The sequence below is a fragment of the Scandinavium sp. genome, from assembly GCF_036271055.1.
Taxonomy (GTDB): Bacteria; Pseudomonadota; Gammaproteobacteria; order Enterobacterales; family Enterobacteriaceae; genus Scandinavium.
Genome location: NZ_DATBBJ010000087.1, coordinates 1 through 115343 on the forward strand (window position 1 = coordinate 1; position 115343 = coordinate 115343).

General features: G+C 53.5%; 104 protein-coding genes, 3 pseudogenes and 1 riboswitch (1 of these 108 running past the window's edge). Of the genes and pseudogenes, 63 read left to right on the plus strand and 44 right to left on the minus strand.

The genetic code is table 11. The annotated features are described in order from the left end of the window. Nucleotides 1-706: 706 nt before the first annotated feature. The 4 genes and pseudogenes from VH187_RS18965 to rlmA all read left to right on the plus strand — a co-directional run bounded on the left by VH187_RS18965 (nucleotide 707) and on the right by rlmA (nucleotide 3867). Nucleotides 707-851 (plus strand): annotated as a pseudogene (locus tag VH187_RS18965) (DUF2627 domain-containing protein). 12 nt (nucleotides 852-863) lie between these two features. Beyond that, a complete protein-coding gene (gene cspE, locus VH187_RS18970; protein WP_001062678.1) occupies nucleotides 864-1073 on the plus strand; it encodes a transcription antiterminator/RNA stability regulator CspE in 210 nt (69 codons plus the stop codon). A gap of 203 nt (nucleotides 1074-1276) precedes the next feature. Further along, entirely contained in the window at nucleotides 1277-3010 is a 1734-nt protein-coding gene (gene ftsI / locus VH187_RS18975; RefSeq protein WP_329703007.1) for a peptidoglycan glycosyltransferase FtsI, read from the plus strand. 62 nt (nucleotides 3011-3072) lie between these two features. Further along, entirely contained in the window at nucleotides 3073-3867 is a 795-nt protein-coding gene (gene rlmA, locus VH187_RS18980; protein WP_329703008.1) for a 23S rRNA (guanine(745)-N(1))-methyltransferase, read from the plus strand. On the opposite strand, the gene mntP is transcribed toward rlmA, so the two are convergent. The 5 genes from mntP to manX form a co-directional block, all read right to left on the minus strand. Beyond that, nucleotides 3864-4430 carry a manganese efflux pump MntP gene (mntP, locus tag VH187_RS18985; protein ID WP_329703009.1) on the minus strand — a complete coding sequence of 189 codons (567 nt, stop codon included), beginning with the start codon at nucleotides 4428-4430 and terminating at the stop codon, nucleotides 3864-3866. The two genes, rlmA and mntP, sit on opposite strands and share 4 nt — an antisense overlap. A 100-nt stretch (nucleotides 4431-4530) precedes the next feature. Beyond that, nucleotides 4531-4631: riboswitch (yybP-ykoY riboswitch) on the minus strand. A gap of 198 nt (nucleotides 4632-4829) precedes the next feature. Then, the gene (locus VH187_RS18990) at nucleotides 4830-5288 is read right to left on the minus strand and encodes a DUF986 family protein (protein WP_329703010.1); all 459 of its coding nucleotides are present in this window, start codon (nucleotides 5286-5288) and stop codon (nucleotides 4830-4832) included. Between the two features lie 61 nt (nucleotides 5289-5349). Next, complete coding sequence (locus tag VH187_RS18995) at nucleotides 5350-6201, minus strand: PTS mannose transporter subunit IID (RefSeq protein WP_329703011.1); 852 nt, start codon at nucleotides 6199-6201, stop codon at nucleotides 5350-5352. Between the two features lie 12 nt (nucleotides 6202-6213). Further along, nucleotides 6214-7011: a PTS mannose/fructose/sorbose transporter subunit IIC gene (locus tag VH187_RS19000; RefSeq protein WP_329703012.1), complete on the minus strand. Its 798-nt coding sequence runs from the start codon at nucleotides 7009-7011 to the stop codon at nucleotides 6214-6216. 59 nt (nucleotides 7012-7070) lie between these two features. Then, a complete protein-coding gene (manX, locus tag VH187_RS19005) occupies nucleotides 7071-8039 on the minus strand; it encodes a PTS mannose transporter subunit IIAB (protein WP_329703013.1) in 969 nt (322 codons plus the stop codon). Nucleotides 8040-8481: 442 nt separating this feature from the next. Between manX and yoaE the strand changes: the two genes are divergently transcribed. After that, on the plus strand, nucleotides 8482-10041 hold the full coding sequence (gene yoaE / locus VH187_RS19010; protein WP_329703014.1) for a CNNM family cation transport protein YoaE: 1560 nt from the start codon (nucleotides 8482-8484) through the stop codon (nucleotides 10039-10041). Nucleotides 10042-10045: 4 nt separating this feature from the next. Here yoaE and VH187_RS19015 read toward each other — a convergent pair whose 3' ends face one another. The 4 genes from VH187_RS19015 to pabB all read right to left on the minus strand — a co-directional run bounded on the left by VH187_RS19015 (nucleotide 10046) and on the right by pabB (nucleotide 15242). After that, on the minus strand, nucleotides 10046-11638 hold the full coding sequence (locus tag VH187_RS19015; RefSeq protein ID WP_329703015.1) for an EAL domain-containing protein: 1593 nt from the start codon (nucleotides 11636-11638) through the stop codon (nucleotides 10046-10048). Between the two features lie 126 nt (nucleotides 11639-11764). Further along, nucleotides 11765-13129 (minus strand): L-serine ammonia-lyase, encoded by a 1365-nt coding sequence (sdaA, locus tag VH187_RS19020; protein WP_329703016.1) that lies wholly within the window; start codon nucleotides 13127-13129, stop codon nucleotides 11765-11767. Nucleotides 13130-13304: 175 nt separating this feature from the next. Continuing rightward, nucleotides 13305-13883: a CoA pyrophosphatase gene (locus tag VH187_RS19025; protein ID WP_329703017.1), complete on the minus strand. Its 579-nt coding sequence runs from the start codon at nucleotides 13881-13883 to the stop codon at nucleotides 13305-13307. A gap of 3 nt (nucleotides 13884-13886) precedes the next feature. Then, the gene (gene pabB, locus VH187_RS19030; protein ID WP_329703018.1) at nucleotides 13887-15242 is read right to left on the minus strand and encodes an aminodeoxychorismate synthase component 1; all 1356 of its coding nucleotides are present in this window, start codon (nucleotides 15240-15242) and stop codon (nucleotides 13887-13889) included. An 86-nt stretch (nucleotides 15243-15328) separates the two neighbouring features. Here pabB and VH187_RS19035 point away from each other — a divergent pair, with 86 nt between their 5' ends. Beyond that, nucleotides 15329-15511 (plus strand): YoaH family protein, encoded by a 183-nt coding sequence (locus tag VH187_RS19035; RefSeq protein WP_329703019.1) that lies wholly within the window; start codon nucleotides 15329-15331, stop codon nucleotides 15509-15511. Nucleotides 15512-15519: 8 nt separating this feature from the next. Here the strand turns inward: VH187_RS19035 and VH187_RS19040 are convergent, their stop codons facing one another. Next, nucleotides 15520-15867 (minus strand): RidA family protein, encoded by a 348-nt coding sequence (locus VH187_RS19040; protein WP_329703020.1) that lies wholly within the window; start codon nucleotides 15865-15867, stop codon nucleotides 15520-15522. A gap of 130 nt (nucleotides 15868-15997) precedes the next feature. On the opposite strand from VH187_RS19040, the gene VH187_RS19045 reads away from it, so the two are divergent. From VH187_RS19045 to rnd, 5 genes are all read left to right on the plus strand, one after another. Further along, on the plus strand, nucleotides 15998-17908 hold the full coding sequence (locus tag VH187_RS19045; RefSeq protein WP_329703021.1) for a DNA repair helicase YoaA: 1911 nt from the start codon (nucleotides 15998-16000) through the stop codon (nucleotides 17906-17908). 67 nt (nucleotides 17909-17975) lie between these two features. Next, nucleotides 17976-18671, plus strand: coding sequence for a tRNA (adenosine(37)-N6)-threonylcarbamoyltransferase complex dimerization subunit type 1 TsaB (gene tsaB / locus VH187_RS19050; protein ID WP_329703022.1), 696 nt, complete (start codon nucleotides 17976-17978; stop codon nucleotides 18669-18671). A gap of 37 nt (nucleotides 18672-18708) precedes the next feature. Continuing rightward, on the plus strand, nucleotides 18709-19305 hold the full coding sequence (locus tag VH187_RS19055) for a Slp family lipoprotein (RefSeq protein WP_329703023.1): 597 nt from the start codon (nucleotides 18709-18711) through the stop codon (nucleotides 19303-19305). 215 nt (nucleotides 19306-19520) lie between these two features. Further along, nucleotides 19521-21206, plus strand: coding sequence for a long-chain-fatty-acid--CoA ligase FadD (gene fadD, locus VH187_RS19060; RefSeq protein ID WP_329703146.1), 1686 nt, complete (start codon nucleotides 19521-19523; stop codon nucleotides 21204-21206). Nucleotides 21207-21276: 70 nt separating this feature from the next. Further along, nucleotides 21277-22407, plus strand: a complete 1131-nt coding sequence (gene rnd / locus VH187_RS19065; RefSeq protein ID WP_329703024.1) for a ribonuclease D — start codon at nucleotides 21277-21279, stop codon at nucleotides 22405-22407. A 75-nt stretch (nucleotides 22408-22482) separates the two neighbouring features. Here the strand turns inward: rnd and minE are convergent, their stop codons facing one another. The 3 genes from minE to minC are packed head-to-tail and all read right to left on the minus strand — an operon-like array spanning nucleotide 22483 to nucleotide 24290. Then, nucleotides 22483-22752, minus strand: a complete 270-nt coding sequence (gene minE / locus VH187_RS19070) for a cell division topological specificity factor MinE (RefSeq protein WP_097163775.1) — start codon at nucleotides 22750-22752, stop codon at nucleotides 22483-22485. Between the two features lie 3 nt (nucleotides 22753-22755). Next, nucleotides 22756-23568, minus strand: coding sequence for a septum site-determining protein MinD (gene minD / locus VH187_RS19075; protein ID WP_329703025.1), 813 nt, complete (start codon nucleotides 23566-23568; stop codon nucleotides 22756-22758). Nucleotides 23569-23591: 23 nt separating this feature from the next. Next, nucleotides 23592-24290 carry a septum site-determining protein MinC gene (minC, locus tag VH187_RS19080; RefSeq protein WP_329703026.1) on the minus strand — a complete coding sequence of 233 codons (699 nt, stop codon included), beginning with the start codon at nucleotides 24288-24290 and terminating at the stop codon, nucleotides 23592-23594. A 126-nt stretch (nucleotides 24291-24416) separates the two neighbouring features. On the opposite strand from minC, the gene VH187_RS19085 reads away from it, so the two are divergent. From VH187_RS19085 to VH187_RS19095, 3 genes are all read left to right on the plus strand, one after another. Then, nucleotides 24417-24692, plus strand: coding sequence for a YcgL domain-containing protein (locus VH187_RS19085; protein WP_329703027.1), 276 nt, complete (start codon nucleotides 24417-24419; stop codon nucleotides 24690-24692). 19 nt (nucleotides 24693-24711) lie between these two features. Beyond that, nucleotides 24712-25371, plus strand: a complete 660-nt coding sequence (locus tag VH187_RS19090) for a fumarylacetoacetate hydrolase family protein (RefSeq protein WP_329703028.1) — start codon at nucleotides 24712-24714, stop codon at nucleotides 25369-25371. 93 nt (nucleotides 25372-25464) lie between these two features. Then, nucleotides 25465-25908, plus strand: a complete 444-nt coding sequence (locus VH187_RS19095; RefSeq protein ID WP_329703029.1) for a YcgN family cysteine cluster protein — start codon at nucleotides 25465-25467, stop codon at nucleotides 25906-25908. Between the two features lie 227 nt (nucleotides 25909-26135). Here VH187_RS19095 and dsbB read toward each other — a convergent pair whose 3' ends face one another. Continuing rightward, nucleotides 26136-26666, minus strand: a complete 531-nt coding sequence (dsbB, locus tag VH187_RS19100) for a disulfide bond formation protein DsbB (protein WP_329703030.1) — start codon at nucleotides 26664-26666, stop codon at nucleotides 26136-26138. Nucleotides 26667-26802: 136 nt separating this feature from the next. Further along, nucleotides 26803-28359 (minus strand): sodium/proton antiporter NhaB, encoded by a 1557-nt coding sequence (gene nhaB, locus VH187_RS19105; RefSeq protein WP_329703031.1) that lies wholly within the window; start codon nucleotides 28357-28359, stop codon nucleotides 26803-26805. A gap of 215 nt (nucleotides 28360-28574) precedes the next feature. Between nhaB and fadR the strand changes: the two genes are divergently transcribed. After that, nucleotides 28575-29294, plus strand: coding sequence for a fatty acid metabolism transcriptional regulator FadR (gene fadR, locus VH187_RS19110; RefSeq protein ID WP_329703032.1), 720 nt, complete (start codon nucleotides 28575-28577; stop codon nucleotides 29292-29294). Between the two features lie 90 nt (nucleotides 29295-29384). On the opposite strand, the gene VH187_RS19115 is transcribed toward fadR, so the two are convergent. Beyond that, nucleotides 29385-30917: a SpoVR family protein gene (locus tag VH187_RS19115; protein WP_329703033.1), complete on the minus strand. Its 1533-nt coding sequence runs from the start codon at nucleotides 30915-30917 to the stop codon at nucleotides 29385-29387. Nucleotides 30918-31236: 319 nt separating this feature from the next. Between VH187_RS19115 and VH187_RS19120 the strand changes: the two genes are divergently transcribed. Together VH187_RS19120 and dadX are read left to right on the plus strand one after the other, a co-directional pair. Beyond that, a complete protein-coding gene (locus tag VH187_RS19120; RefSeq protein ID WP_329703034.1) occupies nucleotides 31237-32535 on the plus strand; it encodes a D-amino acid dehydrogenase in 1299 nt (432 codons plus the stop codon). A gap of 9 nt (nucleotides 32536-32544) precedes the next feature. Next, nucleotides 32545-33615, plus strand: coding sequence for a catabolic alanine racemase DadX (gene dadX / locus VH187_RS19125; protein ID WP_329703035.1), 1071 nt, complete (start codon nucleotides 32545-32547; stop codon nucleotides 33613-33615). Between the two features lie 55 nt (nucleotides 33616-33670). On the opposite strand, the gene VH187_RS19130 is transcribed toward dadX, so the two are convergent. Further along, nucleotides 33671-35221 (minus strand): bifunctional metallophosphatase/5'-nucleotidase, encoded by a 1551-nt coding sequence (locus tag VH187_RS19130; protein WP_329703036.1) that lies wholly within the window; start codon nucleotides 35219-35221, stop codon nucleotides 33671-33673. A 327-nt stretch (nucleotides 35222-35548) separates the two neighbouring features. Between VH187_RS19130 and VH187_RS19135 the strand changes: the two genes are divergently transcribed. Next, on the plus strand, nucleotides 35549-36625 hold the full coding sequence (locus tag VH187_RS19135) for an IS1/IS1595 family N-terminal zinc-binding domain-containing protein (RefSeq protein ID WP_329703037.1): 1077 nt from the start codon (nucleotides 35549-35551) through the stop codon (nucleotides 36623-36625). Nucleotides 36626-36654: 29 nt separating this feature from the next. Here the strand turns inward: VH187_RS19135 and VH187_RS19140 are convergent, their stop codons facing one another. Together VH187_RS19140 and ldcA are read right to left on the minus strand one after the other, a co-directional pair. After that, a complete protein-coding gene (locus tag VH187_RS19140; RefSeq protein WP_329703038.1) occupies nucleotides 36655-38388 on the minus strand; it encodes a potassium/proton antiporter in 1734 nt (577 codons plus the stop codon). 95 nt (nucleotides 38389-38483) lie between these two features. Next, nucleotides 38484-39395: a muramoyltetrapeptide carboxypeptidase gene (gene ldcA / locus VH187_RS19145; protein ID WP_329703039.1), complete on the minus strand. Its 912-nt coding sequence runs from the start codon at nucleotides 39393-39395 to the stop codon at nucleotides 38484-38486. 91 nt (nucleotides 39396-39486) lie between these two features. Between ldcA and emtA the strand changes: the two genes are divergently transcribed. After that, entirely contained in the window at nucleotides 39487-40107 is a 621-nt protein-coding gene (emtA, locus tag VH187_RS19150; RefSeq protein WP_329703040.1) for a membrane-bound lytic murein transglycosylase EmtA, read from the plus strand. A gap of 1 nt (nucleotide 40108) precedes the next feature. Here the strand turns inward: emtA and ycgR are convergent, their stop codons facing one another. After that, the gene (ycgR, locus tag VH187_RS19155; RefSeq protein WP_329703041.1) at nucleotides 40109-40840 is read right to left on the minus strand and encodes a flagellar brake protein YcgR; all 732 of its coding nucleotides are present in this window, start codon (nucleotides 40838-40840) and stop codon (nucleotides 40109-40111) included. 207 nt (nucleotides 40841-41047) lie between these two features. Between ycgR and VH187_RS19160 the strand changes: the two genes are divergently transcribed. After that, complete coding sequence (locus VH187_RS19160) at nucleotides 41048-41302, plus strand: GlsB/YeaQ/YmgE family stress response membrane protein (protein WP_329703042.1); 255 nt, start codon at nucleotides 41048-41050, stop codon at nucleotides 41300-41302. 57 nt (nucleotides 41303-41359) lie between these two features. Here VH187_RS19160 and VH187_RS19165 read toward each other — a convergent pair. Together VH187_RS19165 and VH187_RS19170 are read right to left on the minus strand one after the other, a co-directional pair. Then, nucleotides 41360-43479: pseudogene (locus VH187_RS19165) on the minus strand (TonB-dependent siderophore receptor). Between the two features lie 336 nt (nucleotides 43480-43815). Next, nucleotides 43816-45543 (minus strand): alpha,alpha-trehalase, encoded by a 1728-nt coding sequence (locus tag VH187_RS19170; protein ID WP_329703043.1) that lies wholly within the window; start codon nucleotides 45541-45543, stop codon nucleotides 43816-43818. Between the two features lie 299 nt (nucleotides 45544-45842). On the opposite strand from VH187_RS19170, the gene VH187_RS19175 reads away from it, so the two are divergent. The 6 genes from VH187_RS19175 to dbpA all read left to right on the plus strand — a co-directional run bounded on the left by VH187_RS19175 (nucleotide 45843) and on the right by dbpA (nucleotide 52452). Further along, nucleotides 45843-47201, plus strand: a complete 1359-nt coding sequence (locus VH187_RS19175) for a glycoside-pentoside-hexuronide (GPH):cation symporter (protein WP_329703147.1) — start codon at nucleotides 45843-45845, stop codon at nucleotides 47199-47201. Between the two features lie 138 nt (nucleotides 47202-47339). After that, nucleotides 47340-48182: a phosphonate ABC transporter ATP-binding protein gene (gene phnC, locus VH187_RS19180; RefSeq protein WP_329703044.1), complete on the plus strand. Its 843-nt coding sequence runs from the start codon at nucleotides 47340-47342 to the stop codon at nucleotides 48180-48182. 31 nt (nucleotides 48183-48213) lie between these two features. After that, nucleotides 48214-49152 carry a phosphonate ABC transporter substrate-binding protein gene (phnD, locus tag VH187_RS19185; RefSeq protein WP_329703045.1) on the plus strand — a complete coding sequence of 313 codons (939 nt, stop codon included), beginning with the start codon at nucleotides 48214-48216 and terminating at the stop codon, nucleotides 49150-49152. 59 nt (nucleotides 49153-49211) lie between these two features. Further along, nucleotides 49212-50078 (plus strand): phosphonate ABC transporter, permease protein PhnE, encoded by an 867-nt coding sequence (phnE, locus tag VH187_RS19190; RefSeq protein WP_414714000.1) that lies wholly within the window; start codon nucleotides 49212-49214, stop codon nucleotides 50076-50078. Next, nucleotides 50075-50956, plus strand: coding sequence for a phosphonate ABC transporter, permease protein PhnE (phnE, locus tag VH187_RS19195; RefSeq protein WP_329703047.1), 882 nt, complete (start codon nucleotides 50075-50077; stop codon nucleotides 50954-50956). The genes phnE (VH187_RS19190) and phnE (VH187_RS19195) overlap by 4 nt, the downstream gene beginning before the upstream one ends. 122 nt (nucleotides 50957-51078) lie before the next feature. Then, entirely contained in the window at nucleotides 51079-52452 is a 1374-nt protein-coding gene (gene dbpA / locus VH187_RS19200) for an ATP-dependent RNA helicase DbpA (protein ID WP_329703148.1), read from the plus strand. Nucleotides 52453-52528: 76 nt separating this feature from the next. Here the strand turns inward: dbpA and hutU are convergent, their stop codons facing one another. Both hutU and VH187_RS19210 read right to left on the minus strand, forming a co-directional pair. Then, nucleotides 52529-54208 (minus strand): urocanate hydratase, encoded by a 1680-nt coding sequence (gene hutU / locus VH187_RS19205; protein ID WP_329703048.1) that lies wholly within the window; start codon nucleotides 54206-54208, stop codon nucleotides 52529-52531. Between the two features lie 170 nt (nucleotides 54209-54378). Then, a pseudogene (locus tag VH187_RS19210) lies at nucleotides 54379-54920 on the minus strand (HutD/Ves family protein). Between the two features lie 209 nt (nucleotides 54921-55129). On the opposite strand from VH187_RS19210, the gene VH187_RS19215 reads away from it, so the two are divergent. From VH187_RS19215 to VH187_RS19240, 6 genes are all read left to right on the plus strand, one after another. Next, nucleotides 55130-55975 (plus strand): transporter substrate-binding domain-containing protein, encoded by an 846-nt coding sequence (locus VH187_RS19215; RefSeq protein ID WP_329703049.1) that lies wholly within the window; start codon nucleotides 55130-55132, stop codon nucleotides 55973-55975. A gap of 12 nt (nucleotides 55976-55987) precedes the next feature. Further along, entirely contained in the window at nucleotides 55988-56707 is a 720-nt protein-coding gene (locus VH187_RS19220; protein WP_329703050.1) for an ABC transporter permease, read from the plus strand. 9 nt (nucleotides 56708-56716) lie between these two features. Then, nucleotides 56717-57448: an ABC transporter permease gene (locus VH187_RS19225; protein WP_329703051.1), complete on the plus strand. Its 732-nt coding sequence runs from the start codon at nucleotides 56717-56719 to the stop codon at nucleotides 57446-57448. A gap of 1 nt (nucleotide 57449) precedes the next feature. Next, nucleotides 57450-58244: an ABC transporter ATP-binding protein gene (locus tag VH187_RS19230; RefSeq protein WP_329703052.1), complete on the plus strand. Its 795-nt coding sequence runs from the start codon at nucleotides 57450-57452 to the stop codon at nucleotides 58242-58244. Then, the gene (locus tag VH187_RS19235) at nucleotides 58241-59737 is read left to right on the plus strand and encodes an HAL/PAL/TAL family ammonia-lyase (protein ID WP_329703053.1); all 1497 of its coding nucleotides are present in this window, start codon (nucleotides 58241-58243) and stop codon (nucleotides 59735-59737) included. Before VH187_RS19230 ends, VH187_RS19235 begins: the two co-directional genes overlap by 4 nt. A 61-nt stretch (nucleotides 59738-59798) precedes the next feature. Then, nucleotides 59799-61172, plus strand: coding sequence for a purine-cytosine permease family protein (locus VH187_RS19240; protein ID WP_329703149.1), 1374 nt, complete (start codon nucleotides 59799-59801; stop codon nucleotides 61170-61172). Nucleotides 61173-61256: 84 nt separating this feature from the next. Here the strand turns inward: VH187_RS19240 and VH187_RS19245 are convergent, their stop codons facing one another. Genes VH187_RS19245 through VH187_RS19255 form a run of 3 tightly spaced genes read right to left on the minus strand, consistent with a single transcriptional unit; the run spans nucleotide 61257 to nucleotide 64167 of the window. Further along, on the minus strand, nucleotides 61257-62630 hold the full coding sequence (locus VH187_RS19245; protein ID WP_329703054.1) for a serine/threonine protein kinase: 1374 nt from the start codon (nucleotides 62628-62630) through the stop codon (nucleotides 61257-61259). 31 nt (nucleotides 62631-62661) lie between these two features. After that, a complete protein-coding gene (locus VH187_RS19250; RefSeq protein WP_329703055.1) occupies nucleotides 62662-63612 on the minus strand; it encodes a hypothetical protein in 951 nt (316 codons plus the stop codon). A 57-nt stretch (nucleotides 63613-63669) separates the two neighbouring features. Further along, entirely contained in the window at nucleotides 63670-64167 is a 498-nt protein-coding gene (locus tag VH187_RS19255; RefSeq protein ID WP_329703056.1) for an SH3 domain-containing protein, read from the minus strand. 387 nt (nucleotides 64168-64554) lie between these two features. Here VH187_RS19255 and VH187_RS19260 point away from each other — a divergent pair, with 387 nt between their 5' ends. From VH187_RS19260 to catA (VH187_RS19325), 14 genes are all read left to right on the plus strand, one after another. Beyond that, nucleotides 64555-65031 (plus strand): MarR family winged helix-turn-helix transcriptional regulator, encoded by a 477-nt coding sequence (locus VH187_RS19260; protein WP_329703057.1) that lies wholly within the window; start codon nucleotides 64555-64557, stop codon nucleotides 65029-65031. A 332-nt stretch (nucleotides 65032-65363) separates the two neighbouring features. Beyond that, nucleotides 65364-66488, plus strand: coding sequence for an amidase (locus tag VH187_RS19265; protein WP_329703058.1), 1125 nt, complete (start codon nucleotides 65364-65366; stop codon nucleotides 66486-66488). 105 nt (nucleotides 66489-66593) lie between these two features. Continuing rightward, nucleotides 66594-67721 carry an acyl-CoA dehydrogenase family protein gene (locus VH187_RS19270; RefSeq protein WP_329703059.1) on the plus strand — a complete coding sequence of 376 codons (1128 nt, stop codon included), beginning with the start codon at nucleotides 66594-66596 and terminating at the stop codon, nucleotides 67719-67721. 14 nt (nucleotides 67722-67735) lie between these two features. After that, the gene (locus tag VH187_RS19275) at nucleotides 67736-68092 is read left to right on the plus strand and encodes an IacB protein (protein ID WP_329703060.1); all 357 of its coding nucleotides are present in this window, start codon (nucleotides 67736-67738) and stop codon (nucleotides 68090-68092) included. Nucleotides 68093-68103: 11 nt separating this feature from the next. Further along, nucleotides 68104-68616, plus strand: a complete 513-nt coding sequence (locus tag VH187_RS19280; RefSeq protein ID WP_329703061.1) for a nuclear transport factor 2 family protein — start codon at nucleotides 68104-68106, stop codon at nucleotides 68614-68616. A gap of 18 nt (nucleotides 68617-68634) precedes the next feature. Continuing rightward, on the plus strand, nucleotides 68635-69948 hold the full coding sequence (locus VH187_RS19285; RefSeq protein WP_329703062.1) for an aromatic ring-hydroxylating oxygenase subunit alpha: 1314 nt from the start codon (nucleotides 68635-68637) through the stop codon (nucleotides 69946-69948). Then, nucleotides 69948-70427: an aromatic-ring-hydroxylating dioxygenase subunit beta gene (locus VH187_RS19290; RefSeq protein ID WP_329703150.1), complete on the plus strand. Its 480-nt coding sequence runs from the start codon at nucleotides 69948-69950 to the stop codon at nucleotides 70425-70427. The genes VH187_RS19285 and VH187_RS19290 overlap by 1 nt, the downstream gene beginning before the upstream one ends. Nucleotides 70428-70437: 10 nt before the next feature. Then, nucleotides 70438-71178, plus strand: a complete 741-nt coding sequence (locus tag VH187_RS19295; RefSeq protein WP_329703063.1) for an SDR family NAD(P)-dependent oxidoreductase — start codon at nucleotides 70438-70440, stop codon at nucleotides 71176-71178. A 9-nt stretch (nucleotides 71179-71187) separates the two neighbouring features. Next, on the plus strand, nucleotides 71188-72120 hold the full coding sequence (locus tag VH187_RS19300) for a PDR/VanB family oxidoreductase (protein WP_329703064.1): 933 nt from the start codon (nucleotides 71188-71190) through the stop codon (nucleotides 72118-72120). Nucleotides 72121-72130: 10 nt separating this feature from the next. Next, nucleotides 72131-72625 carry a flavin reductase gene (locus VH187_RS19305; RefSeq protein WP_329703065.1) on the plus strand — a complete coding sequence of 165 codons (495 nt, stop codon included), beginning with the start codon at nucleotides 72131-72133 and terminating at the stop codon, nucleotides 72623-72625. A 93-nt stretch (nucleotides 72626-72718) separates the two neighbouring features. Further along, a complete protein-coding gene (locus VH187_RS19310; RefSeq protein WP_414714004.1) occupies nucleotides 72719-73984 on the plus strand; it encodes an MFS transporter in 1266 nt (421 codons plus the stop codon). Continuing rightward, nucleotides 73981-75096, plus strand: coding sequence for a muconate cycloisomerase family protein (locus VH187_RS19315; RefSeq protein WP_329703067.1), 1116 nt, complete (start codon nucleotides 73981-73983; stop codon nucleotides 75094-75096). The genes VH187_RS19310 and VH187_RS19315 overlap by 4 nt, the downstream gene beginning before the upstream one ends. Nucleotides 75097-75108: 12 nt before the next feature. Continuing rightward, a complete protein-coding gene (gene catC / locus VH187_RS19320) occupies nucleotides 75109-75396 on the plus strand; it encodes a muconolactone Delta-isomerase (protein WP_329703068.1) in 288 nt (95 codons plus the stop codon). 41 nt (nucleotides 75397-75437) lie between these two features. Next, nucleotides 75438-76364 (plus strand): catechol 1,2-dioxygenase, encoded by a 927-nt coding sequence (gene catA, locus VH187_RS19325; protein WP_329703069.1) that lies wholly within the window; start codon nucleotides 75438-75440, stop codon nucleotides 76362-76364. A gap of 50 nt (nucleotides 76365-76414) precedes the next feature. Here the strand turns inward: catA (VH187_RS19325) and VH187_RS19330 are convergent, their stop codons facing one another. From VH187_RS19330 to VH187_RS19340, 3 genes are all read right to left on the minus strand, one after another. Beyond that, on the minus strand, nucleotides 76415-78703 hold the full coding sequence (locus tag VH187_RS19330; RefSeq protein WP_329703070.1) for an FdhF/YdeP family oxidoreductase: 2289 nt from the start codon (nucleotides 78701-78703) through the stop codon (nucleotides 76415-76417). Between the two features lie 92 nt (nucleotides 78704-78795). Beyond that, nucleotides 78796-80769, minus strand: coding sequence for a putative bifunctional diguanylate cyclase/phosphodiesterase (locus VH187_RS19335; protein ID WP_329703071.1), 1974 nt, complete (start codon nucleotides 80767-80769; stop codon nucleotides 78796-78798). 16 nt (nucleotides 80770-80785) lie between these two features. Then, the gene (locus VH187_RS19340) at nucleotides 80786-81280 is read right to left on the minus strand and encodes a putative pterin-binding protein (RefSeq protein ID WP_329703072.1); all 495 of its coding nucleotides are present in this window, start codon (nucleotides 81278-81280) and stop codon (nucleotides 80786-80788) included. A gap of 463 nt (nucleotides 81281-81743) precedes the next feature. Here VH187_RS19340 and catA (VH187_RS19345) point away from each other — a divergent pair, with 463 nt between their 5' ends. Continuing rightward, nucleotides 81744-82403, plus strand: coding sequence for a type A chloramphenicol O-acetyltransferase (gene catA, locus VH187_RS19345; protein ID WP_329703073.1), 660 nt, complete (start codon nucleotides 81744-81746; stop codon nucleotides 82401-82403). Nucleotides 82404-82605: 202 nt separating this feature from the next. Here catA (VH187_RS19345) and VH187_RS19350 read toward each other — a convergent pair whose 3' ends face one another. Together VH187_RS19350 and VH187_RS19355 are read right to left on the minus strand one after the other, a co-directional pair. Next, nucleotides 82606-83145 carry a DUF2058 domain-containing protein gene (locus VH187_RS19350; protein WP_329703074.1) on the minus strand — a complete coding sequence of 180 codons (540 nt, stop codon included), beginning with the start codon at nucleotides 83143-83145 and terminating at the stop codon, nucleotides 82606-82608. Between the two features lie 30 nt (nucleotides 83146-83175). Further along, nucleotides 83176-83658: a cold-shock protein gene (locus tag VH187_RS19355; RefSeq protein WP_329703075.1), complete on the minus strand. Its 483-nt coding sequence runs from the start codon at nucleotides 83656-83658 to the stop codon at nucleotides 83176-83178. 202 nt (nucleotides 83659-83860) lie between these two features. On the opposite strand from VH187_RS19355, the gene VH187_RS19360 reads away from it, so the two are divergent. Together VH187_RS19360 and lysM are read left to right on the plus strand one after the other, a co-directional pair. Then, a complete protein-coding gene (locus VH187_RS19360) occupies nucleotides 83861-84550 on the plus strand; it encodes an RluA family pseudouridine synthase (protein ID WP_329703076.1) in 690 nt (229 codons plus the stop codon). A 114-nt stretch (nucleotides 84551-84664) separates the two neighbouring features. Next, nucleotides 84665-85105, plus strand: coding sequence for a peptidoglycan-binding protein LysM (gene lysM / locus VH187_RS19365; protein ID WP_329703077.1), 441 nt, complete (start codon nucleotides 84665-84667; stop codon nucleotides 85103-85105). A 101-nt stretch (nucleotides 85106-85206) separates the two neighbouring features. Here lysM and ychF read toward each other — a convergent pair whose 3' ends face one another. Both ychF and pth read right to left on the minus strand, forming a co-directional pair. Continuing rightward, nucleotides 85207-86298, minus strand: a complete 1092-nt coding sequence (gene ychF / locus VH187_RS19370; protein WP_329703078.1) for a redox-regulated ATPase YchF — start codon at nucleotides 86296-86298, stop codon at nucleotides 85207-85209. Nucleotides 86299-86413: 115 nt separating this feature from the next. Continuing rightward, nucleotides 86414-86998, minus strand: a complete 585-nt coding sequence (pth, locus tag VH187_RS19375) for an aminoacyl-tRNA hydrolase (protein ID WP_329703079.1) — start codon at nucleotides 86996-86998, stop codon at nucleotides 86414-86416. A gap of 273 nt (nucleotides 86999-87271) precedes the next feature. On the opposite strand from pth, the gene ychH reads away from it, so the two are divergent. Then, the gene (gene ychH / locus VH187_RS19380; protein WP_329703080.1) at nucleotides 87272-87547 is read left to right on the plus strand and encodes a stress-induced protein YchH; all 276 of its coding nucleotides are present in this window, start codon (nucleotides 87272-87274) and stop codon (nucleotides 87545-87547) included. A 139-nt stretch (nucleotides 87548-87686) separates the two neighbouring features. Here ychH and dauA read toward each other — a convergent pair whose 3' ends face one another. From dauA to lolB, 4 genes are all read right to left on the minus strand, one after another. Continuing rightward, a complete protein-coding gene (gene dauA / locus VH187_RS19385) occupies nucleotides 87687-89369 on the minus strand; it encodes a C4-dicarboxylic acid transporter DauA (RefSeq protein WP_329703081.1) in 1683 nt (560 codons plus the stop codon). Nucleotides 89370-89504: 135 nt separating this feature from the next. Continuing rightward, nucleotides 89505-90452 carry a ribose-phosphate diphosphokinase gene (gene prs / locus VH187_RS19390; RefSeq protein WP_329703082.1) on the minus strand — a complete coding sequence of 316 codons (948 nt, stop codon included), beginning with the start codon at nucleotides 90450-90452 and terminating at the stop codon, nucleotides 89505-89507. Between the two features lie 134 nt (nucleotides 90453-90586). Next, complete coding sequence (ispE, locus tag VH187_RS19395; protein WP_329703083.1) at nucleotides 90587-91447, minus strand: 4-(cytidine 5'-diphospho)-2-C-methyl-D-erythritol kinase; 861 nt, start codon at nucleotides 91445-91447, stop codon at nucleotides 90587-90589. Then, nucleotides 91444-92061: a lipoprotein insertase outer membrane protein LolB gene (lolB, locus tag VH187_RS19400; RefSeq protein WP_329703084.1), complete on the minus strand. Its 618-nt coding sequence runs from the start codon at nucleotides 92059-92061 to the stop codon at nucleotides 91444-91446. Before lolB ends, ispE begins: the two co-directional genes overlap by 4 nt. A 195-nt stretch (nucleotides 92062-92256) precedes the next feature. Here lolB and hemA point away from each other — a divergent pair, with 195 nt between their 5' ends. From hemA to kdsA, 5 genes are all read left to right on the plus strand, one after another. Beyond that, on the plus strand, nucleotides 92257-93513 hold the full coding sequence (hemA, locus tag VH187_RS19405) for a glutamyl-tRNA reductase (protein WP_329703085.1): 1257 nt from the start codon (nucleotides 92257-92259) through the stop codon (nucleotides 93511-93513). 42 nt (nucleotides 93514-93555) lie between these two features. Next, nucleotides 93556-94638, plus strand: coding sequence for a peptide chain release factor 1 (gene prfA / locus VH187_RS19410; protein ID WP_329703086.1), 1083 nt, complete (start codon nucleotides 93556-93558; stop codon nucleotides 94636-94638). Continuing rightward, a complete protein-coding gene (prmC, locus tag VH187_RS19415; RefSeq protein ID WP_329703151.1) occupies nucleotides 94638-95474 on the plus strand; it encodes a peptide chain release factor N(5)-glutamine methyltransferase in 837 nt (278 codons plus the stop codon). The genes prfA and prmC overlap by 1 nt, the downstream gene beginning before the upstream one ends. Before the next feature lie 78 nt (nucleotides 95475-95552). Beyond that, nucleotides 95553-96362, plus strand: a complete 810-nt coding sequence (gene sirB1 / locus VH187_RS19420) for an invasion regulator SirB1 (RefSeq protein WP_329703087.1) — start codon at nucleotides 95553-95555, stop codon at nucleotides 96360-96362. A gap of 39 nt (nucleotides 96363-96401) precedes the next feature. Continuing rightward, complete coding sequence (gene kdsA / locus VH187_RS19425; RefSeq protein WP_329703088.1) at nucleotides 96402-97256, plus strand: 3-deoxy-8-phosphooctulonate synthase; 855 nt, start codon at nucleotides 96402-96404, stop codon at nucleotides 97254-97256. Between the two features lie 61 nt (nucleotides 97257-97317). Here kdsA and chaA read toward each other — a convergent pair whose 3' ends face one another. Beyond that, nucleotides 97318-98418, minus strand: coding sequence for a sodium-potassium/proton antiporter ChaA (gene chaA / locus VH187_RS19430; protein ID WP_329703089.1), 1101 nt, complete (start codon nucleotides 98416-98418; stop codon nucleotides 97318-97320). A gap of 265 nt (nucleotides 98419-98683) precedes the next feature. Here chaA and chaB point away from each other — a divergent pair, with 265 nt between their 5' ends. After that, the gene (gene chaB / locus VH187_RS19435; RefSeq protein WP_329703090.1) at nucleotides 98684-98914 is read left to right on the plus strand and encodes a putative cation transport regulator ChaB; all 231 of its coding nucleotides are present in this window, start codon (nucleotides 98684-98686) and stop codon (nucleotides 98912-98914) included. 173 nt (nucleotides 98915-99087) lie between these two features. Continuing rightward, on the plus strand, nucleotides 99088-99768 hold the full coding sequence (locus tag VH187_RS19440) for a gamma-glutamylcyclotransferase (protein ID WP_329703091.1): 681 nt from the start codon (nucleotides 99088-99090) through the stop codon (nucleotides 99766-99768). A gap of 63 nt (nucleotides 99769-99831) precedes the next feature. Here the strand turns inward: VH187_RS19440 and VH187_RS19445 are convergent, their stop codons facing one another. The 3 genes from VH187_RS19445 to VH187_RS19455 form a co-directional block, all read right to left on the minus strand. Next, nucleotides 99832-101616 (minus strand): methyl-accepting chemotaxis protein, encoded by a 1785-nt coding sequence (locus VH187_RS19445; protein WP_329703092.1) that lies wholly within the window; start codon nucleotides 101614-101616, stop codon nucleotides 99832-99834. Between the two features lie 106 nt (nucleotides 101617-101722). Beyond that, nucleotides 101723-102073, minus strand: coding sequence for a DsrE/DsrF/TusD sulfur relay family protein (locus VH187_RS19450; protein WP_329703093.1), 351 nt, complete (start codon nucleotides 102071-102073; stop codon nucleotides 101723-101725). 94 nt (nucleotides 102074-102167) lie between these two features. Next, nucleotides 102168-102719, minus strand: coding sequence for a YbhB/YbcL family Raf kinase inhibitor-like protein (locus VH187_RS19455; protein WP_329703094.1), 552 nt, complete (start codon nucleotides 102717-102719; stop codon nucleotides 102168-102170). Between the two features lie 164 nt (nucleotides 102720-102883). Between VH187_RS19455 and VH187_RS19460 the strand changes: the two genes are divergently transcribed. Then, nucleotides 102884-104278, plus strand: a complete 1395-nt coding sequence (locus VH187_RS19460) for a YchO/YchP family invasin (RefSeq protein ID WP_414714005.1) — start codon at nucleotides 102884-102886, stop codon at nucleotides 104276-104278. On the opposite strand, the gene narL is transcribed toward VH187_RS19460, so the two are convergent. Both narL and narX read right to left on the minus strand, forming a co-directional pair. After that, entirely contained in the window at nucleotides 104275-104925 is a 651-nt protein-coding gene (narL, locus tag VH187_RS19465; protein ID WP_329703095.1) for a two-component system response regulator NarL, read from the minus strand. The genes VH187_RS19460 and narL overlap by 4 nt on opposite strands. Then, nucleotides 104918-106714 carry a nitrate/nitrite two-component system sensor histidine kinase NarX gene (gene narX, locus VH187_RS19470; protein ID WP_329703096.1) on the minus strand — a complete coding sequence of 599 codons (1797 nt, stop codon included), beginning with the start codon at nucleotides 106712-106714 and terminating at the stop codon, nucleotides 104918-104920. Before narX ends, narL begins: the two co-directional genes overlap by 8 nt. A 310-nt stretch (nucleotides 106715-107024) precedes the next feature. On the opposite strand from narX, the gene VH187_RS19475 reads away from it, so the two are divergent. The 5 genes from VH187_RS19475 to narI all read left to right on the plus strand — a co-directional run. Beyond that, entirely contained in the window at nucleotides 107025-108416 is a 1392-nt protein-coding gene (locus VH187_RS19475) for a NarK family nitrate/nitrite MFS transporter (RefSeq protein WP_329703097.1), read from the plus strand. Between the two features lie 389 nt (nucleotides 108417-108805). Next, the gene (locus tag VH187_RS19480) at nucleotides 108806-112549 is read left to right on the plus strand and encodes a nitrate reductase subunit alpha (RefSeq protein WP_329703098.1); all 3744 of its coding nucleotides are present in this window, start codon (nucleotides 108806-108808) and stop codon (nucleotides 112547-112549) included. Further along, on the plus strand, nucleotides 112546-114081 hold the full coding sequence (narH, locus tag VH187_RS19485) for a nitrate reductase subunit beta (RefSeq protein WP_329703099.1): 1536 nt from the start codon (nucleotides 112546-112548) through the stop codon (nucleotides 114079-114081). The genes VH187_RS19480 and narH overlap by 4 nt, the downstream gene beginning before the upstream one ends. Then, entirely contained in the window at nucleotides 114078-114788 is a 711-nt protein-coding gene (narJ, locus tag VH187_RS19490) for a nitrate reductase molybdenum cofactor assembly chaperone (protein ID WP_329703100.1), read from the plus strand. The genes narH and narJ overlap by 4 nt, the downstream gene beginning before the upstream one ends. Further along, on the plus strand, nucleotides 114788-115343 hold the 5' portion of the coding sequence (gene narI / locus VH187_RS19495; RefSeq protein WP_329703101.1) for a respiratory nitrate reductase subunit gamma. 122 nt of this gene lie beyond the right edge of the window; only the first 556 of its 678 coding nucleotides appear in the window; the start codon lies at nucleotides 114788-114790; its stop codon lies off the right edge, out of view. The genes narJ and narI overlap by 1 nt, the downstream gene beginning before the upstream one ends.

Below are 115343 nucleotides of genomic sequence, written 5' to 3' on the forward strand. Positions count from 1 at the left end.
TCAGGGATGCTTCAAAAAAATGGAGTATGCCGATCCAGAACTGGCGGCTGGCGATGAGCCGTTTTATTATCGAGTTCGGTGACCGCCTGAGCGATCACCTTTAATACGGTGGCAGTTACACAGAATTATTTACAGGGTCTCGCTTTTGCCCAGCCCTTCTATACCGAATTACGCTGATTTATTCCTCTTTATTCTTACGCTCTTCTTGCTATTTTTAATCGTTCAACTCGAAACGTTTTAATTCTTTTACGACAGCATCTGACAACCGACTCCAAAAGCTAGCGAAACGTTTTTATTGCGTGCTGATGAAACCTTGTCATCAAATTTTCATTATTCGGGTGCACCATCAATAATATTTAATACTTATATTTTGATTGCATTTTATAAGTCAGACTTTGGTAATTTGTAGCATAACTATGCAATAAAAAGTCTAACCACAGTAAAATCTGGCGTTTCAGTGAAGGGCTGTTGGCAGAAACCAACCGGCTGAGACAGGGTAAGGAACTCGTGCAGAGCCCGGCTAACAGGCATTCCTCTTGAATGCCGGCCCGCTGCAACCGTGTTACCTGATTGCATAATTGCGCAGAGGCTCACCACTTAGGACAGTGATTTGTGCGACCGATCGAGACATGCTTAAAAATGGCTTGCCATTATTTACGTTGTATGTGATAACACGTTTTGGGTTAAACGAGGTACAGTTCTGTCTATGTGTGGCATTTTCAGTAAAGAAGTCCTGAGTAAACACGTTGTCGTTGAATACCGCTTCTCTGCCGAACCTTATATTAGTGCCTCATGCAGTAATGTCTCAGTTTTAGCTATGTAAGTGCCCTCGGGCGAAGAAAACACTCTAAGGAATTTTGCAAATGGCAAAGATTAAAGGTCAAGTTAAGTGGTTCAACGAGTCTAAAGGTTTTGGTTTCATTACTCCTGCAGACGGCAGCAAAGATGTATTCGTACATTTCTCTGCAATTCAGGGTAACGGCTTCAAAACTCTGGCTGAAGGCCAGAACGTTGAGTTCGAAATTCAGGACGGCCAGAAAGGTCCAGCTGCGGTTAACGTAACTGCTATCTGATTACGAACCCACTGATCTCATATGAAATCAGCCATAAAGCCTCGCGATAAGCGGGGCTTTTTACATTCATGACAGAATGTGTCCACAAGCCCTCTCAGTCGCGCTTTGTTGCAAAACCACATCGTTATTAGCATTGTTTATCGCTCATCCCACTCCCTTTTCACGTTAAATCATCAGGTTGTAAATAATAACCGGGAGCCGGAGTGCAAAACCATCGCCGTCATTTTACCCCAGTCCGTTTTGGCCTGGTGTGTTTGGGTATTTGTTGTTGTCTGGGCCTGCTGTTAGCCCGAGTCGGCTGGCTGCAAATAATCTCGCCAGATAATCTGGTGAAACAAGAAGATATGCGTTCATTACGCGAAGAACCGATTGAAGTCCCGCGCGGGATGATTGTGGACAGGGAAGGGCGTCCATTGGCGGTAAGCGTGCCTGTCAGCGCTATTTGGGTGGATCCGCAAACGTTGCTGTCGAAAGGGGGCGTTGGATACGGTGCGCGTTGGCAGGCGCTTGCGAAAGCACTGAATCTCTCACTCACTGATTTAACCAGGCGTATTACACAGCATCCCCATTCACGCTTTCTTTATCTTGCCCGTCAGGTGGATCCCCAACAGGCCGCCTGGATCGACAAACTTCATCTTCCCGGCATCAACCTGCGGGATGAATCGCGCCGCTTTTACCCTGCGGGTCATGTTGCGGCCAACCTGATTGGATTTACGAATATCGATGATCAGGGCATTGAAGGTGTTGAAAAAAGCTTTAATGCGCAGTTGCAGGGTAAGCCAGGGCTACGACTGGTGCGTAAAGACAGGCACGGGAATGTTATTGAAAACCTGACCGAGCATGCGGCGGTGCCAGCGCACACGCTACAGCTCAGCATTGATGAACGACTCCAGACCGTGACTGAAGATGCGCTGGATAACGCGGTACGCTGGAACAAAGCCGAATCAGGGGCTTCTATCCTTATCAAAATTGATACCGGTGAAATTTTGTCGATGGCGAGCTACCCGGATTTCAACCCGAACAACCGCGAGAAAGCGACGTTGGATGATTTCCGCAACCGTGCGATAAGCGATACTTTTGAGCCGGGTTCGACCGTAAAACCGCTGGTGATTATGACCGCGTTGCAGCAGGGCATTGTTCGCCCTGACAGTGTGGTTGACACCCATCCTTATACGCTTGATGGGCACCGCATTCGTGACGTCGGTTTTTATCCTGAACTGAGTCTCACCGGTATTTTGCAGAAATCCAGTGACACGGGTGTATCGCATCTTTCACTCGCTATGCCCATCCAGCACTTGCTGGATACCTATAAAGGTTTCGGTTTTGGTGAACCAACCGGTTTAGGGTTAACAGGCGAGAGCCAGGGTTACATGCCGCAGCGCCGTTTTTGGGGACAGCTTGACCGTGCCACGTTCTCTTTTGGCTATGGCTTGATGGTAACCCCGCTCCAGTTGGCGCATGTCTATGCCACTATTGGTGGCTTCGGGATTTCGCGCCCGCTCTCGATTACGCGCATTGACCCGCCGGTAATGGGCCACCGCGTGATGTCTGATGAAATTGTTCACCAGGTTGAACACATGATGGAAAGCGTGGCGCTGCCGGGCGGTGGCGGAATTAAAGCTGCAGTGCATGACTATCGCGTAGCAGTAAAAACCGGTACGGCGAAGAAGATTGGCCCAGACGGCAAGTATATCGACAAATACATCGCTTACACCGCAGGCGTCGCGCCGGCCAGCAATCCAAAGTATGCGCTGGTGGTGGTAATCAACGATCCGGAAAATGGCAAATACTACGGTGGTGCGGTTTCTGCGCCTGTATTCAGTCAAATTATGGGTGATGTGCTGCGCCTGGAAAATGTGATGCCTGACGGTATTGCTCCCGGTTCAGCTAACTTAATCGTGATGGACCACAATAACGCACTCGCACCCTCTCTGTAATTCATTCACCTGAAGGGCGAATAGCGTTACACTTTCGCCCTTTCAATGATACCGGAGTCATCATGTCCTGGAGTTGTCCTCTCTGTCATGCGCCGCTTGAGCGCCAGAACAACAGTTATATTTGCCCACAGCGCCATCAGTTCGATCTGGCGAAAGAAGGGTACATTAATCTGTTGCCGGTGCAGCATAAGCGCTCGCGCGATCCGGGAGACAGTGCGGAAATGATGCAAGCTCGTCGCGCTTTTTTAGATGCGGGCCACTATCAGCCTTTACGCGACGCCATTAGCGAAATCCTCAAACCCTCTGTGCCGGAAAATATCCTTGATATCGGCTGTGGTGAAGGTTATTACACCCATGCCTTTGCCGAGATTGCCGGGCACACATGGGGGCTGGACGTATCAAAAGTTGCCGTTCGCTACGGGGCAAAACGTTATCCGCAGGTCGATTTTTGTGTCGCATCTAGCCAGCGTTTGCCGTTTAGCGACACCTGCATGGATGCCATCGTGCGAATTTATGCCCCGTGCAATCCGCAAGAGCTGGAAAGGGTCGTTAAACCGAATGGATTAGTGATCACCGCAACGCCAGGGCCGCGTCATCTGATGGAGTTGAAAGGGCTGATTTACGATGAAATTCGCCTGCACGATGAAAACAGCGAAGAATTGCCTGGATTCGGAAAGATTGAACAGCGTCAGCTGGCTTATCCGATGACATTAACGGGCGGGGAAGCTGTCGCGTTGCTGCAAATGACGCCATTTGCCTGGCGCGCTAAACCGGAAGTATGGGAAAAACTGGCGGGGCTTGAACATTTTGACTGCCAGACCGATTTCCTGATTCAGGTCTGGCAGCGGAAAGTTTAACCGGCGAAGTGGCTCCAGAGGATCTGTACGCCAATTCCTATCAGCACAAGACCGCCGAGGATCTCGGCGCGTTTGCCCAATAATGGACCGATAAAGCGTCCAACCATCATGCCTATGGTGGTCATCACAAGCGTTGCGCAGCCAATGGCCAGTGCGGTGTAAACAATATTGACCTGTAAGAAAGCGAGACCCACACCGACGGCCATCGCATCAAGGCTGGTGGCAATAGCCGTGGTGACCAGCAGCCAGAAACCGTGGCGGGTAGGGGCTTGTTCTTCGCCTTCTTCATTCCCACGCCAGCCTTCAATCAGCATACGTCCGCCAAGGAAAACCAGCAGCACGAAAGCAATCCAGTGGTTCCATTCCAGCACGAACTGGCTGGCAAGCATGCCAAGGCCCCAGCCGAGGAGCGGGGTGATCGCTTCGACGCAGCCGAATATGAGGCCTGTACGTAACGCTTCGGAGAACTTGGGTTTATGTAGAGAAGCCCCTTTGCTTATCGAGACGGCAAATGCGTCCATCGACATACCAAAGGCAAGTAGGATAGTGGCTGAGAGATTCATCGCTTGTCCTGACCGGGGAATTTCCATATGACATACCGCTGCCCCCAGTAAACATACACCATCTATGGCGTATAGCAGTGATATGTCTATGGTCTCGCCTGCTCATCATGCTGATGAACCGTACGTGCCACGTTTTGCAACGAGTATGTTGACACGTACATTTCCGGGAATGGAAATCGGCTACTCCCCAACGACGGGCGCAACCTTAACATAAGTTGAGAAAATAAAACAATAACAAAAAGCCATTATATCAATGACTAATTGATAACGATTTTCATTTAAATGAAAGCGTAATAAAAACGTTAATAAATATGAGGAACAATCTGAGGAAATATAGCCAGTGCTATAAAGTGAATTGTGCAAATTAACTTCATATATAGCACGTGCTATATTCATAACTCATTGAGTCGTTGAGAGAAGTTTGTAGATGCGCTCCAGGTCGTCGATATTTCGCACACGCACCAGTAGACGTCGATGTTCTAATTGCATCACCAGCACGCCGTCCTCAGATAAATTCATCTCTTTAATTCGGGGATAGGCAATCCACACGTTGGCGAAGAAGAAGCCCTGTTGTTTAAAAATAATTTTTGGCGTGCGGATCCAGAACAGATATAAGCCCATTAACGCCAGCGCACATAATAACCATGTGGTTATTAATTGGCCGTTGGCATTAACGTTTTGATAGATAAGAATTGCCACCAGGCCGACAAAGATTGCCCCATCGATACGTCCACGGCGGAGCAGGGGGATTGCGAGCAGCACGGGGCCATTCAGGCGCGGCATGATGAATTGGTCATAAATAGCAAAGGCCAGCAGTGCCACGATAAACAGCACCAACACCCAATCCGTGATAACCATTAAACCTCCAGAAATAAAAACCGGGGGCAAGCCCCCGGCGTATTACTTAATCATCGAACAATTACAGACCCAACAGGCCAACCGCATAACCGGCGATACCAATGACGAAGAAGCCAATGATAATCCACAGTGGGTTTACTTTGTTGCGCAGCAGCCACATACAACCGAAGGTCAGCAACAGCGGAACCAGACCCGGCATCAGCTGGTCGAGAATGGTTTGTACAGTGGTCACGTGAACCTGGCCATCAGAACCGGTGATTTTCGACACCACCAGTGGGATGTTCACGTGCGTCCACTTGTTAACCAATGCCCCCATGACAAACAGGCCGAGGATTGACGCCCCCTCTGTCAGTTTCTGCAGGAAGCCACCACCCATATCCTGAACGATGTCCACGCCTTTACGGTAGCCGTAAGCCACACCGTAGTAACGCACCGCCAGACGCACGGCATTGAACAGGATGAAGAACAGCAGAGGACCAAGCAGGCTGCCGCTCATCGCGATACCGGCACCCAGTGCCGCAAATACCGGACGAACAGTACCCCAGAAGATTGGGTCACCAACGCCTGCCAGCGGACCCATCAGACCCACTTTGATACCGTTGATGGCACCATCGTCGATCTCTGCGCCGTTAGCACGCTGCTCTTCCATCGCCAGTGTTACACCAAGAACCGGTGCAGCTACATATGGATGGGTGTTAAAGAATTCCAGGTGACGTTTAATCGCCTGACGACGCGCATCGTTGTTTTCCGGGTACAGACGACGAATTGCCGGCACCATGGAGAAGCAGAAGCCCAGCGCCTGCATACGTTCGAAGTTCCATGAACCCTGGAACAGGTTAGAACGCAGGAATACGGCACGGATGTCGCTCTGAGTGAGTTTTTTCTCTGGAGTCGCTTTTGTGATATCAACCATTTCGCTCACCTGTTAGTCCAGTTGGTTATCGAGATCGTTGTTAGCAGCCTGTGCGTGGCCACCTGCAACACGATTGTATTTAGGGCTCAACTGGATATACAGAATTGCCATAACTGCACCAATCACACCCAGCGCAACCAGGTTGAAGTTGGTGAATGCAGCGGTCACGAAACCGAGGTAGAAGAACGGCATCAGGTAGCCTGCACGCATCATGTTGATGACCATTGCGTAACCGACCACCACGATCATGCCACCCGCGATGTTCAGACCACCGGTTACCACTTCAGGAATTGCATTCAGCATGCTCTGTACTTCACTGGTGCCCACAGAAATAGCAACGATCACCGCAGGGATAGCGATACGCATTGCTTGCAGGAACAGGGAAGAGACGTGAAGCCAGGACAGCGCCGTCAGGTTGCCGTTATTCGCCGCCTTATCTGCCGCGTGCTGGAAGGCAACGGTGATGGTACGAACGATAATGGTCAGAACCTGGCCTGCTGCCGCCAGTGGGATTGCCAGTGCAATACCGGCACCGATGCTTTGGTGGCCTGCAATGACCAGTACGGTAGAAATGATGGATGCCAGCGCTGCATCAGGTGCAACTGCTGCACCGATGTTCATCCAGCCCAGGGCGATCATTTCCAGCGTACCACCGATGATAATACCGGTTTTCATGTCGCCGAGGACTGCACCAATCAGGGTACAAGCCACCAGCGGACGGTGGAACTGAAATTCATCGAGTACGGATTCCATACCCGCAATACACGCAACGACGAACACCAGCACAATCTGAAGAGTGGTAATCTCCATTGTACTTCTCCTATAACGTAAGCCTTAAGTATGAAAATTCAGTAACGAGCAGGGCAGGTTTATTTGCCGACCTTGCTGATCAAATCCATCATTTTCAGTCTCTGGTCGGTAGACACTTTACGTGCTTCCAGTTCAATACCGCGTGCATTCAGCTTGTTGAAAGCTTCGATATCTTTTTCATCAACTGAAATCGCGTTGTTGACCTGTGTTTTGCCCTGACGGAATGCCATGCCACCAATGTTAACGGTGGTGATTTTCACGCCTTGCTCAACGATACGCTCCACATCAGTCGGATTGGTAAACAGCAGCATGACACGGTCGCCCGCATATTGTGGGTTGTTGTAAACGCGGATCATTTTCGCGACATCAACCACATGCGCGGTCACACCCGGAGGCGCAACCTGCGTCAGCAGCGTTTTACGTACGGTATCCGCAGCAACTTCGTCACTGACGACGATGATGCGGGTCACGTTTGTCTCTTTCGTCCAGCGGGTGGCGACCTGACCGTGAATCAGACGGTCATCGATACGCGCAAGGCCGATGATCATATAGTCATTCGGACCCATTGGTTTCGCGGGAACATTTGCTTTTGGCGCAGCAGCGACCACAGCCGGAGCCGCTTTTTCAACCGGTTTTGCTTTCAGCGCTTTCACGCCTTCACGTCCGGTTTCGACAGCGACAGACACCAGCTCGTCAAAGCTTGGGTTGTCATCGCGTGCCATCAGCGTTTCGACCAGCATTGGAATGTTGACCCCAGCGATGACTTCGTAATGCTCTTTATCGACGACAATGCGACTGGCAGCGTTGAACGGGCTACCACCCCATGTATCGACGAGAAATAGCACACCCTTACTGGTGTCCAATTTTTCGAGCTGTGCGTTGTACTTCTCGATGAGTGTTTCTGCGTTTTCGCCAGGCACGAAATCGATCCAGCCGACGTTTTCTTGCTCGCCCAACAGCATCTCAGCTGTTTTCAGCAGCTGTTCTGCAGCCCAACCATGTGTGCCTATTACAATAGCAATCGTCACTTGCTACCTCCTTTTATTATCGTTGCGACAAAACATCTGGCGCATGATGAACCGTAAGCTGTAAGCGAATCGATTCAGATAGGGGTTAGAGTTAAAGAACGGGTTACATCCGGGAATTATTTTAGATAGTGAAAAAATAATTAATGTGATGAAGATCCGTAATTTACTCATCCGGGATCAATAATTTTGAGGCGCAAAAAATCGACAAAAAAGTGCAAAGAGACGTAAATATTTTTCCAGATCCCTTTTCTCTCTGATATGTTTGGTATCCGTTTAATAACACAGGAGTATAGGGCATAGCCCGAAGTATGGACCGTCACCGACGTCAGTTCACCCCCTGGCACTTTGCTGCCACCTTTTCCCCACTTTTTTACCGCCCCGAGAGTGTCACGCCCATCTTTGACATGGCGATGACAAACGACACCGTTTGCAGGAGTTGCGCATGGAACTCTTAATGGATCCTTCAATCTGGGTCGGCCTGCTCACGCTGGTTGTGCTCGAGATTGTTCTTGGCATTGATAACCTGGTCTTTATCGCGATCCTGGCCGATAAACTGCCGCCAAAGCAGCGTGATAAAGCGCGCCTGATTGGCCTGTCGCTGGCCTTGTTTATGCGCCTGGGACTGCTGTCGGTTATTTCGTGGATGGTCACCCTGACACAGCCGCTGTTCAGCGTCTGGGACTACTCGTTCTCAGGCCGTGATTTGATCATGCTGCTGGGGGGGATATTCCTGTTGTTCAAGGCGACAACCGAACTTCACGAACGGCTGGAAAACCGCCAGCACGATGAAGGACATGGGAAGGGTTATGCCAGTTTCTGGGTTGTCGTGGCGCAAATTGTGGTGCTGGATGCCGTGTTCTCGCTGGATGCGGTGATAACGGCGGTCGGCATGGTGAACCATTTGCCGGTGATGATGGCGGCGGTGGTTATCGCGATGGCGGTGATGTTACTGGCGTCGAAACCGCTGACCAACTTCGTCAACCAGCATCCGACGGTGGTGGTGCTGTGTTTGAGCTTCCTGCTGATGATTGGCCTGAGCCTCGTCGCAGAAGGGTTTGGCTTCCATATTCCGAAAGGCTACCTGTACGCCGCGATTGGTTTCTCGATCATTATCGAGCTGTTTAACCAGATTGCTCGTCGCAACTTCATCCGTCACCAGTCGAATGTGCCGCTGCGTGCGCGCACTGCTGATGCGATCCTGCGTCTGATGGGCGGTCGCAAACAGCACGTGGTTCAGCACGATGCAGAAAATCCGGTTGCAGTTCCTGTGCCGGAAGGGGCGTTTGCGGATGAAGAACGCTACATGATCAACGGAGTATTGACCCTGGCATCGCGTTCACTGCGCAGCATCATGACTCCTCGCGGTGAAATAAGCTGGGTCGATGTGAATCTCAGCGTGGATGAAATTCGCCAGCAGTTATTGTCATCGCCGCACAGCCTGTTCCCTGTTTGTCGTGGTGAACTGGATGAAATCATCGGTATCGTACGTGCCAAAGAGATGCTGATGGCGCTCGAAACGGGTGAAGATGTGGCCGCAATGGCATCGGCCACACCTGCGATTGTGGTGCCTGAAACCTTGGACCCGATCAAGCTTCTGGGCGTGCTGCGTCGCGCCCGTGGCAGCTTTGTCATCGTGACCGACGAGTTCGGAATGGTGCAAGGGTTGGTGACACCGCTGGACGTGCTGGAAGCGATTGCTGGTGAATTCCCTGATGCGGATGAAACGCCGGAGATTGTCGCCGACGGTGAAGGCTGGCTGGTGAAAGGCGGTACTGACTTACATGCGCTGCAACAGGCGCTGGGGTTAGATCATCTGTTAAAAGAGGATGATGATATTGCCACGGTTGCGGGGCTGGTGATTGCCGTTAACGGTCACATCCCAAGTGTGGGTGATGTTCTGCATCTTCCTCCGCTGGAGATAACCATCGTCGAAGCCAATGCTTATCGCGTCGACCTGATTCGGGTCGTGAAACAACCTTCGGTGCACGACGAAGAAGTGTAATCCCTCACAGAATAACGGGCAGTACATGCCCGTTATGCTCTTTCGGCGGCGGGCTTCCACCCGCCAGCCAGCGCGGGAAATCGGCCAGTGGCATTGGTTTTGCGTATAAAAATCCTTGTAAAATATGCACGCCGTGGCGACGCAGGTAATGCGCCTGCTGCGGCGTTTCTACACCTTCTGCCACCAGTTCAATGTTCAGACGCTGGCCAAGAGCAATGATAATGTCCGTTACCGTCGAGTTAACTGCATCGGTTCCGATAGCGTTGGTAAAGGATTTGTCGATTTTCAGAATGTCAGGGCGTAGTTGTTCGAGCCACGACAACGCGCTGTTCCCTGTACCGAAATCATCAATCGCCAGCCGAACGCCTTTACGATGTAACTCTCTCACCAGCCGATAATCCACGCCTTGCAAGTTGTCGCGCTCGGTTATTTCCAGCACCAGTTGCTGCTGTGGACGCGCGGAAAACCAATACTGATTCACATCCCGTAGCAATGCGCCTTGTAAAAAATGGCTGGAGGCGACGTTAATACTGATATGAAACTGAGGACTCGCAGGGAAGTAACCAATCTGCCTTATCGTTTCGGCAATGACGTAACGAGTCAGCGGCGCGATAAGATTTTCCCGTTCAGCGACCGGAATGAACACCTCTGGTGAAATCCACCCCAATCGCGGATTGTTCCAGCGCAATAAAATTTCGACGCCGGTACATTGCTGAGAGCGGGTGTTGAGCTGCGGCTGGCAATAGAGTTCAAACTCACGGCGCGCCATACCGAGCGTAATTTCGCGCGTAAAACTCAGACGCCCGGCGGTGGCAATCCATGCGACGGCGCTGAGTAACAGCGTCAGGATCACCGCCAGTGGTGCCTGTGAGGGCAGATCCCTGAGCGCCAGCATTGAGGCACCCGGCGTGGTTACGCTGATACTGAAAGGAAAAAGATCCGACTGACGGGTAACAACGTCTTCGTCATCGGCGAGTTGCAGACTGTCGCTGATACCCTGGGATTCGCTGTAGTACTTGTTGCCGACCGAGACAATCACGCGCTGAATAGCAGGGCGCTGCGGCTCAAGCAGCAAAGCGCTCAGCAAATGAATGTTGATGGTCAGCATCACGCCGTCTTCACCATCCGGCGAAGCGGGATACCACTGAATCAGAATGGGAGAGCCTTTCAGCAGTGACTCGTCGGTCGTGAGCAGGAGTTTCGAATGCGCATCGGGTAACGACGGCTGACGCTGATGCAATACCACATCCCGATCACCAAAAACGCTGGAACAATAGAGGATGCCTGATTTTACCAGAGCGATAGAGCGCAATGTTTGCAGGGCTGCGGCTTGTTTGCGAATGGGCAAATGCACGCTTTCACAAGGTTGGCCGACCAGTCTCTCCAGCTCATGGCGTTTTCCGGCAACGGGGATCAAAATTTTATCGAGGCTTTCTACTGCGTGGCGCGCATAGGCATCAATGCGTTGCTGATTTAAGTCGCGCTGCGAAATAAATCGCAGGCCAAAGGTCAGGAGCAAAGCAACAACAGCGACCATCAGACAGACGATGATCCGCTTACGGCGGTATCCCTTTATCAGGTTTTGGGCTGTTTGCATGACTGATGCTCGCTCGGCTATCGCCAACAATATTGTCAGCGTCAACAGAGCAAGTGTAGTGCTCTGCTCATAAAATGCGGGAAGAACCCAAAAAAATCGCCCATCTGTAGGAGATGGGCGAGAGGATTAATCACACTGGACTTTGATGGCTAAACCGCCTCGCGAGGTTTCTCGATATTTGGCGTTCATGTCTTTGCCGGTCTCATACATGGTCTCAATGACTTTATCGAGCGACACCCGTGGCTCGCTGGTCCGGCGCATTGCCATACGGGCAGAGTTGATCGCTTTCACCGAGGCAATGGCGTTACGCTCAATACACGGCACCTGCACCTGACCGGCAACCGGGTCGCACGTCAGACCGAGGTTATGTTCCATCCCGATTTCAGCCGCCACGCAGACTTGTTCAGGGCTTGCGCCCAGCAGTTCGGCAAGACCCGCCGCCGCCATTGAACAGGCCACGCCCACTTCGCCCTGACAGCCAACTTCGGCACCCGAAATAGAAGCATTCATCTTGTACAGCGCACCGATAGCCCCGGATGCCAGGAAGTAACGGATGTAGCTTTCGGGGCTAACCGGTTCGATAAAGTGATCGTAATACGCCAGTACCGCAGGGACTATGCCGCACGCGCCGTTGGTCGGGGCGGTCACAACACGGCCACCGGCCGCATTTTCTTCATTCACCGCCAGCGCAAACATGTTGACCCAATCAACGACCGTCATCGGGTCACTGTTGGTTTTATCCTGGCTGACCAGCATACGACGCAGCGGCGCGGCACGACGCGGCACGCGCAACGGCCCCGGCAGCACGCCTTCGGTGTTCATCCCGCGATCGATACACGCACGCATGGTTTGCCACACATCGGCAAAATAGTCTTCAATCTCATTTTTGCTGTGCAGCGCTAATTCGTTCTGCATTACCATGCCGGAAAGTGACAGGCCGGTTTCTTTGCAGTAGCCGAGCATTTCTTGCGCCGACTTGAACGGGTAAGGCACGATCACGTCGCCGCTCATATCCTGGCCGAAATGCTCTTCATCGACGATAAAGCCACCGCCGATAGAGTAATAGGTTTTGCTGTAAATGACGCTCTCGCCCGCAAACGCATGGATCGTCATACCGTTTTCATGCAGGGACAAATTGTCGCTACGAAAACGCATGCCGTCGTCCAGCGGGAAATCGACTTCACGGCGACCGTTCGCCAGTAGCAAACGCCCACGGGTTTCTACGTCGCGAATAAACGCCGGGATCGCGTCAATATCGACGGTCGCAGGCAGGTTGCCCGCCAGACCCATGATAATGGCGATATCGGTATGGTGGCCCTTACCGGTTAATGACAGTGAACCGTAAACGTCAACCGCAACGCGGGTCACATCATCGATCAGTCCCTTTTCGACCAGATCATCGACGAACTGCTTGCCGGCCTTCATCGGGCCTACAGTGTGGGAGGAAGAGGGACCAATCCCCACCTTGAACATGTCGAATATACTAATCACGCTAACACTCCTGACAGGGTTACCGGAAAGTTCCGATAACGATGTTAAAACTGCGCATAGTGTAAGAGGGAACACTGGAGGCAGCTTAACTATTCACATGAATTAAACTAATGTCTCACTTCGATTTAACTAATAGCGTGAAGTGAAATACAGAAGCCTGTAATCCATAGTATAGCTAAGGTTTAACCCCGATTTGTAAGGCCAGCTCACGAATAATGCCTGCGGTCATTCCCCAGACAAAATAATGCTGATACCAGGAGAGCCACACGCGGTGCGAGTTGTCGCGACGGTGGATGTCAATAGGGTGATAACGGCCAAGACGTAAGGCTTCTGCCAGCGGCATTTCAAACACCGCTGCCACTTCATCTTCGCTGGCGTGATAGTGCAGGTCGGGGGGAATAATACCCACGACGGGGGTGACCTGAAAACCAGTGACGCTGTCGACGGGCGGCAATACCCCTAAAATTTCAACACATGATGGCGGGATCGCCACCTCTTCTTGTGCTTCACGCAGCGCGGCGGCGATAAGCGACGCATCACTGCTGTCCACGGCACCGCCAGGGAAAGCCACCTGACCGGCATGTTTCCGCATGCGGGACGATCGTTGAGTCAGCAGTAAACCCGGCTCTTCACGGCGCACAATCGGGATCAGCACCGCCGCTTGTCGCTGATTCAGCGTCGCTCGCGTGGGCTGCGGGCGCAGCAGCTGAAAGCGAGAGATAAACTCATTGAGTTTGAAGTCCGGGTGCGACATCGATTAACGCTCCAGTTGTTGCAGGATACGGTTCACTTTATCAAAGGTTTCCTGATATTCAGCCTGCTCGTTGCTGTCGGCGACCACACCACCGCCAGCGGAACAGACGATTTTTCCGTGAGTTGCTGTCAGAGTGCGAATGGTAATGCTGGTATCCATATTGCCACACAGACTGATATAGCCAATGCTGCCACACCAGGCATTACGTCGGTGAGGTTCGAGTTCGTCGATGATTTCCATCGCGCGGACTTTAGGTGCGCCAGTTATCGACCCGCCAGGAAACGCGGCGCGTAGTAAATCGGTGGCATGAAGTGTCGTTGGCAGTTCAGCGGTAATGGTACTCACTAAATGATGCACTGCCGGGAAAGGCTCAACCACAAACAGCTCAGGTACGCGAACACTACCTGGCACAGCCACGCGGCCAATGTCATTGCGCATCAAATCGACAATCATCAGATTTTCCGCTCGGTCTTTTGGCGAAGTGCGAAGTTTCTCGGCCTGCTGTGTATCCAGTTCAGCGTCTGCCAGACGAGGAAGCGTGCCTTTAATCGGGCGCGTTTGGATGTGCTGGCCTTCAAGCTGGATAAAGCGCTCCGGTGACAAGCTCAGCACCGCACTTTCTTCAAGACGTATAAACGCGCTGAACGGCGCACGGTTAGCCTGGTTCAACTGACAAAATGCCTGCCACTCGTCGCCGGAATAGTGGGCCTGAAAACGCTGCGCCAGATTGACCTGATAGCAATCACCGCTTTGCAGGTAAGCCTGAACCTGGCGAAACTTCTCGCCGTATTCTTCGCACGTCATATTCGAACGCCACGGCGACGTCAGGGTGAAGGGTTTCGTCGGCGTGGCGTGCTGTGCTTCCAGCCAGGCTAAACGCTGCTGCGGGTTGTCATGGCACAACAGCGAGACGCGCTGCAACTGGTGATCAACAATCAACGCCCAGCGGTAAATACCCACTGCCATATCAGGCACATCAAGATCAGCCTCGGCGCGTTCCGGCAGTGACTCAAATCGACGCCCCAGATCGTACCCAAAGAGGCCCAAAGCGCCGCCCTGAAAGGGCAGGTCCGGGTTTGTGGTAGCAGAAAGCTCACATGCATCCAGCGCCTGTTTCAATAGCGACAGTGGATCGGCAGGTGAGTCGAAATCATCATCAGCGCGGGAGATTCGCGTCGTTTCCCCCCTCGTTTCCAGTGTAATCACCGGGTCAGCCACCGCAATATCAAAACGATTATGCGCATGATCGGCGAAACCGGAGTGCAGTAACATCGCCCAGGGCAAGGCGGAGAGGGGAGTAAAATAGTGTTCAGCGGCGTCGGCACGCCAGGGCAGCGTAATCACAGCAGGGGACAACATCGACCTCAATCCATCTGACGCCGCCCGCTGGCTAATGTGCAGGCAGCATGAAATAATAAGCGCCCACAATGTAGCAGGAGTTCACCATGTTTGCAGGTTTACCTTCACTGAGCCACGATCAGCAGCAAAAAGCGGTCGAGCGTATCCAGGAATTGATGACGCAAGGCATGAGCAGCGGGGAAGCCATCACGCTGGTAGCGCAAGAGCTGCGCGCCAACCATACCGGCGAGCGGATAGTGGCGCGCTTTGAAGATGAAGACGAAGAGTAACGTGTTCGTTACTTAACAGCAGCGACGATTTTAATCTCAACTTTATACTGCGGCTTCATCAGTCCGGCCTGCACGGTGCAACGCACCGGAGCATGTCCGGCAACCACCCATGCATCCCAGGCTTTATTCATCGCGGCAAAATCCGCTTTATCGGCGAGGAAAATCGTGGCATCGAGAATGCATGATTTATCGCTGCCCTGTTTTTCCAGAATCGAATCAATCTGCGCCAGGGTGTTGGCGGTTTGCTCGAACGCGTCGGCATCCAAATTTTCCGGCACACCAGTGTAATAGATTGTCTGGTTGTGAATTACCACGTCAGACCAGCGGGCTTCGGCATCAATACGGACGATAGTCATCTCGGTTTCCTTCTTTGAGTTTCCTGTAAACGCCGCCAGAGTGCCACATTGTCGGCGGCACGTCATTACTTTGGCTGGTACAACGTCCCACGCACTGACATAATTACTGTCCAGATTTACAGGGGGTAGTGTGACGGACGATTTTGCAACAGATGGCCAGTTAGCCAAAGCGATCCCGGGTTTCAAACCCCGCGAACCGCAGCGTCAGATGGCGCACGCGGTGGCGAAAGCCATCGATGAAACGTGTCCGCTGGTGGTGGAAGCGGGGACCGGCACGGGCAAAACCTACGCCTACCTTGCCCCTGCGCTGCGCGCGAAGAAAAAAGTGATAATCTCCACCGGCTCAAAAGCGTTGCAGGATCAGCTATACAGCCGTGACTTGCCGACGGTCGCCACCGCACTGAAATTCACTGGTCGTCTCGCGCTGCTGAAAGGTCGATCCAACTACCTCTGTCTCGAACGCCTCGAACAACAGGCTATAGCCGGCGGCGATTTGCCGGTGCAAACGCTCAGTGACGTTATCATGCTGCGCAGTTGGGCGAATCAGACTGTCGACGGCGACATCAGCACCTGCGTCAGCGTGGCGGAAGATTCCCACGCATGGCCGTTGGTCACCAGCACTAACGACAACTGTCTTGGCAGTGACTGCCCGTTGTACAAAGACTGTTTCGTGGTGAAAGCGCGTAAAAAAGCCATGGACGCCGACGTGGTGGTGGTGAACCATCACCTGTTTCTCGCCGATATGGTGGTGAAAGAAGGCGGGTTTGGTGAACTGATCCCCGAAGCCGAAGTGATGATATTCGATGAAGCCCATCAGCTGCCGGACATCGCCAGCCAGTATTTCGGCCAGTCGCTCTCCAGCCGTCAGCTTCTCGACATGGCAAAAGACATTACCATTGCTTATCGCACCGAACTGAAAGACACCCAGCAGTTACAAAAATGTGCCGACCGTCTGGCACAGGCGACGCAGGATTTCCGTTTACAACTCGGCGATCCAGGTTATCGCGGCAATCTGCGTGAACTGTTGGCTGACAATGGTATTCAGCGGGCATTGCTGTTGCTCGATGATGCGCTGGAACTCTGTTACGACGTTGCCAAACTCTCCCTCGGGCGTTCAGCCTTGTTGGACGCCGCATTTGAGCGCGCAACGCTTTACCGTGCGCGCCTGAAACGCCTGAAAGAAATTAATCAGCCCGGTTTCAGCTACTGGTATGAATGCACCTCGCGCAGCTTCACGTTGGCCCTGACGCCGTTGACGGTGGCCGATAAATTCAAAGAAGTGATGGCGCAGAAACAAGGAAGCTGGATTTTCACATCGGCGACGCTATCAGTGAATGACGATTTGCATCACTTTACCGAGCGTCTGGGCATAGACGAGGCGGAGTCGCTGCTGTTGCCAAGTCCATTCGATTACGCCACGCAGGCATTACTGTGTGTGCCGCGCAATCTGCCGTTACCGAATCAGCCCGGTGGTGCGCGTCAGCTCGCCACGATGCTGCGTCCGATGATTGAAGCTAACAACGGGCGCTGCTTCATGCTTTGTACCTCGCACGCTATGATGCGCGACCTGGCTGAACAGTTCCGTTCCATGCTCGATTTACCCGTTCTGTTGCAGGGCGAAACCAGTAAAGGCCAGCTGTTACAGCAGTTTGTTAGCGCTGGAAATGCGTTGCTGGTGGCGACCAGCAGTTTCTGGGAAGGGGTGGATGTGCGCGGCGACGCGTTGTCGTTAGTGATCATCGATAAACTGCCGTTTACGTCACCGGATGATCCGCTGCTGAAAGCGCGAATGGAAGATTGTCGTATCCGTGGCGGCGACCCGTTTGATGAAGTTCAGTTACCGGATGCCGTTATCACCCTCAAACAGGGCGTCGGGCGCTTAATTCGCGACGTAGACGATCGCGGCGTGCTGGTGATTTGTGACAATCGCCTGGTAATGCGTCCTTACGGCGCGGTGTTCTTATCAAGCCTGCCGCCAACCCCACGCACCCGCGATATCAGCCGTGCCGTGCGTTTTCTCGCCCGGCTGTCGGTAACGTAATTCATGGCGAACTGTGTTAATATGCGCGCCATTTTCTGGACCTGCTATTGCGCGAGAGCGACATCCTATGCGAATTCTGGCTATTGATACCGCCACTGAAGCCTGTTCTGCGGCTTTGTGGAATGACGGCGCCACAACGGCTCATTTCGAGCTGTGTCCCCGCGAACATACCCAACGTATTCTGCCTCTGGTGCAGGATATTCTCAGCGAAACCGCAACCCAACTGACAGAGCTCGACGCGCTGGCATTTGGCCGTGGGCCGGGCAGCTTTACCGGCGTGCGTATCGGTATCGGCATCGCTCAAGGGCTGGCGTTGGGTGCATATTTGCCGATGATTGGCGTGTCTACGTTGATGACGATGGCGCAAGGCGCATGGCGCAGAACCGGTGCCACTCGTGTGCTGGCGGCCATTGACGCTCGTATGGGTGAAGTCTACTGGGCTGAATATCAGCGCGATGAACAAGGCCACTGGCACGGCGAAGAGAGTGAAGCCGTGCTTAAACCAGAGGCCGTTAACGCACGGTTGAAGCAGCTTGACGGCGAGTGGGCTACTGTTGGAACAGGCTGGCAAGCGTGGCCGGAAATGGCCAACGATACGCCTGTGACGCTGGTTGATGGTGAAACATTGTTACCTGCGGCAGAAGACATGTTGCCACTGGCCTGCCAGTTGCTGAGCGAGAATAAAACGGTCGCCGTCGAACACGCCGAACCGGTTTATTTACGCAACACCGTGGCGTGGAAGAAACTTCCTGGCCGGGAATGAATCTTAGTTATATGACTGAGAATAAAGGAGTCCGATCATGGCGAGTCAAAAACAGATTTTTCGTGGATTACTGGCTGCTCTGATCGTTACCGCGCTGAGCGGATGCGTCACCGTTCCTGATGCCATTAAAGGCACCAGCCCGACGCCGCAGCAGGATTTGGCTCGCGTGATGGCGGCCCCGCGACTGTATGTCGGTCAGGAAGCCCGTTTTGGCGGCAAAGTGGTGAGCGTCAATAACGAGCAGGGTAAAACCCGGCTGGAAATCGCCACCGTTCCGCTGGATGAAGGCGCACGTCCAGGGCTTGGCGATCCTTCGCGAGGACGTATTTACGCGGATGTGAACGGTTTCCTCGACCCAACCGATTTCAAGAATCAGCTGGTTACCGTGGTCGGGCCGATTACCGGTACAGCGAAAGGGAAAATCGGCAACACGGCTTATACCTACATGGTGATGCAGGCGAATGGCTTTAAACGCTGGCGCGTGACGCAGCAAGTCGTGATGCCGCCGCAACCTATCGACCCGTATTGGGGCGGTGGATGCCGATATCATCGCTGCGGGTACGGTGGTTTCGGAGCTTATGGCGGATGGTATAATCCCGGCCCTGCTCAGGTGCAGACCATCGTAACGGAATAACGTGTTGTTTTTACAGATTAAGAAAACAGCGGCTGGTCCGCTGTTTCTTTTTGGTGGGATGGACTCCCGATAGTCAGAAAAATAAATAGTGACGCGCTTCGCAACCTTAAATTCGTATAATTAATAAACTGGTACGATAAGTTAAAATGTTGTTAATAACGTGTTTATTGACAGGGGTTGTGATGACGACGAATTCTCATTTCAGAGGTGATGCATTGAAAAAGGTTTGGCTTAACCGCTATCCCGCTGATGTCCCGGCGGAGATCGATCCTGACCGTTATCAATCCCTGGTAGATTTGTTTGAACAGTCAGCAACGCGCTACGCTGACCAGCCCGCTTTTATCAACATGGGCGAAGTGATGACGTTTCGTAAGCTGGAAGAGCGCAGCCGCGCCTTCGCCGCTTATCTTCAGGAAGGGCTTGGCCTGCAAAAAGGCGACCGTGTAGCGTTGATGATGCCCAACCTGCTGCAATACCCAGTGGCACTGTTCGGTATTCTGCGTGCAGGCATGATTGTGGTGAACGTCAACCCGCTCTATACGCCGCGTGAGTTGGAACATCAGCTAAATGACAGCGGTGCCAGCGCAATAGTGATCGTCTCCAACTTTGCTCACACCCTCGAAAAAGTCGTCAATAAAACGCAGGTCCGGCACGTCATTCTTACCCGCATGGGCGATCAGCTTTCGACCGCCAAAGGTACGCTGGTTAACTTCGTCGTGAAGTACATCAAGCGCCTTGTGCCGAAATACCATCTGCCAGACGCGCTCTCTTTCCGCAGTGCGTTACAGCAGGGCTACCGGATGCAGTACATTAAGCCGGAAGTGGTGTCCGAGGATTTAGCTTTCTTGCAATACACGGGCGGGACGACAGGCGTAGCGAAAGGCGCAATGCTCACGCACCGCAATATGCTGGCAAATCTGGCCCAGGTACACGCGACTTACGGGCCGCTGTTCCAGCCGGGCAGAGAGTTAGTCGTGACCGCGTTACCGCTGTATCACATTTTCGCGCTGACCATGAACTGCCTGCTGTTTATTGAACTCGGCGGTCAGAATCTGTTGATCACTAACCCGCGCGATATTCCGGGGTTAGTGAAAGAGCTGGCGAAATACCCGTTCACCGCCATGACCGGCGTGAACACGCTGTTCAATGCGCTACTGAATAACAAAGAGTTTCAGCAACTCGATTTCTCTTCGCTGCGTCTTTCGGCGGGTGGCGGAATGCCGGTTCAAAATGCCGTTGCCGAGCGTTGGGTTAAACTCACCGGGCGTTATCTGCTGGAAGGCTATGGCCTGACCGAATGTGCGCCGCTCGTTAGCGTCAATCCGCACGACATTGATTATCACAGCGGTAGCATTGGCCTGCCGGTGCCGTCCACCGAAGTGAAGCTGGTGGATGACGACAACAACGAAGTTGCACCGGGCGACCCGGGTGAACTGTGCGTCAAAGGCCCGCAGGTAATGCTGGGCTACTGGCAGCGTCCGGATGCCACCGATGAAATCATCAAAGACGGCTGGCTGCACACGGGAGATATCGCCGTGATGGACGAAGAGGGCTTCCTGCGCATCGTCGATCGCAAAAAAGATATGATTCTGGTCTCAGGTTTTAACGTCTATCCCAACGAAATTGAAGACGTGGTGATGCAGCATTCCGGCGTGCAGGAAGTGGCGGCAGTCGGCGTGCCATCAGGCAGCAGTGGGGAAGCGGTTAAAATTTTCGTGGTCAAAAAAGACCCAGCGTTGACCGATGAAGCGCTGATTACGTTCTGTCGTCGCCATCTGACGGGATACAAAGTGCCGAAGCTGGTTGAGTTCCGTGAGGAATTGCCGAAATCAAACGTCGGAAAGATATTACGACGAGAACTACGTGACGAAGCGCGCGCTAAAGTAGACAATAAAGGCTGAACTACGCGTCATCCGCCTCGCGCCGGTTAAACCGGCGTTTTTTATGGGCGCAAACCATAGAGAATACAGATTGAATTATCAGATGATCACCGAGGACGCTGCGCTGAAGGCCGCCTGTGACGAGGCCCGCAACGTTCCTGCCATTGCGCTGGACACCGAATTTGTCCGCACCCGAACCTATTACCCGCAGTTGGGTCTGATCCAGATGTTTGATGGCGAAACGGTGGTGCTGATTGACCCCCTGACCATCACCGACTGGCGGCCATTCAAAGAATTGATGGATGACAACAATGTCACCAAATTCCTGCATGCCGGCAGTGAAGATCTCGAAGTCTTTTTGAATGCTTTTGGTTCACTCCCCGAGCCGCTTATCGACACGCAAATCCTGGCGGCATTCTGCGGCCGCCCGATGTCATGGGGCTTTGCGGCGATGGTCGAGGAGTACACCGGTATTGCGCTTGATAAGAGTGAATCCCGTACCGACTGGCTCGCGCGCCCACTGACCGAGCGCCAGTGTGATTATGCTGCCGCAGATGTTTGGTACTTACTGCCGATCGCCAAAAAGCTTATGGACGAAACGGAGTCCAGCGGCTGGCTTTCAGCCGCGCTCAACGAATGCCGTTTGATGCAGCAGCGTCGTCAGGAAGTCGTCGACCCGGCAGAAGCCTGGCGCGATATTACCAACGCCTGGCAACTGCGTACGCGCCAACTGGCATGTCTCAAATTATTGGCCGACTGGCGTCTGCGTAAAGCGCGTGAACGCAACATGGCACTGAATTTCGTGGTACGTGAAGAACATTTGTGGAGCGTAGCGCGTTATATGCCAGGCGGTTTGGGGGAACTCGATAGCCTCGGCCTTTCAGGCAGCGAAATCCGTTTCCACGGAAAAACGCTGATTAGCCTGGTCGAAAAAGCGAAAGAACTGCCAGAAGAGGCGTTGCCAGAGCCGCTGTTAAATCTGATGGACATGCCGGGCTATCGCACGCTGTTTAAAGAGATTAAAGCGCTGGTGCTGGAAGTGAGCACCGAAGCGGGTTTAAGCGTAGAACTGATGGCGTCTCGTCGTCAGATTAACCAGCTACTGAACTGGCACTGGCAGTTGAAATCACAGAACGGATTGCCAGAGCTGATTGCGGGCTGGCGCGGCGAATTGATGGCCGATCGCCTGAAAGCGCTGCTGGAGAAATATCCTCGCGCATAACCGATTTGTTGCCTGATGGCGGTATGCTTACAGGAGACAATAATAAAAAACCCCGGAATTCCGGGGTTTTTCGTATCACGATTTCGATTCTTCCGCTTCGGGGAGCGTGACGTTGAGCTCAAGAATGGAGATATCCCCATCTTTTTGCTCTAACTGCACGGTCACCATTTCCGGGTCGATCTGGATGTATTTGCAGATCACCTCAAGAATATCTTTCCTGAGCTGCGGCAAATAATGCGGTTCAGCGTCACTACGACGGCGTTCCGCGACAATAATCTGTAAACGTTCTTTCGCGATGTTGGCGGTGTTCTTTTTTCGTGAGAGAAAAAAGTCGAGTAATGCCATAACTTATCCTCCGAACAGGCGTTTGAGGAAACCTTTCTTCTCTTCTTCGATGAAGCGGAAAGGACGTTCTTCTCCCAGCAGACGATCTACCGTGTCGGCGTAGGCTTTGCCCGCGTCGGCTTCGGCATCCAGAATAACCGGTTCCCCCTGGTTAGAGGCGCGAAGTACTGACTGATCTTCCGGGATCACACCAACCAGTTTAATGCGCAGAATTTCCAGCACATCTTCCATGCTCAGCATGTCGCCTCTGTTGACGCGGCCAGGGTTGTAGCGGGTCAGCAAGAGATGTTCTTTAATCGGGTCTTCGCCTTTCTCAGCACGGCGAGATTTTGACGCCAGAATGCCAAGAATACGGTCTGAGTCACGTACGGACGACACTTCCGGGTTGGTGGTAATAACGGCTTCGTCAGCGAAGTACAGCGCCATTAACGCACCGGTTTCAATCCCTGCCGGGGAATCACAGACGATGAAGTCGAAATCCATCTTCTTCAGTTCGTCCAGGACTTTCTCGACGCCTTCATAGGTCAGGGCATCTTTGTCACGGGTTTGGGAAGCGGGAAGAATATAAAGGCTTTCAGTGCGCTTATCTCTGATCAGCGCTTGATTCAGTGTGGCATCGCCCTGGATAACATTGACGAAATCGTAAACCACACGGCGTTCGCAGCCCATGATCAAATCAAGGTTACGCAGACCGATGTCAAAATCGATAACAACAGTTTTCTTTCCCTTCTGGGCCAAACCAGTAGCGATGGCCGCGCTGGAGGTGGTCTTTCCCACGCCCCCTTTACCCGAAGTCACAACAATAATGCGTGCCATAAAAATTCCTTGTTAAAAAGGGATTAGTTTAACGGTTCAATTGTCAGGGCGGCCTTGTCCAGACGCAGACGGACCGCTTTGCCATAATAATCGGCGGTGATGTTCTCACTCAGCCAGTATTCCCCTGCGATAGACACCAGTTCTGCCGCAAGATGGGTACAAAATATTTGTGCTTCTCTGTCGCCGCTGGCACCTGCCAACGCGCGACCACGCATCATGCCGTAAATGTGAATATTGCCGTCGGCGATGAGTTCAGCGCCTGCGCTCACATGGTTTGTGACAATCAGATCACAGTTTGGTGCATAAATACGCTGACCGGAACGAACCGGTGTATCAATCATTCGCGTTTTTGTGACCGGAGTAACAATTGGCGCGGGGGCAGGGGCTGCAACAGGTATCGCGCGCGCGGCTTTCTCTTTACCTTCAGTCAGTAAGGGAATGCCAGCACGGTCGATTTCCGCTTTTAATTTGGGATTCTTACAGCCGCTAACGCCCACGATACGCAAACCGGTGGCGGAAATCGCTTGCTGAAGCGGCTCCCAGCGGGTGACGTCAGCCAGACTGCTGATATTCACCACAACCGGTGCGTGTTGCAGAAAAGCGGGAGCCTGGGCGATTTTGTCTTCTAACGCCTGACGAATAACCTCGGGTTTTGCTTCGTGCAAATGAACCACTGATAACGTGAAGCTACTGCCTTTAAGTTCTATGGGCGTGTTTGACATCCTGGCCTTACTCAATTTTCAATTTATCGGCCGCACAGCTGCGGTGATATTCCGAAGACTACAGGGCATGTTATAGTCACTAATATAGAGTGGCAAGTCACCACGGTCTAATTCAGAGTAAAAGTCATGTTTTGTGTGATCTATAAAAGTATCAAGCGCGATCAAACTTACTTATATGTCGAAAAAAAGGACGATTTTTCCCGCGTGCCGGAAGAGTTAATGAAGGGATTTGGTCAGCCGCAGCTTGCAATGATTCTGCCCCTGGATGGGCGTAAGCAATTAGTCAATGCCTCACTGGAAAAGGTGAAAAAAGCCTTAACTGAACAAGGTTATTATCTGCAAATGCCGCCTCCACCGGAAGATTTACTCAAACAGCATCTCCAGGAGAGCGGGAAAAAATAACGTAACGACAGGAGCTGGCATGTATCAACATCATCACTGGCAGGGCGCGCTACTGGATTACCCGGTCAGTAAAGTGGTTTGTGTAGGCAGTAATTACGCGAAGCATATTCAGGAAATGGGCAGCGCTACGCCGGAAGAGCCGGTGCTGTTTATTAAGCCTGAAACGGCGCTGTGCGATATTCGCCAGCCGTTGGTGTTACCCGAAGGATTGGGTTCTGTACATCATGAAGTTGAACTGGCGGTGCTGATTGGCGGCACGTTGCGACAGGCGACAGAAGAGCACGTGCTGAAAGCGATTGCCGGTTACGGTGTGGCGCTGGATCTCACTTTGCGCGACCTGCAAGGTAAAATGAAAAAAGCTGGGCAGCCGTGGGAAAAGGCAAAGGGGTTTGATAATTCCTGCCCAATTTCCGGTTTTATTCCCGCGAGTGATTTTCAGGGCGACCCGCAAAACACGCAGCTCAGTCTGAAAGTGAATGGGGAAGTGCGCCAACAGGGCACTACGGCCGATATGATCCACAAGATTGTGCCGCTGATTGCCTACATGAGCCGTTTCTTCACCCTCAAAAGTGGCGACGTCATCCTCACCGGCACGCCGGAAGGCGTTGGCCCGCTTAGCAGTGGCGATGAGTTGAAAGTGGCATTTAACGGCCATTCTCTTACCACGCGCGTACTGTAAGCATCAATTGCCGCCCCTGTCGGGCGGCAAAACTTGCATCCGCATGCCAGACTGGTTATAAGGTGCACCCTGGTTTTCAATGGCGGACAATCTATGAACGACACACCCTTCTGGCAAAGTAAAACGCTCGAGCAAATGACCGACGCTGAGTGGGAGTCTTTGTGTGATGGCTGCGGTCAGTGCTGCCTGAACAAGCTGATGGATGAAGACAGCGATGAAATCTATTTCACCAACGTTGCCTGTCGCCAGCTCAATATCAAAACCTGCCAGTGCCGTAACTACGAGCGCCGTTTCGAATACGAGCCTGACTGCATCAAACTCACTCGCGATAATTTGCCTACTTTTGAATGGCTGCCGCATACCTGCGCGTATCGCTTGCTGGCCGAAGGTAAACCGTTGCCTGCGTGGCATCCGTTGTTGATGGGGTCAAAAGCGGCGATGCATGGTGAGCGCATTTCAGTTCGCCATATTGCAGTGAAAGAATCGGACGTCGTGGACTGGGAAGATCACATTCTCAATCACCCCAATCGGGGTTGATTGCTAAAAACAGAAAACGCCACCCGCACTTTTTTTGCCGGTGGCGTTTTTGTTTTAGCGGACTGGTATCAGAAAAGTACTGATACCAGTCCGCCGATTAATGGAATGGTGGTGAGGTCTCTACTCGCTTGCTGAAACGGGGCGGGGTTTTATGGCTTATTGGGCATCGGGAAAGACATAAAAAAACGCGCCCGGAGGCGCGTTATTCTTGTGCTATATGGCGTGTTTTAGCGACCAAACAGGTCACGTCTTTTCGGTTTTAGCGGCTGGGCAATCAGCACCAGAATGCCGACAATCAGGAAGGCGGCAAAAATACCCACCAGCCACTGCGGCATTTCCAGCGTCAGGAACTGCCATTGACGCTCGGCGCAATCGCCTGATGCGACAAACACCTGCGGCAACCATTTATCAAGCGGGAGCCAGCTCGGGAAGCGGGCGGCAAAATCGCAGGTCTGGAACGGTGAAGGATGCAGCTGGATCATGGTGTGTTCCCATGCCAGTTGAACACCACGCCAGGCGCTGTAAATCCAAATCAAAATCGCGGCATAACGCAGCGGCGTTTTCGGGCCAATCGCGCCGACAATGCCTGCACCCATAATGCCGAACAGCGCACAGCGCTCGTAAATGCACATCACGCACGGTTTCAGCAGCATCACATGCTGGAACCACAGCGCAACCATTTCCAGCGCAAAAGCAGTCAACGCCAACAATAACCACGCTCCGCGACCGCGAGAGCATTGGTTTAAAAATCGCAACATAATCATTTCCCTGGAACATGCAAATTCACACGCAGTGTAAACGAAAACATTTACTGCGCCACTATGCTGGCGGTAATTATTGCGTAAAAGCCTGTGAATCGCCCGGAAAATATACCGGGCGTCAATCAGAGGAGACTTAATGAACTGGCAATGGGAGGCTTGTGAACCAGCCTTGCGCTGTCATCCACTCGGTGTAAGGGATGAGCGTAAACTCGACGCAGAGCAACCCGACAAGGGTCAACACCACTGTATACGGCAACGCCATCCACACCATTCGGCCATACGACAAGCGGATCAGCGGGGCGAGGGCAGAGGTCAACAGGAACAGGAAAGCCGCCTGACCGTTTGGTGTCGCCACTGAGGGCAGGTTCGTCCCCGTGTTAATGGACACCGCCAGCATTTCAAACTGTGGCAATGAAATGGCCCCATGCTCGAGCGCCGCTTTCGCTTCGTTGATATACACCGTACCGACAAACACGTTATCAGAAATGGATGAGAGTAAGCCGTTAAACAGGTAAAACAGCGACAGTTGCGCGTGAGGCGATGCCTGCAAAACAAAGTCGATAATCGGTGCGAACAGATGCTGGTCGATAATCACCGCTACAACAGCAAAGAACACAGTCAACAGCGCGGTAAACGGCAGCGCTTCAGTGAAGGCTTTGCCGATCGCATGTTCGTCAGTGACCCCCGTCAACGAGGTGGCAAAAATGATCACCGTCAGGCCAATCAGCCCCACTTCCGCCAGATGCATCGCCAGAGCAATCACCAGCCAGACACCGATGATTCCCTGAACCACCAGTTTCAACGTTTCCTGACGGTTACGCTGTTCACTGCTTTTGGTATCGAATTCTTTAAGGACGTCGCGCACGCTCGGCGGTAACTGTTCGCCATAACCAAACCACTTAAATTTCTCAACCAGCAAACAGGTGAGCAGACCGCAGAAAAACACCGGGATGGTCACGGGCAGCATACGCATGAAAAACTCACCAAAATGCCAGCCCGCGGCTTTGGCGATGATCAGGTTTTGCGGCTCGCCCACCATGGTCATCACGCCGCCGAGCGCGGTGCCGATGCTGGCATGCATCATCAGGCTACGCAGAAATCCTCGGAATTGTTCGAGCACTTCTTTGTTGTGTATGTCGATATGGCTATCGTCCAGCACATCACTATCGCCCGGTCGGGCCGATGCCACCCGGTGATAAATACCGTAAAAGCCTACCGCGACACTGATGATGACCGCGACGACGGTCAGCGCATCGAGAAATGCCGATAAAAAAGCGGCTGCGAGACAAAACGCGGCCGATAGCAGCATCTTGCTTTGAATGGTCAGCAGCAAGCGAGTGAAAATGAACAGCAGCAACTGCTTCATAAAATAGATACCGGCCACCATGAATATAAGCAGCAACAGCACTTCGAGGTTGCTGGCAATCTCCTCGCGGACATGTTCCGCGCTGGTCATGCCAATCATTACGCCTTCAATCGCCAGCAGACCGCCGGGAAGCAGGGGATAGCATTTCAGCGCCATCGCCAGCGTAAAGATAAATTCCGCCACCAACAGCCATCCGGCAATGAACGGGTTGAAGAAAAAAACGATAGGGTTGATTGCCAAAAAGACAATCATCGTCAGCTTGTACCAGCCCGGTGACTGGCCAAGAAAATTGCGCCATAGCGCACGAGAGGTTGATATTTCCACGACAGATTTCCGATCCCGTCAAAAGTAAGTAGTCCTGAAGATGAATAAGGGAGTATCGGTGTTCAGGCCGCTACAGGCAAGCAAAGCCGGGGCAGACTAAATTTTTAAAATTAAACAGGGATCCCCTTTTAATTGCGGCGATGCGCTATCTGCCGTTTATTGGCTCTGGTATGATGAGTGCCATATTTGCAACGCTGTGTAATGGAAATCTCACTATGGTCATTAAGGCGCAGAGCCCGGCGGGTTTCGCGGAAGAGTACATCATTGAAAGTATCTGGAATAACCGCTTTGCACCGGGAACTATCCTGCCCGCAGAGCGTGAACTTTCAGAACTGATTGGCGTTACGCGCACCACCTTACGTGAAGTGTTGCAACGTTTAGCTCGCGACGGCTGGTTGACCATTCAGCATGGCAAACCGACTAAAGTGAATAATTTCTGGGAAACGTCGGGTCTTAATATTCTTGAAACCCTGGCGCGTCTTGATCACGATCGTGTCCCTCAGCTGATTGATAATCTTCTTTCTGTGCGCACCAACATTGCGACCATTTTCATCCGTACCGCGTTCCGTCAGCATCCGGAAGAGGCGATGAAAGTGCTGGCGACAGCGCGTGAAATCGAAGACCACGCCGACGCCTTTGCCGAACTCGATTACAGCATCTTCCGTGGTCTGGCCTTTGCTTCCGGCAACCCGATTTATGGTCTGATCCTCAATGGGATGAAAGGGCTGTATACCCGCATTGGCCGTCATTATTTCGCCAATCCGGAAGCGCGCAGCCTGGCGCTGGGCTTCTACCATCAACTGGCGAAAGTCTGCGAGCAAGGTCTGCACGAGCAGGTGTATGAAACGGTGCGTCGCTACGGTCACGAATCCGGTCTGGTCTGGCATAAAATGCAGAAAACACTGCCGGGCGATTTAGCGATTCACGGTCGTTAATCAAGTCAGTGATGTGATTTTGTAGGTCCGGTAGCTTAACGCCACCGGGCATTAAAAAGCCGGGTGAGAACCCGGCTTTGCTGTTTCTGGTTACAACAGATTTTGTCTTGGCGGGCAGCGTTCCAGCAGTTCCACACTGCCATCGGCATTCTGTTGTTCCAGCATCACATCAAACCCCCACAGACGATGCACATGCTTGAGCACTTCCCGACGGCCCATATCCAGTGGCGCGCGGTTATGCGGCACATAACGTAACGTCAGCGAGCGATCGCCACGCAGATCCACATTCCACACCTGAATATTCGGCTCCAGGTTGCTGAGGTTGTACTGCGACGACAGCCGGTTGCGGATTTCGCGATAGCCTTCTTCGTTATGAATCGCTGAGATTTCCAGATAGTTGTTGTGATCGTCATCGAGCACCGTGAATAGACGGAAATCACGCATCACTTTCGGCGACAGGAACTGGCTGATAAAGCTCTCATCTTTAAAGTCACGCATCGCGAAATGCAGCGTCTCCAGCCAGTCAGACCCGGCGATATCCGGGAACCAGTATTTGTCTTCTTCAGTAGGCGACTGGCAAATGCGTTTAATGTCCTGGAACATCGCAAAGCCGAGTGCATACGGGTTAATGCCGCTGTACCACGGGCTGTTATACGGCGGCTGGAAGACGACGTTGGTGTGACTGTGCAAAAACTCCAGCATAAAGCGCTCGGTCACTTTGCCTTCGTCATACAGATGATTGAGGATCGTGTAGTGCCAGAACGTGGCCCAGCCTTCGTTCATCACCTGGGTCTGTTTCTGCGGATAAAAATACTGACTGACCTTACGCACAATGCGCAAAATCTCGCGCTGCCAGGATTCCAGTAACGGGGCATTTTTTTCCATAAAGTAGAGCAGGTTTTCCTGCGGCTCGGACGGATAGCGGCGAGCGACTTCAATGGCTTTCTCTTCTTCTTTCTTCGGTAACGTGCGCCACAAGGTATTCACCTGACTTTGCAGATACTCTTCGCGATTTTTCTGCCGCGCCTTCTCTTCCTGCAGTGAGATTTTTTGTGGGCGTTTGTAGCGATCAACGCCGTAATTCATCAGCGCGTGGCAGGAATCCAGCAGTTTTTCCACTTCGTCCACACCGTAGCGCTCTTCGCACTCGGTAATGTATTTCCGCGCGAAAATCAGGTAATCGACAATCGAACTGGCATCGGTCCAGCTGCGGAACAGATAGTTATTTTTGAAGAAAGAGTTATGCCCGTAGCAGGCGTGCGCCATTACCAGCGCCTGCATGGTCATAGTGTTTTCTTCCATCAAATAGGCAATACACGGGTTGGAGTTAATGACGATTTCATACGCCAACCCTTGCTGACCGTGCTTATAGAGCCGCTCGGTTTCGATGAATTTTTTGCCAAACGACCAGTGGGTGTAGTTAATCGGCATCCCGACGCTGGAGTAAGCGTCCATCATCTGCTCGGAGGTGATCACTTCGATTTGGTGAGGATAGGTATCCAGACGGTAGAGTTTTGCCACCCGGTCGATTTCCGCCAGATAGGTATCCAGCAGTTCGAAGGTCCAGTCGGGTCCATCGCTCAGACGTGTGGTGTCCTTATTCATGGAATCAATCGTAGCCATTAGCGCGCCCTCATTGTTGGCGGCCCTCTCTGTCTGGAGAGCCTCAGATCAAGAATAGAACACCCCCGCGCTAACGTGTGAAACACAAATATTTTTCTTCGCGATTTCCCTGCGCCAACGGCGACGATTTTGTTATCTGACAGAATTTTGTGCTGATCAAAATAGCGCGGCAGCAGGAGATTTCGAAAGCATACATACCTTTGTGAAAAGGGCATGTGTGAGGTAAGTCACCATAAAAAAAGCCTATGTTGAATAATATTTTCAACTGGGTTATCAATTTGTAATCAGAAGATTGTTCTTTTACGGATCTGGAGTTGCTATGCGAGTGGTTATCCTCGGAAGTGGGGTAGTGGGCGTGGCCAGCGCCTGGTATTTACGTCAGGCCGGACACGAGGTGACGGTGATTGACCGTGAGCCCGGTCCGGCGCTGGAAACCAGTGCCGCCAATGCCGGACAAATCTCTCCCGGCTATGCCGCGCCGTGGGCCGCACCCGGCGTGCCGCTGAAAGCCATTAAGTGGATGTTTCAACGCCACGCGCCGCTGGCGATAAGTCTGGACGGCACCCAGTTCCAGCTCAAATGGATGTGGCAGATGCTGCGCAACTGCGACACTCGTCATTACATGGAAAACAAGGGTCGCATGGTGCGCCTGGCGGAATACAGCCGTGATTGTTTAATGGCGTTACGCGCCAGCACGGGTATTGAATACGAAGGTCGTCAGGGCGGCACGCTGCAACTGTTCCGCACCGCACAGCAGTATGAAAACGCCACCCGTGACATCGCCGTACTTCAGGATGCAGGCGTGCCGTATCAGTTGCTGGAAGCCAGCCGTCTGGCAGAAGTGGAGCCTGCGCTGGCAGAAGTGGCCCACAAGCTGACTGGCGGTCTGCGTCTACCCAATGACGAAACCGGCGACTGTCAGCTGTTCACCCAACGGCTGGCGAAGATGGCAGAAGAGGCGGGCGTTGTCTTCCGCTACAACACGCCTGTCGATCAGCTGTTGTCGGAAGGGGAGCAAATCTACGGCGTAAAATGTGGCGACGAAATCGTCAAAGCCGATGCCTACGTGATGGCGTTTGGGTCCTATTCCACCTCTATGCTGAAAGGCATTGTCGATATTCCGGTCTATCCTCTGAAAGGCTATTCGCTGACGATCCCGGTGAAAGATGACGATGGCGCCCCGGTTTCGACTATTCTTGATGAAACCTACAAAATAGCGATCACGCGCTTCGAGCAGCGTATCCGTGTAGGGGGCATGGCGGAAATCGTCGGTTTCAATACAGAACTCCTGCGCGCCCGCCGTGAAACACTGGAAATGGTGGTGCGTGATTTGTTCCCGCGCGGGGGCCACGTCGAACAAGCGACGTTCTGGACAGGGCTGCGCCCAATGACCCCGGACGGCACGCCGATTGTGGGTCGCACACCGTATAAAAATCTGTGGCTGAACACCGGACACGGCACGCTGGGCTGGACCATGGCTTGCGGCTCCGGGCAGCTATTGAGTGATTTGTTGACGGGCCGTACACCTGCCATTGGGTATGATGATTTGGGCGTCGCCCGCTATCAGGCAGGCTACACGCCGTCGCGCCATACGCATTTGCACGGCGCGCATAATTAAGGAGCAGTTATGTCTCGTCCCATTGTTGCCAGCCTCGATTTACAGGCGCTGCGGCAAAATCTGACCGTGGTTCGCTCTGCCGCACCCGACGCGCGTGTCTGGTCGGTGGTGAAAGCGAATGCGTACGGCCACGGAATTGAACGCATCTGGAGCGCGTTGAACGATACTGACGGCTTTGCGTTATTGAATCTTGAAGAAGCGGTTCTGCTGCGTGAGCGTGGCTGGAAAGGGCCAATTCTGATGCTCGAAGGTTTTTTCCACGCCGATGATCTGCCGCTTTATGATCAATATCGTCTGACTACCACCGTTCACAGCAACTGGCAGTTGAAAGCGCTGCAGAACGCAAAACTGAAAGCGCCGCTGGACGTATACGTCAAAGTGAACAGCGGCATGAATCGTCTGGGGTTCACGCCTGACAAAGTGCATACCGTCTGGCAGCAGTTGCGCGCCATGAGCAACGTGAGTGACATGACATTGATGTCACATTTTGCCGATGCCGAAAACCCGGACGGCATAACCGAAGCCATGGCGAGCATTGAACAGGCAGCGGAAGGGCTGGACTGCCCACGATCGTTGTCAAACTCCGCCGCCACGTTATGGCATCCGGAAGCGCATTTCGACTGGGTACGTCCAGGGATTGTGCTGTACGGCGCATCGCCATCCGGCAAATGGCAGGATATAGCCAACAGTGGGCTGAAACCGGTGATGACCTTGAACAGTGAAATCATTGCCGTACAGAATCTCAAACCGGGCGATACCGTCGGCTACGGGCGTTTATACAAAGCTCAACAGGAGCAACGTATCGGTATCGTGGCCTGTGGTTATGCCGATGGTTATCCGCGTAACGCGCCAGATGGTACACCCGTGCTGGTGGACGGTATTCGCACCGGAACAGTAGGGCGTGTGTCGATGGACATGCTGGCAGTGGATTTAACGCCGTGCCCGCAGGCAGGCATTGGTACGCCCGTTGAACTGTGGGGCAAAGAGATCAAAATCGATGATGTTGCGAGCCGCTGTGGCACCGTGGGTTATGAACTCATGTGCGCCCTGGCGTTGCGCGTGCCAGTTGTGACAGTGTAACGATTAAAATACCTTCCCGGCTGGGAAGGTATACACATCTTGTTTCTTCTCAGTGTCAATGAACAACGGCTACGCGTTTTTCATTGACCTGTGCGGCTACAATCTGATTGCCCTGTTTCAGGTAATCAATTACGGCGTCAGACAAGTTATACCCGCCTTTGACCTGCTTGTTTTTGCCCTCAGTGAATGCGGCGAAACCATCCCCGCCAGGAGCGAGGAAACCGTTTGTAGCGACACGATAGACGGTAGAATCGACAATTTGCTTACCATTGAGCGTAAAGGACACCACCCGTTGCCCAACTGGTTTATTTGGGTCGTAACGCATTTCCGCGCCTTTTGACATCTGCAGCACGCCGTTGGTCAGTGAGGCGCTATGCTCCATCAGGCTGCGCAGTGATTTGCCGGATAAATCCATCACCGTCAACTCATTCGGGAAAGGAAATGCGCTGATGATATCGCCAAGAGTAATCGGCCCGGCGTTCAGATCGGCCCGCAATCCTCCCGAATTGGTCAATGCTATTTGCGCATCCGGCGCGGCGGCAAGCATGGCGTCGGTAAACAGATTGCCCAGTGAGGACGATTCGCCATAGGCTCGAGTGAGAGTGATTGGGGTTTCACCCACCTTTTGCTGCACAACGGATGACAGCTTCTTATTCCAGCCATCAATCACGTTCTGAGTCTGCGGGTCAGGCTTCCATTCATCGGCGTAAAGCGTTTTGAGTTCGAAGTTTTCAACGTTATGGCGGTGGGTTTGGGTATTGACGTCGAGCACTAATTTACCAATATCAATCCCGCCGCTGTCTGTGGACAGCACCAGCGTGTTACCCACTTTGATGGGTTCCGGCGTGCCGACATGGGCATGACCGGTGATCAGAATATCGAGACCTTTAACCTGTTTTGCGGTCTGAATATCTTTATCGAGTGCACGCCGGACGTCGGTATTACCGAGACTGGATTGACGAGCAGGGAAACCTTCATGCATCAGCGCGACGGTGATATCCACTTTGGAGTGAATTTCATCCAGATAGCGCTGCAAATATTTCACTTCATCCCGCGCTTCAATCCCCTGGCGCATCGGCGCTGAGACGGTATCGTCAAAGGCAAAGACTCCATGTAAGCCGATAACACCAATTTTTACGCCATCCTTTTCCAGAATGGTGTAAGGCTTATTCCAGAAAGGCATGTCGCTGTGTTGATAAAAAACATTGCCAAGCAGAATAGGGAATTTCGCCTGGCTGAACTGCAAAAGGGTATTATCCCAGCCGTGATCAAACTCATGATTTCCCACCGACGCGGCGTCCACCGACATGGTATTCATAATGTCGATAATAGCTTTACCTTTTGTCAGGCTGCTGATGTAAGGACCCGTGAAATAATCCCCCGCATCAAAATAAAATGTCGCTTTATTGAGCAATTTTTCCTGCTTTACGAATGTCGAAATATTGGCAAACCCACCCACATCTCGTTTCCCATCCGCGATGTAAGGCACTTTGTAGGGTTCAACATGCGCATGCAGATCGTTTGTATAAATAATGGTGACATTCTGCGCAAAACTCTGGCTAACAAACCCCAGCATCAGGGCGACAGCAATAACTGATTTTTTCATACCCACTCCATTTGCATTGAAAAGAATGGGCTCATTCTGGCGGCGGAATAAACGAAAGTTGTGAGTCTCTTCACATTCGGATGTGCAGAGAACGCCCTATAACTGTCGACTGACAAAAAGTGGGGGTATACGGCGATGGAAAGCCAGCTCAACATCCGAATGAATGTCTGTAAAAGTTGGTCATGCCCTAATCTTGGCGTGACGGATGCCAGCGATTATATTTATCCGGTTTATCGACTGGGGTATACGGCACTGGAATGTCAGAAATGCGGCAGTCTTCCACCCTTATTTGATGAAGCGGAATGTAACGCCTGGTTCTCCCGGTTGATGAAGGAAAAACTCGGTGCAACAGGGTTAGGGTGTCCGCACTGTTTCAATCCCGACGTGATTCGCTACGGCAAAACAAATGCTGGTAATGCCCGCATGCAGTGTCGCGCTTGCCGAAAAACGTTTACGCCCCATCAAGTTACTCCCCGTCAGAGTGAGAATATTCAGCAGGTTTTGAGCCAACTGAGTGTAGGGGATCACCAGAGTGAAACCCCTGCGTACCGGACGCTAACGCAGGCTATGGGTTGGTGTGAGGGGGCGCTGCATGACACTTTTTCCGTAGTCAGGCAGATTGCGACCCAGATTTTTATTCTGCCTTTTCAGGGCAAAATGGCGCAACAAAAGCTCTACACGATCGTCAGTACCGATGCTGATTCCGGGCGTGTTTTGCAGGTATCGACAAATTATTCCCCCTGGAAGACCAGCGAGGCATTGTGTTATCGAGGGGGAGAATCGATGGTTCAGGAACGAGTCAATCCCTGCACGGTTGAGCATATTCGGCAGCAAGAAGGGCAGTTTATGCAGCGCAGTCAGTTCGATGAAATTGATTACGGCAGGGCGCAACTGAAAGAGAATTCACAGGGCTGCATCGTTCGGCCTGTGGTGGCTATCCACGGACATTTCCAGCGCTTAAAACGCCGCTACCCGCGCGTGTCGGATCATTATCTTATGCATGAATGTATGCTTCGCGGGGCTGCTATTACAGCGTGGGCGCCAGAAGTTCGGTCGGGCGCAACGCACCTCTGGTTTGTGGTTGAAGACACATCCGAAATCGCCATGCCCGAAATGGAATTTCGTCATACCGGAACCTGGCGTATCGGCTGGTGGACAAATCAGTGGCAACGCTGGAGTCGCGGGGATGCCCATAAAATGATCGCGCTCTTGACCGGGCAAAAGCAGGTTGTCCACCCGGCAGCCGTTTCCCTCCGGACATGTCAGCAGTTTTACGACTGGCTCATGGCGCATCCCTGGCATCAACATAGTGGAAAATTCAGCGCCAGAACGTTGAGTGCTCAGTTAGTTTGTCTTGCCTACAGCTACAATCAGCAGCATCAGGCTGTGGCGACAGAAAAATAACCGCACCGGGAGAACCCGGTGTGGCTGTTTTATTCGACTTCTTCTTCGGCAACGCGGACACCGACTTTCAGCACTGAATTCTCTTCTTTCTCGGCGACGGTCCAGATCATCCCCGCAAACTCAACCTGGTCACCGACAACGGGCGCGGCACCGAGCAGGTACTGTACGATTTCACCCAATGACTGCTGGCCTTCACGGAATTCTTCTCCGCCGTCGAGACCGTAAATCACCGCCACATCGGCGAATTTAGCGCTGGCTTCGAGGATAAAGTCACCAAAGAAGCGTTGATCCAACGCTACCGGCGGCGACTGGCTGAACAGCTTGCCGAGTGAGGGTAAATCGCGTTCGCGGCCAATCACGCACAGCACATCGCCTTCGCGCAGACGCGTGCTGCCGGTTGGGTCCAGCATCACATTGTCGCGAAACAGCGCCGCAATGCGTGTGTCGCGAGGCATATGCAAATCACGCAGTGCGGCACCTACACACCATTTATCCGCGCTGAGCTGATAAACAAACTGCTCCCACGGGTTCTCCGGGTGAATATCTAACCCGACGCGCGAAACCGGCCAGCCGACAGGTGGCACCACTACTTTGGCTTTTTTTGCCGCCCAGGAGAGCGACGTTCCCTGCAACAGCAATGAAATCAGCACCACGAAGAAGGCGACGTTAAAGAACAGACGGGCATTATCAAGCCCGGCCATCATCGGGAACACCGCAAGAATGATAGGCACGGCGCCGCGCAGGCCAACCCAACTGATAAACACCCGTTCGCGCAGGTTGAACCCACGGAACGGCAGCAGGCCAATAAACACCGATAACGGACGCGCGAAGAAAATCATCCCCGCCGACAGCATCAGTGCCGGAATGGCGATCGGCAGTAAATCGGACGGCGTAACCAGCAGGCCGAGCACCAGGAACATCCCGATTTGCGCCAGCCACGCCAGACCATCAAAGTTCTGCAAAATCGCGTAGCGGTTGCGGATAGGGCGGTTGCCAAGCAGGAAACCACACAAATAAACCGCCAGAATGCCGCTGCCATCAAGGGCAGTGGTCACGGCGAAAATCATGATCCCGCCGCTTAACGCCAGTAGCGGATAAAGCCCGGCAGGGAGGGAAAGACGGTTAATCATTTGCAGCAGCAGATAGCCGCCGCCGAGACCCATCAGAATCCCCAGGCCGAACTGCTGAATAATATGCACGGCAAACATCCAGTTCAGCCCCACCTCGTGCTGCTGGATCATCTCAATAAGAGTGATGGTCAGAAACACCGCCATCGGGTCGTTACTGCCGGATTCAATTTCCAGCGTCGAGCCAACACGTTCGTTGAGGCCTTTGCCGCCGAGCAGGGAGAACACTGCCGCGGCATCGGTCGAGCCGACAATTGCGCCAATCAACATGCCTTCAATCAAATCGAGGTGGAACAACCAGGCGGCCATCATGCCAGTCAGGCCGGAGGTGATCAGTACGCCGACCGTCGCCAGCGACAGCGCCGGGCCGAGTGCAACACGAAACGAACTCGCCTGGGTACGCATCCCGCCATCCAGCAGGATTACCGCTAGCGCGAGGTTACTGATCATGTAAGCGAAGGGGTAATTATCAAACGGAATACCGCCGATGCCGTCGATTCCGGCAAGCATGCCGATGGCAAGGAAGATAACCAGAATCGGTATCCCGAGCCGGGAAGAAAAAGAACTGAGTAAAATACTGCAGGTGACCAGCACCGAACCCAGAATAAACAGACTGATTATTGCCCCGGCATCCAACGTTCACGTACTCCCTTGATCGCGTGAATTGATATTCAAACGTTATCATATAAGTCCGTGAAACGATGGATCTATCAGAGCTATGAATGCAATTTTTATTCGCTGAGGATCGGATGGCCCGAAATCGACAACGTAGTGGCCTTTTCGCCGTGAACGAGGCGGGCCTGAGCGCCGAGCGGAATCGTCACCGTGCGCTGTTCGTGACCAAAATCCAGCCCGCTGATAACCGGAATGTTCAGCCGCGATTGCAGATATTCGATCATCACCGGCAAATCATAACCCGCGTCGTAGTCGTTCGGTTCTGCACCGCTAAAACTACCGAGCACAATCGCCCGCTGGCGGCTCAAAATGCCGGCATGGAAAAGTTGAAGCAACATGCGCTCGACGCGGAATGGATGTTCGTTGATATCTTCCAGCACCAGAATGCCGTCGTGAATTTCGGGTAGCCAAGGCGTGCCGACCAGCGACGCCAGCATCGCCAAATTCCCGCCCCATAGCGTGCCTTTCACATCACAAGCCGGGCCGTTGCCCTGCCATTCAAGGTTAAATTCCGGGTTACGCAGTGCGCGCCAGAAGTGATCGATTGTGAAATTATTCAGCGTCTCAGCACCGAAATTACCGGCTAACATTGGTCCGCTGAATGTCATCACGCCTTTGCACAGCAGTGCCATCTGCACAGCGGTGAAATCACTGTGACCGCAAATCAGCAGCGGCGAATGTTGTTGGCGCTCAGCAAGTGCCTGCCAGTCGATCATGTCCAGTAAGCGGCTGGCACCGTAACCGCCACGCACCGCCAGGACAATGATGTTTTCACCTGTGAGCTGGGCCAACGCAGCAATATCTTCAGCACGTTCGCTCTCCGTACCGGCAAAACGCTGCTGACGGCGTGCGAGAATAGACTGATTTTTGACTTCATGCCCGGACGCATTCAGGCGCTCAATACCGCGTGCAGCGGCCTGCTGGTTAGTGCAATAGCCTGATGGCGCAATCAGATGAAACAGACTCATGGCAATTCCTTGCTGATAACTAAACGGTTATCATGCCGTTTGAATATCGTGTTGTCATTAGCTCGCACACTTCAGTGAAAAGGAAAGAAGCGTGAAATTGAGATGGTTTGCTGTTTTATTTGTTGTTTTGCTTGCTGGATGCAGTTCGAAGCCGAAATACGATTACCGGAATCCCCCTTATGACCCAACCGTCCCGGTTCAGCGGTCGATGCAGTGGATGCCCATCAGCCAGAAAGCCGGTGCGGCCTGGGGACTGGATCCCAAATTCATTACCGCCATTATTGCGGTGGAATCGGGCGGTAACCCTAATGCGGTGAGCAAATCCGGTGCTGTGGGCTTAATGCAGCTTAAACCGTCTACTGCCGGGCGCGAAGTGTATCGCTATATGGGATGGGGCGGTGACCCGTCGGTCAGTGAACTTAAAAATCCTGAGCGCAACATCTCTATGGGGACTGCGTACTTCAGCATTCTGGAGCACGGGGTGCTTGCCGGAATCAAAGACCCGGAAGTCATGCAGTACGCGCTGGTGACGTCTTACGTTAACGGGGCAGGCGCGCTGTTGAGAACCTTCTCCTCCGACCGTAAAAAGGCGATTTCGGAAATCAACAGCATGGATAAAGAAGAGTTCTTCGATTACATCGTCAAAAATCACCCGTCGTCGCAGGCCCCTCGCTATATCTGGAAAGTGCAAAAGGCCATGGACGCGCAATAGACTAACGAACTTTACTGGCGCGTTCTCGCGCCTCACGCTCCAGGGAGAAAATAATGCGCTGGAGCGTGCGTTCAATCGCCGGGCTGACGTTAAGAAAGCGAAAACTCAGCCGCGGCGTACTGATCGTCTCATTTTTGCTGTCCACCACTTTACGTTCGCTGAGCGAAATCAGCTGTACGTCGAAATGAAATTTCCCCCATTCTCCCATATCCAGTTCCATCTGCGGGATCATCACACCTGCTGTCAGAGCCGGTGGTGGCGCTTCATCCATTAACGCCCCCATGCCGCCGAGCGACAGATCGAACAGACGAAAACGGATATCACTTCTGTCCGCAAGCTTTGCCCTACCGTAATAGACAGGATGGAGCGGGGCGGTGATACGGAAATATTCCCGGCGCTGGACAAACCACAGCGACGGCGGAACCGGCATCGTAAAGGCAGGCAAATCGAGGAACCGACCATCACTGACCTTCGGCACAATGAATTCGACTTTCGCGCCCTGCGTTTCTGCGGAAATAGTGATGTTTTCCGCGCGCTGAACGGCACGGTTTTCATACTCCTGGCTGCCGTAGTCAATGATCAGCGCATGAGAAGAGATGTCGAGAATGCGGCTAATAAATTGCGACGTTCCCCAGGAAACGCGCAACGGAATGCGATCGCGGTGCAGATCGCGAAGAACATTTAACACTGCCAGCGGATTTTGTTTAAGGAATTGCTCATTGTAATGACTCACGCCAGGTGGCTCCTTATCGACAGAGGATTGATAGACTATCGGCAGCGGCAAACAGAACTTAATACAAACGGGTGAAAATATTTCTGTCGATAAAAATTTCAGTCAGTTTCCCTTATTTTCAGAATACATACCTATACTTAAGGGAACCGGCGCGTAGAATATACGCGTGTTTATTGAGGTTATTTTTTTATTTGGAGGATGGTTAAAATGGGTATTCTGACCTGGATTGTATTCGGACTGATTGCGGGTATTATTGCGAAATTGATTATGCCGGGTCGTGACGGCGGCGGCTTCATTCTAACCTGTATTCTGGGTATTGTGGGTGCTGTCGTAGGTGGCTGGTTGGCGACCATGTTTGGGATTGGTGATGTGTCAGGCTTCAACCTGCACAGTTTCCTGGTGGCGGTTGTCGGTGCCATCGTGGTGCTGGTGGTCTTCAGACTGCTGCGCCGCAACGCATAATAACCTGACGTATTAACATAGGCAGCCTTGTGGCTGCCTTTGTCGTTTTTATATCAATCAGAAATCATATCCGACGGTCGCAATCACCGAACGCTCAGCACCCCAATAGCAGTTATTGGTGCCATAGCAGCCGGAGATATATTCCCGGTCGGTAAGATTATTCGCATTGACCTGTAAATACGCGCCTTTCAGGGCCGATGTCCAGGCTCCCAAATCAGCACGTACCATCGCATCAATCAATGTCGTGGACGGCAGACGTTCGGTATTCGCGTCGTCAGCCCACTGTTTGCCAATATAGCGCACGCCCGCTCCGGCACTGATGCCGAAATCGAACTTATAGTGCGCCCATAATGAAGCCATCTGGTCTGGCGTCAGTTGCGGCGTATTGTCGTCGGTGCCATCTTTGGTATCCGCAAAGCGCAGACGGTTCCAGGTGTAACCGGCAATAGTGCTCAGACGTGGCGTCAGTTGATTACGTGCTTCCAGCTCAACACCCTGTGAATGCACTTTTCCGGCAGGCAGGAAAGTCGCAGTGCCAATATTGGTGTCGCGCGTTGCCACATCTTTTTGCGTCAGGTCGTACATCGCAATGCTGTACATATCTGCCGTTCCAGGCGGCTGGAATTTCAGACCTGCTTCGTACTGTTCCGCCGTTGTGGGTTTCAGCAGATTGCCGTCGGGGCCTGAGAGCATCGCTGGCGTGATCGCCTGGCTGTAGCTCATATAAGGTGACAGGCCATTTTCGAACGCATACAGCAGGGAGGCGCGACTGCTGATGTGGTCGTCAGAACGACGCGCAGACGTACCAAAGGTGTCGCTGACCTGTTCAGACACGATACGGTCATAGCGTCCGGACAGATTAGCGTGCCAGCGGTTCCACACCATCTCGTCCTGCAAATATACGCCCGCCTGGTAATAACGACGGTTGTTGTCATCGCTGTAAGTCACGGTATGGCCGGTTTGCGGGGTATAACCGCTCCACGGATCTAACGGATTTGCGCCGCCTGCACCGGTCCACAGATCATTGCGGAAACGATGATATTCGCCTCCCAGCACCACGGTGTGCTGCACCTCGCCAGTGTTGAAATCCGCTTTAACACGGTTATCCGTCGACCAGCCATCAAGCGAGCCTTTCGAGCCGCTGTAGCCGCGTGCGAGCATATCGCTGTCGCCAATCCAGCCGACCTGATAAACCTGATCCAGTTTCACATCGGAATGGGTATAGCTGCCGCTCGAATGCACCGACCAGACGTCGTTGAACTGGTGATCGAAATCATAGCTGTAAATTTGTTCGCGACGCTGATAGCCATCGCCTGGATCACCTTCGTTGGTGCTGTTACTGAGCTTGCGACCGTTGTGTTCATAGCGTGTGCCATCCAGCGGCAGCGAGCCGTGATAGCCCCCGACGGATCTTTTTGCAGATAGGCACGTAACAGCAGGCTGGTGTCGGCATCCGGTTGCCATAAAAGCGACGGCGAAATCGCGTAGCGCTCTTCGCGGGTGTTATCGAACTGCGTGTCGGTATTGCGGGTGATACCGGTGATGCGGTATGCCCACTGGTCATTAATCGCGTCGGTATAATCAAACGCCGCGCCTTTGGTGTTCTGTGTGCCGCCAAACGCCTGAATGTGGCCTTCGGAGGTAAACTGCGGGCGCTTAGAGGTCAGGTTGACCAGCCCGCCCGGCACGCTTTGTCCGTACAGGGCAGAAGAGGGACCTTTGATCACATCAATGCGGTCAAGAAACCACGGGTCAATCTGAATGACGTTGTGACTGCCGCCGTCGCTCATCAGGCGCATGCCGTCGAGGAAGATATTATCCACATCGCCGCCGTGATAGCCGCGCAGAGAAATGGCGTCAAAGCGGGTAGCGGCGCCGCCGAAGGTGCTGTACACGCCTGGGGTATAGCTCAATGCCTGACTGACGTTGGTCACGCCCTGATCTTCCATCTGCTGACGCGTCACGATGGAAACCGACTGTGCGGTGGTGATCAGCGGCTGATCGGTTTTGGTCGAACCGGTCGAGGTTTTAGCGGTGTAGCCTTCGGTCTTAGCCGTTGCCGATTCAACCGGCTGGGCGGTGACGACGACCGTTTCTTCTGCGAAAGACGAGCAAGGGAACGCCAGCGCCAGGGCGCAAAGCACCGACGAGCGTTTGAGAAGCAGTGTGTTATTCATCGCATAATCCTGAGTAACACGGCCTGGCACTCCTGTGCGCCACCGTGTCAAAACGTGCGAAAATGTCAGTTTTCGTTAAAAAGAATGCGAATTATTATTGTTTGCGTTAATTGAATCAAGCGAAGAAATGGCGTGCAAGGCGCGAGGATGCCCTGCTTTATCTCAGGTTTTAAGGGACAAACGCAGCAACGAAGGGCGACGGAAGATAAATCGCTTGTTGGACCTGCTACCAGAATTGGTAGCAGGGGAGTTGATGTTTATTGCCCGGTGGCCCGGGCAAAAAAGGGCTGTTGTAGGCCCTGCAAGCGTAGCGCCGCCGGGCGAACCTCGCAGGAATTACTGCGTCTTCTCAACCGGAGCGGTTGAAGGTGCAGGTGCTGCGGTGGTGACCGGAGCCGCACTGGCCGCAGGGGTTGGTCGCGTTTTCGGCACATCATCGCACGGTTTTTCTTTCGGGCAGATCAAATCGAGCATTTTCAGCGTCACGCCGTTGCTCCAGCCGAAACCGTCCTGTAACGGATATTCTCCGCCACCGCCGCCTGTACCGGTCGAAGTAATGTCATATTTCTCGACCAGTTTCTGCTGGCTGTCATAGGTGTGCTGGACGTTGGTCAGGAATCGCCATGACACTTCCATCGCGATTTTATCCTTGCCGTAGTTTTGCAGCCCTTCGGTAGCGACCCATTGCAGCGGCGCCCAGCCGTTCGGCGCATCCCATTGTTGACCGCTGTTCACGGTTGTGGTCGTGATGCCACCCGGTTTCAGCAGACGTGATTCTGTCGCAGCAGCGACTTTATCCGCCCGGTAATTTGACGCCGCATTGACATACAATGGGAACAGTGCGGCGGCGGTCAACTGATTACGCACCTTATGGGTTTTCAGATCGTAATCGGCGTACCAGCCCTCTTTGTCATTCCACAGATGCTGTTCCATCGCTTTCTGGCGCTCACTCGCCATCGTGTCATAGCGTGTCGCTTTGGCGTCGTCGCCTGCGGCTTTGCTGGCCGTTGCGATGATTTTTTCCATCTTGAACATCAGCGCATTCAGGTCAACGGGCACAATGCTGGTGGTGCGAATGGTGCTGAGTTTTTGCGGGTCATCCATCCAGCGCGAGCTGAAATCCCAGCCGGAAGCCGCTGCTGAACGTAGATCGCGGTAGATTTCCGTTGCCGGACGATTCGGGTTGCTTTTCGCGGTGTTCACATCGTCAAGCCAGGATTCTGGACGCGGGGTATCTTTGTCATCCCAGTAGCGGTTGAGGATCGCCCCGTCATTGAGTTTCACCACGCGCTTATTGGCGTCGCCGTTTTGCAGTGAATCTTGGCCGTCCATCCAGTAGGCGTGCTCTTTTTCCATCTGCGGCAGATAGGTTTTCAGCGCATCGCGATCATGGGTTGCCAGCAGTTCGACCATCAGCGAGAAAAACGGCGGCTGCGAACGGCTCAGGTAATAGGTGCGGTTGCCGTTCGGAATATGGCCCCAGGTGTCAATTTCGTAGGCGAAGTTGGCAACCATATCTTCGATTTTGTCCCAGTGGCCGCTTTCAGCCAGCCCGAGCATCGTGAAATAGCTGTCCCAGTAATACACTTCACGGAAGCGCCCGCCGGGCACAACATAAGGTTTTGGCAGGGGCAGCAACGAGTCCCATTTTGCGGCGCTGTCCGTGGTGCGCGTCAGCACCGGCCACAGGCCGTCAATATGCTCGCGAAGGCTTTGACCCTTCGGCGGCACATACTTGTCTTTTTCCTGCGGCATCGTGAAATTCACTTCGACAAAATGGCGCAGGTCAAAACTGCTCTGATTCCGCTGCATCCGGTAATCGGCCAGGATCATCAGCGGATCGCCTTTTGGCACCGCATCGGCGAACGTTTTCTGATCGGAAAACAGCTTCGCGCTCTGCACGTCATTAAACAGCGGGCCCAATAAAATATCCGGCGACTGAGGCGTGGCAGGGGTATCTTCCGCCTGAGCATGAGCCAGGCTCAAAGAAAGCAGCGCACCACCCAGTGCGAATCGCAGGGCGAGGTACAGCGAGTCAGGACGGCGCAAAACGGGTTTATTCATTGTTAACTCTCCTTTTTAGATGCGCAGATTCCGCTGTTTACAACCATAGACGAATATCGGCACCGATGCGTGTCGAGGTTAACGTTTTGCGCCTTTCCAGACAAATTCCCGTTGCTCAGCAATGTGAGGGCGAAAACAAAAATTCCGGCTAAATATCGGTCTTAACCCTCACAGATCACATAAAGCAAAAAACATAAGAAATTAGCAAAAAAACATAATGGATAACCTTTCTCCGGTTATGCAAAAAATAACGGCACATAAGAAACCGGTTCCATAACATAATACTGATGGGGAGTCATATCGTGGCAGGAGAAAAGTTATCTGTCAGAGAAAAAGTCGGCTATAGCCTTGGCGACGCCGCAAGCCATATTGTTTTTGATTCTTCGGTGGCGATCCTTGCGTATTACTACACCGATGTTTATGGCTTACCCCCAGCCGTCATGGGGACGATGTTTTTATTGGTGCGCTTATTAGATGCCATAACCGATCCGATTATGGGTGCCATTGCGGATGCCACCTCGACCCGCTGGGGCCGCTTCCGGCCTTGGCTGCTCGCGATCTGTGTGCCTTTCGCGGTAAGCTGCGTGCTGGTCTATTCCATTCCGTCCTTTAGTGACAGCGGGAAAATTGTCTACGCAGTTGGCGCATATATCTTCATGACGTTGATGTATACGGCGATTAATATTCCGTATTGTTCACTTGGCGCGGCATTAACCACCGATCCCGGTGAAAGTCTTTCATTACAATCCTGGCGTTTTGCCATTGCGCCTATTGGCGGCGCATTAGGTACAGCGTTTATTTTACCGCTGTCCGATTTCCTTTATCCAGGTGACAGAGCTACCGGCATTCAGGTATCGATGGGGATATTTGGCGTAATTGGTTGCCTGATGTTTATTGCCTGTTTCTTTACCACCCGCGAACGCGTCCAGCCGATTAAAGAAGAAAACCTGAATATCGCCCGCGATGTCAAAATACTGTTCCGCAATGAGCAGTGGTGGGTGTTGTCGGTGTATAACTTCACGATGCTGGTGGCGGTGGTGATCCGCGGTGGCGCAGTGGTGTATTACGTCAACAGCGTGCTCGGCAAGGGCGCGGATATCATTACCTGGTTTATGCTTGGCGGCATGTTTGCTTCAATGTTCGGATCGGTGCTCGCCAAACCCTTCGGCACGCGCTTCTGTAAGGTGAAATTCTCGTTCTGGATAAACATGCTCAACGCCGCCCTCGGCGTGGCCTGTTTCTGGCTGCCGATTCAGTATTGGGTGCTGCCGCTGATTTTCCACATTCTCATCCAGCTTGTGCAGGGCGGAAATGCCGCATTGCAGTGGTCGATGATCACCGATACCAACAACTACGGCGAATGGAAAACCCAGCGTCGTATTACCGGTATGAACGTCGCCGCCAATATTTTCGTCATCAAGCTCGGCGTGGCGGTGGGCGGGGCGATCCTCGGTTGGGTGCTGGCGTATTACAACTACGCTTCCAGCAGTCACGTTCAGTCCACGGAAGCCATCAACGGTATCATCATGTTGTTCTCAGTCATTCCTTCGGTGTTCTACGTGTTGACGGCGATTGCGATCCGCTTCTATCGCCTCAACAACGAGCGCATGAACACGGTTGTCACTGATTTGAACCGTGGCGCGTTTGCCGACTCCTGATAGGCCACGGCGGTAACGGGAAGCGCTTCCGTTACCGCTTTAGGTGACATCTTCATCTGTTTATCGTTTTTCTGTCATTAAAGCGTCACGCGCAACGTTGTTAATAACCACGGCGAAAACAAGCAACGTGGAACTCTTATGAACAACGCTCGCGCACTCTTTTCCCTGAACGATTACCCGGTTCAACCGCAGCTCGTCCATGCTCATCAGCGTAAAGTGCTGAGCGTGAAAAACTTATGCAAGTCGTACAATGCGCATCAGACGGTGCTGAACGACATTAATTTTGACCTGCATGCGGGCGAAATGGTGGGGATCGTCGGGCGTTCGGGGGCGGGGAAATCCACGCTGCTGCACGTATTGAACGGCACGCATACCGCGACCTCCGGCGAAATGCTGAGTTACCCGGAAGTCGGTCTCCCGCATGATGTTTCCGGCCTGAGCGGACGCGCGCTGAATCAGTGGCGCAGCGAATGCGGCATGATTTTCCAGGACTTCTGTCTGGTGCCGCGCTTAGACGTGCTGACCAACGTACTGCTGGGCCGCCTGAGCCAGACCTCAACGCTCAAATCCCTGTTTAAAGTGTTCTCCGACGACGACCGCGCCCGTGCCATTGCGCTGCTCGAATGGATGAACATGCTGCCGCATGCACTCCAGCGCGCGGAAAATCTCTCCGGTGGGCAAATGCAGCGTGTGGCGATTTGCCGCGCCCTGATCCAGAACCCTTCCATCTTGCTGGCCGACGAACCTGTGGCCTCGCTCGACCCGAAAAACACCCAGCGCATCATGAACGTGCTGCGCGAAGTCAGCGAGCAGGGCATCAGCGTGATGGTCAACCTGCACTCGATTGAACTGGTGAAATCTTACTGCACCCGCGTGATTGGCATCGCGCAGGGGCAAATCGTGTTTGACGGTCATCCGGACGACCTGAGCCTGGATGTCCTGCAACAACTTTATGGCGATGAAATCAGCCAGCTTCACTAACACCTCAAATCAGACAACACAGGCAACGATAATGACTAAGCACATGAAGCGCGCATTACGACTTTCTGCAATGATGGCAGGGCTGCTGGTGGCCTGGCAAACCACTGCCGCGCAACCGAAAGAGTTAAATCTGGGTATTCTGGGCGGGCAGAACGCCACCCAGCAAATTGGTGATAACCAGTGCGTGAAGGATTTTCTCGACAAGGAACTGAGCGTCGACACCAAACTGCGTAACTCGTCTGACTACTCCGGTGTGATCCAGGGTCTGCTCGGCGGTAAAGTTGACGTAGTGCTGAGCATGTCGCCATCGTCGTATGCGTCGGTGTACATCAACAACCCGAAAGCGGTGGATATTGTCGGTATCGCAGTGGACGATAAAGACCAGTCTCGCGGTTATCATTCCGTGGTAATCGTTATAGCCGACAGCCCGTACAAAACCATAGACGACCTGAAAGGCAAATCCTTCGGCATGGCTGACCCGGATTCGACTTCCGGTTTCCTGATCCCAAACCAGGAATTCAAAAAGAAATTCGGTGGCACGACGGATAACAAATACAACAACTTCTTCTCCAGCGTGACGTTCTCTGGCGGCCACGAGCAGGACATTCTCGGCGTGCTGAACGGTCAGTTCGCAGGCGCGGTGACCTGGGCGTCCATGGTCGGTGACTACAACGACGGTTACAGCGCCGGGGCGTTCAACCGCCTGATCCGCATGGATCACCCGGACCTGATGAAAAACATCCGCATCATCTGGCAATCGCCGTTGATCCCGAATGGCCCGATTCTGGTGAGCAACAGTTTGCCTGCAGATTTCAAAGCGAAAGTCGTGGCGGCGGTGAAAAAACTCGATACCGCAGATCACGCCTGCTTTATCAAAGCGATGGGCGGCACGCAGCACATTGGTCCCGCGACCGTGGCAGATTTCCAGCAGATTATCGACATGAAACGCGAGCTGGTTAACGCCCGTTAATCAGACCTTTTCACCTCCCCCGAGCAGGCAGCGGGGGAGCGTTCATCCCGCGAGTGAACATGCAGAATATTGAATTTGAACGTTACTACCAGCAGGTGAAAATGCGCCAGACGCGCGACACCTTCACCTGGTCAGCGCTGCTGCTGGTGCTCTATTTTGCCGCCGGACAGGCCGCTGAGTTTAATCTCCTCACCATCTGGCACTCGCTGCCAAACTTCTTCGATTACCTACTCGAAACCGTGCCAACGCTGCACGCTGGCGTGTTGTTTGCCGACGTACACACCAAAGGGTCACTGGCTTATTGGGGCTACCGATTACCGATCCAATTGCCGCTGATCTGGGAAACGCTACAGTTAGCGCTGGCGTCAACGCTGGTGGCGGTAGCCATCGCGACCATTCTGGCGTTTATGGCGGCACGTAACGCCTGGGCACCGACAGGATTACGTTTCGGCATTCGCGCGCTGGTGGCATTTTTGCGCACCATGCCGGAACTGGCATGGGCGGTGATTTTCGTGATGGCATTTGGCATCGGCGCGATCCCCGGTTTTCTGGCGCTGACGCTGCATACCATCGGCAGTCTGACCAAACTGTTTTATGAGGCCATCGAAAGCGCACAGGACAAACCGGTACGCGGTCTGACTGCCTGTGGCGCGACCCCCATCCAGCGGATGCGCTTTGCGCTGTGGCCGCAGGTGAAACCGATTTTCCTCTCCTATGGCTTCATGCGCCTCGAAATCAATTTCCGCTCATCGACCATTCTCGGACTGGTAGGGGCGGGCGGTATTGGTCAGGAGCTGATGACCAACATCAAACTCGACCGCTATGACCAGGTCAGTATGACGCTGCTGCTGATTGTCATTGTGGTGTCGATTCTGGATACGCTGTCTGGACGCCTGCGTCAGCGGGTGCTGGAGGGGAAAAAATGAAACACTGGCAAGCGGTGACTGACACCGATCGCTATCGCGAAGAACACCCGGCGCTGTTTCGAGCGCAGCGGCGTTATCTGCGCCATCTGGCGTTGCTCGGTATAGCCGTGGGGTTGTATTACGTCTGGTTCTTCCTCCAGTTTGGTATCAGCTACGAACAACTCACCACCGGAATGACACAACTCGGACGTTACTTTTTCCGCATGTTTGTCTGGCAGGATTTCGCTAACTGGCCATTCGGTTACTATTTCCGCCAGATTGGTATCACGCTCGCCATTGTTTTCTCCGGCACCCTTACCGCTACGGTGATTGCGCTTCTGCTGTCATTCCTTGCGGCGAGAAACGTGATGCGCGGCCCGGTGACGCGCTTCGTGGCGATGTTCATGCGTCGACTGTTTGATGTATTACGCGGTATCGACATGGCTATCTGGGGGCTGATTTTCGTGCGTGCGGTGGGATTAGGCCCACTCGCCGGGGTGCTGGCAATCATTATGCAGGATACCGGGCTTCTCGGGCGTTTATATGCCGAAGGGCATGAAGCGGTGGAACGTTCACCCGGTCGCGGCCTGACGGCAGTGGGGGCCAACGGTTTGCAAAAACATCGTTTCGGGATCTTCACCCAATCCTTCCCAACGTTTCTGGCACTCAGTCTGTATCAGCTGGAATCCAACACTCGTTCGGCTGCGGTGCTGGGCTTTGTGGGCGCGGGCGGTATCGGGCTGATTTACGCCGAAAATATGCGTTTATGGAACTGGGATGTGGTGATGTTTATCACTCTGCTGCTGGTGGCAGTGGTGATGACCATGGACGCGCTGTCATCATGGCTGCGCCGCCGCTACATCACCGGGGCGACGGTGCCGTTATTTAAGATTGATTAACCAGAATACGGCCCGGAAAAAACACGCATCGGCAAGAGGGCGTCAATGGTATGATGACGCCCTTCTTGATCGCAGCGACCTCGTCGTTGTCGAATGTCGATATCTTTACCGGAATAATGACCGTGACCTCTTTTACTGAACTGAACGCGCTGCCTGCTGAACAACTCGAGAATCTTAATGAGTTAGGCTATCTGACCATGACCCCGGTACAGGCGGCGGCGTTACCGGCCATTCTTGCGGGGAAAGATGTCCGCGCTCAGGCGAAAACCGGCAGCGGCAAAACCGCCGCGTTTGGTTTGGGCCTGTTGCAACACATTGATGCCAGCCAGTTTATTACGCAGTCTCTGGTGCTGTGCCCGACGCGCGAACTGGCGGATCAGGTGGCGAAAGAGCTGCGTCGTCTGGCGCGCTATATGCCGAACATTAAAGTGCTGACGCTCTGCGGCGGCTTGCCATTCAGCGTTCAGCGCGATTCACTGATCCACGCGCCGCACATCATTGTGGCGACGCCGGGCCGTCTGCTCGATCACCTCAATAAAGAAACCGTGAGGCTCGATGCGCTGCAAACGCTGGTGCTCGATGAAGCCGACCGTATGCTGGACATGGGCTTTGCCGACGCGATTGACGAAGTGATCGCGCATGCACCGGCAAACCGCCAGACACTGCTATTCTCCGCCACCTGGCCGAAAGCGATTGCTGCCATCAGCACCCGTATTCAGCGCGAGCCGGTGACGGTGGAAATCGATACCGTTGATGAACTGCCCGCAGTTGAACAACAATTCTATGAAACCTCGCGTAACGGCAAAATCACCCTGCTGCAAAAGCTGCTGAGCAAGCATCAACCTGCGTCCTGCGTGGTGTTCTGTAACACCAAAAAAGATTGCCAGGCAGTGTGCGACGCGTTGAGCGAAAGCAACCAGAGCGTACTGGCGCTGCACGGCGACATGGAACAGCGTGACCGTGATCAGACATTAGTGCGTTTTGCTAACGGTAGCAGTCGTGTGCTGGTGGCGACTGACGTTGCCGCGCGTGGTCTGGATATCAAAGCGCTGGAGATGGTGATCAACTTCGAGCTGGCGTGGGATCCGGAAGTGCACGTCCACCGTATCGGCCGTACCGCACGTGCCGGACAAAGCGGGCTGGCGATCAGCTTCTGTGCACCGGATGAGGGCCAGCGTGCTGCGGCTCTCGAAGAGATGCTGAACATGAAAGTGCACTGGCAGCAAGCGCCGACCAGCATCAACATCACTCCACTCGAAGCTACCATGGCAACGCTGTGCATCGACGGCGGTAAAAAAGCCAAAATGCGTCCGGGCGATATTCTCGGGGCGTTGACTGGTGACATGGGCCTCGACGGTGCAGACATCGGCAAAATCGATATTCACCCGATCCATGCGTTTGTAGCTGTCAAACAAAGCGTCGCCCGTCATGCGTGGAAACAGCTGCAACAGGGTAAAATCAAAGGCAAAACCGTGAAAGTTCGTTTACTGAAATAAGGTTTGCCCGTGATGCGAACGCCACCCATCGGGTGGCGTTTTTTTTGCTCTGTAGATTAGGGCACGGCTACAGAGCTTAGCGGATCATCGGTAAATTCAACGCATGTTCCTTCGCGCATGCCACTGCTTGCTCGTAGCCCGCATCAGCGTGACGCATCACGCCTGTCGCCGGGTCATTCCACAGGACGCGCGCCAGTCGTTTATCGGCTTCAGGCGTGCCATCGCAGACGATCACCACGCCTGAATGCTGAGAGAAGCCCATACCGACACCACCGCCATGATGCAGGCTCACCCAGGTCGCGCCGCCCGCAGTGTTGAGCAGGGCGTTCAATAGTGGCCAGTCGGATACCGCATCTGAGCCGTCTTTCATTGATTCGGTTTCACGGTTCGGCGAGGCGACGGAGCCGCAGTCGAGATGATCGCGTCCAATCACAATCGGTGCTTTGAGCTCGCCATTGCGCACCATTTCGTTAAACGCGAGGCCTGCAAGATGGCGTTCGCCGAGGCCCAGCCAGCAGATGCGCGCCGGTAATCCCTGGAAGGCAATGCGCTCCTGCGCCATATCCAGCCAGCGATGCAGGTGAATGTTATCAGGGAAAAGTTCTTTTAATTTGGCATCAGTTTTGCGAATGTCTGCTTCATCCCCCGACAGTGCCACCCAGCGGAACGGGCCTTTGCCTTCGCAGAACAGTGGGCGAATATAGGCTGGCACGAAGCCTGGGAAATCAAAGGCATTTTTTACGCCTTCATCCAGCGCCACCTGGCGAATATTGTTGCCGTAGTCGACGGTCGGCACGCCCATATGGTGGAAGTCGAGCATCGCCTGCACGTGCACTGCCATGGAAGCGCGCGCGGCTTTTTCGACCGCTTTCGGCTGCGTTTCACGTTCGTCCAGCCAGCGATTGACGCTCCAGCCCGCAGGTAAATAACCATTGATAGGGTCGTGCGCAGAGGTCTGATCGGTCACGATATCTGGGCGGATGCCGCCCGCTTTGGCGCGTTTCACCAGCTCCGGCAGAATTTCGGCGGCATTGCCCAGCAGGCCGACCGAAATCGCCTTTTTCTTCGCGGTGGCATCAGCAATCAGGGCCAGCGCCTGGTCGAGATTCGTAGCTTTGTAATCGACATAACGGGTGCGGATACGGAAATCAATCCGCGACTCCTGGCACTCAATCGCCAGCACTGACGCACCAGCCAGTACGCCTGCCAGCGGTTGTGCACCGCCCATCCCGCCAAGGCCCGCAGTCAGGATCCACTTGCCACTGAGGTCGCCGTTATAGTGCTGACGACCCGCTTCGGCGAAGGTTTCAAACGTGCCCTGCACGATGCCCTGCGCACCGATGTAAATCCATGACCCGGCGGTCATCTGGCCGTACATCATCAGCCCGGCTTTATCGAGTTCGTGGAAATGATCCCAGTTGGCCCAGTGCGGGACGAGGTTTGAGTTTGCCAGCAACACACGCGGTGCATCAGCATGGGTCCGGAACACCGCGACCGGTTTGCCGGACTGGATAACCAGTGTCTCTTCCGGCTGTAAACACTCAAGCGATCGCAGGATTTGCTCGAAGCACTCCCAGTTACGCGCCGCTTTCCCGATGCCACCGTACACCACCAGGTCTTCCGGACGTTCGGCGACATCCGGGTCGAGATTGTTTTGGATCATGCGGTAAGCGGCTTCAATCAGCCAGTTGGCACAGTGAAGTGTATTGCCGCGAGGGGCGCGTACCGTACGGGAGAGGGCGGTGGTCTGAGGCATGGTCATTCCTTCCTGATTCAGTGTCGTGTCGGTTATTCGGTCAAACGTAGTGGCGTTTGTTATGGATATGTAACAATAAAAGCCGTAATGTACATGCTTGTCTATACAACTGAATTCAGATTGATGACCCGATCACAGTTAGGATTTTAAAAAATAATAAAAACAGTGGGTTATGTAATTGTAATTTCTGCCAGTAGCAGGGTGGCATCGTCGGTTAACGGTACAATCGCGCCTGGCAATGCGTGTTGCCAGTGGATCCCGCAGCCTGTTCGACCTCTTCGCCAGCCATTTTCCAGCGACCTTGAAGCACATACGCCACGCCAGTTTGTCCCGGAGTGTGCGCAACCGTCATCACATGCACCCGACTCGCCGCTCTGCCGCGCTGGGTCATGATATTGAAATCCAGCCCTTCGCCCGTAATGCCTTCTGATCTCAGCGTCCATTCTCCGGCAAAGGCCCACGGCTGCCAGCGTTTCAGACGATGATTCACTTCACCGCCACGCAACCATAACGGTGTGCCTTCCAGCAACGTAATAACCCGATCCACGCCTGGAAACAGCGAAAAAGGGCCGTCGGCGCTGAGCGTAGCAATACTGGCTCGCCACAAGAAAGGCGCGTCGGGTGACGGGCAACTGACAATTTCACGGGTTTCACCGCTGCCGTTTTTCCAGCGGGAAACTGGCAGCGTGTTTATCTGAAAGGGCGTAATCATGGCGTTTGTTCCCTGATTTCTGCGGAGCAAGCTGTTCTAATGCCCACATTTGTGATTCATTTTGATTACAAATTATTTACAACGTGGCTCACAAATCCATCATTCGACGAGTGTGATGGAAAGTCAATGGTTGTATATACATGTTCTGTCATTTGTTGATCGCCATGCCGCACAGCATGAAACACGCTAATGAAATCAGGAGAATCATCATGAAGCAGCGCACCACATTTCGCGGGATCTGTCTGACCACTCTGCTTTCAGGGCTGCTGCTGAGCGCCGGGAGCGCGTATGCAAAAGAATGGAAGTCGATAACCATTGCGACAGAAGGCGGGTACGAACCATGGAACCTGACGCTGCCAGGCGGCAAACTGAGCGGTTTTGAGCCGGAACTGATGGAGAGTCTGTGTCAGCGGATGGGTGTCCAGTGCAAGCTGGTGGTACAGAACTGGGATGGAATGATTGCCGGGCTGAATGCCGGGAAATATGACGTGATCATGGATGCGATTGTGATTACGCCTGACCGCAAAAAAGTGGTCAGTTTTACCGTACCATACGCCGCGACACCAGCGTCGTTCATCACAGTGAAAGGCAACCTTTTACCCGCCGCGCCAGCCATCAAACTGCATGACGACGAAAAAGAAATTCAGGCGGCGATTGCCCCCCTGAAAGCCGCGTTGAAGGGCAAAACCATCGGCATAGCCTCCGGCACGGTGTACACGCCGTTTATCGACAAATACTTCAAAGACGTGGCCGATATCCGCGAATATAACAACTCTGCTGATGCCATTCTTGATTTGCAGTCCGAACGCATTGATGCGGTTTTTGACGATATCACTTTTGCAAACTCCACCCTTTCCCGCCCGGAAAACAACAATTTGACCTTTAGCGGCCCACAGTTGGCCGGCCCAATTTGGGGCGAGGGTGAAGCGATGGGTGTGCGCCCGGCCGATGCAGATCTGAAAGCCAAACTCGACGAGGCGATCAAGGCCGCGCTGGCTGACGGTACGGTGAAAAAACTGAGCGAGAAATGGTTCAAGGCCGACGTCACGCCATAAGCGAGGTTGAAGATGATGAATTTACTTGGGCTAGGGGAAGACGGTTGGGGACGACTGATCCTGAGCGCCACGCTGACCACACTGCTGCTGTCCGTTGCCGCGCTGCTGGTTGGCGCGGTAGTCGGCGGGGTGATTGCCTCCGCTAAACTGTCACCGCGTGCGCCCGCGCGGCTGTTGGGCTCGGCCTACTCAGTGGTGTTTCGTGGCATTCCTGAACTGCTGATTATCTATCTGTTTTATTTCGGCGGCTCCGGGCTGGTGTCGCTGATAGGCCAGATGTTTGGCGCAAGTGGTTTTATCGAAGTGCCGCCGTTCCTTATTGGCGCGCTGGCGATTGGCCTGATTTCTGCGTCTTATCAGGCCGAGGTGTATCGCGCCGCGCGTCTGGCACTCTCGCCTGGTGAAGTGGAAGCGGCACTGGCAATCGGTATGCCGCGCTGGCGTATTCTCCAGCGTGTGATGCTACCGCAGATTTTCCGTTACGCCTTGCCGGGGTTATCCAACGTCTGGCAAATGAGTCTGAAAGATTCGGCGTTGGTGTCGGTGACTGGCATCGTCGAACTGATGCGTGCCAGCCAGATTGCGGCCGGTTCAACTCGCGACTATTTCCTGTTCTATCTGATTGGTGGCGGCTGCTATTTACTGCTGACATTGCTGTCCAACCGCGCCTTTATAAGGGCTGAAACCCGTCTCAATCGCGCATGGCAGCGACGTGCCGTGGCCCAGGCTTAAGGAGCGTACATGGTTATCGACTTTGCTTTTCTCGGCGACACGTTCTTAAAACTTAGCGCCGCGCTGCCGGTGACGCTGGGGCTGTTTGCCTGTTCGTTCCTGCTCGGCGGCGTGCTGGCGCTGGGCATTCTGGCGATGCGCATGAGCCAGTGGCGGGTGCTGAGCAGTTTCGCTCGTGGCTACATTCTGGTGTTTCGCGGTTCACCACTGATGATCCAGCTGTTCCTCATCTATTACGGATTGGGTCAGTTTGGCGTGATTCGCCACAGCTTTATGTGGCCGTTGCTGCGTGAACCATTTATTTGCGCGGTGCTGGCGCTGTCTTTGTGTACAGCGGCTTACACCGCAGAAATTCTCCGTGGCGGCCTGCTGGCGATCCCCGTTGGACAAATCGAGGCCGGACGCGCCTGCGGCATGTCACGCCTGCTGTTGCTACGACGGATTATCGCCCCGGTAATGCTGCGTTACGCGCTTCCGGCGTACTCCACTGAAGCTATTCTGCTGGTTAAATCGACAGCGCTGGCGAGCTTAGTTACCGTCTGGGATGTCACTGGCGTGGCGCAGCAAATCATTCAAAGAACCTATCGCACGATGGAAGTGTTCCTCTGTGCCGCCGCTATCTACTTGATCCTAAACTTTATTATCGTCCAACTGTACGCCTTGCTTGAGCGTCGCCTGACGCCGCATACCCGTCAGAGCCCGAGCACCCTCGCGCTGAAACCCGTTACCAAAGGAGAATAACATGCACGATTCGCGTCCAGTCACCCTGTCGGTCAGCGGCATTCATAAATCCTTTGGCGCACTTGAAGTGTTAAAGGGTATTTCGATTGATGCTCAGAAGGGCGATGTGATTTCCATTCTCGGGGCCAGCGGCTCAGGAAAAAGTACGCTGTTGCGCTGTATCAACCTGCTCGAAACGCCGGATGCTGGTGTGGTCAGCGTTGGTGGTGAAACCATCGAAATGAAACAACACGCACGCGGGCATCAGCTGGCGGCGAACCCGAAACAGATTGAACGCCTGCGCTCGCGTCTGGGCATGGTGTTTCAGAGCTTCAATTTGTGGTCGCACATGACGGTGCTGCAAAACGTGATTGAAGGCCCGCACTACGTGCTGAAACGTAATAAGCGCGAATGCATCGAACAGGCTGAACAGTTGCTCGACCGGGTGGGTCTGCTGAATCGCAAAGATTATTACCCGGCGCAGCTTTCTGGTGGGCAACAACAGCGCGTGGCGATTGCGCGTGCGTTGGCGATGGATCCGGATGTCATGCTCTTCGATGAACCCACTTCGGCGCTTGACCCCGAACTGGTCGGCGAAGTGCTGAAAGTGATGCGCAGCCTCGCAGAGGAAGGGCGCACGATGCTGGTAGTGACGCATGAACTCGGCTTTGCCCGTCATGTTTCGAACCGCGTAGTGTTTATGCATCAGGGCAATATCGACTGCGAAGGCTCACCGGAAGCGTTGTTTGGTGAGCAAAGTTCGCCGCGTTTTCAGCAGTTTATATCCAGCCATTACCGCCAGGAGCAGCCGCTGTGAGTGCGTCAGTGGAGTGGGGGGATAAGCCATTACGCTGGCAGGATGTGGCGAGCGTAGCGCGGGGCAACGCGACATTAAGCTTAAGTGATCGCGCCTGGTCGCGCATCGCACAGGGCCGCGAGATAGTGAATCTGATCGTGGCGACGGGTCACGTGGCCTACGGGGTGAATACCGGGCTTGGTGCGCTGTGCAATATCAGCCTGCCGGAAGAACAGCTTGGACAGTTGTCGCGAAATACGCTGTTGAGCCATGCCTGCGGTGTCGGCCCATTACTGGACGAGGCACAAACGCGGGCGATTATGTGCGCGGCAATTGCCAACTACAGCCACGGTAAATCGGGTATTTCGCCTGCAATCGTCGAACAACTACTGACGTTCCTCAATCAGCGCATCACCCCGCAGGTGCCATCGCAAGGCTCTGTGGGTTATCTCTCGCACATGGCGCATATCGGTCTGGCGCTGATGGGCGTGGGTGATGTGAGCTGGCAGGGGCGTCTTGTGTCTGCACAACAGGCTCTGGCAGAAGCCGGACTAAAACCGATAACGCCCGGTGCAAAAGAAGGGCTTAGCCTGGTAAACGGCACGCCGTGCATGACCGGCATGGCCAGTCTCGCGCTCGATGATGCACAGCATCTACTTGATTGGGCCGATGTCACCGGAGCGATGAGCTTTGAAGCATTGCGCGGTCAAATTGTTGCTTTTGATGAAGAGATCCTGGCGCTGAAAGCCAGCCCGGGCATTCAGCACAGCGGCGCAAGATTGCGGTCACTGCTGGCTGACAGCCCGCTGCTCGCGGAAAGCGTGGGTGTTCGCACCCAGGATGCGCTGAGTTTGCGCTCAATGCCGCAGGTTCACGGCGCGTGCCGCGATCAGTTTGATCATGCGCGCCAACAGGTTGAAACCGAACTGAATGCCTGTACCGATAATCCGTTGGTCCTCGGCACGCCGGAAAACTGGCGCGTGGTGTCGCAAGCTAATCCGCACGGTGAATCGGTAGCGATGGCCTGCGATCTGCTGGCGATTGCGATGGCGGAACTTGGCAGTATGTCAGAGCGCCGCCTTGATCGGCTGGTGAATCCATTGGTCAGCGGTCTGCCTGCCTTTCTCGTCGCAAAGCCCGGCGTGAATTCCGGGATGATGATTGCGCAATATGTCGCGGCGTCATTGTGCGGGGAGAATAAACAGCTCGCGCAGCCAGCTGTGCTGGATAACTTCGTCACTTCTGCCTTGCAGGAAGATCATCTGAGTCTCGGCACTGGCAGCGCGCTCAAGTTGCAACGGCTGATCGGCAATCTCTATCACATCATTGCCATTGAATATTTGCTGGCGGCACAGGCGCTGCATTTCCACGGTGAACACAAACTGGCACCGGCCACGCGGCAGTGTCTGGCGCTACTTCGCGAAACGGTCGCACCGTGGGAAGACGATCGCTGGCTGGCACCGGAAATCACCAAAGCGGTAGCAACACTTAAACATCATCAACCGGGATTTTAGCGAGGCATCCATGTCTTCATTTTCTTCGACCGACGAGCAAGCAGGCAGCAGCAAAGCGCGGATCAGTGAAACGCGTTCCATTGATTACATCCCGGATAACGAGCGGCATGGACATATTTTCAGCCAATTCACGCTCTGGTTTGGCGGCAATTTACAAATAACGGCAATTGTCACGGGCGCGTTGGCCGTGGTGTTGGGCGGCGATGTTGTATGGTCGCTGATTGGATTGCTGGTAGGGCAAGTGCTGGGTGCAGCGGTGATGTCGCTGCACGCATTGCAAGGGCCACGCCTCGGCCTGCCGCAAATGATCATCAGCCGTGCGCAATTCGGCGTGTTTGGTGCAGTTATCCCGCTGGCGTTGGTGTGTGTGATGTATGTGGGCTTTTCCGCCAGCGGTACGGTGCTGGCGGGGCAGGCGATGGCGAAACTGCTGTCGGTCAGTAACGAAGCAGGCATGATTATCTTCAGTGCGATAATCATTGTTATCGCGGTGCTGGGCTATAAAGTTATTCATAAACTCGGCAAAGTGGCGAGTATTGTCGGCGTGCTGGCCTTTGCGTGGCTGTTTGTGTCGCTGCTGCTGGCGACGGATTTTGCCACCATCGTGCAGAATAACCATTTCACTTTGCCGAATTTCTTGCTGGCGGTGTCGCTGTCGTCGTCGTGGCAAATCGCATTTTGCCCATACGTTTCTGACTACTCGCGCTATTTGCCGCGTAATGTTTCCGGTAAAAAAACGTTCTTCGCGGTATTTAGCGGCACGGTGCTAGGTACTCAGGCATCAATGACACTTGGTGTCATCGCCGCTGCCATTGCCGGAAACGCATTTCCGGGCCATGAAGTGAGCTACATAGTGGGATTAGGTAAAAGTGAAGTGATGGCGATGGTGATTTATTTCGCTATCTGCTTTGGCAAAATCACCTTCACCACGCTTAACGCCTACGGCAGCTTTATGTCGTTAACCACCATTGTTTCCGGCTTCCGTCAGCAGGTGACGTTAAGCCAAAAAACGCGCGTCATTTTCGTGGTGTTGATGGTAGCGATTTCCTGCGTCATAGCGCTGTTGAGCGAACCGGCGTTCTTAAAACACTTCACGCATTTTCTGTTGTTCTTGCTGGCGTTCTTCGTGCCGTGGAGTGCTATCAGCCTGAGCGATTATTACCTGATTTCCCACCAACAGGTGGATATTCCGGCGCTGTTTGACCCGCAAGGGCGTTACGGTTTCTGGAACGTTTTTGGTATCGGCGTATACGTCATTGGGGTGCTGATCCAATTACCGTTTATCGAAAACCCGTTGTTCCATGGATCACTGACGTGGATTTTTGCGGGCAATGACGTGTCGTGGATAATCGGCTGGTTTGGCACGGCGCTGTTGTATATCGGCCTGCACAGATTGGATCGCCGTGTGTTGCCGAAGCAAACGGTATATCCGTAACCAGAACAGTGCCCGGCGGCGCTACGCTTGAGGATGGGGTTGCAGTGGTAAGCCCGGCAAGCGTGAGCGATGCCGGGCAAGCCGTTACGGCTGAGGGTTCAACAACCATGTGCCGGGTTTATCAACCTTGATATTGGCGGTGCGTGTCTGCTCTCCATTGCGAAGCGTAATCGCGTACTCCCCCGGTGAAAACTGTATTGATGAATAGCCATTCACTGCTGTCGGCGTTTTCTGTGCCTTACCGTTCACTTCCAGTTCGTCACCTTCGTTGACCCGAATATAAACCCGGGCGAGGGCGGCGCTGGTGCTGACGGGTTTAGCTGCGCTTTCTGGTGGAACGGCACTTTTCACTGATGCGGTGAGAGGGGCATCCGTCGAATTTTCCCGACCAAACAGCAATGCTCCGGCAATCAGCCCCACCACCACGCCTGCGGCGACTTGCAACGGCGTGCGTTGTTTTTTCCACCATGAAACAGAAGCTGTGTCATTTTCTGGCTGTGGGTCAATGGGAACCAGCATCGAGCCCGTCTGGCTGACAGACGGTAAGGGGCTGACCTCGTTTAAGGGGATCCCGGCGAGCGCGGTAAATTCGGCAATACTTTGCGGCCTGTCTTCTGGCCTCAACGCCAGCGTGCTGTCGATGGCCAGTAACAATGCCTGCGAATAGCCTTCCGGTTTGCTTTCTGCCAGAGGCACGCAGTTGTCCTGAATCGTGCGCGTGACGCTGGCAGGTGGCCGAGCACCGGTTATCAGCGTATAGAGAATCGCGCCCAGCGAGTAGATATCGGTCCATGGGCCGGGCGGGTTATCAACGTCATCAGAATATTGTTCCAGCGGCGTGAAGCCTGGATGCAACAGCGTTTTGTTGATTTCGCCGTTCTCGCCTGCACCCTGACGCAGCGCACCAAATTCGAGCAGCAATGGCAAACCGTTATCCTGAATCTGGATACTATTAAGTGACAGACGACAATGGATAAACCCTTTGTCGTGCAGTGCAGCCAACGCACCGCAGAGCATCGGTAACATCCGACGCAGCCACTCTTCGTTAATACGTTCCGGATGGTGCTGGACAATTTCAGCCAGCGTCATGCCGCTGTATACCGGCGTCGCGGCATAAGCCGTTTCGTTATAGGTCCAGAAACGCAGGATTTGCACCACGTTCGGGTGATTCAGGTGCGCAAGCTGACGAGCCTCATGAATAAAGCCGTCCAAGCCAGCGCTAAAAGCCGACTGATCTTGTTTGCTACGCGGCAAAAGGCGCTGAGTCTCGCTGCGAACCATCAGGGTACGCGGCAAAAATTCACGGATGGCAACCTGACGCTCAAGCTGATGATCGAGCGCGCGATAGACGATGTTGTCATTACTGGCGTCAATGACATCCTGGATTTCAAACTCATCAAAACGATAACCTGGCGGCAGAGCGTCGGGCGGTCGCTGTGTGTAATCGTTATCTGTCATGCTACGGATCTCTGCTCAAGAAGTGACAAGATCAATTCTGCGTGCGCCATGCACCCACCGCCGGATCGCGTAACTGCGTTTGCAGCGAATCCACCAACAGTAAGGTAATAGGGGATTTCGGCTCCAGCCAGCCGGCCCAGGCTTTACGCACCTGATTCAGTTGCGTTTGCAAACTGGCTTCATCCATCGCCATTTCACGTGGCACTTTCACGGCAATGGTGCCGCTGGCTGCCCATGCATTGAGCTCAGGTTTGTACGGTAAGATCATCCAGCTTTGTGGGGCCCTTTCATTGCTGACCACCATCCGCTCGTTGTTAAGCGTGGTGATGAGCAAGTCGTCTGCATCGACGCCGTCGCGCAGGCCGCTGACCGGGAAACCATGCACAAAGGTCATTTGCAGGTGTTTTTCACCCGCGCTGCCGCTTTGAATGACGTCGCTGCGACCGCTCAACCATCCGCCTTTTTCACACTTACCTTCAGGAATAAACAGCGCGGATGCGCCTGCATTCGCCGCCCAAAACGTGCGTAAATGGCAGCCATCCTGCAAGGTGAATTCCTGCCACGGCGTGCGGTCGGCAGGTGATGATTGGTTTGCAGTTTGTGGCTGCGGCGTTGATTCTCCAGCGTCCACCGGAGTTACTTTCACATCCCAGTCGTTATCTCTGTCAGCGGTGCCGAACGCAAGCGTTACACCTTGCGGATCTTCCATTCGCCAGTGAACCCGTTGCAGCGTTGAACACTGACTTTCCAGCAGTGTGCCAAGACGTGGCATAAAACCGGTCAGTATCGACGGGTCCTGGTCACCGTTGGCGACAATGCGCAGCGGAAGCTCTTTTGCACACCAGTTCTGCGGCGAATTGCTTTTGATGTTATCGATCCAGATATCCAGTTTCTGCGAAGGCGACTGCACAAAACGGTAGTTCTCGGCCCATACGGTCGAAGATGCCAGCAGCAACGCCACACCTGAAAGCCAGAGTTTCATAGATTTCCTTTATGCATCTCAAAAACGGGTAAACAGAAGCGGGGAGCCGGCTAAAGATTAATTAATAATCCAGGTTCCGCTGTTCGCGTTCTGACAAGCTTTGCTGTTACTGTCGACGTTCACACAGGTGGCTTTTTTACTGCTGCCTTTGCGGGCGCGTGGGCGATCTTTTTTCAGCGTTTGCGTATACAACTCGCTTTTGACCAGTGCGCGCGGCGGCACATAGCCAATCAGTTCCGGTTTATCTTCTTGCGCAATCGCCAGCCAGTCGTGGTCGACGCTGCCGAGTACGGTGTAGGTTTTGCCGTTTTCCAGCTCGCTCAAGACTTTGCCGCCAAAATCAGGCGTATTCATCACTGAACCGGCATACAGCGCGCGGTAGCTGGCGTTAACAGGCGTAAATTCGGTTGGAGCGGCAACAATATAACGGTGAGTAAGCGTGACACCATTAATCTGGCTGGTGACCAGCGTGTCGTCGGTCATTTTAGGCGCAGGGGCTTTACAGCCAACCAGCACGGTGACGACCAACACAGGCAATAAATTTCGCAATTTCATTATGACGTTCCCTGCAAATCGGGTGATGCCCAATGGTCATGGTGGCGTGACAACGCAGGAATGGCTGATGGCGTGGACCACGCACAGGGAGCCAGTCACCGAGCGAACAACATCCTGACCCGGGATTCAACTAAATATTTAACAAGTGTTTAGCACGAATAGGATGATTTTACATAGCCTGATTAACAATACAATGCTGATAACACGGATATTTATGCTGCATCGGGTTGATTTATAAGCAAAGGAGTGAAAAGGCGGTCTGATCTGTCGTGATTTGATGAAAAGCGAGTGGGCAAATAAGGCCCGGTGGATGCAATGGCGCTATAGCCGTTACAGATTCGCAGGTATAATCGTGTTATCTGGCGCTTTATTTTGCTAAGGAAACGCATGAGTAACAGGATAAAAAACGCTGAACAGATTGCTAATGATGACGCCGGTTTTCATCGCGAAGCGTTCCCGTTTTACTGGATAGTGAACGTCTACGCGCGCTACACGCAAATCATGGAAATCGAACTGAAAAAAGCACAGCTCGATGTCTCCGGCTTTCGGGTGCTGATGGTCACGCACCAGTACGGCAAGGCCAGCATTTCGCAGATCTCTGAATACGCGATGGCAAAAATGCCGACGGTGACCAAAATTGTTGGACGCCTGCGGGAAGATGGGCTGGTGACGACCGCCAACAGTGAAAATGACGCCCGCGTGACTGAAGTCATGCTGACCGAACTTGGGCGGCAAAAAGTCGAAGAAGCTTCTGCCCAGGCGAGCAAAGTTTTCGATAAAGGCTTCAAGGGAATGACGGCGAATCAGATGGCAAAAATGAACCTGTCGCTGGCAAAAGTGCTCGATAATCTCAACGATCTCTGACGTACACATCGCTGAATGGTGAAATTGTGACCTCCGTAGCGATTTCTTATAATCCTCTGTAATTCAATACGTTTTTTCGATGTGTCGTCATGATCCCTCGTGACGACCTGACCACGCCTACCCACGATTTCCCGTTATTTTTCATCATGCTGAATCAATGACCTTTTCACTTAAAAGGTTAATAGATTGTTATTTGATGGTAAATTTAACGTGAAATATTACTTGAATATTCATCTAATTCTTCCATAGTTGACCTAACGTTAGTCAGGACAAAGCGCCGCATTGACGGCCTGCCTGAATCTGAGTCATTTTTTCTGGTCAAGGTGTGAATCATGAAGCCAGTTTCTGTGAGCAAAGGTTTTACTGAGCAATTTGTCCTCGGCGAGGGCGACTTACATTTTGCGGTCAAAGACACGCTCGATGTCGCCGGATATCGCACTCAGGCTGGCTGTCCGGCGCTTGAAAATGCGCCTGTGGCAGAGCAGCACGCCAGCGTTGTTGCCACCTTGCTGAACAAGCATTGTGTGCTGACTGGCAAAACCACGCTCCACGAACTGGCTTTCGGCGTAACGGGAATTAACCCGTGGAGTGGCACTCCGCTGAACCCACGCTACCCAGCGCTGATCCCCGGTGGTTCATCGAGCGGTTCGGCGGCAGTGGTGGCTTCCGGCGAAGCCGACTTTTCGATTGGCACCGATACCGGCGGTTCGGTGCGGATGCCTGCGGCCTGTTGCGGCATCATTGGGTTGAAACCCGGCTACGGCGTATTGAGCCGTAAAGGCGTGATGCCTGCCGACAGCTCGCTGGACTGCGTCGGCGTGTTTAGTCGTGATGCGCAGGTTTTGCGTCAGGTGACGACGCGGTTATCGGTGACTGTTGACGCGCCGCTCGCCACGCTTCCGACAATGAGTTTTATCTCCGCCGCCACGCCTGAAATCGACTCGCTTATTCTCTCTTTCCTGGCAGAGCGTGACATATCGCCGCAGCCAACAAATCTTCCGACGTTAGATGACGCACACCGAGCGGGGCTTGCGATCATCAGCCATGAAAACTGGCTGGCGCTAAGTCCTCTGCTGGCGAGCGGTAAGGTCTCGACCGATGTGGCGACCCGCATTCGCGCTGGGGCAGACGTCAGCACTCAGGCTCTGCAAGATGCCGAACGTATTCGCGCGCGGTTTACCGCGCAGGTGGATGCTTTACTGACGCAGACGCCGCTGCTGGCACTGGCAACCTTGCCGGAACTGCCGCCGACGTTAGACGAGGCGCGCGATCCGCTCAGCGTAGTGAATCTCACGCGGCTGGTACGCCCGTTCAATCTCAGCGGTCATCCTGCGCTAACGCTCCCGGTCGGCGAGATTGACGGTCGCCCGGTTTCGCTCCAGTTGATAGCCGCCAAAGGCCACGATGGTTTGCTTGTCCAGGCCGCAGAATGGCTGACGCAGCGACGACGTCACTAAACACTTCTTTTTAGCTGTTCTTTTTTCCTGATGATTCAGTGAGTACGACTCATTGCGGCCTCGTTCGTCCTGAAGCCGCCACCAATAAGAAATTCGGAGGAAGCTATGTCAGCCGTACATGTCCGTGAGGAGCTGGTTCCGCTGTTGAGTGACGTTGCCACTCGCAGCGCCGATTTTGAGCATCAGCGTCATATTTCTGACGATGTGATTACCCGTTTCAAGCAGGTAGGCGTCTACCGTGCACTGGTGCCAAAACGGTACGGTGGCGATGAATGTTCCCCGGCGCAGTTCTGCGAACTGATTGAACAGATCTCTACCGCTGACGGTTCTGCGGGCTGGGTGGCGAGTTTCGGCATGAGCCCGTTTTACCTCGGCGCACTGCCGCCGGGCACCCTGAAAGAACTCTATCGCGACGGGCCAGATGTGGTGTTTGCAGGCGGTATCTTTCCGACGCAAAAAGCACAACAGGCCGACGGCGGTTACCGCGTTAGCGGGCGCTGGAGTTTTGCCAGCGGCAGTATGGGCGCATCGGTATTAGGCGTTGGCATTCTGCCGGATACCGATCAGGCGTTGCCGCGCATGGCGGTATTACCGCGTGAAAGCGTGCAGATTGATCAGGTATGGGACACTGTCGGCCTAGCCGGAACCGGCAGTCACGATTTAGTGGTCAATGATGCGTTTGTGCCGCACGAATGGACCTTTGTTCGCGGCGGAGCGCTGAATCTGGAAGGCCCGCTGTATCGCTATCCGGTGCTTTCACTCGCCACCCAAGTGTTATCCGTCGTGGCACTTGGCGTCGCCCGCGCCGCACTCAACGAAATCTACACCATTGCCCATCGTCAACAGTCGGTGACCGGTGCGCCGCGTCTGGCCGACAGACCGCAGGCGCAGATGCAAATTGCCCGCAGCGAAGCGGATTTACGTTCCGCCCGCGCCTGGTTTTATGACGCTATCGACGATGTCTGGCAGCGTCTGCTGGCAGGCGATGACGCCAGCAGTGAACAGATAAACGCGTTACGTCTTTCATCCACTCACGTTACCCGCGTGGCCGCGGAGGTGGCGCGTCAGGCGCTGGCGCTGAACGGTATGAGCGGCGTAACGATGACCAGCCCGCTGCAACGTTATGTGCGTGACACGCTGGTCATCACCCAACATGCCTTTATGGGCGACCTTTCGTACCTGAATGCCGGTACGGTCTTTTTCGGCGGCAAACCGCTGCCCGGTTATTTGTGATTAAGGAGCAACAAATGAGCCAGTCAACTTTACGTGTGCTGTTCTGTATCGGCGTGAACCAGAACTTTTTCGACGCGAGCCCGACGGAAGCCAAACAGGTGTGGGGCGCATTCGGCGTGATGATGAAAGGCATCGACGAAACGCCGGGGATAACGGTTATCGGCAACATGGATGACGACCAACTGATGGTCGGCCCGTCAACCACCGCGCCGTGGACGACCTACGTGTTAGCCGATGCCGAGCGTTTGGAAAACGTTGCCGCCGTCTGCAATTTGTTCCGCACCACACCTGTGGGCGATGGCGGCAGCAAGCTGTGGAAGTACTGCAAAATCGAGGCCCGCGTGGGCCGTGAACTGATTATTCAGAACTGATGGAGTCGCCGATGAACGCCCAGGATGCGCTGCGTTTACAGCAGCTCGAAGACTATCAGGCCGCCCGCGTCTGCATCAGCCATTACATGCGCTTGTGCGACAGCCTCGACACCCTCGAGACGGTGCAGGCCATTGGCGAGCTATTCAGCGAAGGTGCCTGCTGGGAAGGACTCGGCGAACCCTACGCCACACGTTTGGGCCGTCATTTCGGACGCGCCGCCATCGCCAGCATGATGGCGGGCTATGTGCGACAACCCGCGCATTTTGCGATGAACGCGCACTTTCTCTGCTCCGAAGCGCTGTGGCATGACGCAGATGGCGTGCTGCGCGGACGCTGGCTGATGCTGCAAACCTCAGCCTTTACAGCGGGCGGTGCGCATCTGAATGCCGCCGAAATCAACGTGATGTTTGTGCGTGAAACCGGGGCGATGGTGATGCGTCACTTCACCACCCGCAATCTGTTTAGCCGCCCGGTGGATCACTGGCATGCGGCAGATGTTTTACCTGTCCCTGATAAAAAATAAGACCACGGGAGAATGGACATGCAATGCGACCACATTATCAATGTGAAGAATATCGACACCTCGACGCAACCGACGCTCTCCAGCGCGGAGATTGCGGCGTTAGTGAAATCTGACCGGGTACACACTTCGTTGTATACCTCGGATGAATTGTTCCAGCTCGAACTGGATCGCATTTTCAGCAAAACCTGGGTTTGGGTTGCGCATGAGAGCGAAATCCCGGAAACCGGCAGTTTTAAAACTACCGAAATTGGCACGCAACCGGTGATCGTGGTGCGCGGGCGCAAAGGCACCGTTCACACGTTGCTGAACCGCTGCCGCCATCGCGCCGCCACGGTTTGCGAGCACCGTAGTGGCAAAACCAACAGCTTTGTGTGCCCATATCACGGCTGGGGCTATGCGCTGGACGGCAGCCTGCGCGGCGTGCCGCACCCGGAAAGCTACGCTGACCAACTGGAAAAAGGCGAGCTGGGTTTGGTATCGCTACGTACTGAGCAATACGCGGGGATGATTTTCGCCACGTTTAACGAGCAGATTGAACCGCTGGAAGATTTCCTCGGCTCCGCCAAAAAGTGGATGGACTTGTTTATGAAACAGGGCGCGGGTTATCCGATCAAAACCGGCCCGGCGCACCGTTTCCGTTTCCCAGGCAACTGGAAAATCCAACTCGAAAATACCACCGATGGCTACCACTTCCCCGTAGTTCACCGTTCGTTCCTGAGTTCGGTCGATAAACAGACCGAAGAGATGCTCAATTTTGTTGACGGCAGCGGTTATGTCGAAGATTTGGGTAACGGTCACAGCGTGATGGTGATGATCCCGGAACTGGTGGATTTAGACGCCAATCTCGATGCGCCCATTCCGGAGCGTTTTGAAGCACTGGCCGACGTGCTGCGCGCCGATCACGAGGAACAGCAGGTCCGACGCATCGTGCGCGCCGTCGGCGGGTCTGGTTTCAACCTCAACATTTTCCCAAATATCGCCTGTTCGATGGCGTTCTTCCGCGTCCTGCAGCCGGTGTCGGTCAACGAAACCGAAATTCACCACGCGGTGATCACGATGGACGGCGGGCCGGAAATCGCCAACCAGGCGCGGTTACGTCTGCATGAACATTTCCAGGGGCCAATGGGTTTCGGCACGCCGGATGATTCAGAAGCCTGGGAACGCGTGCAACGCGGAGCCACGGCGGGGGACGAACTGTGGATCATGCTCAACCGTGGGCTGGCGGGAGAATACCGCTCCGATGACGGCTTACGCAGCGACGTCAGCGCCGAAACCGGGATGCGCGCGGCGTATCAGCAATGGAAAAAGTTGATGACGGAGGGCGAACAATGATGACGCCAGATTCTGCACTCTTCACCGCGATGGCGGTGGTCAATTTCGAAGGCGACCTGCTCGATCAGGGCGAATTCAACGCCTGGCTGGAACTGTGGCAGCGCGACGGGCTATACGTGGTGCCGATCGACCCCACGGAAACCGACTTCAAGAATACGCTGAACTACGCCTGCGACGACCATCACATGCGTGAAAAACGCGTGAAACGCTTGTACAGCGGCGAGTCCATTTCGACCACGCCACGTGCCAGAACGCTGCGCACGCTGTCGCGCTTTCGGGTGCTGGAAGCGAACGATGAGCAGATTGTGGTGCGCGGGGCGCAGTCGCTATGGGAACACCGCAAAGGCCACAGTCGCCACTATGCGGCGGACATCACCTGGCAATTGCAGCGCCACGGCGATGGCTGGTTGATCTCGCAAAAAGTGATCCGCCTGGTTAATAGCGACGATGTGCTGCACAGCATCGGCTACATCCTTTAAGGAGCGAGACATGATGCAAACCGTTTTAGTGACCGGCGCGGCAGCCGGAGTGGGTAATGTCATTGCCGCCAGCCTACTTGAGCAGGGCTTCCAGGTGGTGCTGACTGACGTTGACGCGGAACGTGCGCAACAGGCAGCCGATCGTCTTGATAACGGCGAGGGGAGTGTGCTGGCACTTGGGCTGGATATTCGCCAGCCGCAGGATTTTGACCGCGCACTGGCCGCCACGCTCGATAAATTTGGCAGCCTCGAAGTGCTGGTGAATAACGCCGCACTGACGCTGGCAACGCCAGTGATGGACATCAGCGTTGAGGAATTCGACCGGGTGATCACCACCAATCTGCGCGGCACGTTCGTTGGCTGCCAGACGATGGGGCTCTATTTCGCACGCCAGGGCTACGGACGCATTATCAATCTCGCGTCGTTGGCCGGACAAAACGGCGGCACGGCTTCGGGGGCGCATTATGCGGCGTCGAAAGGCGGGATTCTGACTCTGACTAAAATCTTTGCCCGTGAGCTGAGCAAATCCGGCGTGACGGTCAACGCCATTGCGCCAGGCCCGATTGACTCACCAATGGTGCACGCGCTGGTGCCGGAAGAAAAAATGGCGGGGCTGTTGCAGATGATCCCGGTTGGCAATCTGGGCGATGCGGCTTTTATCGCTCAAGCCGTGGCGTTGCTGGCTTCACCGCAGGCGTCGTTTGTCACCGGGGCGACCTGGGACATCAACGGCGGCCTGTTTATGCGCTAAGGAGCGACCATGCTGACACTCAACGTTATCCGGCGGGAGTTACAGGGCGATGTGGTCCTGCTGACCCTGGCGCATGCCGAAGGCATCGAACTGCCGCCATTCAGCGCCGGGGCGCATATCGATCTGCATCTCACCGAGGAATTGGTGCGCCCGTATTCGCTATGCGGCGACCCGCAGGACAAACATCACTATCAGCTCGGCATTCTGAAAGACAGCAAATCTCAGGGCGGTTCGCTAGCGGCACATACGCTGCGCGAAGGCGATGTGATTGATGTCAGTGAGCCGCGCAATCTGTTTACGCTCGACGAACAAGCGAACCACAGTCTGTTGATTGGCGGCGGGATTGGCATCACGCCGATGCTGGCGATGGCCGCCGAACTGCACGCCGCTGGGCGTTCTTTCACGCTTCATTACTGCGCCCGTTCGCGTTCACAGGCGGCATTTATTCCTCAACTGGAAAACGCGTTGTTTGCTGAACAGGTACGGCTGCATTTCAGCGATGAACAGCGTCTGAATCTCGACGCGGTGCTGAGCGACGTGCCGCCGAATACGCATGTTTACGTGTGCGGCCCAACGCGGTTGATGGACGCGGTCAACGAGCGGGCAACACACCACGGTTATCTGCCGGAACAATGCCATCAGGAATGTTTCAGCGCCGAAGTGCAAACCGGCGGGGCCGCGTTTGAGGTGTTTGCGGCAACCAGCGGCATCACCGTTCAGGTGCTGGAAGACCAGACCATAGTGGAAGCGCTGGCCCAGGCCGGGCTGAAAGTGACGGTTTCCTGCAAGCAGGGGATTTGCGGTAGCTGTCTAACCGACGTGCTGGAAGGTGAGCCAGATCACCGTGATAGCTATCTCACCGATGAAGAAAAAGCCGATGGCGACCAGATGTTGCTCTGCTGTTCACGGGCAAAGTGCGGCCGCCTGGTTATCGATTTGTAAGGAGTAACCCATGACACTGCAAACTGAATTTCGTAATGCGATGGCCCAACTCGGGAGCGCGGTTTCGGTGATCACCACCGACGGCCCGGCGGGCAAATTTGGCTTCACCGCGTCTGCCGTCTGTAGCGTGACCGACCAGCCGCCCACGCTGTTGGTGTGTATGAACCGCAACTCGTTTGCGCATGAGCATTTCCGGCGTAACGGCGCGCTGTGCGTGAACGTTTTATCCAGTGACCATCAGGAACTTTCCGGCATTTTCGCCAACGCCGGTTTGCGTTCTGAGCAACGTTTTCTACACGACAACTGGCAGGTGCTCGCCAGCGGTGCGCCGGTACTCAGCTCGTCGGTGGCGAGCTTTGACTGCCTGATCGCCGACTGTCACGAAGTGGGCAGCCACTCGGTCTTTTACTGTCAGGTGCAGGCGATCCGCATCAGCGAACAGCCGCGCGGGTTGGTCTATTTCAACCGTCGTTATCATGCTGTTGGGCATGACGTCGAGGCGTAGGCCCCCCCTTAAAAACAGAGGCAACGCGTAATGAGCAATGTGGCAACTGAAAGTAACGTTACCGTCGCGGCAGGCAGCCATGACGCGCAGCAAATGCGCAAACTGGTGTGGGCTTCGGTGCTGGGCAATGCGCTTGAATGGTATGACTTTTTTCTCTATGGCACCGCAGCGGCGCTGGTGTTTGGCCCGCTGTTCTTCCCGGTTGGCGGCGACCCGTTGCAGGGCACGCTGCTGGCGTTTTCCGGTTTTGCGGTAGGTTTTCTGGCGCGTCCTCTGGGCGGGATAGTGTTCGGGCACTTAGGCGATCGCTATAGCCGAAAAATGACGCTGATCATGACGTTAACCCTGATGGGGGCCACGACCTTTGTGATTGGCTTGCTGCCAGTCTATTCGCAGATTGGCCTGTGGGCGCCATTATCGCTGATCATCCTGCGCTTTTTACAGGGTGTGGCGTCGGGCGGCGAATGGGGCGGTGGGGTGCTGATGCTCAGTGAAAACGCGCCAGCAGCAAAACGAGGGTTTTATACCGCCTGGAGCCAGATGGGTGTGTCCGGTGGTTTCGTGCTCTCGGCCTTTGCTTTCTGGCTGGTGCAGCAACTGCCAGAAGCCGACATTATGAGCTGGGGCTGGCGCGTGCCGTTCTTGCTGAGCATCGTCATCTTTTTAGTCGGCGTCTATATCCGCAAAAACATCCGCGAAAGCAAAGCCTTTTCCCAGGCCCGCCCGGAAGAGAAACACGAAAAAATCCCGCTGCTTATTCTGCTGCGCGAACACCCGAAAGCGCTGTTGCAGGCCATTGCGCTGCGTCTGCCGGAAAACGGCGCGTCCTACATCTTTTTCACCTTCTCGGTGGTGTACGCCAAACACATTGGCATCAGTACCGGGGACATCATCAGCGCAGTGTCGCTGGCGATGCTGGTGGAGTTTTTCTCCATTTTATTCTGGGGTGCGCTTTCGGATCGCATTGGCTTGAAACCGGTCTATTACATCGGCGTGATTGGTCTGCTGGTGATGGCGTTTCCGTTCTTCTGGCTACTCTCCACAGGCAGCTACGGCTGGGTACTGCTGGCGATGATGCTCGGTTTACCGTTTTGCCACGGGGCGATGATTGGCACGCAGCCGTGCATCATGAGTGATCTTTTCCCAGTGCGGGTGCGCTATTCCGGGCTGGCGCTGGGCCATGAAGTCGGCTCGATTTTTTCCGGTGGCCTTGGGCCAATGCTGGCGGTGGCGCTGCTGATGGAATTTGATGCCGCCTGGCCGGTTTCTTTATTGCTGGTGGTTTACGCGCTATTGGCGTGGATTGCGCTGCGCAGCCTGCCATCGGACAACACCAAAAAGCAAAGGAGTGAAGTATGAGTTTCACCATTGAGTCCATCGCCTGCTGGCTGGTGGATATCCCCACGGTTCGCCCGCACAAACTGTCGATGACGACAATGGGCTGCCAGACGTTGACCATTGTGCGCATGACCTGCGCACAGGGCGTGGTTGGCTGGGGGGAAGCGACCACTATCGGCGGGTTGAGCTACGGGGCGGAAAGCCCGGAAAGCATTAAATCCGCGATCGAAACCTATCTTGCACCGTTGTTATGTGGCCAAACATTCAGCGGTGCGGCGGCGCTGGCCGAAAAGATGAACGCCAGTGTGAAGGGCAATACTTTTGCTAAATCGGCACTCGAAACCGCGTTTCTCGATGCGCAGGGCAGAGCGTTGGGTGTTCCCGTCAGCACGTTATTGGGCGGCGCATTAAGTGACCGCCTGCCGGTGCTGTGGACGTTGGCGAGCGGTGATACCGAAAAGGATATCGACGAGGGCAAGCGTCTGTTAGCCGAAGGGCGGCACGACACCTTCAAACTCAAAATCGGCGCGCGCGAGTTGGCGACCGATATCCGTCACGCGCTGGCGATTAAAGCGGCGTTGGGTGATGACGTCAGCATTCGCGTCGACGTCAATCAGGCCTGGGATTTGACCACCGCTATCAAAGGTATGACCGCGCTGCAGGACGGCGGTATCGACCTGGTGGAGCAGCCGATCCCGCTATGGAACCGACAAGGCTTAATCGCGCTCAGTCAGCGCTTTTCTGTGCCGATTCTGGCAGATGAAGCCGTAGCCACCAGCCACGACGGTTATGCACTGGCGAACGGCGGTTTCACGGGCGCTTACGCCCTGAAAATTGCCAAAGCAGGCGGCCCGGTTCAGGCACTGAAACTGGCGTATGTGGCGCAGGCGGCGGGTGTCGCGCTGTATGGCGGCACGATGCTGGAAGGCACGCTTGGCACCGTCGCCTCATTGCACGCGTGGTCCACGGTGAAAATGCAGTGGGGCACCGAGATGTTCGGCCCGCTGTTGTTGAAAGATGACATCGTGGTGCGTCCCCTCGATTTCAGTGACGGACAGGTGACGCTGCCGCAAGGTCCAGGACTCGGCATCGAAATCGACAACGAAAAACTTCGCCATTACGCGCGTAAATAAAAGGACATCAGCATGCTTTTTAAAGTGGAAATGCAGGTCAATATTCCATCGTCGTTGCCACAGGCACAGGCCGACGAAATTAAAGCCAAAGAAAAAGCGTATTCGCAACGTTTACAGCGCGAAGGCAAATGGCTGCATATCTGGCGCGTGGTGGGGCAATACGCCAACGTCAGTATTTTTGACGTGGCAGATAATCAGGAACTTCACGAGCTATTAACGGCGTTACCGCTTTACCCGTATATGGAAATAACGGTGCAGCCATTGTGTCTGCACCCGTCATCAATTGAAAACGAGCAGTAATCACACATTAAAATAACCTTACCCTACAAGAGGAATACGCAATGTCAGTGAATCCGGCAAAACAAACAGAACTGGAAACGTTACTTGCTATCAGCAGCGGCTTAAACTCGGCTCAAGGGAACGTGCGTTTTAAAGCCATCATGCATCAAGTGCTCGGCGATTTGTGTCAGACCATTAAAAAGTTCGATATCACCGACGAGGAATTCTGGCTGGCGGTGAATTATCTCAACGAACTGGGTGAGCGCAAAGAAGCGGCGCTGTTGGCGGCGGGCTTGGGGCTTGAACACTATCTTGATATGCGCGCCGATGAAAAAGAGGCCGCCGCCGGGAATGATATCGGCACGCCACGCACCATTGAAGGGCCGCTGTATGTCGCTAATGCGCCGCTGAGTAAAGGTTTTGCCCGCATGGATGACGGCAGTGAAAAAGCCGAAGCTATGTGGCTGCACGGACAGGTAACGGATCTGGACGATCAACCGGTGGCGGGCGCGATTGTCGATATCTGGCATGCCAACACCCACGGCGGTTACTCCTTCTTTGACCCGTCGCAGAGCGAATATAACCTGCGTCGCCGTGTTGAAGCCGATGCGCAAGGACGTTACGCGGTGCGCAGTATTTTACCTTGCGGCTACGGCTGCCCGCCGGATGGCCCGACGCAAAAACTGCTGACCGGATTAGGCCGCCACGGTAATCGTCCGGCGCATGTGCATTTCTTCGTTTCCGCACCGGGTTATAAACACCTGACCACACAGATTAACCTTAATGGTGATGAATACCTGTGGGACGATTTTGCCTTTGCGACGCGCGAAGAATTGATTGCCGATCCGATTAAAATTACTGACAGCAAACTGGCGCAGGAACGCGATATTAACGAGCCACATACCGAAGTGAGTTTTAATTTCTCACTGGTCAAAGCCAGCGAGAGTGAAGAAGAAAATCGCGGGAAACGTGCCCGCGTGAAAGAATAAAACAGGCAAGATGGCGGGGCGCTTAAAAGACGCGACCCCGCCGTAATTTTTTATAAAGGGAGGATCTCTTTCGAACGCAGCGTTATTCTGACCGGCACCGATTTATACGACGGCGTACCGCTGTCTTCATCCCGATAATCCAGCGGAACCAGCACGTTGGCTTCCGGATAATAAGCCCCGACCGAACCCGATGCGATGTTATACGCGACGACGGTTATGTCGTTCAGGCTCTGTTTGCTGCCGGGCAGCGCGGTAGCAATATCCACGCGATCGCCATGCTCCAGGCCCAACTGTTCCATATCGCCTTCATTCATAAACAGTACATCACGTCGCCCAAACACGCCACGATAGCGGTCATCGAGCGCATAAATGGTGGTGTTGTACTGGTCATGGCTGCGCAGCGTGATCATGCGTAGGGTGTTTTCGCCTTCGCCTTTTGCATTCTCATCCACGCCGTGGAATATCGAGAACATCGCTTTCCCGGTTGCCGTCGGCCAGACACGTTCGGTCGGCGGCAGCGGCATGCGGAAACCACCGGGCACGCGGATCCGTTCGTTGTAGTCGGTAAAGCCGGGAATAGTTTTTTCGATCAGATCGCGAATACGGTCGTAATCGGCCACCAAATCCGTCCATGCGACTTTGGTATTGGGCAGTGTCGCTTTAGCCATCCCTGCCACAATCGCCGGTTCGGACAGTAACAGCGGTGAGGCCGGTTTCAGCTTGCCGGAAGAGGCGTGCACCATCGACATTGAATCTTCAACGGTTATCGATTGTTTGCCCGTTTGCTGCATGTCCAGTTCTGTGCGGCCCAGGCACGGGAAAATATAGGTTTCATTAGCGACCAGCAAATGCGTGCGGTTGAGCTTGGTGCCAACGTGGACGCTGAGATCGAGCTTTTGCATCGCCGGGAAAGCTTGTTCGTGATCGGGCATCGCAACGGCGAAATTTCCCCCGAGACAGATCATCGCTTTGGACGAGCCGTCGATCATTGCCTGCGTTGCCGCGACGGCGTCATGACCGTGTTCGGCAGGCGGTACAAAACCAAAGACTTCTTCGATGCGCGACAGGAATGCTGGCGTCGGTTTCTCGGTGATGCCGACCGTGCGATTGCCTTGTACGTTAGAGTGCCCGCGCAGAGGGCAAATCCCTGCGCCCGGTTTGCCGATGTTGCCGCGCATCAACAGCAAATCAGCAATCAACCGCACGTTAGCGGTGCCTTTGTTGTGTTGGGTGACGCCCATGCCGTAAGTAATGATGGTGGCGTTAGATTTGGCGTAGGCGAGGGCGACGGTTTCCAGATCGGCTCGGGTTAAACCTGATTCCTGTTCAATCGCTTCCCATGAGGTGGCTGTAATATCAGCGGCAAAATCCGCAAATCCCAGGGTGTGATCCGTAATAAATGCGTTATCCAGTACGTCGCCACTTTCCTTCTCAAGTTCCAGAAGATGTTTCGCCACGCCTTTTAACGCCGCTGCATCGCCGCCTGCTTTTACCTGAAAATAGGTGGAAGCAATATCGGTCGAACGGTAGGTCGCCATCTCGACAACGCTTTGCGGGTCGGCAAAACGTTCCAGCGCGCGTTCACGCAGCGGGTTGAACACAATAATCGGCACGCCGCGACGCGCCAGTTCGTGAAGCGTGCCCATCATCCGTGGATGGTTCGTTCCCGGATTATGGCCGATAGAAATAACCAGTTCGGTCTTATCGAAATCATCCAGCGAAACGGTGCCTTTGCCGATGCCAATCGAGCGCGGTAAACCCGTGCTGGTAGCTTCATGACACATATTGGAACAGTCAGGAAAATTATTGGTGCCGAGTTCACGGGCGTAAAGCTGGAATAAATAGGCCGCTTCATTCGAGGCGCGCCCAGAGGTATAAAATTCAACTTCATCGGCTTTTAACCCGCGCAGGATCTCACCGATACGCGCAAAGGCTTGCTCCCAAGCCACAGGCCGGAAGGTGTCGCTGGCCTTGTGATACATCAACGGATGCGTCAGACGGCCATAGCCTTCCAGTTCAAAATCACTTTTCGCCAGCAGAGAAGCCACGGTGTTTTGGGCCAGAAATTCTGGCGTGACGCGCTTGTTAGTGGCTTCCCACGTCACGGCTTTCGCGCCGTTCTCGCAAAACTGAAACGTAGATTTATGTTCTTTGTCCGGCCACGCGCAGCCCGGGCAATCAAAGCCATCCGGCTGATTGGTACGCAGCAGTGTGGGAGGTGCATCGAAGGTGTCCATCTGCGTACGCACCGCAATTGCGGTGGCTTTCAGCGCACCCCAGCCGCCAGCAGGGCCGTCATAGTGGCGGATCCCAGGGACCGCACGTCGTTTGTTATTCATATAGATTCCCGCTCGGTGATTCATTTGATGAATTCTACACCTTCGGCGTTAACCATGTGGCAACGGAGTGGAAACAATTTGTAGGGGGGGATTTAGCCTCGCGGTGCCTTTATCAGGCCAGAAGCACAGTTCTGGATTAAACCGTTTCTGATTTCCCCGGCGATATAAGGCTGAGGTTTACTAAACAGGTAACCTTGTACGAAATCGCAGCCCAATGCCTGAAGATTTTCCAATTGATCCAGTGTTTCAACACCTTCTGCAACGGTCTTCATACTGAGGGATTTCGCCATACCGGTGATAAGTTTGATGATAGTAAGGGCGTCTTCTTGGGTCGATATCGAATTCACAAAAGACTTATCTATTTTGATTTTATCGAAGGCAAGTCGGCTCAGCCGGGAAAGAGAAGAGTAGCCCGTACCAAAATCGTCGATGGAGATTTTTACGCCCAGGTCTTTAAGCTTATTTAGGGTGTTCATCGGCGTATTGCTCTCAATAAAGAGCGATGATTCAGTGACTTCCAGTTCAAGCCGGTCAGCCGAAAGCCCTGTTTCTTTCAGAATAGACAGCACTATTCCTGCAAAGGCTTTGCTGCTCAACTGGACAGGAGAGACATTCACTGAAATTTTGACCGGAACAGCCCAGGAAGCCGCTTCCCGACAGGCCATTTCAAGCACAGATTTCCCCATCTCGATAATCATTCCTGTTTTTTCAGCAACAGGAATAAAGCTATCTGGCGACAAAATGCCCTTTCGCGGATGTACCCAACGAATAAGGGCTTCATAGCTGTAAACTTCCCGACTGTACGAATCGACAATCGGTTGATAATAAACCACGAATTCTTTATTCGTTAATGCCAAGGCCATGTCGTGCTCAAGGGTTCTGCTTTCCTGCAGCTTATCTAACATTCGTTGGCGGAAGACTTTAATCTTACTCGCACCTTCATTTTTGGCTTCATAAAGGGCCAGGTCGGCAAATTTATAGAGATAGTCAGAGCGGCGTTCGGTTTCTGAGTTAACAATGCCCACGCAAGTGGTTATGTTTATAATCGTGCTATAAATAGTGTAGGGCTGGTTAATGCACTCACATATTTTTTGGGCTAGCGAAACAGCATGACTTTCAGTCAGACCACTCGAGAGCAATGCAAACTCATCGCCGCCTAAGCGATAAAGCGTATCCGCCGGAAGGCTCATTGAATTCAAACGCAGAGAGATCTGACGCAATAACATATCACCGGCATCATGACCGTAGGTATCATTAACCTCTTTGAACCTATCTAAATCAAATAACATCACGGTCACCGAGCTTTTATTGCTTTCGGATATATTGATGATTTTATTTAGATTATCCCAGAAAAAGAGCCTGTTGCTCATTTCTGTGAGAGGGTCATGGTAAACGTCATACTCTAGCTTGGTGTTCTGGATTTGCAGTTTTTCTTTAGAGTCCTGAAGCTCTTCAGCAAGACTTTTAACCTGAATATGCGCCTTCAGAATATTTCTGTTTTGATAGAAGATCAGCATGCCCAGTATTGCACTCAGTATGATGAGCAGCACAGAAACTGCTGAATAAATAGAGTACAACGTTTGAATGTTACTGTTAGCATTGTTAATCAGGTTAACATCTTTGTTTAATGCACCCGATGAAAGACGGCTTAGTGGGGCATCAAGCGAATACATTGTTTTCAGGTATTCCTGAAGTTCTGGGCGACTCATTTTCTCAAGATGAGTATCCAGATAATTAAGCGTGTTTTCGAGTTTTATAGCCAGTTCATGAAGCGATTTATTGCTATCAATATAATTTCCCAAATCGCCTTCTTTCAATAAATCACTCTGGCTGAGCATAATGTCGAGGTGGAGGCGCACATCATCGAGTGTCATCGTCTCGTCGATAGTGTAAAGACCAAGCCATGATTCGAACCGATAATACTCCGAGACCAGCTGTCCGGCAGACCAGGAATTGGCATAGTGCGTCAGTTTCTGCAATTCCTGCTGCCTTTCATGCACAAGGAAAGAGATATATCCTGTAGATATAAAAAGGGAAAATATTATGGCAGCCAGTATTCTGTTCATGTTGTTCTTCTGAAACCTACTCAATGCTCATCTTACTGACCTGCCACGCCGACCTTGAATAAAAGACCTGATTATTTAGCTCAGGTTTGCTGTCATAAGGATACACGATGAATAACGGGCCTTTGTCGCGGACACGCATGTACTCGCCATTGATTTTTAAGGCAAGGATCACATTGTATTTTTTGAAATCACTGAGAGGGATAACAGTGGTGTAGTCGTTAAGTGCAGTAACCTTAAGGACAGTACCTTTGGCCCCGACGTAATCCATCAGTTTTTGCAGTGGAATACCCGTAAAGGTTGTGCGCCCATTATACCAGGGAGAGGCGGTCTGGAAGCTGACCATACCCAGTTTCTCGAGGCTGGCGACATCGAAAACGGTTTTACCCGCTTCATTTGTATTTTCTATATTACCGGACAGTGTTAAAAGGACTTTCCCGGCAGGTTTAGGAAGTTCACCAGCCAAAGCCTGTGAGGAGAGCACAAGGCTTAACAACATGACAATTAACCGCATTTTAACCCACCTGTCTTCCGAGTATAAAAGAATTATAATTTAGTTATTCTTTTATTTATACATGCTGCATGAGGAATAACAATGTATTCAGAGGATTTATAATTTAATCTATATAAATCAATGTGATATGCCAGTTTTTCCCATGAGTGTTGATTAATCAAAATCGGTATTTTTATTTGAATGGCACACAATTTTATTGATTTTTGTTTAAAAAATAATCTAATTGTCTGGTCGGTGCAAATAAACGCACACAATTGCTAAGGTTTATTGGTTTATGCAAACTCAGGTATCGCTGTTTTGAAAATGTGCAGACCGTTACTCTTTGAATGAACGTGTCACCTGCAGGGGGATCACACACGCAACCCCTTTTGGCACAAGGAGATCCTTTCACAGGCATTTTCTTTTCTCCTGTATAAGGATAAGCTACTCTCGCTCGTTATGATTGCGAATTCAGGGTTAAAAAATGACACCTACAACGCCAAAATATACGCCTGTTGACTTATCTCGCTGGGCACGGAAGGAGCATTTCGAGGTATTTCAGTCCTTTGCTCAATGCACATTTAACCAAACTGTTCATATAGACATTACTGCGCTGCTAAAAAATATCAAAGAGGCTGGCTGGAAGTTTTATCCAACTATAATATTCCTCCTTTCTAAAATCGTTAACAAACATACTGAGTTCCGTATGGCGATAAAGAACGAAGAGCTTATAATATGGGATGAAATTCATCCGAGCTATACCATTTTCCATAATGAAACGGAGACCTTCTCATCATTATGGAGTCACTACGATGGGAATATTCATCATTTCCAGAATGTTTATTCAGAAGACGTTGCACGTTATGGTAATAATCTTGCTTATTGGCCCAAGGAAGAGTCTCGGGATAATGTGTTTTTCGTATCCGGTATTCCGTGGGTCACTTTCACCAGTTTTAATATGAACATTGCTAACATGCAGAACTTTTTTTCCCCTATGTTTACGCTTGGGAAATACTTCGAGCAAGATGGAAAAGTACTGTTGCCTCTCGCGATTCAGGTACATCATTCCGTCTGCGATGGCTTCCATGTGGCAAGACTGTTCAATGAGCTACAAGAAATATGCGATGACTTACTGAATCAATAAAATGAATTCAATACTTGATGTGCCTGAAGGCTTAAAGGTCTCCGTTTGTAGGGAGTTGGCAGCAAGGATCGCTGTCATGTCTGCTATGAGCTGTGAACACAACCATCGATCTTAACCTCAGCCGTCAGACAAATAGGCCAAACGCGAAACACTAAAAAAGCCCCGAAGGGCTTCTCAATCATATTTATCGACGAAACGACTCTTACCACATCAAATCGTCTGGCACTTTAAAGTCAGCGTACGGATCTTCTTCGTCCTGTTCTTCCTGACTTAATGCGCTGTTCAAGACGATGCTATTGGCGTCACGTTGGGCGATTTTGTCGGCGACGCTGGCGGGGATAATCGCGTATTGCGGTTCTGCATTGCTGTCCGTCACCAGGCGCGCGATGGCGAGGCGACCACTGATCAGCTGTGCCTGAGTGGTTTTATCCACTTCAATCTTTTTAATCAGAGTGCCGTCGGTGAAGTTAAAGCCGATGTTGCCGCGTGAAATGTCGATGCGGTTCATTTCAATCAGTTGCTTCACTTGCGCTTTATATTCTTTCGATAAAACGGCCTGCTTTTGCTGTTCATTCAACTGCTTATCACGCTCGATCTGGGCTTTTTTATTTTCTTCCACGGCTTCGCGCGCTTCACGAGCCTGCACGCGTGATTTCTTGGCCGTTCTCTGAACTTTGGCCACTTTTTTGCTGGTCACTAAACCGGCTTTGAGCATTTGCTCTTGTAAGGTGAGTTTTGTCATCTTTGTTTCTTAACCCGTTGAATATGAATGTCAGACTTTGAGCATTTTAACCGTGGTTTCCACATCTATCTCATCTTCGGAGTAGATAAGCGTAGTGCCCTGGAAAGTGGTGATCGCCAGTTTTTTCACCGTGCGCATGTCGCCCGGCTTGGTTTCTGCTTTCGGCTTGATACTGTTCATCAGGAGGCCGACGGACAGTACGGCATTTTCTTTATCAATGCGCGTTTCGGCAGGGACTTCTTCGCTGTACACCAGATAAGACTTGATCGATGTGAGCTTGATACGCTCGCCCGCGATGTAGAGATATTTGCTCTCTGGCAGGACTTTCACCGCGAAAGCGGACAACCCTTTGTTATTGGTGGTGGGCTCGAAAGTGACCGCCGCGTCTTTCTTGATGAGATCCGGGTTGGCGACTTTAATCACATGAAAATAACGGTTATCACCGTTTTCATCTTTGATAAATCCAAAACCTTTATCGCTAAACCACGTTGTGATTGTTCCGTTCATCGCCATTCCCGCCTGATTATTCGTTTATCTACTCAATTTTTGCAGCGCGCAGTTTAAAGCACATTGCCTGCGCAGACCATGTCTTTGCTTAAGTGTGGATGAAAACTTTCGCCTGTGCGAGGGAAGGGGCCAGTAATTGGCCGGACCGATTCGTCAGTCGGCGGAAAATTCGCTATGATCTGCTTCCACTCTTAATCCCGGCTGCCTGATGTCCACTATCGTCGATACTTTTATTGCTCCACCTTGTCATGATCAGATAGATATCCTTTATCAGGATGAGCATCTGCTGCTTATCAATAAACCGAGTGGGCTGCTGAGCCTGTCAGGCAAAAACCCGCAAAATCTCGATTCGGTCCATCACCGTTTAGTGAAGATATTTCCAGGTTGCACGCTGGTTCACCGTCTTGATTTCGGCACGTCCGGGTTAATGGTGGTTGCGCGTAATAAAGAGATTAATGCTGCTCTCTGCCAGCAGTTCAGTGCGCGGACGGTGAGCAAAGTCTACAGCGCACTGCTGTGCGGGCACGTGGAAGATGATGAGGGTGTGGTAGATGCAGCGATTGCTAAAGACCCGGCGCTTTTTCCGCTGATGTCGATTTGCGCTGTCCACGGTAAACCTGCGCGTTCCCGCTATCGGGTTGTCGAGCGCTTTTATCAGCCGGTCACCTCACTGCCGCTAACACGGGTGGAACTCACGCCGGAGACCGGGCGCACGCATCAGTTGCGTATCCACTGCCAACATTTGGGCCATCCGATTTTAGGTTGTGATTTGTATGGTGGGCTTGTGCTGCCTGGCACGGAACGCACACCACGCCTGATGCTTCACGCCAGCGTGCTGGATTTTGTTCATCCAGTCAGCGGTGAGCCGATTACTGCCCGTAATCTCAGCCCGTTCTGAAAGTAAAATCGCCCTGAATCAACACATATACCGGACCTGGCGTCCATCATCCTGCTGATGACTTATAATAAGAAGCTCGACTCTCTTCTTCTCACACTGACACAGGAGTAACGCATGGGATTGTTCAGTTTTGTAAAAGAAGCAGGTGAAAAGCTCTGGGACTCCGTTACCGGCAGCGACCAGGGTAAAAAACTCGAAACGCACATTACCGATTTAGGGCTTTCAGGTGCGGATAAAGTGAAGGTCGATGTTTCCAGCGATGGCACAGCGACGGTATCTGGCGACGGGTTAACCCAGGAGGCGAAGGAGAAAATCCTGGTTGCTGTGGGGAATGTCGCCGGTATTTCACAGGTCAACGACAGCGTAACGACCGCTGATGCGGGTGCTGAAAGTCGCTACTATACCGTTAAGTCCGGCGATACCCTGAGCGCCATTTCCAAGGCCGAGTACGGCACGGCGAATGACTATCAGCGCATCTTTGAGGCCAACAAACCGATGCTTAAACATCCGGACAAAATCTATCCGGGTCAGGTGCTCATCATCCCGACTAAGTAGTACTGTTAGATTGCATTTTTTGCAGAGATAAAAAAATCCACGCGGTTGCGTGGATTTTTTATTTTTGAGATTAAGAGCATCTCATCAGACAGCGAAAAAGATTAGACGTTGAACAGGAAGTTCATCACGTCGCCATCTTTCACGATGTAGTCTTTGCCTTCGGCGCGCATTTTGCCGGCTTCTTTTGCACCTTGCTCACCCTTGTAGGTGATGAAGTCTTCGAACGCGATAGTCTGCGCACGGATGAAACCTTTTTCGAAATCGGTGTGAATTTTACCCGCAGCCTGCGGAGCAGTTGCGCCGACAGGGATGGTCCATGCACGCACTTCTTTCACGCCTGCGGTGAAGTAGGTTTGCAGGTTAAGCAGTTCGTAACCGGCGCGGATCACGCGGTTCAGACCCGGCTCTTCCAGACCCAGCTCAGCCATGAATTCTTCACGGTCAGCGTCGTCCAGTTCGGCAATGTCGGATTCTACAGCGGCACATACGGCAACAACCACGGAACCTTCGGTTGCGGCGATTTCGCGCACTTTGTCGAGGTACGGGTTGTTTTCGAAACCGTCTTCGTTGACGTTAGCGATGTACATGGTTGGCTTCAGGGTCAGGAAGCTCAGGTATTTGATGGCAGCTTTGTCTTCTTCGGACAGGTTCAGTGAACGCAGCATGCCAGCGTTTTCCAGCTGCGGCAGACATTTTTCCAGCGCGGCCAGTTCAGCTTTAGCGTCTTTATCGCCGCCTTTCGCACGCTTCTGCACGCGGTGAATAGCACGTTCGCAGGTGTCGAGGTCGGACAGTGCCAGTTCGGTGTTAATAACGTCAATGTCGTCAGCCGGGTCGACTTTGTTATTCACGTGAATGATGTTGTCGTTTTCAAAGCAGCGTACCACGTGGCCGATAGCTTCGGTTTCACGGATGTTGGTCAGGAACTGGTTACCCAGGCCTTCACCTTTAGACGCGCCTTTCACCAGACCTGCGATATCGACGAATTCCATGGTGGTCGGCAGAATACGCTGTGGCTTGACGATTTCAGCCAGCGCATCAAGACGTGCATCAGGCATCGGTACGACACCCGTGTTCGGCTCGATGGTACAGAACGGGAAGTTGGCCGCTTCGATACCCGCTTTGGTGAGCGCGTTGAACAGGGTGGATTTGCCGACGTTAGGCAGGCCGACGATACCGCATTTAAATCCCATGATGTAAATCACCTTAATCTTTGATAATCAACCTGTTACGTTGAACAGATTGCAGAAAAGTAAATAACTTCGCCTATTATACACGGCGCGGGGCAAAATTGCCGCTCGCCGGGCGTTATTGTGCTTTAAAAGCGTGTAAGCGGTTGGTGGCTTTGGTCAGGCCATCTTTTAGCCATAATTCGGTGCAGCGCACCGCTTCATCCACCGCTTCGTCTATCAGCTTCTGTTCAGACTGTGGCGGTTTGCCCAGCACGAAACCGACAACTTTGTTTTTATCGCCCGGATGACCAATTCCCAACCGTAAGCGGTGAAAATTCGGGTTATTGCCGAGTTTACTGATGATATCTTTCAGGCCGTTATGACCACCATGTCCGCCTCCGAGTTTGAATTTTGCGACGCCCGGCGGCAGGTCCAGTTCATCATGCGCCACCAGAATTTCATCGGGGGCGATGCGGAAAAACGTTGCCATGGCCGCAACGGATTTACCGCTGAGATTCATAAAGGTGGTCGGCACCAGCAGACGCACATCTTCACCTTCAACATTGATGCGTGAGGTGTAACCGAAAAATTTACTTTCTTCGCGTAGCGGGGCGCGGAAACGATCTGCAAGGAGATCGACATACCAGGCTCCGGCGTTATGGCGGGTCGCGGCATATTCAGCGCCCGGATTGGCGAGGCCGACAATCAGTTTAATCGTCACGTTTTTAGTCCTGAGTGAGTCGATAGCTGGCGCGTAGTGTACTGTCTGGCGCAGCGGTTGACAAAATTCTGCAAGCCAAACGGGAAATAAAGACATTATTGCGCTGCTGAACCATTAGAAATGCATATAGTTCAGCTTGTTATTTGTAAAGTTATGTTGCGCAGATGTGCGTAAATGTGATCGCCTACGCACTTACCGCTGGGTGTGTTGTCTATACTTTACACACAAGGACCAGGGACATTCCCTGTCAACCCAAAGTTCCGGAGGTGACATATGAAACGCAGAAACGCTTCGCGACTCGGTAACATGCTCATGGGTTTAGGATTAGTCGTCATGGTCGTGGGGGTCGGTTACTCCATTTTAAACCAACTTCCGCAGCTTAACCTGCCTCAGTTTTTCGCGCACGGTGCGGTGCTGAGTATCTTCCTCGGGGCGGTGCTTTGGCTGGCAGGGGCGCGCGTTAGCGGCCACGAGCAGGTCAGCGACAGATATTGGTGGGTGCGGCACTACGATAAACGCTGCCGTCGCGACGGACATCGTCACAGCTGATCGATTTACATAGCAGAACGGCTCCCTTGGGAGCCGTTCTCGTTTCAGGACTGCCGGGTGGCGCTTCGCTTATAATTCCTGGCGCCGTGTAGGCCCGCGCAAACGCAGTGCCGCAGTGCCACCGGGCAAAGGGCAGAGATTAAATAATATCAGCCAGCGCCGCATCACGATCGGGATAGAACGCCAGTTTCCCAGGAATCGGCTGAACACCTGCTCGCGCCAGCGTACGCAGCGGCTGGAACTCCAGATTCGATACCCGCAATTCACAGCCTTCTGGCAGGCGACTGACAAAGCGCTGGAACGCTTCCAGACCGCCTGCATCCAGCACCGGAACCGCATCCCATTTCAGTACCACAATTCTTTTGCCTTCAAGACGCGTCTGCAAATCATTGAAGATATTTTCTGCGGCGGCGAAGAACAGAGGACCGATCACCCGAATCACCAGAATGTCGTCCGGCACCGTGACGTTGACCGGGGCCAGATGCGTCATGCGCGCGATTCGACGCATGAACAGTAATGACGCCAGCACAATCCCTACGCTGATGGCGATCACCATGTCGAACAGTACCGTCAGCGACATGCAAATCAGCATCACCACAATGTCATCCACTGGCGCGCGGCGCAGTAGGTGAACGACTTTGTGCGCTTCGCTCATGTTCCACGCCACCATCAGGAGGAGGGCGGCCATTGCCGAAAGCGGTAGCCAGGAAAGAAGCGGAGCCAGCACCAGCAGCGCCATGATCACCAACACGGCATGCAGAATGGCGGCGATGGGTGAGGTTGCCCCTGCACGAACGTTAGCTGCCGAGCGAGCAATGGCGGCAGTTGCGGTGATCCCGCCAAAGAACGGGGCGATCATGTTGCCCAGACCCTGGCCGATCAATTCGTTATTGGCTTTGTGACGCGTGCCGGTCATGCCGTCGAGCACAACCGCGCAAAGTAATGACTCAATCGCGCCCAGCATTGCCATCGAAAACGCAGCAGGCAATAGAGCCTGTAAGGAATCCCAGCTCAGCGTAAAGCTGGAATCAGGCATTTCCCACGGCAGTACCAACTGCGGCAGAAGTTGTGGGATACCGTTGCCCTGGGTGCCATCGCTGAGAACGTAATGGAACTGCGAGCCAATGGTAGCGACGTGTCCGCCAAGCAGATTCACCACACCCATCACCGCACACCCCGCCAGCAGTGCGGGCAGATGTCCCGGCAAGCGAATGCCCAGACGCGGCCAGAAAATCAGAATTGCCAGCGTTACCACGCCAATTGCTGCATCGCCTGGGTTGAGTGTCGGCATCGCCGTCGCTAGTGCGCCGACTTTCTGCCAGTAGTGTTCCGGCATATGTGTAAGCTGGAGGCCAAAGAAATCTTTGATCTGCATTGTGGCGATGGTAATGCCAATCCCGGACGTAAAACCGAGGGTGACGGAGATCGGAATATATTCAATTAAGCGGCCAAAGCGGGCGAGGCCGAAAAGCACCAGGAAAACACCTGACAACAACGTCGCAACCAATAATCCGGCGAGGCCAAACTGTTGCGAAACCGGATAGAGGATAACGACGAAGGCCGCGGTTGGGCCTGAGACGCTAAAACGAGAGCCGCCTGCCAGCGCGATGATAATCCCCGCGACGGCAGAGGTGTAGAGGCCATATTGCGGCGCAACGCCGCTGCCAATCGCCAGCGCCATCGCCAGTGGAATCGCGATGATCCCAACGGTTACCCCGGCAATCAGATCACGGGTAAAGCGGCTAAGGGTATATTTCTCTTTCCAGCAGGCGTCGATAAGGGCGCGGAACGGCATGATATCTGCGAGTGTGGATCGGTTCACAGTGGTCTTCATCCATGAGCGCATCATTTGCACGGGTTATACACGTGGCTTATGCAAATGAAGGAGGCATTAGTCATACAAATTGTTGATTAAAACAAAAAAACCCGCCGCAGCGGGTTTTTTATACCGGTTCGATTAATGCTCGAACATGGCAGAGATGGATTCTTCGTTGCTGATACGACGAATCGCTTCTGCCAACATACCTGACAGAGTCAGGGTACGGACGTTAGGTAGTGCTTTGATTTCATCCGACAGCGGGATGGTATCGCAGACAATGACTTCGTCAATGACAGAATTACGCAGGTTAGTGGCTGCGTTGCCGGAGAAGATCGGGTGAGTCGCGTAAGCAAATACGCGTTTCGCACCACGCTCTTTCAGCGCTTCGGCGGCTTTGCACAGAGTGCCGCCTGTGTCGATCATGTCATCAACCAGCACACAGTCACGACCGGAAACGTCACCGATGATGTGCATCACCTGGGAAACGTTAGCACGCGGACGGCGTTTGTCGATGATAGCCATGTCGGTATCGTTAAGGAGCTTCGCGATAGCACGAGCACGGACGACGCCGCCGATGTCTGGAGAAACCACGATTGGATTGTCCAGTTTCAGCTGCAGCATATCTTCCAGCAGGATTGGGCTGCCGAAGACGTTGTCTACCGGTACGTCGAAGAAGCCCTGAATCTGTTCAGCATGCAGGTCAACGGTCAGTACGCGGTCAACGCCGACGCTGGACAGGAAGTCCGCGACAACTTTGGCAGTGATTGGCACACGAGCGGAACGTACGCGACGATCCTGACGGGCATAACCAAAGTAAGGGATAACGGCAGTGATGCGGCCTGCTGAAGCGCGGCGCAGAGCATCAACCATGACAACCAATTCCATCAGATTATCGTTGGTTGGGGCACAAGTGGACTGGATGATGAAAATATCACCACCGCGTACATTTTCGTTAATTTGTACGCTGACTTCACCGTCGCTAAAACGACCTACGGCGGCGTCGCCAAGAGAAGTGTACAGGCGGTTGGCAATACGTTGTGCTAGTTCCGGGGTAGCGTTACCAGCAAAAAGCTTCATATCAGGCACGAGAAGAACCTCAGGCATGCGTCCAGTGGTGGATGAATGGGCCTAAAACTGTGCGGGCCAGGCGCATTTCATCCAGGCGGTGTATTAATGAGCACGATGCAACGTCTGGAACGGGGTGACGTTGTCACCGAAACTCAGTCTGCTCCTTCAACGGCGTGCATTAACGGTGAAACGTTCACACCGCGGGCAATAAAGCCCTGCAGCCATTCCGGGGCTTGCTCAAGCACCTGGCGGGCAGCGGATTCGGTGTCAAATTCAGCAAACACACAGGCCCCTGTGCCAGTCAGGCGCGACGGGGCGTATTCTAACAGCCAGGAAAGCGCTGCATCAACCTTACGAAATCGTTTTCTTGCGATAACCTCGCAATCGTTGCTGAATTCACATTCTAGTAACGTTTTAATTGACCTGCGCGGTGAATTTCTGGGCAATTCGGGATCATTGAAAATAACCGGGGTCGGAATGCTCACGCCGGGGTGTGCGACTAAGTACCATTTTTCCGGCACGGTGACGGGGGTGAGCACTTCGCCCACCCCTTCGGCGAAGGCCGCATGACCGCGAATGAACACCGGAACATCTGCACCTAACGTCAAACCGAGGGTCGCCAGTTCGTCCACCGTTAATCCGCAGCGCCACAGATGATTCAGTGCTACCAGAATCGTCGCGGCATTTGATGAGCCGCCGCCAAGGCCGCCGCCCATCGGTAAACGCTTGTCGATACGGATATCGGCACCCGCATTTTTTGGCAGGCGATGGCTGTCTGCAGCAGTTTTCATCAGCATTCGCGCGGCGCGAATAATCAGATTTTCTTCGTTGGGCACGCCGTCAACGGGCGTCAACAGCTGCAATTTGCCGTCGCTTCGCACATCAATGGTTATCGTGTCGCCGTAATCAAGAAACTGAAACAGCGTCTGTAACTCGTGATAACCATCGGCGCGCTGGCCGGTGATATAAAGAAAAAGATTCAGTTTTGCCGGGGAAGGCCAACGGGTACTCATTTGACTATCCAGCTATCCATTTTCAGTTTGATACGCTCGCTGCCTTCGGTCAGTTCCATATTCGACGGCAAGGAAGGTTTACTGTTGCTGTCGTAACCGCTGTACACCACTTTCCAGGTTTTACCGTTTTGGGTGTAGTTCAATTCACTCAGGCGTGCCTGGTCATCAAGCTTATAATCGGTGGCATCACCTGGCAGACCGAGGATCCACTGGCGCAGACTATTCAGCGGAATCGGCATGCCGGTCAGTTTGCCAATCATCTCTTCGGCATCAGTAGAGGTGTAAGACTGACCTTTATTATCAATAAGTGTCACGGTGCCAGGGGCGGCCGTCAGCGACAGTTCCGTGCTGCCGAGCGGGTTGGTCAGCAACAGGCGATAGTTATCTTTCCCGGTTTGCTGCCAGAAGAAACGGGCATACACCTTCTGTTCGTCATTCAAAAACGCGAACGCGCCACGGGTCTGATACTGGCTCAACTGACGCACTTCTTGCTGATGCTGTTGCCACTGCGGTGAGTCCGGGCTTTTGCCAGGGCCTTTCGGGGCGTTGATGGAGCAGGCGGTCAGAACCAGCGCTGCCAGAGGCATCAGACGTACTAGAGGGCTCAGTTTCATTGAAAATCCTTGATAGACGTAGCAGTTGTAACCGTCAATGCTAGCGCCGCACGCTGGCAGCGTCTACGTTCAAGTTGTCCCAAATCATAATATTACCGATTACTCCGAAAGGAGGGCGTCCCTTTTATTGACCTTGCGCATCCTGTATGATGCGCTCAGACTAACCTTATCAACGCTGGTACTACTCCTGCATTCATGACGCTCCTGGCACTAGGCATCAACCACAAAACCGCTCCGGTCGCGCTGCGAGAACGTGTTACGTTTTCGCCAGATACGCTCGACAAGGCGCTGGAAAGCTTACTGTCCCAGCCAATGGTGCAGGGCGGTGTGGTGCTGTCGACGTGTAACCGCACCGAGCTTTATCTCAGCGTTGAAGAGCAGGAAAATTTACAGGAATCCCTGATTCGCTGGCTGTGTGATTATCATCAGTTGAACGAAGAAGACCTGCGCAACAGCCTTTACTGGCACCAGGATAACGACGCCGTCAGCCATTTAATGCGCGTCGCCAGCGGGTTAGATTCGCTGATCCTCGGTGAGCCGCAGATTCTCGGTCAGGTGAAAAAAGCCTTTGCCGATTCCAGCCGTGGGCATTTGAACGTCAGCGAGCTGGAACGCATGTTCCAGAAATCGTTCTCCGTTGCCAAACGCGTACGTACCGAAACAGATATCGGTGCAAGCGCCGTGTCCGTTGCCTTTGCCGCCTGTACGTTAGCCCGTCAGATTTTCGAATCCCTTTCGTCCGTGACCGTGTTGCTGGTCGGCGCTGGGGAAACCATCGAACTGGTTGCGCGTCATTTGCGTGAACATCGCGTCAAAAAAATGCTTATCGCCAACCGCACACGCGAACGCGCGCAGGTGTTGGCTGATGAAGTTGGCGCGGAAGTGATTGCCCTGAGCGACGTCGACGAGCGTTTAAAAGAAGCGGACATTATTATCAGTTCCACCGCCAGCCCGCTGCCTATTATCGGTAAAGGGATGGTGGAAAGAGCGCTGAAAGCACGACGCAATCAGCCCATGTTGCTGGTGGATATTGCCGTGCCGCGAGACGTCGAGCCTGACGTCAGCAAACTCGCCAACGCCTATCTTTACAGCGTTGATGACCTGCAAAACATCATTCAGCATAATCTGGCGCAGCGTAAAGCCGCCGCGCAGCAGGCTGAAACCATTGTTGAGCAGGAAGCCAGTGAATTTATGGCCTGGCTGCGCGCGCAAAGCGTCAGCGAGACCATTCGTGAATACCGTTCGCAGGCCGATCTGGTGCGTGATGAACTCACAGCCCGCGCGTTGGCCGCGCTGCAACAAGGCGGAGACGCCGAAGCCATCATGCAGGATTTGGCGCGTAAACTGACTAACCGCCTGATCCACACGCCGACAAAATCTCTTCAACAGGCTGCCCGTGACGGGGACGACGAACGCCTGAATATTCTGCGCGACAGCCTCGGGCTGGAATAGCGCTGCTATCTCACATTCTAATGACAGGGTGAACTCAGGCCTATGAAGCCGTCTATTGTTGCCAAACTGCAAGCGCTGCATGAGCGCCATGAAGAAGTTCAGGCGCTGCTGGGTGATGCTGGAACCATCGCCGATCAGGACCGTTTCCGCGCGTTATCGCGGGAATATGCGCAGCTCAGCGACGTTGCGAAATGTTTTACCGACTGGCAGCAGGTGCAGGAAGATATTGAAACTGCACAGATGATGCTCGACGACCCGGAAATGCGCGAAATGGCGCAGGAAGAGTTGCAGGAAGCGAAAGCCAAAGGCGAGCAGCTTGAGCAAGAATTACAGGTGCTGCTGCTGCCGAAAGACCCCGACGACGAGCGCAGTGCGTTTGTTGAAGTACGCGCCGGAACCGGTGGGGATGAAGCCGCGCTGTTCGCGGGCGACCTGTTCCGCATGTACAGCCGTTATGCCGAAGCGCGCCGCTGGCGTGTGGAAATCATGAGCGCCAACGAAGGTGAACACGGCGGCTTTAAAGAGGTTATCGCGAAAATTAGCGGTGACGGCGTATACGGTCGTCTGAAATTTGAATCCGGCGGACATCGCGTACAGCGCGTTCCGGCGACGGAATCCCAGGGCCGTATTCACACCTCCGCTTGTACCGTCGCGGTGATGCCGGAACTGCCTGAAGCAGAAATGCCGGACATCAACCCGGCAGATTTGCGTATCGATACTTTCCGTTCCTCGGGCGCGGGTGGTCAGCACGTTAACACCACCGACTCAGCTATTCGTATCACCCACTTGCCAACTGGCATTGTGGTGGAGTGCCAGGACGAACGTTCGCAGCACAAAAACAAAGCCAAAGCGTTGTCAGTATTGGGGGCGCGTATTCGTGCCGCCGAAGTGGCAAAGCGTCAGCAGGCCGAAGCGTCTACTCGTCGTAACCTGTTGGGCAGTGGCGATCGCAGCGATCGCAACCGCACCTATAACTTCCCGCAGGGCCGTGTGACCGACCACCGAATCAACCTGACGCTCTACCGTCTGGATGAAACGATGGAAGGTAAACTCGACATGCTGATTGAACCGATCGTGCAGGAATATCAGGCCGATCAGCTGGCGGCGTTGTCCGATCAGGAATGATGACGTTCAAGCAGTGGCTGACTCAGGCAATTCAGCGGCTGGCGCAAAGCGAAAGCCCGCGACGTGACGCTGAGATTTTGCTGGGCCACGTTACAGGCAAATCGCGCACGTTCATTCTGGCTTTCGACGAAACGGTTCTCAATGCGGATGAAACTGAAGCACTGGAAACGTTGTTGAGCCGCCGCGCCAACGGGGAACCGGTGGCGCATTTGGTCGGCATGCGTGAATTCTGGTCGCTGCCGCTGGCTGTTTCTCCGGCGACGCTTATTCCGCGCCCGGACACCGAATGTCTGGTTGAACAGGCGCTGACGCGTTTACCGTCGGATGGGTGTGACATCCTGGATTTAGGCACTGGCACCGGGGCGATTGCGCTGGCGTTGGCGAGCGAGCGCCGGGACTGCCGGGTGACTGCTGTCGATTTTATCGCCGATGCGGTTGCATTAGCGCAGCGTAACGCGGCAAGCCTCGGCATCGAGAATGTGACGATTGCGCAGAGCAATTGGTTCAGCGCGCTGCAAGGCCAGACTTTTGGCATGATTGTGAGCAATCCGCCTTACATCGACGAACAGGACAAGCACCTTGCCGAAGGCGATGTGCGTTTCGAACCGCTGAGTGCGCTGGTCGCTGCCGACGAAGGCCTGGCCGATTTGGCCCATATCATTCGTGAAGGGCGTCGTTTTCTGCTGCCCGGCGGGTGGATGTTGCTGGAGCATGGCTGGAAGCAGGGCGCTGCAGTACGTGAGCTTTTTCATCAGGCCGGTTATGGCGAGGTGGAAACCTGTCGTGACTATGGCGGCAACGAGCGTTTAACGGTCGGGAGACGTAATGCTGACTGAAAACGTGTTTAGCGTTATTATTAGCATCATTTTGAAGTTATCAGGTTGCCATTCAGCAACCCGCAGTTGGGGTAGGTCATGAGGTCATTAGCGGATTTTGAATTTAACAAAGCACCTTTGTGCGACGGCATGATCCTCATCTCTGAACTGATCCGTGACGATTTCCAGGGCCAGTACGTCAATGACGAGCTGGAACAACTGGTGAGTTTGGCGCGAGAAGAGATTAGCCCTTCATGGACTGAGACTCGCCAGGTAGAGCGCCTGATTGAGTTGTTCTACGGTGAATGGGGCTTCAGTTCTGCCCACGGCATTTACCGTCTCTCTGACGCTTTGTGGCTCGATACCGTTCTGAAAAACCGTGAAGGCAGCGCCGTGTCGCTCGGTGCGATTGTGTTGCTAATCGCACGACGCCTCTCGATCCCCATGATGCCCGTTATTTTCCCGACTCAGTTGCTGTTACGCGCCGATGTTGAAACGGGCGAAATGTGGTTCATTAATCCGTTTACCGGCGACACTCTTGATGAGCACACGCTTGAAGTGTGGCTGAAAGGCAATATCAGCCCGGTAGCTGAACTGTTTAACGAAGACCTGGATGAAGCGGATAACGCCGAAGTTATCCGTAAACTGCTCGACACCCTGAAATCTGCGCTGATGGAAGAGCGGCAGATGGAGCTGGCGCTGCGCGTCAGTGAAGCGTTGTTGCAGTTTAATCCGGAAGACCCGTATGAAATCCGCGATCGCGGCCTGATCTACGCCCAGCTGGAGTGCGAACATGTAGCACTTACCGACCTGAGCTATTTCGTAGAGCAGTGCCCGGAAGATCCGATCAGCGAAATCATCCGCGCGCAGATCAACAATATTGCGAATAAACACATTACCTTGCATTAATCCGGAAAGAATCCGATTAACCCCTGATAAGGCGATCTTATGAAACAAAAAGTGGTTAGCATTGGCGATATCAACGTCGCAAACGACCTGCCATTCGTGCTGTTCGGTGGTATGAACGTGCTCGAGTCGCGTGACCTTGCGATGCGCATCTGTGAACACTACGTAACTGTGACCCAGAAACTGGGTATCCCTTACGTGTTCAAAGCCTCTTTTGATAAAGCCAACCGCTCCTCCATTAAATCCTATCGTGGCCCTGGCCTCGAAGAAGGGATGAAGATTTTCCAGGAGTTGAAGCAGACGTTTGGCGTGAAACTGATAACCGACGTTCACGAAGCCTCTCAGGCGCAACCTGTGTCCGAAGTGGTTGATGTTATTCAACTCCCAGCCTTCCTCGCACGCCAGACCGATCTGGTGGAAGCGATGGCGAAAACCGGTGCTGTTATCAACGTCAAAAAACCTCAGTTCGTAAGCCCTGGTCAGATGGGTAACATTGTTGATAAATTCGCTGAAGGCGGTAACGACAAGGTTATTCTGTGTGACCGTGGCACGCAGTTCGGCTACGACAACCTGATTGTCGACATGCTGGGCTTCAGCGTGATGAAAGCCGTTTCCGGTAATTCTCCGGTGATTTTCGACGTGACCCACGCACTGCAATGCCGCGACCCGTTTGGCGCAGCGTCCAGCGGTCGTCGTGCGCAGGTTGCTGAACTGGCTCGTGCAGGCATGGCAACAGGTCTGGCTGGTCTGTTCATCGAAGCACATCCGGATCCAGAACATGCGAAATGCGACGGCCCGTCTGCGCTGCCGCTGGATAAACTGGAACCGTTCCTGAAACAGATCAAAGCGATTGATGATTTGGTGAAGAACTTCGACGAGCTGGATACCAGCAAGTAAGTTTGGACGATATAAAAAAACCCGCTGCGGCGGGTTTTTTAATGGGCATTATCTACTCAGACTAAGCAAATATCGTCATCAGATACGCCACAAACAGCGCCAGATGGGCGGCACCGTTGAGCACATTGGTGCGCCCGGTGGAGAAGGAAATCTGACACAGCACCAGGGAAGCAACCATGACAATCATTTCCGGTGCACCGAGAGCGAAGACCAAATCATTGCCGGTGGCAAAAGCAATCAGCGTCACCACAGGTACGGTCAATGAAATGGTCGCCAGCACCGAGCCGAAGAACAGGTTCATGGCACGCTGTACCTGATTATTCAACACGGCACGCAGCGCCCCAAGCCCTTCAGGGGAGAGGATCAACAGCGCAATCAGGAAGCCGGTAAAGGCCACGGGGGCATTCATCGCGCCGAGCATCGTCTCTAACGGGCCTGCATTCATTTTAGTGACCGCAATCACCGCAATCAGATGGATGACCAGCCAAACCGCATGCCACAGGCTGCTGTGCGCCGAAGGCTTGCCGTGATGCGGATCGTCGTCGTCGGCTTCATCTTCATGCTCGTAAACAAACAGGCTCTGGTGGGTTTTGGTCTGAATAAGCAGGAACACGCCGTACATTGCGGCTGAAATCAGGGCAACCAGCAGCGCCTGGCCGGTGGAGAAATTCGCCCCAGGCAGCGCCATCGGAAACACCAGCACAATGATAGCCAATGGGAAAAGGGCGATCAGATACTGTTTGAGGCCGAATAAATTTAAGTACTGCGTGGCAAATTTCCGTCCCCCAAGCAATAAAGAGAAACCGACCAGGCCACCGGTCACAATCATAATGATGGAATAGAGGGTGTCGCGCATCAACGTCGGCGCGGCATCACCGGTCGCCATTAATGCAGAAATAAGGCTTACTTCAAGAATGACGACGGAAAGGCTTAAAATCAGTGAGCCATAGGGTTCGCCCAGGCGGTGTGCCAGTACGTCGGCGTGTCTGACTACGCTAAATGCGCTGCTTAAAATACCGATCAGGGCCAGGATATTGATGCCGATAACCACTGGCATGGACTGACTGCTGCCAAAGAACATCAGTACCGCCAGCGCTAACACCGGGAAAATAAGGGTGGTCTCCTTGTGGCGGGTCTTTACCGCCTCATGTGCATGAGTCATGAACCATCTCCATTAGTGCAGGATTTATAATTATAGATAAAGTAAGGACATAACATAGCAGACTTAAATGTGCTCACTGTGATTTTTTACTGAAATTTACCTCTTGCCTTTAAATTCATGACTGCGTTTTATAAAAAGCAATTATGTTTAATTTCTGTTTATATAACAGCATATTGATTACTACTAATACCCAGTAATTATCTGGATTTGCGCCTGGGGAATTCCTGACCCACACTTACCGTTTGTGTGATTTCAGGAGGCCCCTATGCCCTACAGCAACCGAAGCGACTTGCCCGACAGCGTTCAACACGTTCTTCCCGCCCACGCACAAGACATCTATAAAGAGGCATTTAACAGCGCATGGGATCAGTATAAGCATAAAGAGGACCGAAGAGATGACGCCAGTCGTGAAGAGACGGCTCACCGCGTGGCCTGGGCTGCAGTGAAAAATGATTATGAAAAGGGCGATGACGATAAGTGGCATAAAAAGAAATAAGCCGCTTAGTCCATTCTCGACTTATTTTATGCAAAAAATTGCGCTTCATTGAGCCTCTGTTGTCTTGCTATCGGCCCGTTCATTGCATATTGTCTGTGGAAGCTGGATACTATTTCAGCAATTCAAAGGGAAACCAGTCGTAGCAGGGAAGAGAGCAGTGGTGGAGGTTAAAAGTGTTAACGCGTGATTTCTTGCTGAAAGCCGATTGCAAGACGGCCTTTGGTGCAATCGAGGAATCGCTACTCTGGTCGCCGGAACAACGCGCAGCTTCGCTTGCCGCGACGTTAGCTTGTCGACCGGATGCTGGCCCTGTATGGATATTTGGTTACGGTTCACTGATGTGGAACCCGGCGCTGGATTATAGTGAATCCTGTACCGGCACGCTCGTCGGCTGGCACCGTGCCTTCTGTTTACGCCTGACGGCAGGGCGCGGCAGTGCCTGTCAGCCAGGTCGCATGCTTGCCCTAAAAGAGGGCGGACGCACCACGGGAGTGGCTTATCGCCTGCGCGATTGCGCACTGGAAGATGAGCTGTCGCTGTTGTGGAAGCGCGAAATGATCACCGGCTGCTATCTGCCAACCTGGTGCAAACTGGAACTCGACGATGGCCGCACGGTGAACGCACTGGTGTTTATCATGGATCCGCGTCATCCGCTGTATGAGTCCGATACCAGCGTGCAGGTGATTGCGCCATTGATTGCTGCTGCCAGCGGGCCGCTCGGTACCAACGCACAATACCTTTTCTCGCTCGAACAGGAACTGCTGAAACTCGGTATGCAGGACGAGTGCTTAAATGAGCTGGTGGGAAAAGTCCGTTATCTGCTGAACGGTGAAAACTTACCGCGCACGGCGTGACGCGCTCACAGAAAAAAGCCCGAGTTCAAACTTCGGGCTTTTTGCTTTCAGGCAGAATGAAATTTAAATGCGGAAATGGCCTGCTGTCGTCGCCAGGTCGCCCGCCTGACTTTGCAATGCGCCCGCAGCGGCCGCGGATTCCACGACCAATTCAGCATTCTGCTGCACCATTCGGTCGAGATGAATGACCGCATGGTTAATTTCCTGAATCCCTTGCATCTGTTCGCTGCTGGCGATGCTGATTTCGCGGATGATCCCCGACACACTGCCGATGTTGGATACAATTTCCTGCATGCTTTCCCCGGCCAGACGAACATAGTGCGAGCCGTTCGCCACGCTTTCGGTGGTGGAATCAATCAACGTTTTGATCTCTTTTGCCGCCTGCGCGCTGCGGCTGGCAAGATTGCGCACTTCGCCTGCGACCACGGCAAATCCACGCCCTTGTTCACCTGCGCGAGCGGCTTCAACGGAGGCGTTCAGTGCCAGAATATTGGTCTGGAAAGCGATCCCGTCGATGACACTTGTGATATCACCGATTTTTGCCGACGCGGTTTCGATGGCCTGCATGGTGTCGATGGCGCTGGACACGACGCTACCCCCTTTTGACGCCACTTTGGTCGCTTTCTCCGCCTGTGCGCTGGCGGCACTCGCGGATTCTGTTGATTGAGACACAGAAGCGGTTATCTGCTCCACGGCACTGGCGGTTTCACGCAGGCTGGAGGCGGCCTGTTCGGTGCGTGCCGACAGATCACGGTTGCCCGCTGCAATTTCCTGGGCGGCGGTTTGCACCGAAGAAGTGGCGTCACGTAGCTGGAGCATTACCTGTGCCAGCTTATCGGCGAACAGGTTAAAGGCGTGAGCGATTTGTGCCACTTCATCTTTACCGTTTTCCGGCAGACGTTGGGAAAGGTCGTTGGTCCCATTACCGATAGCTAACATGGCATCACGAATGGTAAGCAGGCGTTTAAGCATCGCGGCCACCAACAGATGCACGACGCCACCACCGACCAGCACAAGGACGATAAAGGCAATCGCTGAGGCTTTCAGCAGGGCGTTCATACCTGATGTCGCATCGTGGCGATCGAGTGCCACTACTAACAACCAATGCGTGCCCTGAACCGGGATCGCAGAGAATATTTTGTCGCTGCCACCGAGCGTGCCCTGAAGCGTATCGCCTGCGGTCAGCGCTTTTAAATTCACGCCTGAAATCGCTTCATTAAAGGGTTTCAGGGTCAGCGCCGGATCGCTCGCCGCGATGACGCTGCCGTCACTGTTGAGGAGCAGGCCACTGCTGGCAGGCGTCGGGTGTATTTCGCGCACATTGGCGACCACGCTGTCCATCGTTACGTCACCGGCAACTACGGCTTTCAATGTACCGTTGTCTTTCACCGGAACCGCAAAGGTGACGACCAATTTCCCGGTTCCCGCATCGACGTATGGTGCGGTTACCACCGGAGCGTCGTCGTGCAGCACTTGTTGATACCACGGACGAAGGGTCGGGTCATAGTCCGCAGGCACGCCGGTTGGGTCAGAGAATTTCGCGGTTTTGCTGGCGTAGCCGACATACACATTACTGAAGCCGCCTGCGCGAGCCATTTGCAAGAACTGTGGAACCGGATCATCGCTGAGCGCGACTTTATCGAGTGAGGCGATCATGGTCATTTTACTGCTGACCCAATCGGCGATCGCCATGCCGTGGCTGGTGCGAGTGCTGACCAGCATTTCTTGCTGGGCTTGCGTGTTATCGCGACGAGTGACCTGATAGTTGATGATGGTATTCAAAAGAAGCGCAACCGCCAGACATCCGGCGGTTGCAGCGATGATGCGCGTACGAATGGAACGAAACATATTATATTCCTGCTGTGTTGTTTGGCTTGCATATCGGCAACCCAGGCAGGAACTTGATGCTGTAACCGGGAACATAAGAAAAAACACTTTATTAACGCTTTTGGACTCAAAACGTTAATACTTTGTCTGCGTCGAGTGTCCACTGCGCCAGCTCAACCAGCGTGCCGACTTCCACGCCATCAGCGAGCGGAAGGGCGGTAATCCCCCTGCCATCGGTGCAGGTTTTGCACAATTTTACTGGCACATTCTGAGCAGTGAGAATTTCCAGCATTTGCTGAATGTTATAGCCCTCGGCGGGTTTTTGCCCACGCAGTCCGGCAGTCACCGCATCCGACATCAGGAACACTTTTAGCTCAATCGGTTGCTGGTCCTGCAGCGCAATCGCCAGACGCAGACTGTTAAATAAAGATTCGCTGCCGTACGCCGCGCCGTTGGCGATTATCACAATACGTTGCATGTTCACTCCTGAAATAGCGTTTGAATCGCCGATGCTACTTCGCTGCGGGCGGGCTGCCAATCGTTTCAGGCACACGGAATGATCTGGCGCAGGTCTATTGCCCGAAGCGACCAATCAACCCGGCGGCGGCGAGCTGGTGGCCTTTGAGTTTTTCAAACAGTGTTTCGCGCGTTAATCCCGCAGGTAACGTAGGCGGCAGCGATGTCGCAATCAACGTAAACGTATAATGATGCGCCCCCGAACCGGGCGGCGGGCAGGGGCCGTACCAGCTTGACGTACCCGGGGTATTTTTGCCTCCGGTGAAGTCTATCGTGTGCTTCAGCGCATCCGGACCAAACCCGGTGGAGGCCGGAGAGATGTTGTACGCCACAAGATGTGTGACGCCGAGACCTTTATTGCCTTCCGGGTCGTGAACTATCAGCGCCAGACTTTGGGTTTGCGGCGGGACATTACTCCATACCAGTGGTGGAGAGCTATTTTTCCCGGTGCAGTTGGCATTCTTCGGGTCGTTTCCTGCGTATGCGCTATCGAGCATCGCATTATCGGTAAAGGCAGGCGACTGCAGAATAAACAGGTTGTCCGCATAAGCTGAACCCATACTGCCAAACAGTGTCGCGCAGGCGATAAGGTGAGGAAGGGATTTCATAAGCGCATCTCACGCAAGGAAGGTGGTTTAACTGTAGCCAATGTTTAAGGATCTTCCTGAAAATCCCCCGAAGGCTGAAAGCGATGGCTAAAAACGTTAAAATAGAAGAACGCGTCGTCCGGCGCCGCTGATTAACTGAGGGATCTTGCTGCGTTTTGAGGTATTTGCTGTCACGCCAATGTTTACCGCTGTTGTTACTCTTGCCACTGGCAGGAGGTATTGCAGCTACCCGCCAGACCTTCATCGAACAAGCCGAAAATCCTTTCGACGATAGCACTCCCGCGTTGCCGGATTTAGGCATGCCTGCGGATAATCATGATAGCGAAAAGCATCTTGCCGAAATGGTCAAAGCCTTTGGTGAGGCCAGCATGCAGGACAACGGTCTGGACACGAGCGATCAGGCCCGTCTTTTTGCCATCGAAAAACTCAGTCATCAACTTAATAGTGAAGTGAATCAGCAACTGGATTACTGGCTCTCTCCTTGGGGCAATGCGTCGGCAGAACTTTTGGTGAACAGCGAAGGGAAATTTACCGGCAGTCACGGTAGTTGGTTCGTACCTTTGGCAGATAATGACCGCTATTTAACGTGGGGTCAGGTCGGCGCGACCGAACAAGATGACGGACTGGTCACGAATCTCGGCGTGGGGCAACGCTGGATTGCGGGCGATTGGTTGCTGGGTTACAACGCTTTTTATGACTCGGTGTTGAGAGAGCATCTCAAGCGTGGCGGTTTTGGCGCGGAAGCCTGGGGCGAATATTTGCGTCTTTCGACAAACTACTATCAGCCTTTAGGCAGTTGGCGCGACGACAGCGACACTGAGCAAAGCCGCATGGCGCGCGGGTATGATTTTACGGCTCAGGCACGGCTGCCGTTTTATCGTTATATCAACACCAGCGTCAGTTTTGAGCAGTATTTTGGTGACAGCGTTGACCTGTTCCATACCGGGACCGGATATCACAATCCGATAGCGGTCTCGCTTGGACTCGATTATACGCCAGTGCCGCTAGTGACAATTTCCGCTGAGCATAAGCAGGGCGAAAGTGGCGTCAGCCAGAATAATCTCGGCATGAAACTGAATTACCGTTTTGGTGTGCCGCTGAAGAAACAGCTTGAATCAAGCGAAGTGGCAGCCTTTACATCATTACGCGGCAGTCGTTATGACAGCCCGGAACGCAGTAACTTGCCAATTGTGGAATATCGTCAGCGCAAAACGCTTTCAGTATTCCTTGCGACGCCGCCGTGGGATTTACAGCCTGGTGAAACCGTATCGTTGAAATTGCAGGTTCGCAGCCGTTTCAAAATTAAAGCGCTGACATGGCAAGGGGATTCACAGGCCTTGAGTTTGACGCCTCCGGTGAATCACAGCAGCGTTGATGGCTGGACGGTGATCATGCCTGCCTGGGATTACAGTGACGGAGCGCAGAATCGCTGGCATCTGCTGGTGGTGGTTGAAGATGAGAAAGGGCAGCGCGTGTCGTCGAACGAAATTACGCTTGCGCTGACGGAGCCGCTGGTCACATTCCCGGCGGCGACGTCAGATGCGCTGTTAATGCCTTAGAAAATACGTTCCTGATGCACCCAGACCGCCGCTTCAACGCGGGATTTTAGCTTCATCTTTTTCAGCATATGCTTCACGTGAACTTTCACGGTGCTTTCGGTGATATCCAGGCGGCGAGCGATCATTTTGTTCGGCAAGCCTTGTGCAATCAGCTTGAGAATGTCGCGTTCGCGCGGGGTTAACTGATTAATATCACGATCAGACGTAGCGCGGTTGGCGCGAAGACTCGCCGCGAGCACAGGCGTCAGCGCTTCACTCAATACCATTTCCCCGGCAGCGGCCTGATGCAGCGCTTTCAGCAACTCTTCCGGCTCCATATCTTTCAGCAGATAACCATCTGCTCCGCGTTTCAGCGCCGTCACCACATCTTCTTCGTGATTAGAGACGCTGAACACCACCACCCGGCCAGAGAGCGATTTCTCACGCAGCTTGTCGAGGGTTTCAAGGCCATTCATGCCAGGCATATTCAAATCGAGCAGGATCAGATCCGGGTCGAGGGTTTCAGCCAGCTCAATACCTTGTTCACCATTGCTGGCTTCGCCGATCACCTGTAGATCGGGAGCCATGCTGATTAACTGCCTGACGCCCGTGCGCAGCATCGGATGATCGTCAATTAACAGGATGGTAGCCCGTTCCTGATTACTCATGAATTTCTCCTTGCGGTTGTGAAAGCGGTTTTTCGGGAATAAAAGAAACAACAACTTCAGTGCCACCTGTTTCACGGCGTCTGACCTGGCAATCGCCACGCAGGCTTTGCGCACGGTCGCGCATGATGATTAAGCCGTAGTGATTATTGCGCTCTGCATGGTCCGGAACGCCGCGGCCATTGTCGGCCACGATAAGTCGCACCTGATTGTTGTTGTGGGTCACCGACACGGTGACTTCCGTCGCTTCAGAATGTTTAAGCGCATTGCTCAATGCTTCACGGGCAATCTGTAATGCATGGATAGCCTGATGAGAAGGAACAAAGCGCGGAGGCAACTGATAATCCAGTTGCACCGTAAAGCCAAAACGGGAGCTGTACTCTTCACAGCTGGATTCCAGCGCCGGACGCAATCCCGCTTCGGTTAATTGTAGACGGAAGGTGGTCAGCAGCTCGCGCAACTGCGCCCAGGACGTGTTCAGTTCATTTCGCATCTGGCTTAACAACTGACGGCTTTCGTCGGATAAATCTGCGCCCTGCATTTGCAGGCAGCTAACCTGCATCTTCATACAAGAAAGCGACTGGGCGATGGAGTCGTGTAACTCGCGGGCGATGGTGGCACGTTCTTCCATCACAATCAGCTGATGCTGACGTTCTTGCTGTCTGTCGAGAGCCAGCGTCGCGGTGAGCTGTTCAACCAGCGTATCAACTAATTGCTGTTGATCATGGCTCAGATGACGGCCGGCAGGCAGCGTCGCCAGCAGAATACCGTATTGATTATGGGCATCGGTTAACCGCCATTTCAGCGTAATACCGCCGCCGGGCAGGGCAGGAAGATTACGCGGGCAGAGATAGCAGCCTTTATCATCGCAATCGAGCGCGGAGTAGCAGCGAAACTCTTGATGATTTTCCTCATCTTCCATGTCATAGACCCGCACCTCGATATCACGCAGCAGCGTCAAACCTTGAAGACCATTCAACACCGGGGAAATTCGTTCACAAAGCGGGGCCTGAGAATGTAAACGGCGATTGGCCTGCCAGAGAAACGCCAGGATTTCGTTTTTCTGTTCGAGATTGGCGGTTTTTTCCTGTACCCGTTGTTCCAGTACGGCGTAACTTTCTGCCAGCTCTTTCGACATATTGTTCAGCGCCATGCCGAGGGTCGCCATCTCATTGCGGCCGCTGATTTTGGCGTGTTTGCTGAAATCACGCTGACTGACAGCCCGCGCCATGCTGAGTAACTGCTCCCAAGGATGGAGTAAACGAGCCCGCAGCCAAACGACAGTAAACAGCAGTAACAGTGCCATAAATGCCGCCATCATGCGGTGTACCCACACCACATGCTGAATGCGTTTCTCAGTGGTATGGTCGAAAGATGTCACCAACTGGTCGATACGATTCACAAAGCCGGCTACTTCCCCGGCAACCTGTTCCTGGCTGCTGGCTTGTTTCATGCTCGGCGCTAATTCGGATTGCCAGTATCGCTGTAACGCTTGTAACTGCTGCTGTTGACTGTCGCGACGCGCGGCTTCAATTAACTCCGGGCTGGTCACCGTCTTATTCATGTCATCGAATAATTTCTGGTCGTAAGCATGCAACGGAATCGCCGCCAGCAAGCGATAGCTCTGCATACGCAGCGAGCCTGCTTCATTAATAGCGTGTGCGCTACCTTGTACGCCGTGAACCAGACGCGCAGAAATCGCCATGCCCGTCACACCAATAGCAGTGGACAGCAGTACAATCAGCGCCAGTTGATTGACCAGCGTAAGCGGAGTAAAAAGACGTTTGAACATCGACAGCATGGCTCCTGACCTGGGTTTCATCCGGGAAGGTGGCTCATTCTCGGATATCACCTGGAGTATACCCATACCCCCAAAGGATTACCCCTTAATTGCCACTGGTGGCAGGCAAGGGAGAAGGAAGGGGTAATCCTCGCTAAGTGATGTGAAAAACCACAGTTTTTTGGTTGATTGACTCTACTCACTAAGGATGACACCCGTTTTCCACGTCAGAATATGTTCCCTTTTCCTTTGATTTATATCAACTTACCTTGGCCCGTAAACCCTAATGTGGCGGCAAATAACTCCATCATTTGAGGTTTATATGAGTCAAACTTCCGCTTCGGAAAAGGAAAAAGGCGCTGTCATCACCGACTGGCGTCCTGAAGACCCGGCCTTCTGGCAAACCCGTGGCCATCGTGTTGCCAGCCGTAACCTGTGGATTTCCGTCCCTTGTCTGCTGCTCGCGTTCTGTGTCTGGATGCTGTTCAGTGCGGTGGCTGTAAACCTCAATAAAGTCGGTTTCAACTTCTCGACCGATCAGCTGTTTATGCTGACGGCGTTACCTGCACTTTCTGGCGCGTTGCTGCGTGTTCCGTATGCCTTCATGGTGCCAGTGTTCGGCGGTCGTCGTTGGACGGCGTTCAGCACCGGGATCATGATTATCCCATGCGTATGGCTGGGCTTTGCGGTGCAGGATCCGACCACACCGTTTAGCGTATTCATGATTATCGCGCTGCTGTGCGGTTTTGCCGGTGCGAACTTTGCCTCAAGTATGGCAAACATCAGCTTCTTCTTCCCGAAAGCGAAGCAGGGCGGTGCACTGGGTCTGAACGGCGGTCTGGGCAACATGGGCGTGAGCGTGATGCAGTTGGTCGCACCGCTGGTGATTTCCCTTTCTATCTTCGCTATCTTTGGCGGCACAGGCGTTGCACAACCGGACGGTTCTTCACTGTTCCTTGAAAACGCTGCGTGGATTTGGGTGCCATTCCTGATTATTTTCACCCTTGCAGCCTGGTTTGGCATGAACGATCTGAGCGCCTCTAAAGCGTCTCTGAAAGAGCAGTTGCCCGTTCTGAAGCGTGGTCACCTGTGGATCATGGCGGTGCTGTATCTGGCAACGTTTGGTTCGTTCATCGGCTTCTCTGCTGGTTTTGCGATGCTGTCCAAAACGCAGTTCCCTGACGTGAATATCCTGAAGTTCGCTTTCTTCGGTCCATTCGTGGGTGCACTGGCGCGTTCACTGGGCGGTGGTATTTCTGACCGTCTGGGCGGGACGCGTGTCACGCTGATTAACTTCATCGCGATGGCTGTTTTCTCTGCGCTGCTGTTCCTGACGCTGCCTGTTGATGGCCAGGGCGGCAACTTCGTAGCCTTCTTCGCAGTGTTCATGGGTCTGTTCCTGACAGCCGGTCTGGGTAGTGCTTCGACCTTCCAGATGATCTCCGTTATCTTCCGTAAGCTGACGATGGATCGCGTGAAAGCGCAGGGCGGCACCGAAGAAGTGGCATTGCGTGAAGCGGCGACAGATACCGCAGCGGCGCTGGGCTTTATTTCTGCTATCGGCGCTATCGGTGGATTCTTCATCCCGAAATCATTTGGTATCTCGCTGGAAATGACCGGTTCTCCTGCGGGCGCCATGAAAGTGTTCCTCGTGTTCTATATTGCCTGCGTGTTGATCACGTGGGTGGTGTACGGGCGTAAAACAAAAAAATAAGCGTTACTTTTTGATTATCATGGCGCGAGAGATCGCGCCATTTTTTTATCCCTAATTAGTTACAACATACTAATTATATTCCCCACCGCACCCCGCTTTGGCATTCGCACAACAACGGCGCGGGAGCAGAAGTCTACCCCTTAATACCTCGTTACATGTTGGTTGTGCGGTAAATGTCTGACAATCGTCATTAAATCAAATAAAAACAGCAAGTTATAAAATGCATTTAATTACCCCTTTGGTGGTATTTGTTGTTTCGAGCTTCGTTGTTAACAAAACCCGCCTTGATCGTCATCAATTCCCACGGCCTTTCAGAGGGTTACTTTCGCTGCAATTGTTGCAATGTCGATTTATCAGAGAGCCGACAGGCTCCAAACAGGAGAAACCCGATGAGCAAATTTCTGGACCGGTTTCGCTACTTCAAGCAGAAGGGCGAAACCTTTGCCGATGGGCACGGTCAGCTTCTGGAAACTAACCGGGACTGGGAAGATGGATACCGTCAACGCTGGCAGCATGACAAAGTGGTGCGTTCAACCCACGGCGTAAACTGCACTGGTTCATGTAGCTGGAAGATCTACGTTAAAAACGGTCTGGTTACCTGGGAAACCCAGCAGACTGACTATCCGCGTACCCGTCCGGATATGCCAAACCACGAACCGCGCGGCTGCCCACGTGGCGCCAGCTACTCCTGGTATCTCTACAGCGCTAACCGTTTGAAATATCCGTTGATGCGTAAACGCCTGATGAAAATGTGGCGTGAAGCGAAAGTACAGCATCCGGATCCGGTGAATGCCTGGGCTTCAATTATTGAAGATTCCGACAAAGCCAAAAGCTTCAAACAGGCTCGTGGACGCGGTGGTTTTGTGCGTTCTTCCTGGCAGGAAGTGAATGAGCTGATTGCGGCATCCAACGTCTATACCGTCAAAACCTACGGTCCTGACCGCGTCGCTGGCTTCTCGCCGATCCCGGCGATGTCGATGGTCTCCTACGCTGCAGGCGCGCGTTACCTCTCTCTCATCGGCGGAACCTGTCTGAGCTTCTACGACTGGTACTGTGATTTACCGCCAGCGTCTCCGCAGACCTGGGGTGAGCAGACTGATGTTCCTGAATCCGCCGACTGGTATAACTCTTCGTACATCATTGCCTGGGGTTCTAACGTTCCACAGACCCGTACCCCGGATGCTCACTTCTTCACCGAAGTGCGTTACAAAGGCACCAAAACTGTCGCTGTAACCCCTGACTATGCCGAAATCGCCAAGCTGTGCGATTTGTGGCTGGCACCGAAACAGGGCACAGATGCCGCAATGGCGCTGGCGATGGGCCACGTCATGCTGCGTGAATTCCACCTCGATAAGCCGAGCCAGTACTTCACCGACTACGTGCGTCGTTATACCGACATGCCAATGCTGGTGGCGCTGGAAGAGCGTGACGGTTACTACGCTGCGGGCCGTATGCTGCGTGCATCCGACCTGGTGGACAATCTGGGCCAGGAAGCGAATCCAGAATGGAAAACCGTTGCCTTTGATGAAAGCGGCGAAATCACCGTGCCAAACGGCTCGATCGGTTTCCGCTGGGGCGATAAAGGCAAGTGGAACCTCGAACAGCGTGACGGCAAGAGCGGCGAAGATGTTCAGCTGCGCCTCAGCATGCTGGGTAGCCATGATGACATCGCAGAGGTCGGTTTCCCGTACTTCGGCGGCGATGGCACCGAACACTTCACCAGCGTCGAGCTGGAAAATATTCTGCTGCACAAACTGCCGGTGAAACGCCTGCAGATGGCTGATGGCACCACGCAACTGGTGACCACCGTTTATGACCTGACCATGGCGAACTACGGCCTGGAACGCGGTCTGAACGATGAAAACTGTGCCAACAGCTACGACGATATCAAAGCGTATACCCCGGCGTGGGCAGAGAAGATCACGGGGGTTTCACGCGCACAGATCATCCGTACTGCACGTGAGTTCGCGGATAACGCCGATAAGACGCACGGTCGTTCGATGGTTATCGTCGGCGCGGGCCTGAACCACTGGTATCACCTCGATATGAACTATCGCGGTATTATCAACATGCTGATCTTCTGCGGCTGTGTAGGCCAGAGCGGCGGCGGCTGGGCGCACTATGTGGGCCAGGAAAAACTGCGTCCGCAGACTGGCTGGACACCGCTGGCGTTTGCGCTGGACTGGAACCGTCCACCGCGTCACATGAACAGCACCTCTTATTTCTATAACCACTCCAGCCAGTGGCGTTATGAAACGCTGACTGCGCAGGAACTGCTGTCGCCAATGGCGGATAAATCCCGCTACAGCGGTCATCTGGTCGATTTCAACGTGCGTGCTGAACGCATGGGCTGGTTACCGTCTGCACCGCAGCTCGGCACTAACCCGCTGACCATTAAAGCGGAAGCCGAAAAAGCCGGCATGTCGCCTGTGGATTACACCGTCAAGTCTCTGAAAGACGGTTCGATGCATTTCGCCTCCGAGCGTCCGGACAACGGCAAAAACCACCCGCGTAACATGTTCATCTGGCGTTCAAACCTGCTGGGCTCCTCCGGTAAAGGCCACGAATACATGCTGAAATACCTGCTGGGTACTGAACATGGTATTCAGGGGAAAGATCTGGGCGTGCAGGGCGGTTTGAAACCGGAAGAAGTGGAATGGGTAGATAACGGCCTCGACGGTAAACTGGATCTGGTGGTCACGCTGGACTTCCGTTTGTCGAGCACCTGCCTGTTCTCCGATATCGTGCTGCCAACCGCGACCTGGTACGAAAAAGACGACATGAATACCTCGGATATGCATCCGTTTATTCACCCGTTGTCTGCGGCTGTTGATCCTGCATGGGAATCGAAAAGCGACTGGGATATCTACAAAGACATCGCGAAGAAATTCTCCGAAGTTTGTGTCGGTCATTTGGGTCAGGAAACTGACGTTGTTACGATGCCAATCCAGCACGACTCCCCGGCAGAAATGGCGCAGGCGCTGGACGTTAAGGACTGGAAAAAAGGCGAATGCGACCTGATCCCAGGCAAAACCGCACCGCACATCATGACGGTGGAACGCGATTATCCGGCGACCTATGAACGCTTCACTTCTGTTGGTCCGCTGCTTGAGAAAATCGGCAACGGCGGGAAAGGCATTGCCTGGAACACCGACAGCGAAGTCGAGCTGCTGCGTAAGCTGAACTACACCAAAGCAGATGGCCCGGCGAAAGGCCAGCCGATGATCAACACTGCGATTGATGCGGCAGAAATGATCCTGACTCTGGCTCCGGAAACCAACGGCCAGGTGTCAGTGAAAGCCTGGGCGGCGCTGAGTGAATTTACCGGTCGTGACCACACACATCTGGCACTGAACAAAGAAGACGAAAAAATTCGCTTCCGTGATATTCAGGCGCAGCCGCGCAAAATCATCTCCAGCCCGACCTGGTCTGGCCTTGAAGATGAACACGTCTCTTATAACGCGGGTTACACCAACGTTCACGAGCTGATCCCATGGCGTACGCTGTCCGGTCGTCAGCAGTTGTACCAGGATCACCAGTGGATGCGTGATTTCGGCGAAAGCCTGCTGGTGTACCGTCCACCGATTGACACCCGTTCGGTGAAAGCGGTGATGGGTCAGAAGCCAAACGGCAACCCTGAAAAGGCGTTGAACTTCCTGACACCGCACCAGAAATGGGGCATTCACTCGACCTACAGCGACAACCTGTTGATGCTGACGCTGTCACGCGGTGGTCCGATTGTGTGGATGAGTGAAGCGGATGCGAAAGAACTGGGCATTGAAGATAACGACTGGATTGAAGCGTTCAACAGCAACGGTTCTCTGACGGCGCGTGCGGTTGTGAGCCAGCGTGTTCCGGCGGGGATGACCATGATGTATCACGCTCAGGAACGTATCGTGAACATTCCGGGGTCTGAAATTACCAGTCAGCGCGGGGGGATCCATAACTCCGTGACACGTATCAGCCCGAAACCGACTCACATGATTGGCGGCTACGCGCAGCTGGCGTACAGCTTTAACTACTACGGCACCGTGGGTTCTAACCGCGATGAGTTCGTGGTGGTGCGTAAGATGAAGAACATTGACTGGTTAGACGGCGAAGGTAATGACCAGGTACAGGAGAGCGTAAAATGAAAATTCGTTCACAAGTCGGCATGGTGCTGAATCTCGACAAATGCATCGGCTGTCATACCTGCTCAGTCACCTGTAAAAACGTCTGGACCAGCCGTGAAGGCGTGGAGTACGCGTGGTTCAACAACGTGGAAACCAAGCCGGGTGTTGGCTTCCCTAACGACTGGGAAAACCAGGAGAAGTGGAAGGGCGGTTGGATCCGCAAAATCAACGGCAAGCTGGTCCCACGCATGGGTAACAAAGCGATGCTGCTGGGTAAAATCTTCGCCAACCCACATCTGCCGGGTATTGATGATTATTACGAACCGTTTGATTTTGACTACCAGACGCTGCACAAAGCCGGTGAAAGCAAACACCAGCCGATTGCGCGCCCGCGTTCTCTGATTACCGGTCAGCGTATGGATAAAATCACCTCCGGTCCGAACTGGGAAGATGATTTAGGCGGCGAGTTCTCGAAGCTGTCCCGTGACAAAAACTTCGAAAACATCCAGAAGGAAATGTACGGGCAGTTCGAAAACACCTTCATGATGTACATGCCGCGCCTGTGCGAACACTGTCTGAACCCGGCCTGTGTCGCTACTTGCCCGAGCGGTGCGATTTACAAGCGCGAAGAAGACGGCATTGTGCTGATCGACCAGGACAAATGTCGTGGCTGGCGTATGTGCATCACCGGTTGCCCGTACAAAAAAATCTACTTCAACTGGAAGAGCGGCAAATCCGAGAAGTGCATTTTCTGTTACCCGCGTATCGAAGCCGGTCAGCCGACCGTGTGCTCCGAAACCTGTGTGGGCCGTATTCGCTACCTCGGCGTGCTGCTGTATGACGCAGACGCTATCGAGCAAGCGGCGAGCACTGAGAGCGAGAAAGATCTGTACCAGCGTCAACTGGATGTGTTCCTCGATCCGAACGACCCGAAAGTGATTGAACAAGCGCTGAAAGATGGCATTCCGCAGAGCGTGATTGACGCCGCGCAGCAGTCGCCAGTCTACAAAATGGCGATGGACTGGAAGTTGGCGCTGCCGCTGCACCCGGAATATCGCACGTTGCCGATGGTCTGGTATGTGCCGCCTCTGTCCCCAATCCAATCAGCGGCGGATGCCGGTGAGATTGGCAGTAACGGCATTCTGCCGGACGTCGATAGTCTGCGTATTCCCGTGCAGTATCTGGCGAACATGCTGACCGCAGGTGACACCGCACCCGTATTGCGCGCCCTGAAACGCATGCTGGCGATGCGTCACTACAAGCGTGCCGAAACCGTTGACGGTGTGAACGACACCAGCGCACTGGAAGAAGTGGGCTTGAGTGAAGCGCAGGCGCAGGAAATGTACCGCTATCTGGCGATTGCGAACTACGAAGACCGTTTCGTCGTACCAAGCAGTCACCGTGAACTGGCGCGTGACGCATTCCCTGAGAAAAGCGGTTGTGGCTTCAGCTTCGGCGATGGCTGCCGTGGTTCCGACAGCGACTTCAACCTGTTCAACAGCCGTCGCATTGACGCTATCGATGTGACCAGCAAAACGGAGCGTCGGTCATGAAAGAACTGATGATTATCTCCCGTTTGTTGGAATACCCGGATGCTGCCCTGTGGCAGCATCAGCAGGAAGTTCACGATGCGCTGGTGGAATCGGATGTACTGACCAAAGAGGGCGCACAGTCACTGTGCGTGTTCGTTCGCGACCTGACGCTGAAAGATGTGCTGGATGTGCAGGCGGATTACAGCGAACTGTTCGACCGCGGTCGTGCTACCTCATTACTGCTGTTTGAACACGTGCACGGTGAATCCCGTGACCGTGGTCAGGCGATGGTTGATTTGATGGCCCAATATGAGCGTCACGGCTTAGAACTCGACAGCCGTGAGCTGCCGGATCATTTGCCGCTGTATCTGGAATATCTGGCGCAGCTGCCTTGCGAAGAAGCGATGGGCGGTTTGCAGGATATCGCCCCGATTCTTGCGCTCCTGAAGGCGCGTCTGCAACAGCGTGAAAGTCATTACGCGGTGTTGTTTGATGTGCTGCTGAACCTTGCCAGTACCGAAGTTGACAGCGATAAAATGGCTGAAAAAATTGCCGACGAAGCCCGCGATGATACGCCGCAGGCGCTGGATGCGGTTTGGGAAGAAGAGCAGGTGAAATTCTTCGCTGACCCTGGATGCGCTGAGTCGGATATTGCCGCCCATCAGCGTCGTTTTGCCGGTGCCGTTGCGCCGCAGTATCTGAATATTTCTACTGGAGGGGAGCGCTAATGCAATTCCTGAATATGTTCTTCTTTGACATCTACCCGTATATTGCTGGCGCTGTTTTCCTGGTCGGCAGTTGGTTGCGCTATGACTACGGGCAGTACACCTGGCGTGCGGGTTCAAGCCAAATGCTGGACAAGAAAGGCATGAACCTGGCGTCGAACCTGTTCCACCTTGGGATCCTCGGCGTGTTTGCCGGTCACTTCCTCGGAATGCTGACCCCGCACTGGATGTACGAATCGTTCCTGCCGCTGGAAGTAAAACAGAAAATGGCGATGATCGGCGGCGGTGCTGCCGGTCTGATGTGCCTGGTTGGTGGCGTGCTGCTGCTGAAACGCCGTCTGTTCAACCCGCGCGTACGTGCGACCACAACGGGTGCTGATATTCTGGTGCTGTCTGTACTGGTCATTCAGTGTGCGTTGGGTCTGCTGACCATTCCGTTCTCTGCTCAGCATATGGATGGCAGCGAAATGATGAAACTGGTCGGTTGGGCGCAGTCTGTTGTGACTTTCCACGGCGGTGCGTCAGCGCATCTCGACGGCGTAGCGTTCATCTTCCGTA

Coding starts and splice junctions, on each gene's coding strand:
- cspE (WP_001062678.1), top strand. CDS start 864: ATGGCAAAGATTAAAGGTCAAGTTAAGTGGTTCAACGAGTCTAAAGGT.
- rlmA (WP_329703008.1), top strand. CDS start 3,073: ATGTCCTGGAGTTGTCCTCTCTGTCATGCGCCGCTTGAGCGCCAGAAC.
- mntP (WP_329703009.1), bottom strand. CDS start 4,430: ATGAATCTCTCAGCCACTATCCTACTTGCCTTTGGTATGTCGATGGAC.
- VH187_RS18990 (WP_329703010.1), bottom strand. CDS start 5,288: ATGGTTATCACGGATTGGGTGTTGGTGCTGTTTATCGTGGCACTGCTG.
- VH187_RS18995 (WP_329703011.1), bottom strand. CDS start 6,201: ATGGTTGATATCACAAAAGCGACTCCAGAGAAAAAACTCACTCAGAGC.
- VH187_RS19000 (WP_329703012.1), bottom strand. CDS start 7,011: ATGGAGATTACCACTCTTCAGATTGTGCTGGTGTTCGTCGTTGCGTGT.
- yoaE (WP_329703014.1), top strand. CDS start 8,482: ATGGAACTCTTAATGGATCCTTCAATCTGGGTCGGCCTGCTCACGCTG.
- VH187_RS19015 (WP_329703015.1), bottom strand. CDS start 11,638: ATGCAAACAGCCCAAAACCTGATAAAGGGATACCGCCGTAAGCGGATC.
- VH187_RS19025 (WP_329703017.1), bottom strand. CDS start 13,883: ATGTCGCACCCGGACTTCAAACTCAATGAGTTTATCTCTCGCTTTCAG.
- pabB (WP_329703018.1), bottom strand. CDS start 15,242: ATGTTGTCCCCTGCTGTGATTACGCTGCCCTGGCGTGCCGACGCCGCT.
- VH187_RS19035 (WP_329703019.1), top strand. CDS start 15,329: ATGTTTGCAGGTTTACCTTCACTGAGCCACGATCAGCAGCAAAAAGCG.
- VH187_RS19040 (WP_329703020.1), bottom strand. CDS start 15,867: ATGACTATCGTCCGTATTGATGCCGAAGCCCGCTGGTCTGACGTGGTA.
- tsaB (WP_329703022.1), top strand. CDS start 17,976: ATGCGAATTCTGGCTATTGATACCGCCACTGAAGCCTGTTCTGCGGCT.
- VH187_RS19055 (WP_329703023.1), top strand. CDS start 18,709: ATGGCGAGTCAAAAACAGATTTTTCGTGGATTACTGGCTGCTCTGATC.
- minE (WP_097163775.1), bottom strand. CDS start 22,752: ATGGCATTACTCGACTTTTTTCTCTCACGAAAAAAGAACACCGCCAAC.
- minD (WP_329703025.1), bottom strand. CDS start 23,568: ATGGCACGCATTATTGTTGTGACTTCGGGTAAAGGGGGCGTGGGAAAG.
- minC (WP_329703026.1), bottom strand. CDS start 24,290: ATGTCAAACACGCCCATAGAACTTAAAGGCAGTAGCTTCACGTTATCA.
- VH187_RS19085 (WP_329703027.1), top strand. CDS start 24,417: ATGTTTTGTGTGATCTATAAAAGTATCAAGCGCGATCAAACTTACTTA.
- VH187_RS19090 (WP_329703028.1), top strand. CDS start 24,712: ATGTATCAACATCATCACTGGCAGGGCGCGCTACTGGATTACCCGGTC.
- VH187_RS19095 (WP_329703029.1), top strand. CDS start 25,465: ATGAACGACACACCCTTCTGGCAAAGTAAAACGCTCGAGCAAATGACC.
- dsbB (WP_329703030.1), bottom strand. CDS start 26,666: ATGTTGCGATTTTTAAACCAATGCTCTCGCGGTCGCGGAGCGTGGTTA.
- fadR (WP_329703032.1), top strand. CDS start 28,575: ATGGTCATTAAGGCGCAGAGCCCGGCGGGTTTCGCGGAAGAGTACATC.
- VH187_RS19115 (WP_329703033.1), bottom strand. CDS start 30,917: ATGGCTACGATTGATTCCATGAATAAGGACACCACACGTCTGAGCGAT.
- VH187_RS19120 (WP_329703034.1), top strand. CDS start 31,237: ATGCGAGTGGTTATCCTCGGAAGTGGGGTAGTGGGCGTGGCCAGCGCC.
- dadX (WP_329703035.1), top strand. CDS start 32,545: ATGTCTCGTCCCATTGTTGCCAGCCTCGATTTACAGGCGCTGCGGCAA.
- VH187_RS19130 (WP_329703036.1), bottom strand. CDS start 35,221: ATGAAAAAATCAGTTATTGCTGTCGCCCTGATGCTGGGGTTTGTTAGC.
- VH187_RS19135 (WP_329703037.1), top strand. CDS start 35,549: ATGAAGGAAAAACTCGGTGCAACAGGGTTAGGGTGTCCGCACTGTTTC.
- ldcA (WP_329703039.1), bottom strand. CDS start 39,395: ATGAGTCTGTTTCATCTGATTGCGCCATCAGGCTATTGCACTAACCAG.
- VH187_RS19160 (WP_329703042.1), top strand. CDS start 41,048: ATGGGTATTCTGACCTGGATTGTATTCGGACTGATTGCGGGTATTATT.
- VH187_RS19170 (WP_329703043.1), bottom strand. CDS start 45,543: ATGAATAAACCCGTTTTGCGCCGTCCTGACTCGCTGTACCTCGCCCTG.
- phnC (WP_329703044.1), top strand. CDS start 47,340: ATGAACAACGCTCGCGCACTCTTTTCCCTGAACGATTACCCGGTTCAA.
- phnD (WP_329703045.1), top strand. CDS start 48,214: ATGACTAAGCACATGAAGCGCGCATTACGACTTTCTGCAATGATGGCA.
- phnE (WP_414714000.1), top strand. CDS start 49,212: ATGCAGAATATTGAATTTGAACGTTACTACCAGCAGGTGAAAATGCGC.
- phnE (WP_329703047.1), top strand. CDS start 50,075: ATGAAACACTGGCAAGCGGTGACTGACACCGATCGCTATCGCGAAGAA.
- hutU (WP_329703048.1), bottom strand. CDS start 54,208: ATGCCTCAGACCACCGCCCTCTCCCGTACGGTACGCGCCCCTCGCGGC.
- VH187_RS19215 (WP_329703049.1), top strand. CDS start 55,130: ATGAAGCAGCGCACCACATTTCGCGGGATCTGTCTGACCACTCTGCTT.
- VH187_RS19220 (WP_329703050.1), top strand. CDS start 55,988: ATGATGAATTTACTTGGGCTAGGGGAAGACGGTTGGGGACGACTGATC.
- VH187_RS19225 (WP_329703051.1), top strand. CDS start 56,717: ATGGTTATCGACTTTGCTTTTCTCGGCGACACGTTCTTAAAACTTAGC.
- VH187_RS19230 (WP_329703052.1), top strand. CDS start 57,450: ATGCACGATTCGCGTCCAGTCACCCTGTCGGTCAGCGGCATTCATAAA.
- VH187_RS19245 (WP_329703054.1), bottom strand. CDS start 62,630: ATGACAGATAACGATTACACACAGCGACCGCCCGACGCTCTGCCGCCA.
- VH187_RS19250 (WP_329703055.1), bottom strand. CDS start 63,612: ATGAAACTCTGGCTTTCAGGTGTGGCGTTGCTGCTGGCATCTTCGACC.
- VH187_RS19255 (WP_329703056.1), bottom strand. CDS start 64,167: ATGAAATTGCGAAATTTATTGCCTGTGTTGGTCGTCACCGTGCTGGTT.
- VH187_RS19260 (WP_329703057.1), top strand. CDS start 64,555: ATGAGTAACAGGATAAAAAACGCTGAACAGATTGCTAATGATGACGCC.
- VH187_RS19265 (WP_329703058.1), top strand. CDS start 65,364: ATGAAGCCAGTTTCTGTGAGCAAAGGTTTTACTGAGCAATTTGTCCTC.
- VH187_RS19270 (WP_329703059.1), top strand. CDS start 66,594: ATGTCAGCCGTACATGTCCGTGAGGAGCTGGTTCCGCTGTTGAGTGAC.
- VH187_RS19275 (WP_329703060.1), top strand. CDS start 67,736: ATGAGCCAGTCAACTTTACGTGTGCTGTTCTGTATCGGCGTGAACCAG.
- VH187_RS19280 (WP_329703061.1), top strand. CDS start 68,104: ATGAACGCCCAGGATGCGCTGCGTTTACAGCAGCTCGAAGACTATCAG.
- VH187_RS19285 (WP_329703062.1), top strand. CDS start 68,635: ATGCAATGCGACCACATTATCAATGTGAAGAATATCGACACCTCGACG.
- VH187_RS19290 (WP_329703150.1), top strand. CDS start 69,948: ATGACGCCAGATTCTGCACTCTTCACCGCGATGGCGGTGGTCAATTTC.
- VH187_RS19295 (WP_329703063.1), top strand. CDS start 70,438: ATGATGCAAACCGTTTTAGTGACCGGCGCGGCAGCCGGAGTGGGTAAT.
- VH187_RS19300 (WP_329703064.1), top strand. CDS start 71,188: ATGCTGACACTCAACGTTATCCGGCGGGAGTTACAGGGCGATGTGGTC.
- VH187_RS19305 (WP_329703065.1), top strand. CDS start 72,131: ATGACACTGCAAACTGAATTTCGTAATGCGATGGCCCAACTCGGGAGC.
- VH187_RS19310 (WP_414714004.1), top strand. CDS start 72,719: ATGCGCAAACTGGTGTGGGCTTCGGTGCTGGGCAATGCGCTTGAATGG.
- VH187_RS19315 (WP_329703067.1), top strand. CDS start 73,981: ATGAGTTTCACCATTGAGTCCATCGCCTGCTGGCTGGTGGATATCCCC.
- catC (WP_329703068.1), top strand. CDS start 75,109: ATGCTTTTTAAAGTGGAAATGCAGGTCAATATTCCATCGTCGTTGCCA.
- catA (WP_329703069.1), top strand. CDS start 75,438: ATGTCAGTGAATCCGGCAAAACAAACAGAACTGGAAACGTTACTTGCT.
- VH187_RS19330 (WP_329703070.1), bottom strand. CDS start 78,703: ATGAATAACAAACGACGTGCGGTCCCTGGGATCCGCCACTATGACGGC.
- VH187_RS19335 (WP_329703071.1), bottom strand. CDS start 80,769: ATGAACAGAATACTGGCTGCCATAATATTTTCCCTTTTTATATCTACA.
- VH187_RS19340 (WP_329703072.1), bottom strand. CDS start 81,280: ATGCGGTTAATTGTCATGTTGTTAAGCCTTGTGCTCTCCTCACAGGCT.
- catA (WP_329703073.1), top strand. CDS start 81,744: ATGACACCTACAACGCCAAAATATACGCCTGTTGACTTATCTCGCTGG.
- VH187_RS19350 (WP_329703074.1), bottom strand. CDS start 83,145: ATGACAAAACTCACCTTACAAGAGCAAATGCTCAAAGCCGGTTTAGTG.
- VH187_RS19355 (WP_329703075.1), bottom strand. CDS start 83,658: ATGGCGATGAACGGAACAATCACAACGTGGTTTAGCGATAAAGGTTTT.
- VH187_RS19360 (WP_329703076.1), top strand. CDS start 83,861: ATGTCCACTATCGTCGATACTTTTATTGCTCCACCTTGTCATGATCAG.
- lysM (WP_329703077.1), top strand. CDS start 84,665: ATGGGATTGTTCAGTTTTGTAAAAGAAGCAGGTGAAAAGCTCTGGGAC.
- ychF (WP_329703078.1), bottom strand. CDS start 86,298: ATGGGATTTAAATGCGGTATCGTCGGCCTGCCTAACGTCGGCAAATCC.
- ychH (WP_329703080.1), top strand. CDS start 87,272: ATGAAACGCAGAAACGCTTCGCGACTCGGTAACATGCTCATGGGTTTA.
- ispE (WP_329703083.1), bottom strand. CDS start 91,447: ATGAGTACCCGTTGGCCTTCCCCGGCAAAACTGAATCTTTTTCTTTAT.
- lolB (WP_329703084.1), bottom strand. CDS start 92,061: ATGAAACTGAGCCCTCTAGTACGTCTGATGCCTCTGGCAGCGCTGGTT.
- hemA (WP_329703085.1), top strand. CDS start 92,257: ATGACGCTCCTGGCACTAGGCATCAACCACAAAACCGCTCCGGTCGCG.
- prfA (WP_329703086.1), top strand. CDS start 93,556: ATGAAGCCGTCTATTGTTGCCAAACTGCAAGCGCTGCATGAGCGCCAT.
- prmC (WP_329703151.1), top strand. CDS start 94,638: ATGACGTTCAAGCAGTGGCTGACTCAGGCAATTCAGCGGCTGGCGCAA.
- sirB1 (WP_329703087.1), top strand. CDS start 95,553: ATGAGGTCATTAGCGGATTTTGAATTTAACAAAGCACCTTTGTGCGAC.
- kdsA (WP_329703088.1), top strand. CDS start 96,402: ATGAAACAAAAAGTGGTTAGCATTGGCGATATCAACGTCGCAAACGAC.
- chaA (WP_329703089.1), bottom strand. CDS start 98,418: ATGACTCATGCACATGAGGCGGTAAAGACCCGCCACAAGGAGACCACC.
- chaB (WP_329703090.1), top strand. CDS start 98,684: ATGCCCTACAGCAACCGAAGCGACTTGCCCGACAGCGTTCAACACGTT.
- VH187_RS19445 (WP_329703092.1), bottom strand. CDS start 101,616: ATGTTTCGTTCCATTCGTACGCGCATCATCGCTGCAACCGCCGGATGT.
- VH187_RS19450 (WP_329703093.1), bottom strand. CDS start 102,073: ATGCAACGTATTGTGATAATCGCCAACGGCGCGGCGTACGGCAGCGAA.
- VH187_RS19455 (WP_329703094.1), bottom strand. CDS start 102,719: ATGAAATCCCTTCCTCACCTTATCGCCTGCGCGACACTGTTTGGCAGT.
- narL (WP_329703095.1), bottom strand. CDS start 104,925: ATGAGTAATCAGGAACGGGCTACCATCCTGTTAATTGACGATCATCCG.
- narX (WP_329703096.1), bottom strand. CDS start 106,714: ATGTTCAAACGTCTTTTTACTCCGCTTACGCTGGTCAATCAACTGGCG.
- VH187_RS19475 (WP_329703097.1), top strand. CDS start 107,025: ATGAGTCAAACTTCCGCTTCGGAAAAGGAAAAAGGCGCTGTCATCACC.
- VH187_RS19480 (WP_329703098.1), top strand. CDS start 108,806: ATGAGCAAATTTCTGGACCGGTTTCGCTACTTCAAGCAGAAGGGCGAA.
- narH (WP_329703099.1), top strand. CDS start 112,546: ATGAAAATTCGTTCACAAGTCGGCATGGTGCTGAATCTCGACAAATGC.
- narJ (WP_329703100.1), top strand. CDS start 114,078: ATGAAAGAACTGATGATTATCTCCCGTTTGTTGGAATACCCGGATGCT.